Here is a 113,083-nt window from a genome sequence, read left to right as displayed (position 1 = left end):
AGGATGATGCGACCGCGTTCAATGCCAAGAAACACCAGGTGATCGAGGGCAAGGGCGTCCTCAATAACCGGATTTCGGAGTACCTGTTTCAGCACCTCAACGACATCGGGGTGCCGACCCATTTCATCCGCCGCCTCAACATGCGCGAGCAGCTGATTCGCGAGGTCGAGATCGTGCCGCTGGAGGTGGTGGTGCGGAACGTCGCGGCGGGCTCGCTGTCGCAGCGCCTCGGCATCGAGGAGGGCACGCAGCTTCCGCGCTCGATCATCGAATTCTATTACAAGAACGACCAGCTCAACGATCCCATGGTGTCGGAAGAGCACATCACCGCGTTCGGCTGGGCCACACCGCAGGAAATCGACGACATCATGGCGCTCGCCATCCGCGTCAACGACTTCCTCACTGGGCTGTTTCTCGGCATCGGCATCCGTCTGGTCGATTTCAAGATGGAATGCGGCCGCCTGTTCGAGAACGAGATGATGCGGATCATCGTCGCCGACGAAATTTCGCCCGACTCTTGCCGGCTGTGGGACATCAAGTCGAACGAGAAGCTCGACAAGGACCGTTTCCGCCGCGACCTCGGTGGCTTGCTCGAAGCCTATACCGAAGTGGCGAAGCGTCTGGGCATTCTGATGGAGAACGAGCGCCCGGCCGGCACCGGCCCGGTGCTGGTGAAGAGCTGAGAAGAACTGGGGCAAGTCTCGTGAAGGCACGCGTTACCGTTACGTTGAAGTCGGGCATTCTCGATCCGCAGGGCAAGGCCATCGAAGGCGCGCTGAAGTCGCTCGGCGTCGACGGCATCGCCAGCGTCCGCCAGGGCAAGGTGTTCGACATCGAACTGTCAGGCGCCGACAGGGCCAAGGCCGAGGCGGCGCTGAAAGACGCCGCCGACAAGCTGCTGGCGAACACCGTTATCGAGAATTACCGGGTCGAACTTCTCTAGGCACTTTCCATGAAATCAGCCGTTCTCGTCTTTCCCGGAATCAACCGCGAGCGCGACATGGCGCGCGCGCTCAAGCTTGCCTCGGGTAATGAAGCCGCGATGGTCTGGCACGCGGAGACCGAACTGCCGAAGGGCACCGATCTGGTCGTCGTGCCAGGCGGGTTCTCGTACGGCGACTATCTGCGCTGCGGCGCGATTGCCGCGCGCGCGCCTGTCATGGACGCGGTGCGTAAACATGCGGCCGATGGGGGCCTGGTGCTCGGCGTCTGCAACGGCTTCCAGATCCTCTGCGAGGCGGGGCTGTTGCCCGGTGTGCTCATGCGTAATGCGCGGCTGAAATTCATCTGCAAGGACGTCCATCTGCGGGTCGAACGCTCCGACTCGCCGTTCACGCGGGGCTACAATGCCGGGCAGGTTATCCGTGTGCCGGTCGCCCATGGCGAGGGCAATTACGAGGCCGATGAAGAGACGGTGAAGCGGCTCGAGAGCGAGGGGCGGGTGCTCTATCGCTACTGCTCCGTCGACGGCGTCGTCGACGAGGAGTCCAACATCAACGGCGCGGCGGAATCGATCGCCGGCATCGTCAACGAGCGCGGCAATGTGCTCGGCATGATGCCGCACCCCGAGAACCACGTCGAAGACATCATGGGCTGCACCGACGGCCGCGGCCTGTTCGCAGGCCTTGCCGCGCATCTGGAAAAAGCCGCGTGAAGTTGTTCGCGATGCGCGTGTCAGCCGTCGTTGCGACGCTGCTGCTAGCCGTGCCGGCCCATGCGCAGGACTATCCGAAGCGTCCCGTCAGCATGATCGTGCCGTTCGCGGCCGGCGGCACCTCCGACGTGATTGCGCGCGTGGTGGCCGAGGAGATGAGCAAGTCGCTCGGGCAGCCGATCGTGATCGAGAATGTCGCTGGCGCCGGCGGCTCGACCGCGCTGTCGCGCGCCGCGCGCGCGGACGCCGACGGCTACACCATCGCGATCGGCAATGCCGGCACCAGTGCCGCGACCTACACGATCTATCCGAAACTGCCGTTTACGCCGGAATCCTTCGTGCCGATCGCGGTCGTTGCGAAGACCTTCGGCATCATCGCGCTGCGCAAGGATTTCCCGGCGAAGAACCTGCAGGATTTCATCGCCTATGCGAAGAAGAATCCCGGCAAGGTCAATCTCGGCCATGCCGGCGTCGGCTCCTCGAATTTCCTGATCTGCAAGAGCTTTGTGCAGGCCGCCGGCATCGAGGTCCAACTCGTCGGCTATCGCGGCGCGGCGCCGGCGCTGACGGACGCGATCGGCGGCCAGATCGACGGCGTCTGCGATTCCGCCGCCTCGGTGTCGCAGGCAATCGACGACAAACTGGTGAAAGGCATCGTCGTCGGCTCAACGGTGCGGCTTGCGACCTTGCCCGACCTGCCGACGTCGGCAGAAGCGGGACTTCCCGATTTTGAAGCACAGGGCTGGAACGGCCTGTTCGCGCCGAAGGGGACGCCGGCTGCGGTCATCGCGAAACTGAACGCCGCGGCGAAAGCCGCCGTCGAGAGCGAGGCGGTGAAGAAGCGCTTTCACGATCTCTCCACCGTCGCCCCCGACGCCCATGAGCACGCCAGCGAGGTGCTCGGGCAGTTGGTGACGCGCGACGTCGAGAAATACAGGAAGTTGCTGGAAGAGAAGAAATAGCCGCGACGACCATGTTAATAAAAAAGCCCCGCTTGAAGCGGGGCTTTTTGTTTTCTGCCTATCATCTGCCGGTCGGCGAGCCGGGTCCTGCCGGCGCGAGCGTCGAACCGCTGGGCGAGGGGTTGATGTGCGTGTTTCCCGACGGGTTCACCGCGCTGTTCCGCCCAGCAGCCGCACTGCCGGCGTCGTTGCTCATGCCGGTGCTCGGGTTCGTACCCGTCGCGCTGCCGGTGGTCGTTCCGCCGGTGGAAGATCCCGCCGTCGCGCCGCCGGTCGCCGTACCGCCCGTGCCCGAACCTCCGCCTGCGGAGCCGCCGCTCGACTGCGCGAATGCGAAACTGCTCGTGAAGACAAGCGCCGTCGCCAATCCGAGTGTTGCGAGTTTCATGATTGCTCCTTTTTGTTGCATCGGGAGCAAACGAGGTCCGCCAGCACAGCGTTCCTGCCTGCCAATCACAGTTCGTTGCTGTTCCGTCGACGTGGCTCGCGCGCCACAGGTGTGGAATCACAGCGATCTATTCGTGTCCATTCACAACTGAAGATTGTCTGATTGAACTTGCCGCGCTAACAAGGCCACTAAGGACCGTCTGCCCGGTTTGACTGGAATTGCCCACATGCCTGTTGCTATCGTTGTTTTGCTGCTCGACATCACCCTGATCTGGCACGCATCGAAGACCGGGCGCCTGCAGCCCTGGGCTTTCATCATCCTGATGATCCCCTTTGTCGGCGCGCTCGCCTACATCGTCGTCGAGCTGATCCCGGAATGGTTCGGCAGCCCGGGCGCGCAACAGGCGCGCAAGCGGATGGCTGATAGACTCGATCCGGAAAAGCGCTATCGTGAGCTGTGCGACCGGCTCACCGGCAGCGACACCATTGCGAACCGCGACGCGCTTGCGGCCGAATGCCTGAAGGTCGGGCGCTTCGATGAAGCCGAGCGGCACTACGATCACGTCCTCACGCTGCCGATGGGGCGCGAGCCGGCCTACGCGCTGGGCAAGGCGCAGGCGCAATTCGGTCTCACCCGTGCGGCGGATGTGCTCGCGACACTGGATGATCTGAAACAGCACTGGCCCGATTTCGAATCGGCCGACGGGCATCTGCTCTATGCCCGCGCCTTGGCCGAGGTCGGCCGCATCGACGAGGCGCTCGACGAATACCATGCGCTCGTCGCCTATTTTCCGGACGCCGAGGCCAAGGTGCGTTACGGCATGCTGCTGAGCATGGCGGGACGCACCGCCGAAGCCAGGATCGTGTTCAACGAATTGCTGCTCTCGATGCGGCGCGCGCCAAAATATCTGCGCGATGCCCAGGCGGAGTGGCTTGCGATCGCCGAAAAGCAATTGTCGGCGTGAGCACGCCGGCGGGGTTCATTCGTCCTTGTTCCCACGGAGGCGATCGATCCACTTGCGATAATGGCCGCGCGGGATGGTCATCGCGGCGACGCCCGTCATGACGAGCACGAGGCCGAGCGCAAGGTTCGCCGGTACGGCTTCGCCGAGCAGCAGCACCGAGAGGCCGACGCCGATCGGGATGCGCAAATAGCCCTGCGCGTTGGTGGTCAGCGTACCGAGCCGCGTCAGGCACATGTAGAACAGCATCAGCCCGAAGGCGCTGGACACGATCCCCATCGCGGCGGTGGCGACCAGCGCTTCAGTCGTCGGCCGCAAGGTCCAGGGATGATCGACGAGCAGCGCGAATGGCAATAGCACCGTGCCGCCGAACAGGAGCGAGCCCGCGGCCACCACCATGGGGTCGTAGTCCGTCAGCCGCAACCCGAAGATCGTGGCGCATGCGAACGAGATGGTGGCGATCAGGATGACGATCTCGGCCAGGATGTTGGCATCGAGCGCGGCGAGCGCGTCGAGGCCGATGATCACGGCCGTGCCGGCCAGCCCCAGAACGGCGCCGATCAGCTTCAGCAGCGTGGCCGGCTCATGCCGCGTGATGCCCCAGGTGATGAGAAACGCGAAGATCGGCGTCGTCGAGGCCAGCACCACCGTATTCGATGCCGGCACATATTGCTGCGCCCAGGTGATCAACAGAAACGGCAGTGTCGAATTGATGGTCTGTTGCTGCGCGAACAGCTTCCAGGCCTTGGCGTCCACGGGCATCCGCACGCTGCGCACGCGCAGGACCGCGAACAGAAAGGCTGCCGCAATCAAGGAGCGCGCCGAGATGAAGGTGATCGGCGGAATCGAGCCGAGGCCGATCTTGGTCAGCGGATAGGTCGAGCTCCAGCAGCACGCCAGCGCGAGCAGCAACGCATAGTCGCGCCAGCCGCGACGGGGCTGTGGCGCATCAGGTGGCAACGGCGTCCGTCGGCTTCTTCCATTTCACCCGCTTGATGGTGCCGGAGAAGGTGAACAGCGACCGTTCGCCGGATTTCAAGATGCCCCGCACGAAGATCAGCGAGCCGCCGGCGCGGGTGACCTCGCCCGTGCATTCGATCAGCTCGCCCTCGCGGGCGGCATCGAGGAACTCGGACGAAAACGACACAGTCACCCCCGGGCTCTGCAGCACCGAGCCGGCCAGCGCGAACAGGCAGTAATCGGCAAAGGTCATGAAGCAGCCGCCATGGACATTGCCGCCGCCGTTGAGGTGTTTTTTCGCGACCCGGAACGCGCAGGTGATGCGGCCGTTCTCGTCCATCCGGTGGTAGAACGGGCCGGCATGGGTCTCGAAATGGTCGCGTTTCCAGGTCCGCCAGCCCTTGAATTCGCCCTCGGTTTCGACGTGGAGATCGGGGCGGAGGTCGAATGCGGTCTTGGCGAGCTGGTTCACGAAATCTGGCCTTCAATTGTCGGTTTGGGTCCTTAAATCCGATCCATCCCCGCAGTGCAAATCCGCATCCCTGCGGCCAGCCGCCGCAAAGCTCTGGACAGGCCGAAAATGCCCCCTAAAAGGCCTTTTCGCCCCCGTTCGATCTACCTATTAAGGGACCCATGAACGCGCCCAAGAACGAGCCCCAGATCACCCCCGACCTCGTCGCCAGCCATGGTTTGAAGCCCGACGAGTATGAGCGCATCCTCAAGCTGATCGGGCGGGTGCCGACCTTCACCGAGCTCGGGATTTTCTCGGCCATGTGGAACGAGCACTGCTCGTACAAATCCTCCCGCATCCATCTACGGGGGCTGCCGACCAAGGCGCCGTGGGTGATCCAGGGCCCGGGCGAGAACGCCGGCGTGATCGACATCGGCGACGGGCAGGCGGTCGTCTTCAAGATGGAGAGCCACAACCACCCGAGCTACATCGAGCCCTATCAGGGCGCGACCACGGGCGTCGGCGGCATTTTGCGCGACGTCTTCACCATGGGCGCGCGGCCGATCGCCTGCCTCAATGCGCTCTCGTTCGGCGCGCCGGAACACCCGAAGACGCGGCACCTGGTGTCGGGCGTGGTCGCCGGCGTCGGCGGCTACGGCAACTCCTTCGGCGTGCCGACGGTCGGCGGGCAGGTGCGTTTTCACACCCGCTATGACGGCAACATCCTGGTCAACGCGATGGCGGTTGGGCTGGCCGAATCCAGCAAGATCTTCTATGCGGCGGCCTCCGGCGTGAACATGCCGATCGTCTATCTGGGCTCCAAGACCGGCCGCGACGGCATTCACGGCGCCTCGATGGCCTCAGCCGAGTTCGACGACAATTCCGAGGAGAAGCGCCCGACCGTGCAGGTCGGCGATCCCTTCGCCGAAAAGTTGCTGTTAGAGGCTTGCCTCGAGATCATGGAAAAGGGTTGCGTCATCGCAATCCAGGACATGGGCGCGGCGGGGCTGACATGCTCGGCGGTCGAGATGGGCGCCAAGGGCGACCTCGGCGTCGAGCTCGATCTCAACGCAGTGCCGACGCGCGAAACCGGCATGAGCGCCTACGAGATGATGCTCTCGGAGAGCCAGGAGCGCATGCTTATGGTGCTCAAGCCCGAGAAGGAAAAAGAGGCCGAGGCGATCTTCACGAAGTGGGGATTGGACTTTGCCGTCGTCGGCTACACCACGCCGACCAAGCGCTTCGTGGTCAAACATGGCGGCGATGTCATGGCCGACCTGCCGATCAAGGAACTCGGCGACGAGGCGCCGGTCTATGACAGGCCACATGTCCCGTCCGTGGCACTGCCGGTCGTGCAGGCGCGCGAGGTCAAGGCGCCGATCGGAATTATGCCGGCGCTGGAGAAGCTGGTCGCAACGCCCGAGCTGTGCTCGAAGCGCTGGGTGTGGGAGCAGTACGACCACGTCATTTTGGGCAATACCGTGCAGCGCCCTGGCGGCGACGCCGCCGTGGTGCGGGTCGAGGACGGGCCGAAGGGGCTCGCGCTCACCGTCGATGTGACGCCGCGCTATTGCGAGGCCGACCCGTTCGAGGGCGGCAAGCAGGCGGTGGCGGAAGCCTGGCGCAACATCACCGCGGTCGGCGGCCGGCCGCTCGCGATCACCGACAATCTCAATTTTGGCAATCCGGAACGGCCCGAGATCATGGGCCAGTTCGTCGGCTGCCTGAAAGGTATTTCGGAAGCCTGCAGCGCGCTCGACTTTCCGGTCGTCTCCGGCAACGTCTCGCTCTACAACGAGACCAATGGCCGCGGCATCCTGCCGACGCCGTCGATCGGCGGCGTCGGCCTGCTCGACGACTTCACCAAGTCCGCCTCGCTGGCGTTCAAGGCCGATGGCGACGCGATCCTGTTGATCGGCGACACGCAAGGCTGGCTCGGTCAGTCCGTGTACCTGCGCGACGTCTGCGGCCGCGAGGAGGGCGCGCCTCCGCCGGTCGATCTCGCTGCCGAAAAGCGCAATGGCGACGTGGTGCGCGGCATGATCCATGCCGGCACGGCCACGGCCGTGCATGACGTCTCCGACGGCGGGCTGTTGATTGCGCTGGCCGAGATGGCCATTGCCAGCGGTATCGGCGCGCAGCTATTGGCCGCGCCAGCCTCGACCGTGCCGCACGCCTACTGGTTCGGCGAGGATCAGGCGCGCTACATCGTCACCGTGCCGGCGGCAGACGCCGGCCTCGTACTGGCGAAGATGAAGGGCGCGGGCGTGCCATGCGCGCGGATCGGCACCACGGGCGGCGATGCGATCGCGGTTGCGGGCGAGGGGCAGGTGGCGGTGAGTGCGCTGAAGTCGGCGTTCGAGCACTGGCTGCCCGCCTATATGAGCGGCAAGGCGGCGTAGGTTCGCACCGTCATTGCGAGCGAAGCGAAGCAATCCATCTTTCCCCGTGTTGAGGTGTGGATTGCTTCGCTGCGCTCGCAATGACGCTGCGAGGCCAGTGTCGCTTCGCTATAACACCTTGCTCGCCCCGGGGATCTGCCGCAACGCGCGCGTCAGCGCCCAGCTGAACGCGACCGTCAGCACGAATCCGACCGTCGCCTTCACGATCGCCGGCAGGTCGTAGTCGAACAGCCAGTATTGCAGCCAAAGCGCGATCGGATAATGCACCAGGAACATGCCGTAGGCGTCCGACTGCATCGGATCGAGCAGCTTGGCCGAGCCTGATTGCCTGAACCTTTGGAAAAAGGCCAGGATCAGAAACATGATGGCCACGCTAAAGACAGTGAAGCAGATGGCATAGAGCGCTTCATACCAATCCGGCAACGGCGACGGATTGCCCAGTATTTCGCGCTTGATGAAGATCAGCACCCACAGCAAGCAATACGGAACGATCGCCAGCACCATCCAGTCCCAGCTGACCTTCGCCATCCGGCCGTCTGCAGAGAGCAGCCCGCGATCCATTTGCGCAACGCCGATGCCGGCGCCGAAAAAGAAGTAGCTCGCATAGAGCATCACGCGCCCGTGCTGGACCGAGAACGGCCCGAACTCAAACCAACTGCTATGTCCGTAGTGAACCAGCCCGGGAATATAGAATGCAGCGGTGACAGCAAGCATGACCGCGAAGAACACTGCGGGTCGGCGACGGCCATGCAGCGAGAGCCGGTTGATCGGATCGAGCAAGTTGGGTGACAGCCGATACAGGATGCAGGCCACCACGTCGAAACTGAGCAGGACCCAAAGGAACCAGATCGGCCCGCTCGGCCACGGGCCTTTCGTGATCATATTCCACCAGTATTCCGAAAAGCCGATCTCGGGATGGTGCCGCAGTGAGATGGCGTAATAGGCCAGCGGAATGACCGTGAAGGCGCAGATCACGAAGGGTAAGCCAAGTCGAATCAGGCGATCTGCCAAATAGCTCGCCGGTCCTTTGCGGGCGATACCAGACCAGGCGAACAGTCCCGACAGGAAGAAGAACATCGCCATGAAGAAGCTGTCAGTGGCGAGCACGATCATGTCGAAGCCGAAGAAGTGCGTCGGATCGGTATGACCGAAATAGGTATAGGGGATGACGGCGTGGTGGAGCAGCACCACCAGCGTCAGGAAGGTGCGGGCGCGATCCAGCGAAAGGTTTCGCGATTTGGCTTTGGGCACGGCGCTGACGTCGGCATGCCCCACGGTGGAAATCGATGTCATGCAGGCCTCCCGGCCAGGCTAGATAGTCAAATGTTGCAGCGGGGAACCCGATTCAGCAAGGCCCAATCGGGCGCTGACGAACCGCTCTTCCACACGAGGTTGCTTCGGAACCGGCAGCGCAACCCGCCGTTAAAACCGGTGAATTTGAGTTAAGGGGGCACCATTGGCGTGGCCCAGAGGTCCCGGAGCAAGCAATGACAATTCTCAAATGGGCGCTGATCTTCTTTCTGGTGTCGATCGTCGCCGGCCTTCTCGGCTTCACCGGCATTTCGGCGGCTTCCGCCGACATCGCCCGCTTCCTGTTCTATGTCTTCGTCGCAATCTTCCTGGTGCTCCTGATCCTCGGGCTTACGATATTCAGAGCGTAGCTACGCACGCCGGACATTCCGGTTTCGATGCATCGTCCCGGATGACGCCGTCTCTGCCTTACCCCACTTCCTCGATCGTCACCTTGTCGGGGTAGAACGCCAGATGGCCCGCGATTTCGGCCATGGCCGGGAAGGGCGTCTCATAGGTCCAGATCGAATTTTCGATGCGGTTGCCGTTGGCATTGATGCTGAAATAGTTCGCATCCCCCTTGTAGGGGCAGTGCGTGGTCCGCTCGGTGCGGGCGAGCAGCGCCATATTGGCGTCCTCGCGCGGCACATATTGCACTGCCGGATAGCTGGCTTCCTTGAGGGTCAGCGCATGGGTGGTATCGGCGATGACCACGCCGCCCGCCGAGACCCGGACGCGCCTGGGATTTGCCGTTATCGTGATCGGATGGTCGGGACCGGGCAATTTCATGGTTTTTAGCCTCTTTTTAGGTCAGCCCGATGTGAGCGGGCGCGACCGGATCTCGCGGTGTCAAACCGTTCGGCCGGGAATATAGTGGCGGCAGGCGTGACCTAGAAGAGCGTACGCGCTAGGTTTGGCCGTCACGGTCGCGCGAGCCGGCCGTGATTCGAAACACCTGACGGAGACATGCTGGATGCCGATGGACGCCCACGATATCGAATCGATGATCAAGGCAGCTATCCCCGATGCCGAGGTGACGATCCGCGATCTCGCAGGCGATGGCGACCACTACGCCGCGACCGTGATCTCGGAATCCTTCCGCGGCAAGTCGCGCGTGCAGCAGCATCAGATCGTGTATCAGTCGCTCAAGGGCCAGATGGGCGGCGTGCTGCACGCGCTGGCGCTGCAGACCGGGGTACCTGCCGGACCCGGAGTGCCGGAGCGCTAGTCCGCGACCAGCCACGCAGGGGCACCAATGACGAACGATCCGCACGGCGCGATGTTTCGCGTGATCGTGCCGCACCAGCACAACCGCGTCACCTATGCGGAGCTGTTCTTCGACCTCGTTTTCGTCTTTGCCGTTACCCAGATCTCGCACACGCTGCTCGCGCATTTCACCCTTCTCGGCGCGCTGCAGGTCACGCTGCTTTTTCTGGCAGTGTGGTGGGTCTGGGTTTTTACATCCTGGATTACCAACTGGCTCAATCCCGAGAAGACTCCGGTCCGGCTCCTGCTGTTTGCAATGATGCTGGGCGGGCTGGTGCTGTCGACATCGATCCCGAAGGCGTTTGACGAGCGCGGCCTGTGGTTCGCCATCGCCTATGCGACGATGCAGGTCGGCAAGACGATATTTCTGTGGCTGTCGACGCCGGTGTCGCGCCCGCGCATCAGGATGAATGCCATCCGGATCGCCGCCTGGCTCTCGACGTCAGCCATCTTCTGGATCGCCGGCGGGATTGCCGAAGGTCAGTCGCGCATGGCGCTATGGGCCGTTGCGCTCGCCATCGAATATATTTCGCCGGCGGTGCGGTTCTGGATTCCGCGCTATGGCGCGTCATCGGTCGCGGACTGGATGATCGAAGGCGGCCACATGGCCGAGCGTTGCGCGCTCTTCATCATCATCGCGCTCGGCGAATCCGTCGTCGTCATCGGCGCGACTTTCGCAGAACTCACTTGGACGAGCGAAAACGTTCTGGCGTTCGTCTCGGCCTTGCTCGGCAGCATCGCGATGTGGTGGATCTATTTCCACATCGGCGCCGAGGCCGCCTCCGAAGAGCTTTCAAAATCGAGCGAGCCGGGCAGGCTGGCGCGGCTCGCCTATACCTATCTGCACATGCCGATCGTGGCCGGCATCATCGTCGCGGCGGTGGCCGATGAGCTGGTGCTGAAGCACCCGGGTGGTCATTCCGATCTGAAGACGGTGACGAGCGCGATCGGCGGTCCCTTGCTGTTTCTGTTTGGGACCGTCCTGTTCAAGTACAGTTTTCGCGGCTTTCTTCAGCTCTCGCACGGCGCCGGCATCATCGCACTCTGCGCGATTGCGTGGTTTGCCGGCGAGCTTTCGCCGCTGATGCTATCCATCCTGACCACCGCAGTCCTGATCGTCGTTGCGATGTGGGAAACGATGTCGCTGCGATCGGGACAGGCCGAATAGCGCCTTCAATCCAGCCTTGAATTCAATCAAACCTTGGCCGCTTGACCGGGATCAGTTGCGGCGAGTTATGCTGATCGACGACGTTCTTGAGCACGAGCGTTGAGAGCTGGACGACGAGCGCCCGAAGCCGTGCATTTTCCTCGATAAGCGCCACCCGCTCCGTGTCGGCTTCGTCGTCCCAGTCCGTATCATTGTGAGCCGATCCGGCACTGTGGCTGCTGGACGCTGGATATGCATTGGCCATGACTGAAATCCCCTGACACGAACTCACCCCGAGCCATGCTACTGGGAAAGATACGGCTGAGTCCGCGTCAAAAATTGGACCTTTCGAAGGGGAAACGAGAGCGTAGATGGACCCTTTTGCGGGCGGGGCGATAAAGATGAATACTTGTTAAGAAGTTTGGTTATAGTGAGGTTCGGCAAAGGTGTGGGGACGCGCGGCGGCGTATGCACCTTTCCATCTAACCTTGACCAGCGCGATCACTCAGTGCCCACGGGGTACCGTGGTGGGAATACGCGCCTATGAAACAGAGCGAAGCAAGAGTACGGATCATTCAAGAGTGGGACCGCTGGATATTGACGCAGGCGATCGAGCCGGACGGACCGACTGGAAAAGACTCATTGAAGTTCTTTCACGAACTGCAGGACGCAGGATCACCGCTATTGGATTTCCAATCACGCGGACAGGACAAGTGGCGGATCATTCATGCATGGCTCTTGGGAGCGGACCGATTGTCCGATGATTGGATATCCGTCGCGCCCCGGATTGCGCCGACACGCAGGTTCCGGCCGGAGCGCAAGCGATCGGTCTGCAAGACGTGAACTGCAAAATCCGCAGCCAGCCTCAGTCTGAGGCCACCAGCGCGTGAACCGAAAACATCTCGTCCCGGTCGGTCCAGGATTCCCGCACCGACCAGCCTGATTCGCGCGCCAAGGCGGTGAAGCGGTCGAGGCTGTATTTATAGCTCGACTCGGTGTGGATGCTCTCGCCCGGACGGAATGAAAAATTCCGTCCCAGGATGCGCACGCTCTGCGCTTTCTTGGAAATCAAATGCATCTCGATGCGATGGCGCTCGCGGTTATAGACCGAGCGGTGCATGAACGCGGATACGTCGAAATTGCCGCCGAGCTCGCGGTTGATGCGGACCAGGACGTTGAGATTGAATTTCGCGGTGACGCCGGCGGCATCGTTATAGGCGTCGTAGAGCACACGCTCGTTCTTCTCGAGGTCGACGCCGATGATCATCTGCGCGCCTTTGCCCAGAATGTCGCGCGCGCTGCGCAGGAAGGCACGCGCCTCGTGCGGCTCGAAATTGCCGAGCGTCGATCCCGGAAAGAAACCGACCTTGGGCATGCCTTCAATCTCGGGCGGCAGGGCAAACGGCGCAGTGAAATCGGCGGCCACCGGATGCACGGCGAGATCGGGAAAATCCCTGCGCAAGCCGCCGGCCTGCGCGGTCAGGAAGTCGCCGGAGATATCGACCGGGACATAGGCGGAAAAATCGCAGCGCTCCAGCAGCAGCCGGACCTTGGTGGTGGCGCCGGCGCCGAACTCTACCAGGGCTGCGCCCTTCGGAATGATGGCGGCGATCTCGTCGCCGTGGCCGCGCAGGATGCCGAGTTCGGTCCGGGTCGGGTAATATTCCGGCAGCACGGTGATCTGCTCGAACAACTCGGAGCCTGCGGCGTCGTAGAAATATTTCGGCGACAGGCGTTTTGGAAACTGCGAGAGGTCGCCGATCACGTCGCCGGCAAAGGCGGAGGTCTGCTCATCGAACTGATACGTCTGGGCCAAAGCGGCGGCGCGCACATTCATGATACTCTCCTGAACGCGCTTTCCGGCGCGCATTGATGATCGAAAACATCAGGCGTAGTCGGCGAGGCGTAACCCCGTGAATTGCCAGCGGTGATGTGGGTAGAAGAAGTTGCGGTAGGTGATACGGCTGTGGCCGGGCGGAGTTGCAAGCGAGGAGCCGCGCAGCACCAGCTGATTGACCATGAACTTGCCGTTGTATTCGCCGAGCGCACCCTCGATGGCGCGGTAACCGGGGTAGGGGGCGTAAGCGCTGCGGGTCCACTGCCAGACGATGCCGAAGGCATCGTTGAGCTGACCGGCGCGGGCGGCGACTTCCCATTCCATCTCGGTCGGCAGATGCCGGCCGGCCCAGCGAGCGAACGCATCCGCCTCGTAATAGCTGACATGGCTGACCGGGGCGGTGGGGTCGATCGGCTGCAAGCCGCCAAGCGTCATGATCCGCCATTCGCCGCCAGTCTGGCGCCAGTGGCCGGGCGCCTGCCAGCCCTCGTTGGTCGCGGCGGCAAAGCCGTCCATCAGCCACAGCGTGGCCGTGGCGTAGCCGCCGTCCTGCATGAAGGCCAGCCACTCGGCATTGGTCACGAGGTTGCGGGCGAGCCGGACCGGACCGACGAGAGCGCGGTGCGCGGGCTTTTCATTGTCGAAATGGAAGCTGTCGTCGCTGTGCCCGACGGTGTGGATGCCCTCGTTGAGGGTGACCCATTCCTCCGCCGAGCGGCGCGATGCCGGGAAGCGCCATGCCGGGTCATAGGCCGGCGGGATCGGGTTCTGGGCAAAGGCGTGCAGGATGTCGGTCAGCATCAATTCCTGATGCTGCTGCTCGTGGTTGAGGCCGACCTCGACCAGCGGGACGAGCCTGGCGAGGCGCTCCTCGCCGGCCATCTGGAAGAATTTGATCACGGCGGCGTCGACATGGCGGCGATAGGCGGTGACCTCGTCCGCGCTCGGGCGGGTCAGATGGCCGCGCTGGTGACGGGCGTGCCGCGGGCCGGCGCTGACATAGTAGGAATTGAACAGAAATGCGTAGTCGGGATGAAAGGGCTGGTAGCCCTCGCAGTGCTCGCCCAGCAGGAATTGCTCGAAGAACCAGGTAGTATGGGCGCGATGCCACTTGGCCGGACTGGCGTCCGGCATGGACTGGATGAGCTGGTCCTCGGGGCTCAGGGGCGCGGCGCGGCGCTCGGTTTCGCCGCGGACGGCCAGATAGGCTTCCACCAAATTCTGGGCGAGGGTGCCTGAATCGTAGAAAAGTGACGAGGTAGGGCTGGCAAACGACGCTGCGGATACTGGTTTCGTCACAGGTGTCTCCGGTGAGCGGGGAGAACGTTAGTCTGGCAAACTGGTTCCCCTTGGGCAGTCCGTCCTACATAGGAGTTCCCCTCCGGGAAAAAAGCCTTCCACCCCCTACGATGTTAATGTTGTCGCACATGGGCGGCGGCTGCCTTGAACCGCTCCGATCCGGCCCCGCGCATGCCAGCTCTTCGGCATTTTACTTTGGATGAACAACGGTTTGGGCTACATATAGGACCGGTAACCGGGTTACATGGTCGGCCCAACGGGTGAAGCCGCAGGGGGCTGTGCCCTAAAAGGAAGCGAATATGAGCATCGAGCAATTTATCGACAACGAGGTGAAGTCGAACGACGTCGTGCTGTTCATGAAGGGCACGCCGCAGTTTCCGCAGTGCGGCTTCTCCGGCCAGGTGGTCCAGATCCTCGACCACGTCGGCGTCGGCTACAAGGGCCTGAACGTCCTGGAATCCGCCGAGCTTCGCAACGGCATCAAGGAATATTCCAACTGGCCGACCATTCCGCAGCTCTACGTCAAGGGCGAGTTCATCGGCGGCTGCGATATCATCCGCGAGATGTTCCAGGCCGGTGAATTGCAGCAGCTCTTTGCCGACAAGGGCGTCACCGTCAACGCAGCGGCCTCCGCCTGAGCGCGTCAGCGCGCCAGGTCGGCCAGGCGCGGCTCGAAGTCATCGTTGCCGACATTACCAGCTTGCGCGTTGACGCCATCGTCAACGCGGCGAACTCGTCGCTGCTTGGCGGGGGTGGTGTCGATGGCGCTATTCATCGCGCCGCGGGGCCGGAACTCGTCGCCGAATGCCGAACGCTCCACGGCTGCAAGACCGGCGATGCCAAGATCACCAAGGGCTATCGGCTCAAGGCCAAGCACGTGATCCACACGGTTGGGCCGGTGTGGAACGGCGGCACACTCGGCGAGGACGACCTGCTTGCTTCCTGTTATCGCCGCTCGATGGAGCTGTGCCAAAAGCACGGGCTCGCATCAGTCGCCTTTCCCGCGATTTCTACCGGCATCTATCGGTTTCCTGCCGACCGCGCCGCCGGTATTGCGCTCTCCACCGTGGTTGACGCGCTGACGGCGGCGCCGCTTGTCACAAAAGTCGTCTTCTGCTGCTTTTCCCCTGACAGCGGCAGGCTTCACGAAGAGGCAATGACCGCCTTCGGCAGCCCTTGTCCCTGATCGTGCCTCCGCTACACTCCCCCGTGAGTTCCGGGGAGAGGGGTCCAATGAATTCACGCCAAATCCTGCGCGCGCTAGCCGCTGGCGCGCTGATGCTAGCGGCATCGCCGGTTCGCGCCGAAGGCACTTTCGACATTCCAGCCGGCGCGCGCTTCAACCAGGACAAGCTCGCGAAGATCACTGAGTTCTTCAAGAACGAGGTGGCGACCGGCAAGATCGCCGGCGCCAACGTCCTGATCCAGCAGCACGGCAAGCCGGTCTATCACGAGACCTTCGGCGTGCAGGACGTGGTGTCCAAGGCGCCGATCACGGACAAGACGATCTTCCGCCTGTCTTCGCTGACCAAGGCGATCACCTCTGTCGTGGCGATGCAGTTGGTCCAGGACGGCAAGATCAAGCTCGACGATCCCGTCTCGAAATACATTCCCTCCTTCGCGAATATGAAAGTTGGCGTGGAGAAAAAGGCCGAGGACGGCACCAAGACGCTCGAACTGGTGCCGCTGGCGCGGCCGATCACTGTCCTCGACCTTTTTCGTCATACCTCTGGCATCACCTACGGCTTCTACGGCGACAGCCTGGTCCGCAAGGCCTACAAGGAGGCCAACCTCTACGCGGGCGAATTCGACCTAGCCGAATTCGCCGAGCGGATCGCCAAGCTGCCGCTGCACAACCAGCCGGGAGCGCTCTGGCAATACGGACATTCCACCGACATCCTGGCGCGGATCATGGAGATCGTGTCTGGAAAATCATTGCTAGAGCTCGAGAAGGAAAAGCTGCTCGATCCGCTCGGCATGGTCGATACCGGCTTCTTCGTCACCGAACCGGAGAGGCTGCAACGGCTCGCCCAGCCGCTGCCGAACGACAGTGATTTCCGCGTCGGCCGTCTATACAGGACCGAGGTTCGCCAAAAATGGGAATCTGCCAGCGGCGGCATGGTTTCGACCATGTCGGATTTTTCGAAATTTGCGCAGATGTTGACCAATGGCGGCACGTTCGAGGGCAAGACTTATCTTTCGCCGAAGACGTTCGAACTGATGACGTCGGACCACGCCGGCAAGGATTCTGGCGTCGCGCGGGATCATTACTATTTTCCTGGTGACGGCTTCGGCATGGGGCTTGGACTTGCCGTGCGCACCGATCCCGGTAACGCCAAGCCGCCGCCGCCGGGATCGCTGGGCGAACTGAAATGGGACGGCGCCAGTGGCTGCTATATGGTGGTCGACCGCAAGCAGGATATGTTCTTCGTGGTGCTGGAGCAGACGCCGACGGAGCGCCAGCGCGTCCAGCGGACGCTGAAGCAGTTGGTCTATGAAGCGATGGAGAACTGACGCCGCCGCCGGGCGCTGCCTTGTCGCGGCGGCGCTCGCGGTGCTTTCTCTCGGCGGCTCGCCGCATGCGTTGCGGGCCGAACCGAAGGCGCCTGACGCGCCAACTTTCTCGCGCGAAGCGCTTGACCAGTTTGGCGACTACGTTCGCAGCGAGGTCACGGCCGGCAAAATTCCCGGCGCCGTCATGCTGATCCAGCAGCATGGCAAGTTGGTTGATCTCGAATGTTTCGGCGTGCGGGACCCGGCGACCGGCGCGCCGATGACGCCGGATACCATTTTCCAGATCTATTCGATGTCGAAGGCCGTCACCTCGGTTGCCGCGATGATGCTAGTCGACGACGGCAAGCTGGCCCTCGACGATCCCGTGTCGAAGTACATTCGCTCCTTTGCGGATGCAAAAGTCGGCGTCGATCTTTCCGATGAAGCAGGAAAATATCCGCTTAAGCTCGAGCCTCTGAAGCGCCCGATCACGATCAGGGATCTGCTGCGGCACACGTCGGGTATCACTTACGGCTTCTTCGGCGAAACCGCGGTGCAGAAACTCTATGCCGATCCCAAACTTTACGCTGGGGATTTCGACAACGCTGAATTTGCCGACCGGATCGCGATGCTGCCGCTCGCCGATCAACCGGCAACGCGTTGGAACTACAGCCATTCAACCGACGTGCTCGGACGTGTCGTCGAAGTGGCGTCGGGCCAGACGCTTTTTCAATTCGAGAAGCAGCGGCTGTTCGATCCGCTCGGCATGTCCGAGACAGCATACTATGTCCCAGATGAATCGAAGTGGGCACGCATCGCCCAGGCCTATCCCGTCGATCGTTTTCGGGTGGCCGGAATCAGGGATCCGGCATTGCCGCGGCGTTGGGAATCCGGCGGCGCGGGCCTGGTCTCGACGGCCGGGGACTACGCCCGCTTCCTGCAGATGCTGCTGAACGGCGGCGAACTGGACGGCAAGCGGTATCTCAAGCCCGAGACGGTTGCACTGATGACGTCGGATCAGATCGGGCCGGAGACCGGGATCCTTCACGATCCCTTCTATTTCCCGGGCCCGACCTCTGGCTTTGGCCTCGGCTTCGCGGTGCGAACCTCGCCGCCGCCGGGTACGACATGGCCGCTCGGCGAATACCGCTGGGACGGAGCGGGCGGCAGCTTCTATTTCGTCGATCCGAAGGACGACCTGCTCGTGGTCTTCATGGTGCAGGCCCCGACACAAGGCGGACGAATTCAACTGGCGCTGAAGACGATGATGTTTGAAGCGCTCGGCAAGGGTCAGCGCAAGGATTGACTCTTCGCTTGATTACGCCACGGCGTTTCGCGCGATCGTCTCGCGATAGAACGACGCGCTCAGCTTGGGCGTACGACGCTGCGTACCGAAGTCGACATGATAGAGGCCGAAGCGCTGTTCATATCCATCCGACCATTCGAAATTGTCCATCAGGCTCCACAGGAAATATCCGTGCACGGGCACGCCTTCTGATGTCGCGCGCTGCAACTGCGTCAAATAGTTGCGCAGGTACATGATGCGATCGACGTCATAGATGGTTCCGTCCGCAGCAGGCTCGTCGCTTCCCGACGTTCCGTTCTCGGTGATATAGATCGACTTCACGTTCCATAGCTTGGCCACATGACGTGGCACCCAGTACATCGTCTCGGGGCCAGGCCTGAGCCACGTCGCCTTCATGTGCGGGAACGATTTGGGAAATGGCGCCAGCGTGAAGCCGCGTTCGTTGTCGGCGGCAACGACGTAATGATCGGGCATATAGACATTGAGCCCGACAAAATCGATCGGGGAGGCGATGATGCGCAGATCCTCGGCGGTGTATTTCGGAGCATCTTTGCCAGCCTGCGCGAGATATGCATCGGTGTATTTTCCCTCGAGCATCACGGTCAGATAGCCGGCATTGAGCTCGCGCGTCGCCATTTCGGCGGCGCGGATGTTCGCAGGCGTTTCGATGGCCGGAATGCAGCTCACGGCATTCTCCGCCGGACCGACCCTGATTCCGGCCTGTCCATGAGCCCGGATCGCCTGAACCGCGAGACCGTGCCCCAGCGCAACGTTGTGCCGGACCTGCTTCACATCAGATGGGGATAGTTTGAGTCCTGGCGCATCAGCGCCAAACTCATGGCCGAGATGGACGAGGCGGGAGCATTCGTTGATGGTGAAGAAGTGCTTCACGCGGTCGCTTAGGCGACCCGTGACATGGGCTGCGTAATCCGCAAAGGCCTTGGAGGTGTCGCGCGAGGTCCAGCCGCCGAAGCGGTCCTGCAGCGGCTGCGGCAGGTCCCAGTGATAGAGGGTTGCAAACGGCTCGATGCCGTTCGCCAGCAACTCGTCGACTAGGCGGTTGTAGAAATCGAGGCCCTTTGGGTTCGGTGTGCCGACGCCTTCCGGGAACACGCGCGGCCATGCGATCGAGAATCGGTAGGCCTTCGCGCCCAGCGCCTTCATGAGCTGGATATCTTCCTTGTAGCGGCGATAGTGATCGGTCGCGGTGTCGCCATTGCCGCGATCAGCAATGGTGCCGGGCGTGTGGGAAAAACGGTCCCAGATCGAGGGGCCGCGGCCGTCCTCGTTCACGGCGCCCTCGACCTGATAGGCCGAGGTCGCCGTACCCCAGAGAAAACCGTTCGGAAAGCCGGAGGAGGGCCTTTGATTCTGTGTTCCGGTCGCTTGATCCGATTGAGCCAGACTGGACCTCGCCGACAGCATCGGCATTCCAAGCGCCGACCAGGCTGCAATTCGGCCAAATTGGCGCCGGGAAAATCGCGTGAACGGCATCATTTCACTCATCAAAGCGGGATCAATTTTGAGCAAACAAGGCTCACTTTTGAAGGAGCTGAATATCACCGTTTCCGTACTCTCGCGCAATTGTACACCCGGCAGGATCAGCGGGTCGACATGCCTGCCGCGCACGGTTAAACAGGCCCATCTATTCGTCTGTCAGGGGAGCAGGACCAATCGGCTTTCGTACGCCGCTGGCGCTTTTATTTCTATCGCTGGGCATCGTTGCTGCGGTGTGGTGGTGGCTGGCCACGCCGGTGGCGCTGACGCGCGCGCCGATCGATGACTCGGCGAAGCTGGAATGCGTTTCCTACGCGCCGTTCCGCAACGAGCAGACGCCGCACAATCCGACGCTCATCGTGAAGCCGGAGCAGATCGCGGAAGACTTGGCCGAACTCGCCAAGGTCTCCAAATGCATCCGCACCTATTCGATCGACAACGGGCTCGACAAGGTGCCCGAGCTTGCAGCAAAGGTCGGATTGAAGGTTCTGCTCGGAGTCTGGCTCGGACGCGATCGCGCCAAGAACGCTCAACTCTGCGACATTGCGATCTCGCTGGCGAAGGATCATCCCGGTACGGTCGCGGCGCTCATTGTCGGCAGCGAAGTGCTGCTGCGCGGCGACATGACGGTGGGCGACCTTCGTCAAACGATCCAGTCGGTCAAGCCACGCGTAAATGTGCCGGTGACGTATGCCGATGTCTGGGAATTCTGGCTGCGTTACCGCGAAGTCGGTGCCGATGTCGATTTCGTCACCGCCCATTTCCTGCCCTATTGGGAGGACGTTCCGCCGCGTGCCGAAGAGGCGGCCGCGCATGTGGACGACATGCGCAAGCAGGTGGTGGCAGCCTTTCCCGGCAAGGAGATCCTGATCGGCGAAACCGGTTGGCCAAGCTTTGGGCGGATGCGCGACGGCGCGCTGGCTTCGCGCGTCAACCAGGCACGTTTCATTTCCGAGATTCTCGAGCGGGCGAGACAGGACAATTTTCGCGTCAATTTTTTCGAAGCCTATGACGAGCCGTGGAAACGCCGCTGGGAAGGAACTGTGGGCGGCTATTGGGGGCTGTTCGACGGGACCGAACGCAAGCTGAAATATCCGGCAGGCGTAGCCATCAGCAACTATCCGTTCTGGAAGCTGCAGATGGCATGCGGGCTCTTTCTCTGCATAGGCATATTCGCGGTTGCCTTGATCACGCTGAAGCGCCGGCCAACGTCACCGCCATTGGCGTCGTGGGTGGCGGTTGCCATGTCCGCGACCGCCGGCGGAATCCTGCTGGGAATCGGCGCCGACAAGATGCTGCACGAAAGCTACGGGCTCGGCGGCTGGCTGGTTCAAGGCTTCATGCTGATGGTGGCCGTGATCGCGCCACTATTGTCCACCTACGTACTGATGTCGGGGCGGGCGCTTCCGTCATTTCTTGAAGTGCTGGGGCCGCCCAAGGGCCTCACTCCATTCTTCATGAGCAACATGCTGGGCGTCACGCTGATCGTGACGACGATTTTGGCCGCGCAGACCGCGCTCAGCCTGATCTTCGATGCGCGCTGGCGCGATTTCCCATTTGCTGCCCTGACCATGGCCGTAGTGCCGTTCTGGACATTGGCGTTTCTCAACGGAGCGAAATCCGGCGAGCGGCCGCTCTCGGAAGCCGTATTCGCCGGACTGTTTGCGCTGGCGGCGGTCTATGTCGTCTTCAACGAAGGGTTCGAGAACTGGCAGGCGATGTGGACCGGCGCGGTCTATGTCCTGCTCGCCAGCGCGCTGTGGCGCGCGCGCACGCCTGCCACAGCCTGAGCTCGGATCGGTTCACGGCCTGGGGCTGACGCTACTCACCCCCGCGTACGATCTCGCGCACGATACCGACCGTCTCCTCGATCATCGCTGCGCTGACGTCGAGATGCGTGCAGGCGCGGATGCGGCCGTCCATCATCGCGAGCAGCACGCCGCGCTTGCGCAAGGCTTCGACCAACTTGTCGCCGGCGATGCCGGCGCCGTCAGGCTTGAAGAACACCAGATTGGTCTCGGGCTCCTGCACTTTGATGCCGTTGATCTGCGACAGGCCCCGCGCCAGCGCCCGCGCATTGGCGTGATCGTCGGCGAGGCGGTCGACGTGATGGTCGAGCGCATAGACGCAGGCAGCTGCGCAAACGCCGGCCTGCCGCATCGAGCCGCCGAGGCGCTGCTTCCAGCGCCAGACGTCATCGATGAAGGCGCGCGAGCCCGCGATCACACCACCGATCGGCGCGCCGAGGCCTTTCGAGAAATCGATCCAGGCAGAATCCCAGCCTGCGGCCATGTCGCGCGCCGATATTTTGGTGGCGACGCAGGCGTTCAGCAGCCGCGCGCCGTCCATGTGGGTGATAAGCCCGTTCGTCTTGGCGATCTCGACCACTTCATCGAGCGCCGCCTTCTTCCAGATGGTGCCGCCGCCGATATTGGCGGTCTGCTCGACACTGACGACAGTCTGCGGCGGCTGGTAGCGCGAGCGCGGGTGCAGCGCCGCGCGGAATGTTTCCGGCGCGAACTGTCCATCGTCGCCCGGCAGCGGCGTGATCTGGAATCCGCCAAGTGCGGCATGCGCGCCACCTTCGCGGGCAATGATATGCGCGCTGGCATGCGCGAGAATTTCGTCGCCGGGCCGGCAATGGGCCAGCGTCGCCGCAACGTTGCACATGGTACCCGAGGGCATGAACACAGCGGCTTCCTTGCCGAGCAGGTCAGCCACGCGCTCGCACAGCAAGTTCACCGTCGGGTCGTCACCGATCTGCTCGTCACCGACCTCGGCCCGCGCCATCGCCTCGCGCATCGCTTGTGTGGGGCGCGTCTGCGTGTCCGACAGCAGGTTGATGCGGATGGGATCGGCGTTGGGATCGCGCGGGGCAGGGGTGTAGTGCATGGATTGCTCACAATTTTTGCATGGCCGGGCTTGTCCCGGCCATCCACGTCTTCTTTTGCCGCGGTGACAATAAAGGCGTTCATGCCCGGGACAAGCCCGGGCATGACGGAACAAGCATCTGCGCCAAACAAAAAGGCCCCGGCAAAACCGGGGCCTTTGATATCTCGGAACTCAAAAACCGATCAGCGCGAATAGAATTCGACGATCAGGTGCGGCTCCATCTGGACTGCGAACGGCACGTCCGACAGCGCCGGGATGCGGGTGAACTTCGCGGTCATCTTGGAGTGATCGGCTTCGATGAAGTCGGGCACGTCGCGCTCGCCGAGCTGGCTTGCTTCCAGGACGGGGGTGAGCTGCTTGGAGGATTCCTTGATCTCGACCACGTCGCCGGGCTTGAGCTTGTAGCTCGAAATATTGACGCGGCGGCCGTTCACCTTGATGTGGCCGTGGTTGATGAACTGACGCGCGGCGAACATGGTCGCCACGAATTTGGCGCGATAGACCACGGTGTCGAGACGGCGCTCGAGCAGGCCGATCAGGTTTTCACCGGTGTCGCCCTTCATCCGGCCGGCCTCGACATAGATGCCGTGGAACTGGCGCTCGGAAATGTTGGCGTAATAGCCCTTCAACTTCTGCTTGGCGCGGAGCTGGACGCCGAAGTCGGACAGCTTGCCCTTGCGGCGCTGGCCGTGCTGGCCGGGGCCGTATTCACGGCGGTTCACGGGGCTCTTCGGGCGGCCCCAGATGTTCTGGCCCATACGGCGATCGATCTTGTATTTCGCCTCACTGCGCTTTGTCATCGCGTCCTCTGCTTAAGAGTTTGAGTGTTGAGGAAACGCGCCCTCCTGTGCACCGGCATGGCCGGCGCCGACAGGTCCGCCTCGAAAGCTCGGGGAGGACCACGGGTCGCGAAACGCATCGCGGGCCGAAACCGGCCCGCGAGCAAGCGGGGTATTAGGGAGAAACCGCCGTTCTGTCAACGAAAACGGCTGTCATTCCGGGGCGATGCGAAGCATCGAACCCGGAATCTCGAGATTCCGGGGCCTGGTCCTGCGGACCATCCCGGAATGACCGCCAAGAGGCGGTCAGGTCGCGACCGCCCGGACCGGTTTGGGCTCGATTTGCTGCCGACTGGCCCGCAATTCAGCCGATATTTCGCCGTTCAGCACCTGTTCCAGCCGGTTCAGGGCCTTGGCCATCGGGGCCGCGTCGGTAACCCGGTGATCCCAGCGCAGGACGACATCGATGGTCTGGTCGGGCTTTTCCACCCCATAGCTCAGGACGAAGGGCCCGGGGCTGATGGCTTGGAGCTGGCCCGCCCCATAGGCGGCCACGGAGGTCACGCCAAAACTGCCGAAATAGTTGGCCCGCTGGCGGCCGAAATTCAGCCCGATCGCCCAGAACAGGCGGCGGAGGGGCAGCGGCAACCGGGTGGTTCGCAGGATCTTCCGGAACGCCGGCACCTCGTTGATCGGGGCCTTCTTGGCGTGTCGGATCAGTGCCTCGACCTCGGCAAGCGGCATTTCGTCGGGCGCAGCGACCTTTTGCGGCAGCACGCAATCCTGGCCGTCCTCGACCCGGGCGATTGCCACCATCGCGACGCTGCGCGGCAGCTCATAGAACGCAGGTCTCGGCCACTTGACGTAGAGGGTGCGCAGGATCGGCTCTTCCTTGGCCACCAGCGCGAACGCCTTGACGAAGATCGCGGCCCAGCCCGCCCGCTGGGCGGCCTGCGCGCGGGCTTCGTGCAGGGTGCGGATATGAAGCGGACGCGTCAGCGAAACAAAGGGAACGCGGATTGAGGCGTGCATGAGGTCGGCGACCAGGCGGCGCGGTAGTGTGATTTTTCGAATCGTTCCGCGCATCGTTCCGCTCGGGTTTCCGCAATAGAGAAATCAAATGACCGAAGGGCCGCTTATAGCCTGCCGGCCCTCATCTAGCACGAACAAGGCGTTTTGACGCCAGTAGGTTCTCGCGCCGAGCGGTCAGCCGGCGGGGCAGCTCGCAGGGCGACGTAAACTCCAAGGACTTTGAAGGGCTTGCCGCCATCTCAGCACCTATCGCCTGATCCCGTCAAAGCTCGCAGCAATGCCGCGCTGGAACAGCGACCAGTCAAAGCCGAGCGCCAGCGCGACATAGCCGCGGTCGATCATCCTGTTGGCCTGCTCGGCGGTACGCGCCACGCCGCCGATCGGCACGCCGCTCCTGAGGATGCCTTCCTCGGCCCGCTTCATCAGTTCCACGACTTCTGGATCGTCAGGCAGGCCGCGCTTGTTGATGGAGGTCGCAAGGTCGCCGGGACCGATCACCGCGAGGTCGATGCCCGATGTTGCCATGATCTCGTCGATGCGCTCGACCGCCTCGACATGCTCGATGGTGATCATGCAGATTATGTCATCGTCCGCGGTCGCCATGTATTCCGGCATCGACACGCCCCAGCGGAGTGGTGCGTGGAACGGGCCCCATAGCCGCTCGCCCTTCGGTGGATAGCGCACGCTGCGCACGGCCTTTTCGGCGTCTTCGCTGCTGCAGATCATCGGGAAGTTGATGCCGAGCGCGCCGAGGTCCATCGGCGCTTTCGCCAACCACGGCTCGTTGGCGGCAATCCGCACCATCGGCACGCAGGGCGTGCCCGCGGTGGCCGTGATCATCGCATGCGCCGAGCCGAGGTCGATAGGCCCGTGTTCGAGATCGACGATGATGAAGTCGATGCCCGAACGAGCCATGATCTGCACGGTCTGGATCGAGGGGATGGTCGCGATCGCGCCGAAGGTCGGGCGTCCCTCCCGCCATAGTTGGCGCAGACGGTTGAGCGGCGCAGGTTTTGCGGAGGTCAAGGCAGAAAACTCCCTCATCAAATGATTCGTTCAAAAATTCGGCGTTCGGTTTCATATGGATAAATCAGGCAGTTCGAAGCAGTCTTCGGAAATCGGACGGACGGCTGGCCGGCAATTGGGCTGAGCGTACACGCATGTCGAGCGCTTGGCTGGCCCTAACCAGGAGCTTTGCGGCATCATAGACCGGACATCGACGTTTCGTCCCGGTATAATCCCTTGCACAATAAACCCAGGGGAGGAGACAAAGATGAGGACAATACTGGTCGCTGCCGCACTTGCCGCCCTTACCGTCGGCGCATCTGCTCAAGACAAGCGCCCCGACTACGGCGCAGCGGTCAACGCCGCGGGCGCAAAGAAGATCGCAGCCGGCGTCGTCGCCGAATGTCAGAAAAACGGATGGAACGTGGCAGTCGCTGTCGTCGATAATCACGGTTTCCTCGTGTACTTCGAACGCATGGACAATACGCAGACGGCCAGCATGGACGTCGCCGTCGGCAAGGCGAAGGCTGCGGCGACCTATCGGCGCCCGACGCGCGTCTTCATGGAGACGATCAACAAGGGCGGGCCGGCCACGGCCACACTTCCCGGTATCTTCGCCTCGCCTGGCGGATTGCCGATCATGGTCGACGGCAAAGTCACTGGCGGCGTGGGAGTGAGCGGCGTCACCGGCGACCAGGATGAGCAATGCGCCAAGGCCGGCCTCGGGACTACATAAAAAAGTTGCATCCTGCGCACAGGCGTCGGCACGGTTCTGCTGTAACCGTGCCGCGCCTTCGTCCGCGCATCACGATGGGCAGCTCGCTGCGATCGTAGGGGGCTCCGCTGCCAACACTTTTCACGTAAGCAGTTCGTGGGGCGAATGTGCCACGGAATGGTGCCGACCGTTATTGTCGTGACTGGTCGCGTGTTCTTCCATAGCAGTTGAGCCCATCTCAAGGATTGCCGCCAGCTCGGCGCCGTGAAGAACGGGCGTATCGTTAAGCGCTTCTAGCTCAACGGTCGCGGTGGGGGTGGAAGGGGGTGCCTGATCTTTGAAGTGGAATGCCTGTTCGTGCCCAGCGCCGCTGGTCCCGAACGCGGGTTCGGCCGGCTGGGGGGCGGCCGTTGATGCCTTTGCAGAGGCCGAGTGTGACGGGTGCGGCGAGTTGCCATGGCCGCCACTATTACCCGGTGCGACGTCAGGTTCGACCGGCTCGACCGCTTCCACAGTGCTCGCGGATGCCTGATGTGAAGAGTGCGAGTTGTTGCCGTTGCCCGATGTGACGCCCGGTTCGGTTAATTCGCCGGCGGCCGATGCCATTGCAGAGGCCGAGTGTGAAGGGTGCGGCGAGTTGCCATGGCCGTCACTATTACCCGGTGCGACGCCACGTTCGACCGGCTCGGCCGCTTCCACAGTACTTGCTGATGCCTGATGTGAAGAGTGCGAGTTTTTGTGGACGCCGTTGCCCGATGTGACGCCCGGTTCGGTTAATTCGCCGGCCGCCGATGCCTTTGCAGAGGCCGAGTGTGAAGGGTGCGGCGAGTTGCCATGGCCGCCACCATTCCCCGGTGCGACGCCAGATTCGACGGGCTCGGCCGCTTCCACAGTACTTGCTGATGCCTGATGTGAAGAGTGCGAGTTGTTGTGGCCGACGCCGTTGCCCGATGTGACGCCCGGTTCGGTTAATTCGCCAGCCGCCGATGCCTTTGCAGAGGCAGAGTGCGAAGGGTGTGGCGAGTTGCCATGGCCGCCACTATTGCCCGGTGCGACGTCAGGTTCGACCGGCTCGGCCGCTTCCACAGTGCTTGCGGATGCCTGATGTGAAGAGTGCGAGTTTTTGTGGACGCCGTTGCCCGATGTGACGCCCGGTTCGGTTAGTTCGCCGGCCGCCGATGCCTTTGCAGAGGCCGAGTGTGAAGGGTGCGGCGAGTTGCCATGGCCGCCACCATTCCCCGGTGCGACGCCAGATTCGACGGGCTCGGCCGCTTCCACAATGCTTGCCGATGCCGAGTGTGAGGGGTGCGGCTTGTTGCCATGGCCGTCACTATTACCCGGTGCGACGCCACGTTCGACCGGCTCGGCCGCTTCCACAGTACTTGCTGATGCCTGATGTGAAGAGTGCGAGTTGTTGTGGCCGACGCCGTTGCCCGATGTGACGCCCGGTTCGGTTAATTCGCCGGCCGCCGATGCCTTTGCAGAGGCAGAGTGCGAAGGGTGTGGCGAGTTGCCATGGCCGCCACTATTGCCCGGTGCGACGTCACGTTCGACCGGCTCGGCCGCTTCCACGGTACTTGCGGATGCCTGATGTGAAGAGTGCGAGTTTTTGTGGACGCCGTTGCCCGATGTGACGCCCGGTTCGGTTAATTCGCCGGCCGCCGATGCCTTTGCAGAGGCAGAGTGCGAAGGGTGTGGCGAGTTGCCATGGCCGCCACTATTGCCCGGTGCGACGTCACGTTCGACCGGCTCGGCCGCTTCCACAGTGCTTGCGGATGCCTGATGTGAAGAGTGCGAGTTGTTGTGGCCGACGCCGTTGCCCGATGTGACGCCCGGTTCGGTTAGTTCGTCGGCCGCCGATGCCTTTGCAGAGACCGAGTGTGAAGGGTGCGATGAGTTGCCATGGCTGCCACTATTACCCGGTGCGACGTCAGGTTCGACGGACTCTGCGACTGCGACCGGGGCGGCGCTTTGCATCGCCAACTCGAGAATTTCAAACCCGGCGGTTGCAGGCGCCTTGCCATTCCCGGCTTCCTTAGCCCCAGTGCTTGCGTGGACCGGCTCCTTCTTGAAAGTGAGATTGTCCTCGGTCAGGACCGTCGCTTGGCTATGAGCAAGCTCGATTGATGATACGTGCACCGGCTCAGCAACCGCACCATCGTCGTCGCTCTCCTCGGTTGCATAAGTTGGATCGTCGCCGAAATTGATGAGCCTACTCGAAACGTTGGAACCGACCCGGTCTCGCTCGAAATGGAACCTCAATCCGTCGTCGGCAGGCATGGTCCAGATACCATCCGTTTCGACCGCGCTCTCGCTCGCATCCGTTTCAATGGCGGTGCCAGCCGTGAGAACGGTCCCATCGCTAGCAGCCGCCGCCAGCAACGCAGGATCGATTCCTTCCAAGACCGCCGCGCCAGCCGCCGCTTCCTGCTCGTAGACGAAATCCAACTCGGCAACGGACACAACTCCCTGCAAATGGATTTCCAGCAGGGCCGGATCGCCGATATCAAGGCTGCGATCCGTCGGATTCACATAGACGATCGTTTCATTGCTCGCGGGGTTGTAGATCCAGGCGAGGGTATGCGGCGGCACGGACTTGCTTGCTGACGTCAGGTGCAGGAACGCCAGAGCGCCGAAAGCCGCCAGGTTGATCTTGTCCTCTCCCGATGTGAAGTCGATGATAGTGTCGAACCGGGTAGAGTTGGAATCGATCGCTGAAAGATAGACAAAGATGTCATCATCCTTGCTGCCCGTCAGCCGGTCACCGTCATATCCGCCGATGATGGTATCGTTGCCGTTGTTGCCGTTGATGGTGTCGCTGCCGGATCCTCCGTAGATCGTGTCGTCTCCACCGGTACCCGCAATCGTATCGTTTTCCGACCCTCCGTAGATAACATCCACTAAGCCGGTGCGATTGAGGGTGTCGTCACCGGCGACGCCATGGATTATTTGGCCCGCGTCACCTTCTCCTGTGACGCTGTCCTGTCCAAACGCGAGCGGCAGACTGGAGTCGTGGACAACTGGCCCCGAAGCCGGGTTGTCGACATCGTTGGGATCTGCATGGCCGGCGCCATGAATGGTGATCGTCGCCACTTGTGTGGTGCCATCCATGGTGGCGATCGCGGATGCGTCGATCACGCCCGGGTCGAGCACCTGCACTGCGGCATGGGAGTTGTTGAGCGTGTAGATCCCCACGCCGGCGGCCGTCATGCTGAAGGCGCCATAGCCTCCACGACTCTTTATCGAATTCGAGGCAAACTCCAGCGGCGGGAACTGCTGCTGCGCCGTGGGGCTGCCGGTCTGATTAGTCGCTTGCAGCAGCGGCGAAATGAAAGGATGGGGCGTGCCGGATCCGATCGGGCCGTAACTTCTCCCGAAGTTGGAGAGGACGGCCTGCTCAGCCGCGTGCAACTCTTCCATTCTCGCCGCCGAGTGCGTGACTTGGTTCGCCTTAATTGGGGAGTCTCTCTGGGTGAGCGCGACCGTCTCGCCGGAATCTGCAACGATGACGTGCCGGAGGATCGCTTTCTTCCAGAGCTCAAATACGGAGTGCTCAAGATCCTTGTAGGCGGTGCTGTCCTCATCCAGGAAGGTGTTGTTCGCGTCCGACGCCTTGAGGTCGCTCGAAATTGCGAAGGCCAGGGCGGCAAGCGAGAGCGTGCCGAAGCCGGTGGATCGTTGCAACAACGCGATCGTGGCGAGCACGGTCCTATTACTGATTTCAAGCTTATGAAATATGTTGTAGAGGTGTACTTTGACTGTGCCTGGGGAAAGGTTCAGCTGGCGCGCAATCTCCTTGTTCGACAAACCTTCGGCCACTAGTCGTATGATTTCGCGCTCGCGGTGCGTGAGCACCCTCAGCATTTTTTCGATTTTGGCGCCGTATGCTTCCTTCCCGTTTGGCGAGAGGTCTTGGCGCGCAGTGGTGCGCTCCGTCATCAGCCTCAGGGAACGCAGAATGGTGTCGGGGTTTGCGTAGCTCGAAATTGCACTGCAAGCGCCGGCCGCGATTGCCGCAGTGAGATCGTCGTCTCCTTCGGGTTCGGCAAAGAACGCCAGCCGAGTGGGAAGATTCTCTGCTTTCGCAATGGCGAGGATCTCGGATACCTTCAGGTCAGGCAACGTGTTGGCTACGAGCGCAACGTCGGGTGTGAAATTCCGAATCGCATCGAGGCAGTTTGATCCGGAACTACACGACGCAACAATCTCAAAGTCGTCCTGAGCTGCGAATACCGACCTCAACCCCTGCAGAACGATTGGTTGTCGATCTGCGATCACCAGCCGGATGCAGCGCGTGAATGTTCCTTGGTCCAGGGACACATCTAACATAGACTTGGCCTCGCATGCCCAGCGGGGTGCCTTAATCCTCTTGCTATCCCAGCGCCAAGTCTAAATTGTCTGGCGCCGGCAGCCCGGGCTACCCGCCGCAATCTCCGAACCGGATAATTCATTGCGCAAAGGGAAGGCGAAAAAGCTGCCATCAGTTTGCGTCTTTGCGCTGCGAGATTCGTCCAATCCACTTAGAACTCTCAAATATGCGTTCAGGATGAACCTTTTTTGTATCCCACCGCAAGCCCGATTCTAGCTTGATCGACTAGACGCGAAATAGCCGATTGTGCATGTCGCAGTTGCATCTGGCAAGCTAATCACCCTGCACTGGTGTTGAACATTTCCCGCCTTGTCCGTATCTTGCGTTTATGGATCGCGAGCGGGAAGAATTGGCAGTCCATGAAAAGTTGGCGCGCTGTAGACAGCTTGCCAAACAATACGTTAGTGAACCAACGGCAACTCACCTTCGGGAATTAGAGGCAGAGTTACTGGCGCAGCTTCGTCGATTAGAGGAGCAGTAAGGCCCAGCCAAGCCGCGGCCTCTTGGTGGTGCTCCAACGCCGGGGCGGGCAGACCTGCCTCCGGGATGGGGGTGTTTGGGAAGACGGACACGGAGGTGGCCGTAGTACGCCGGCGTGACAGTTTGTTCCTAAATTGTCCGCGTAGTTCTACGAAGGCCCCAGGTCTCGGCAGATGTTCTTACCGGTGGACGCTGGCGAGCTGTGGCTCTGCTGCCTGATAATCCCGCCGCACGTTGGCGCCGCGATGGCCGCAAACCGAGCAGACGAATAGGGCCTCCAGATCAGACAGCCGCAGGCTCTCGGGCCAGCAGTCAGCGTCCATCACAACCGAATGCGAGCACTTGTTGTCGCCGCAGAACACATGCAGTCGGCGAGAGCCGGACTGCCGCATTTGCCCAAGGGTGATCGTCTGCTCGAGTAGCATGCGCGAAATTCTGCCAAGAGTCGCAGCCAGCCTGAATATGGCATCCGGCATAGATTGACTAAGTGGCACGGTCCGGGGGGCATCCGGAAAGGTGGCTCGGTGCCTCCTACCAGAAAGTCTTACAGTTTCGTGTGGAGGAAATTCTCGATGCCGCGAGAGTAATCGAGACCATCGCCGGTGCGTTCTCTACTTCAGCGGTGCCTTCTCGACTCTTCCTTTTTGATACATGCCCACAGGCGCCTTTATGCCAGGACGCGCCCGCCGAAAAACGGCATCAGTGCCTGGCTCAGCCTGTGTGGCCGCTGGGAGGTGAAGATCATCTCGGCCCCGGCGTCATCGCGTTGCCGGCCCGGTGATCCCAGCAGTTCGGATGCGCGCCGGGCGATGGCGGGGGCCGGATCGATCCAGTCGACCGGCCACGGCGCGAGCCGTGTCAGGCGGTCGAGCAGCAGCGGATAGTGGGTGCAGGCCAGCACGACGGTGTCGGTGCGGACAGCGCCATCTCCGACAAAGCAGGGGGCAAGCTCGGCGGCGATATCCTCGTCGCGGACGTCGTTGCCGCTGAGCGCGGATTCGGCGAGCGAGGCGAGCTCTGCCGATCCCACCAGCGTCACTTCGCAGCCTTGCGCGAAATCGTCGATCAGGCGCCTGGTATATTCGCGCTTGACCGTGCCCTTGGTGCCGAGCACCGACACGCGCTTGGTCCTCGAGCTGGCGCAGGCCGGCTTGATCGCAGGCACGGTGCCGACAAACGGCACGCTATAGGCGCTGCGCAGATGCGACATGACCAGCGTGGACGCGGTGTTGCAGGCGATCACCACCAGAACGGGGGCGTGGCGCGCGATCAGTTCGCCGACCAGCGGCACCACGCGGGCGATGATCTCTTCCTCGCTGTGATGGCCATAGGGAAAGAACGCGTCGTCGGCGACATAGACGTAGTGCGCCTCAGACCGGACCCGCACGATCTCGCGCAGCACCGTGAGGCCGCCAAGGCCGGAGTCGAAGACGAGGATTTTGGGCGGTGATGACACGCTGCGACCTTAGCCGATTTGCGGTTACCGTTAGGTTGCTTTGAGGGGGCCGACGGGGCATGCAGATTGTCGACGGCGAATACGACGATTTGGAGCCATTTAAATCGGCTTGGCAAGGCCGGAAAACTGCCGGGGGCGGGCCAGCCGGCGTACACCGGCAAGGTTCGACCAGTGTGCGAGAGAAGCCCTGCCAAGCGGTTGCATCGGTTGGAACTTCCCCCAATTGAGAATGCGGCTTAACGTTCATCGACGACGACGATTACGGCCTCGCCGACGCTTCCCGTCAGCTCTCGCCGAACACGCGCTTGAAGATCGTGTCGACGTGCTTGAAGTGATAGCCGAGGTCGAACTGCTCCTCGATTTCGGCATCGCTCAGGTGCTTCTTCACGTCCGGGTCTTTCTTCAGCAGCGTCTGGAAGTCGCCTTCGCCGCGCCACACCGGCATGGCGTTGCGCTGGACGTATTTGTAGGCGTCCTCGCGGCTGGCGCCCTTCTGCGTCAGCGCGATCAGGAGCCGCTGCGAATGCACGAGACCGCCGAGGCGGTCGAGGTTCTTCTGCATGTTGGCGGGATAGATCAACAGTTTCTCGATCAGCCCGGCAAGGCGCATCAGCGCGAAGTCGAGCGTCACGGTCGCGTCCGGCCCCATCATGCGCTCAGCCGAGGAGTGCGAGATGTCGCGCTCGTGCCAGAGGGCGACATTCTCCATCGCCGGCGTCACATAGGCGCGCACCATGCGCGAGAGGCCGGTCAGGTTTTCCGACAGCACCGGATTGCGCTTGTGCGGCATTGCCGACGAGCCCTTCTGGCCCTCGGAGAAGAATTCTTCGGCTTCAAGCACCTCGGTGCGCTGCAGATGGCGGATTTCGATCGACAGCCGTTCCACGGAAGAGGCGATCACGCCGAGCGTTGCAAAATACATCGCGTGGCGGTCGCGCGGGATTACCTGCGTCGAGATCGGCTCGGGCTCCAGCCCCATCGCCTTGGCGACGTGCTCTTCGACGCGCGGGTCGATCTGGGCAAAGGTGCCGACGGCACCCGAAATCGCGCAGGTCGCGACTTCCTTGCGGGCGGCGACGAGCCGCGCGCGGGCACGGGAGAACTCCGCATAGGCATAGGCGAGCTTGAGACCGAACGTCACCGGCTCGGCATGGATGCCATGGGAGCGCCCGATGGTCGGCGTCATCTTGTGCTCGAAGGCGCGCTTCTTCAGCGCGGCCAGGACCTTGTCGATATCGGATATCAGGATATCGGCGGCGCGGGTGAGCTGCACGTTGAGGCAGGTGTCGAGCACGTCGGAGGAGGTCATGCCCTGGTGGACGAAGCGCGCCTCGGGGCCGACGATTTCGGCGAGGTGGGTCAGGAAGGCGATGACGTCGTGCTTGGTCTCGCGCTCGATCTCGTCGATCCGGGCGACGTCGAAGGTGACGTTGCGCGCCTTGGCCCAGACGGTCTTCGCAGCTTCCTTCGGGATGACGCCAAGTTCCGCCTGCGCGTCCGCCGCATGCGCCTCGATCTCGAACCAGATCTTGAAGCGGGTCTGGGGCTCCCAGATCGAGGCCATTTCCGGGCGGGTGTAGCGGGGGATCATCGACGACTCCGGGCAGGTGGGGCGGGGCGCTTACAGGGCGGTCCCGGCCAAATGTTTTTTACGCTGCGCTTTAGCAAATCGTGCCGGAGGAGGCCACCCGTACGGGGCTGCGAGAGCGGGAAAACTGCCCCGGCCGGGCCAAAAAAAGGCGTGGAGCCCCGCAGCTACAGGGTCGCCAGCCCGCACTCCACGGCGAGGCGGACAAGCTGGGCATCCGTGCGCATGCCGGTCTTGGTCTTGATCAGGTAGTGGTAGTTCTGCACGGTCTTGATGCTGAGGTTGAGGTTTGCCGCGATCTGCTCCGTGGTCGCGCCGGCTGCCAGTTGTCTCAAAATCTCGATTTCCCGCTCGCCGAGCTGATCGAGCATCGATCCCGAAGGGGAGAGGCTGTCCATCGCCAGAACACGGGCGATGTCATCACTGATCGCCTGCTCGCCGCGGATAATCGAGCGGATCGCCCGGATCAGCTCGGCAGGGGCGGAGCCTTTGGTCACATAGCCGTTCGCCCCGGCATTGAAGGCCGCCTTCACCTGCGCTGCCTCGCTATGCATGCTGAAGACGAGAATGCGGGTGCTGGAGCTGCGCGAGCGGATGTTCCTGACAGCTTCGAGGCCGCTGGCGCCCGGCATCAATATGTCCATCACCACGACCGCGGGAGCGTGCGCCTTGAATGCACGGTAGGCGTCGGCCGCATTGTCGGCCTCGGCCACCACATGGAAATCGTCCTGGTGTTCGAGGACGCGCCGATAGCCTTGCCGGACCACGGGATGGTCGTCGACGAGCAGGATCGAAATGCCTTGCGTCTGCGGCGCGGTCATCAGGCTGCAAGCGGGATCGTGGCGGCCACGCTCACCCCGCGATGGGCATCCGCGATCGACAGCGAGCCGCCCGGCGCGGTGATCCTCTCGCGAATGCCCGTCAGCCCGAAGCCGGTGGACGCTGCCACCCTGGCCGCATCGCCGCCGCCATCGTCCTCGACATGGACCAGCAGCGCGTTTTCCGTCCCCGTGCGCCGCTCGATCCGGAGCACGATCTCGCGCGCCGAACTGTGGCGCAGGGAGTTGGTCAGGCACTCCTGAGCGACCCGATAGGCAGTCGCGGCGACGGCACCGCGGACGTCGGCGAGATCGCCCTTGAGGTCGAGCTGGATCATCGGCTGCGCTGAAGTCCGTGACCGCCAGCTATCGACGAGGTCGACAAGGCAGGCCTCCAGCCCGAGTTCCTCGGCGGGCGGATGGCGCAGGCGGTTCAGTGCATCCCGCAGGCTGGCCATGATGCGATCGGTGGCTTGCGAGATCATCCGCGCATCCTGCGCGACTTCGCTCCTGTCGTTTTCCCGCGTGCTTGTCGCTTCGATCGTGCTGGCGAAAGCCAGGATCGCGGTCAGGTTCTGCCCGAACTCGTCGTGCAATTCGCGGGCGAGCGCACGACGTTCGTCGCTGCGGATTTCGAGCAGACGCCGGGTCAGCGCGGCGCGTTCCTCCATGGACTGCGCAGGCGGTCGCCGAGATCGCCGACGGCCTGTCCGATCATGGCAAGTTCCATCGACTGGAAGCGGGGCAGTGACGGCCGGTATTGGCCGCGGGCCATGCGCTGCAGGGCGGTGACGATCTGTTGTGCGGGCGCCAGCGTATGCGCGATCGCCAGCGATGCGAGAAGCGCGATTGCCACCGCCATCAGCAAAGCGAGGTTGATATTGTCGAGGACGTGTTGCCAGGCCAGCGCGATGGCGGCATTCGGATCGGGCGTGGCCGAGACACTGCCTGCATTGGCGGCGCGCGTGCTGATCGGCCGGACGACCGGACCGTGACTGCCGAGCAGGGTGTGCACGGCGGCTGCGAACCAGCGCGGCGGAGTTTGGCCGATCCCCTTGCTCTGGCCGCAGAGCGGCCCCTCGAATGCGCCGGCGGGCTCGATCTGAACGCAGATGCCCGGCGAAATCAGGCTCATCGTTTGAATGGTGCGCCATTCCGGCACCGGCACCAGCTGCTCGCGCATTCTGCTGCTGCGCAACATCAATTCGCGCCAATACAGCGCTTCCAGCGCGACCGAGACGCGTTCGGCCGAGGCGGCCGTGGCGCGATCGACGCTGCGATAGGCGTCGATCGTCGCCCAGATGGTGGCTGCTCCAAGGCACAGGGTGACGACGATAAGCAGGCGGGCGACGAGTTGAAGCACGAGGCGCATGCGATCACTCCGCGGCGTGTCGGTAAGCCTAACAGCACCCCCGATTGGTGCCAATTGCAAGCCGGGCGGCGCGGTGCAACTCGGGAAATTTTCCCAACCAATCCTGGGCGTATGTCTTTGGACGAAACCGGGACGGCTGATCTAACAAAGGCCAGAGGCCCGTTCGCTGCCCCGCGTCGGGTGGAAGCCTGCGGCCTGCCCAAGGAGCTGCGCAGCATGAGTACCACGGCAAGCGCCGACATCTTATCGTCCGCGGAGACGTCGGAACGCAGCGTCCTGCTGTTGTGGATGATCTTCACCGGATTGTCGGTCTTCGCCGTCGTCGTGCTCTGGCGCTACGGGTTGCTCCATCTCATGGTCGTCTCCGACCGCACCTATATTTCGAGCGTCATCGGCGTCCTCTACATCCTCACCTGCTTCCATTGCTTCTGGCGCAGCCGCGCGATCGCGCGCGAGGGCGAGATCACGCGACGCTGCCGCGCCATCCTGTCGGCGCCCGGGGAGCTAAGGGGACTTGATGACGTGCGTGCACTTCCGGGCGGCCTGGTGCCGGATCACATCCGCAACCTGGTGATGAAGGCGCAGGCGCAGCCTGCCGGGCGGATCGACCAGACCCTGCTGCTGCGCTCGCTCGCCGATCGCCTGCGCGGCTCCAACGGGTTTGGCGCCTTCGTGTCCGACACGCTGATGAAGCTCGGACTGCTCGGCACCATCATCGGCTTCATCATCATGCTGGCGCCGATCGCAACCCTCGACGCGGCGGACAAAGCCGCGATGAAATCATCCATGGGCCTGATGAGCGACGGCATGGCGGTGGCCATGTACACGACGCTGGCCGGCCTGATCGGCTCCATACTCGTGAAGATTCAATACTACATGCTGGACGCCGCAACCCAGCGGGTGTTTTCCGACGCCGTCATGCTGACCGAGACGCACGTTACGCCCGCGCTGGAACGAAAGTCATGATCGATGAGTTCGGTCTCTATCCGCGCGAGGAGCCGTTCGATCCGCTCGGCGTGATGCTGTTCAAGGCGCTTCAGGTGATCGCGTTCCTGTTCTTCCTGGCGCTGCTGGCGGTCTCGCCGGATTCGAAGGACGGCAAGATCGATTCCAAGGCCGAGTTCATCATCACCATGGACTGGCCCGACAATCATCCTGACGACCTCGACCTGTTCGTGCAGGACCCCGCCGGCAACGTCGCCTGGTACCGTCGCCGCGAGGCCGGCTTTCTCACGCTCGACCGCGACGATCGCGGCGGCGCCAACGATTTCATCGTCGTCAACGGCAAGAAGATTCACTCGCCGATCCGGGAGGAGATCGTCACCGTGCGCGGCGTCGTCCCCGGCGAGTATACGGTCAACATCTCGCACTTCCAGGCTACGACGGCGCAGCCCGTCGCTGTGAAGGTGAAGGTCCAGAAACTCAATCCGACCGCGCAGGTGATCTTCGACGACCGCCTGACGGTGGACCACACCGGCGACGAAAAGACCGCGCTGCGCTTCTGGCTCGATGCCGAGGGCAAGGTGGTCGACGTCCAGCAGCGGCACAAGTCGCTGATGGAGACGTTCCGCAATGTTCGCGCCAACGGTGCCGACCTCGATCCGAAAACCGGTGTCAGGATGCGCCGTGAATAACCTGCAATCGGTCGTCCTCACGCTCTCCATCAGCTACGCGCTAATCGGCGCGCTGCTGCTGATCGTCCTGGTCTATGCACGGCTGCCCTGGTCGGCCAAGGCGGTCGCGGTGGTCGTGACCAGTGCGTTCTACATTGTGAGCTTCATCGGCGTTCGCGGACTGTTGGGCTGGGCCAGCGTCGACGCTCTGCCCGCAAGCTTCAAGCTGCTGCAGGCCCGGATCGTGGAGCCGCACTCGCTGGAGGGCGATCCGGGCTCGATCTACCTCTGGGTCGAGGCGCTCGACGACGGCAATCGGCCGAGTGGCATCCCGCGGGCTCATCGGCTTCCCTATAGCGACAAGCTCGCGCAAAAGACCGACAAGGCGGTGGGCGAGATCGCCGCCGGGCGGCCGCAGCGCGGTCGCGCCGCCGATTTTGGCGATGGCGGGGGTAACCTTCTCCAGGCCGCCCGGGAGTACATCATGCCGACAGCGATCATCGATACTTCGGGCGGCGACCCCTCCACGGGCGGGGCATTGGCCGCAGCGCCCCGCGACGGCGACGGAGTGTCGTTTACACCGCTGCTTCCGCCGCGGATGCCGCCCAAGGACCAGCAGTAAGGCTTCCGCTGGGGATGGGGAGCGGGCGCTCGAAGGCCGGTCAATCACGGATTATTGACTGACAGATATTGAAATCTGTCAGCGAGACATGCTATATCCATTGCCGACGCCGGTATTGGGGCGTCATCCGGCTCGTTGGCTCTGAGTCCGGGTACTTGCAAAGGACTACTGCCATGACTGCCCAAATCATTCAAAAAATCCAACACTGGCTTAACCAGAGCGTTGCCCGCCATCTGGCGGCGCAGGCCGAGCGGCTGGAACCGGTGAAACATTAACCTCGTCCGGGGCGCTACAGGGGGACTAGAATGACCACCCATCCCGTCGTTTCGCAGGTGCGCGCATGAACGAAGTCGTGGTTCTGACCCCCGAACGAATCCTGGAGGTCACTGAGGACGTTCTGCGCCGCTATGGGCTCGCCAAGGCAACGGTGGTCGATGTCGCCCGTGCCCTCGACGTCAGCCACGGCAGCGTCTACCGCCATTTCCCCAGCAAGGCCTCGTTGCGCGAGGCGGTGGCCAAGCGCTGGCTCGACCGTCTCAGCGCACCGCTCCTGAAGGTCGCGGAAGCGTCCGGCCCGGCGCCGGCGCGGCTCGACAAGTGGCTGCGCACGATGTTTGCGATCAAGCACGAGCGGCTTGGCGACGATCCCGAAATGTTTGCGACCTACCTGACGCTGGCGCGCGAGGCCTGCAAGGCCGTGAGCTGCCACAAGGACTGCCTGGTCGATCAGATCGCGCTGATCCTGTCCGACGGCGTGAAGCAGGGCGCGTTTGAGGTCGCCGACGTCAAGGCGACGGCGCGCGCCATTTTCGACGCCACCAGCCGCTTCCACCATCCCGCCCATGCCGAGGAATGGAACGAGCCCGGTGCCCCGGCGCGGATCGATGCGCTCCTTGGGCTGCTGCTCAAGGGCTTGGAAGCACCGCGCAAGCGCTGACCCTTTCCCGCATTATTGATCGCCGTTGCGAGCGGAGCCGCGTGACCCTCGCGCCTTCCGTCTGATTGCAACCCGCAAGCCGCCTGTTGTTTGATATCCATCAAGACAGGCGCAGGTGCGTGCGCGATGATGGATGCGGAGGAAAACGTGCGGCTGGCTATCTTTGCCGATATCCATGCCAACCGGCAGGCGTTCAGCGCGTGCCTCAATGCCGCGCGCGCCCGCGGCGCGGAACGGATCGTCTGCCTCGGCGATGTCGTCGGCTATGGCGCCGATCCCGAATGGGCGGTCGATACCGTGATGGGCCTTGTCGACGAGGGCGCGCTTGCCGTCATTGGCAATCACGATCACGCCGTCAGCACCCCGTCCGAGAACATGAATGCCGCAGCCACTGCCGCGATCGAGTGGACGCGCGGCCGGCTGAGCGTCGCGCAACGGCGCTTTCTGGCGAAATTGCCGCTGAGCGTGCGCGAAGACGATCGCCTCTACGTGCACTCCGACGCATCTAACCCGGCGCGCTGGCACTATGTGCGCGATACGCCCGATGCCGCGCGCAGCATCGAGGCCACCGACGCCCATGTCACGTTCTGCGGACACATCCACCGGCCGGCGCTGTATTCGATGTCGTCGGCGGCGAAGATGACGAGCTTCGTCCCGACCACGGACGTGCCGGTGCAGTTGCTCGGCGGCCGGCGCTGGCTCGCCGTTCTCGGCTCCGTCGGGCAGCCGCGCGACGGCGACCCGGCGGCGTCGTTCGCAATGCTCGACACGGCCTCGCGCGAGATCAGCTATTGCCGCGTGCCTTATGACGTGGAAGCGGCCGCGGATCGGATCCGCGCCAACGGCCTGCCGCATTGGCTGGCCGATCGTTTGCTTATGGGAAAGTAAGGGATGGCGAAGCCTGCAATCGCGCCGGGCGCTGAACTTGACGGCTTCATGATCGGCGAGCGCATCCACCAGGGCGGCATGGCGACGCTGTGGACCGTGACCCATCCCGGCATCACCGTGCCGATATTGATGAAAGTGCCGCGGGTTTCCGAGGGCGAGGATCCAGCCGCCATCGTCTCATTCGAGATGGAGCAGATGATCCTGCCGCGGCTGGCCGGGCCGCACGTGCCGGGCTGCTTCGGCAGCGGCGATTTCGACCGCCAGGCCTATGTCGTCATGGAGCGCATCCCCGGCAAGACGCTTCTGAGCCGGATCGATAATCTGCCGATCCCCTATGAAGAGGCGAGGGTGATCGGGGGACAGATCGCGACCGCGCTGGCGGACCTGCACCGGCAGAACGTCATCCACCACGACATCAAGCCAAGCAGCATCATGTTTCGGCCATCAGGCGAATGCGTTCTGATCGATTTCGGCCTGTCGCATCACAACCAGTTGCCGGATCTGCTGCAGGAAGAGTTTCGTCTTCCTTACGGCACCGCGCCCTATATGGCTCCCGAGCGCCTGCTCGGCGTTCGCGACGATCCGCGCAGCGATCTGTTTTCGCTCGGCGTGCTCCTGTATTTCTTCACGACCGGCGAGCGGCCGTTCGGCGAGAGCGAAACGTTGCGCGGCATGCGCCGGCGGCTGTGGCGCGATCCCTATCCACCACGCAAATTGCGGCCGGACTATCCGCCATGGCTACAGGAAATCGTGCTGCGCTGCCTGGAGATCGAGCCGGTGTGGCGCCATCCGACGGCTTCCCAACTGGCGTTCGAGCTGGTCCATCCCGATCAGGTCAAGCTGACGGCACGATCGGAGCGGCTAAAGCGCGATCCGCTCAGCACGGTCTGGCGCCGCCGCTTCAACCAGGGCGTGACTTTGCCGAAACCGAAATCCGATGTCGCGGCGCAACTGGCTTCGGGGCCGATCGTGGTCGTTGCGCTCGACACCGAGGAGGGCTCGCCAACCCTCAACGAATGCCTGCGCCGGACCACTGCCCAGCTATTGGCGACATTGCCATCGGCGCGGCTCGCCTGCCTGAACGTGCTCAAGCTCGGGCGCATCACCATCGACCGGACGCTCGACGAGCAGGGCAACAACAAGCATATCGATCGCATGGTCGCGCTCCGGCATTGGGCGCAGCCGCTGGAGCTCGACGAAAGCCGGCTTACGGTGCACGTGCTGGAGGCAATTGATCCCGCGTCGGCGATCCTGGAATTCACCAGGGTCAATCACGTCGATCACATCGTGATGGGCGCGCGACAGAATTCAATGCTGCGCTCGTTGCTTGGCAGCGTTGCCGGTAAAGTCGCCGCCGAAGCCGCCTGCTCGGTGACGGTGGTGCGTCCGCCGCGGTCGGCTGTGGTCGTGGACGGCGAGGGGTAGCGCCGGATCGCGGCGTGCGTTCATTCGAGTGTCTGGACCGGCGGCGCTTTTGAGCGCGGCGGGTTCGGCACGGGATAGCTGGTGGCGCGGCCGCTTCGCTCGGCTGGACCGGCGGATGCGGGGCCGACGGCTTCCGCCCGCGCGCCGCGCACGCTGTCCCGTGACGACTGCCGCCGATGCCGTGACGAGCGCGAGCCCTCCAGTCCCCACGAGCGCGAGATCGAAGGCCCGGCCGTATAGCCGACAAAGGCGCCGGCCACAGCCCCGACCGGACCCAGCACGACGGCGCCGGCGACCGCGCCCAGCGCGGCGTCACCTGCGCGCTGCGCGAGCGCGGCGGAAGGCGCGAGGACCAGGAGCATTGCGGCTGCGGTGAAGGCCTTGATCATATTCTTGTCCCATCCGTGAAAGGCGAGATGCTGATCTTCCTTTATGGCGAGATGCGTGATGCTTTGTGGCCGCAGCATGGACTTTAGGGTTCCATGGCGTGCGGCACGCCGTTGTGGCTTTCCTGCCGCCCCGCTTACGGGGGCCGACGCCGTGCGCGCTCCAGAATGTCGCCGACACCTGAAGGATTTCGAACGCAGCGGAACCCGTAGCGGCCGCTGTAATCGGTATCCGGAGAGCGGGTCGATCTTCCCGACGCGAAGTTCAGATGGCCGGCGCCGCGGCCGATGTCGGCTAGCTCGAATGTCTTATCCATGTCTTCAAAGCGCGTTGCCGACACCGTCTGTTTGCCCCAGGCCGTGCGCACGATCAGCGCCCGGCGATTGGTGACCGCGAACAGCGTCTGCAGGTCGTGCAGCCACATCACGAAGGGGGCGGCGATCATCATGATGCCGACCATCAACAGCGGCACCGTCGATTGACCGACCCAACCCCTGGAGATCGCGATACCAGTAACAAGCAGCCAGGGAATTCCGATCCACCACAGAAACCGCCACATCATCATGCGGGCGACGCCGTCGGGCTGGCCCCGCCAGAGCACGCGCTCGCCGGGTTGAAGTGCTTCGGTCAATAGCCGCTGTAAGGCGCGAGAAAATATCGAGGAAAATATCGTGTTGCGGCGTTCGTCCATGCCCGGTTGGTCGCGACGGGATAAGGAATGGTTCGGCGCGCGAGGGACCGGCAATCCGCCTCAGATCGCTTCGCCGCGCGCCAGCGCCGCCGCGTGGCGGATCGCGGAAATGTTGGCCTTGTAGCTATCCACGGTGCCGCCCTTGAATACCGCCGAGCCCGCGACGAGCGCGTTCGCTCCGGCGGCGGCGAGCTGGCCGGCAACGTCGGGCGCGACGCCGCCATCGACTTCAATGTCGATCGGACGTCCCGCCGTCATCGCCCTGATATCGCTGACCTTGCCGAGCGCGGACTTGATGAAGGCCTGGCCGCCGAAGCCGGGATTGACCGACATGACCAGCACCAGGTCGATCAGGTCGATGACATATTCGATCGCGCTCGCCGGAGTGCCCGGGTTGAGCGAGACGCCGGCCTTCTTGCCGAGCGCGCGGATCGCCTGCAGCGAGCGGTGCAGATGCGGGCCGGCCTCGGCATGGACGGTGATGTGATCGCAGCCGGCCTTTGCGAACGCCTCGAGATAGGGATCGCAGGGCGAGATCATCAGATGCGCATCAAAGATCTTCTTGGTGTGCGGGCGCATCGCCTTGATGACATCAGGGCCATAGGAAATGTTCGGCACGAAATGTCCGTCCATCACGTCGAGATGGATCCAGTCGGCGCCCGCCGCGTCCACAGCGCGGACTTCCTCGGCAAGCTTGGCAAAATCCGCCGCCAGGATCGACGGCGCGATGACGAGGGGACGTGACGCAAATTGCTGAGACATGTGCGCTTTCCCGAAACGCTTGCGAGAGGGCGGAACGGCCCCGCGTATCATGCAGAGCGCCCGGGGGCAATGCGGCCGAAAACGTCTCCTGTGGGCGGAAAAATCTGCCGCAGCTTGGCAGTTATTGCCGACCGTGTGGGATCGCAGGGATTCGGGAAAGCTCGGTTTTATTGGGTTTTTCCCGGTGGCACGGCGCTTGCTGAGGGAAGGGGAACACGGTCAGCCGCTGTCTGTGCGGCATGTTGGAGTTCCGCCATGTTCTTTGCTCTGGGCGCCGCGTCGTCGGCCATCGATGCCCTCAAGGCGCTAGCGTCGTCGAAATCATCAACGCCATCCACCGGCGTTAGCGAGAACTCCGCAAACTCGTTCGCTTCGATGACCTCGAACGCGTCGGCTTCGATCGGTCCGGGAGCCGGCTCGGGCGGTACCGGCAGTTCGTCGATATCGCCGGAAACCATGAGCGCGCTGCTCGACGCGCAAAGCCGTTCCTCGACGGGATCGACCACGGCATCCAAGAGCCGCCACAACGCGCTGAAGGACCTGTTCGGACAGATCGACGGCGACGGTGACGGCAAGATCACCAAGGCGGAATTCGAGGAGGCGCTCGGCGCCGGCGGCACCAATGTCGCGAATGCCTACAGCGTGTTCGGCAAGCTCGACAAGGACGGCGACGGCTCGGTCAGTTTGAAGGAACTGGCCTCGGCGCTGCGGCCCAACAAGGGACACCGCAAATCTGACGACGCCAGCGGTAGCGGCGGATCGGGCTCCGATCCGTTCTCGCAGGCCTTGCAGGGCGCCACCACCACGACCGTCACCAACAGCGACGGTTCGGTGACGACGTCACTGACCTATGCTGATGGTTCGAAGGTGACGATGACGTCGGCCGCGTCCAGCAGTTCATCCAGCGCCGCGACGTCGTCCTACAATTTCATCTAACAGATGATCCAGCGCCAGGCCCAGGCAATTTCGTCGGGCGCCACCGCATCGCTCTCAATGAGCGCCTAAACACGAGATCCGGCGAGATCCCTTGATTGCGACCTTTTTATCTTGAGTATGATCTCTCCGGAAAAGGGGTACCCACTTTTCCGGATCATGCTCTAGCCGAAGCGATCGCCCCACGCCGGTAGCGCACCCAGAAAGGGTAGCGCGGTCGCAGCATGGACGCTGCGCGCAATCGCGCGCGCGACCGTGTTGGCGGCCACCATGCCGAGTTCGGTGAGGCCGAACAGCGGATCGATCGGTTTCTTGCCGGTCGCTGCGGCAAATACCACGTCGCCATCCGTCGTTGCATGGACGGGATAGATGGCGCGCGCCATGCCAGTGTGTGCGATCATCGCCAGCCGTTTGGCCTGCGGTTTTGTCAGCACGGCGTCTGTGACCACGACCACCAGCGTGGTGTTCTCCGCAGGCGTTACCGCCGGTCCGCCCTTCAGACGCGCCCGCAGCATATCCGGCGTGAACGCGGGCGGCAGTCCGCGCCCGCCAAACTCGTTATCCTTCTCGAACGGCGCCGCCCAGAACCACGGGCCGTCACCGACGGTCACGCTGCCCACCGCATTGACTACCGCAAGCGCACCGACGGTGACGCCGCTTTCGGTCTGTGCGGAAGCGGAGCCAAGGCCGCCCTTTAAATTGGCCGTCGTCGCGCCGAGGCCGGCGCCGACGCTGCCCAGCGCGAAATCGCCGCCCGCCGCGCACGCTGCGGCGTAGCCGAGATCGCGATAGGGCGGGAAGCGTCCCCATGCCTTGTTGCCGCCGTTGAGCAAATCGAAGCAGATCGCGCCCGGCACGATCGGGATCAGCGCGTCGCGCACCCGAAAGCCGCGTCCCTGTTCTGCAAGCCACGCCTGTACGCCGCCCGCGGCATCCAGCCCGAGCGCCGAGCCGCCGGAAAGGGCGATGCCGTCGATCGCCTCAAGGGTGCTTTCGGGCCTGAGCAGGGCGTCCTCACGGGTGCCGGGGCCGCCGCCGCGCACATCGATCGACGCGACGGCGGGAGTGTCGAACAGGATGGCGGTGACGCCGGATGCGAGGGCTTCATCCTGGGCGTGGCCGACGCGAACGCCGGAAACATCGGTGATGAGATTTTTCAAAGCGCCGGTCCCTGGAGCTGCACCCGCGTGGGGTGTGCCATCCACGGATATATCAGCCGCAGGGCTTGCTCAACTGGCAAGCGCCAGCCGGATCATCCGGGCGAGCTCGGATTTGCGATATGGCTTTGCCAGCAGCAGCACGCCGGAATCCAGCCGGCCATGATGAACGATGGCGTTCTCGGTATAGCCCGACGTGTACAGCGTCTTGAGGCCCGGCCGCCGCTTCAGCGCCTCGTCGACGAGCTGCCGGCCGTTCATGGTACCGGGCATGATCACGTCGGTGAAGAGCAGGTCGATGGCAGGCACGTCGTCGATGATGCGCAGCGCATCGGACGCATTGGCCGCCTCTAGCGTGGTGTAGCCCAGGTTCTCGATCTGGGTCATTACATAGCGCCGCACCAGCGCGTCGTCCTCGACCACCAGGACCGTTTCGTTGCCGCCTTCGATATTGGCCGCGACCAGCGCTTCCGCCGCGGTCTGCTGCAATCCCGTTGCCCGTGGCAGGTAGATCTTGACGGAGGTGCCGTGCTCTTCCTCGCTGTAGATCTTGACGTGGCCGCCCGACTGCTTGACGAAGCCGAACACCATGCTGAGTCCAAGGCCGGTGCCCCTGCCGACTTCCTTGGTCGTGAAGAAGGGTTCGAATACCCGTTCGAGCAGGGCGGGCGGGATGCCCGAGCCGGTGTCGCTGACGGCGATCATCACGTAATGGCCCGGCGCGACCTCGTCGTGCATGCCCGCGTAGTTTTCGTCGAGGAAGACGTTGCTGGTCTCGAACGCGAGCTTGCCGCCATTGGGCATGGCGTCGCGCGCGTTGATGGCCAGGTTGAGGACGGCCGTGGTGAGCTGGTTCGGATCGGCCAGCGCGGTCCATGCATCCTCGGCCAGCAATGGTGTGATTTCGATGTGTTCGCCGAGCGTGGGTCGCAGCAGCTTCGCCGCTTCCAGCACCAGCGCATTGACGTCGATCTCGAGCGGCTGCAGCGGCTGCTTGCGGGCGAAGGCGAGCAGGTGCTTGGTCAGATTGGCCCCGCGGTCGGCAGCTTCGTCGATCAGCTTGGCAACGGCTGCGAGCTGCGGCTGATCGGCGACGGCTTCCTCGAGAATGCCGATGGTGCCGGTGATCACGGTCAGGATGTTGTTGAAGTCATGCGCGACGCCGCCCGTGAGCTGGCCGACCGCGTCCATCTTCTGCACATGCCGCAATTGGGCTTCCGCCGCCTGCTTTTCGGTCAGGTCGCGGCCGATGAAGAAATGGCGGCGGACTGGTTCCGACCACGTCCCGGTCCAATTCAGCGTGACGGACTTGCCGTCCTTGCTGATGTAGCGAGTCTCGAAATTGCGCTTGCGTTTTCCCCGGCGTCCCGCCCGCATCTCCTTGCGGGTGTGTTCGAGATCGTCGGGGTGGATGAAATTGATCGCGTTGTGTCCGACCATTTCAGACGGTTGATATCCGAGGATGTCGGTGACGCTCGGGCTGACCTGGATCAAATTCCCCATGGAGTCGCTCACCAGGATGAGATCGTTCGAAGATTCAAATATGCGCCGCCGTTCTTCCATCTCCTGGCTAAGCGCCTGCTCGGTTCGCCTGCTTTCCGTAATGTCGCGCGCAATCTTGGAAGCGCCGATGATCTGGCCGGAAGCCGACCTGATCGGAGCGATGCTGAGCGAAACCTCGACGGTGCGTCCGTCCTTGCAGACGCGCGAGGTTTCATAGTGCTCGATCCGCTCGCCGCTGCCGACTCGCTCCAGGATATCTCCGATCTCCACGCGCCTGTCCGGCGGCACAATGAGATCGATGCTCTTGCCGACCGCTTCCGCCGCCGTGAAGCCGAACAGGCGCTCCGCGGCGCCGTTCCAGCCCGAAATCGTTCCATCTAGCAGCTTGGTGATGATGGCATCGTTGGACGATTCGACGACGGCGCTGAACAGGCGCTCGCGTTCGGCCCGAAGATTCCTTTCCGAGACGATTTCCCGGCGCGATGTTCCAAGCAGGCGCGCCAGCTTGCCTTGCAGGCCGACATTATCGATCAGCAATACGGTGAGCACGAAGCTTGCGGCGCACAGGCCGTAGATGCGGCCGAGATAGAAGCCGACATCGAAGCGCGCCACGTTCAGGATCGCCGACAGGGCGATATCGAACAACCAGGCGCTCATCACGACCATCAGCCAGATGTCGAGAACGAAATGCGGCCTGCGCAGCCACAGCACCGCCAATGCCGCGAGGCTCAGGCACCATACGGTGGAGACCACCCCAAGCATGACCGGCGTGTAATGACCGCCGCTCAGAAGGATCGGCAGACGGTCGTGCTGGGCGGTGACGATCCAGGTGAACGCGGCCATCACGGCGCCGACCGCAACGATGCTCGCAATGACGGCCGTGCCGGCCGAGCCTTGCATCTTGTCGTTGTCCGTCGCCTTCAGCAGCGCATAACCGAGCACCAGTAGCGGGAATACGCCGTGCCATACCATGTAGAGCCAAACGGTGGTCTGTGTTCCCGCACCGAGCAGCCCGCTTGGTGCGAACAGGCCGGGAAAGGTGAGGGCGTGGACGATGGCCGCCATGGCCGTGAAAAAATATCCGCTCGCGAGCAGCAGCAGCGCACGCGAACGGGTAATCGCGAACTGTGAGAACAAGAGGACGGCGGTGATCAGGTCGTTGATGGCCAGTGCGGACTGATAGCTCGCAACGAAGGCCGGGACGGGGGAAAGCGGCACACCGGCAAACGGCACGGCGACGGCGAACAGCACTGCCGAGACGCCGACCACGGCGAGCGCGGACATGCGATCGCCACGGGTCGCCGGTAAGGTGGAAAGAAAGATGTTGCGCTCGTCACCCAAATGTCAGCTCCGGAAAAAGTGGCAGCGAACGCACCATCACAAAGGTTTCAAATACGCATAAACAATCCATCCGATGCGGCCGAACATCGAGCCGATACCATCCGCGGGAATCGCCCGTTCGAGATTACGCTAGCGGCGCCTCTGCAGGAATCCCTATCTGAGGAGACAGCAGGGAGCCCGATGAGGGTAACCACCTCTTTACCGACCGGCTGAATAATGCCTGCGGAACCGCCGCGTCCCGCGAATTTCATCGTAAGCTGTTCGCACGACCGATCCGGGAGGCTTCGATGCCCCGCGTGCTTGTTGTTGACGATCAGGCCGCCGTTCGTACGATGATTTCCATCGTGCTGCGCATCCATCAGTTCGAAATCGTGGAGGCAGACAGCGTCGCATCCGCGCTGAAGCTGTTCGACGAAACAGGCTTCGACCTTGCGATCGTCGATATCTTTCTGCAGGGCGCCAACGGCTCGGACTTGATTGCAGCGCTGCGCGCCCACGTGCCGGGCCAGCCCGTGATTGCGATTTCGGGAATGACCGCGCTGGACTTTCTGTCCGGAACGCCGGAATTTTCCGATGTCGTCTGTCTGCAGAAGCCGTTTCGTCCGCCGGATTTGATGCGCGCGATCGAAGCGTCGATGGGATCGGTTGGCCAACGGGGCGGTGCCGTTGCAGGGGCCGCGCTCTAGCCGACCGGCGTATGACAACAGCTTCTGCATGGCTGCTGGCCCGCCGCCTACCGCTCGGCGCGCCGCAGACCGTTGCCGTCGGTGACAGCCTCGGCGAGCGAAACCGGACGGGTGGCAAACTGCCGTTGCGACAAGGGCACCGAGAGGTGGCACAGCAGGCCTTCGTGGCGCCAATCGAATTCGGCCTGGCCGCCGAGCTGCGACTCGATGCTGGCGATCACGCTTCTGGTTCCGAACCCTCGTGACACCGGCTTTTCGACCGGCGGTCCGCCGGTCTCCGACCATTTGATCCTGAGAACGCCTGCCTGGTCCACCTCCCAGATCACCGACAGCCGGCCCGACAACGCGGACAGGGCGCCATACTTGGCGGAATTGGTGACGAGTTCGTGTAGCGCCAGCGCGACGGTCTGCGCCGTTGCCGGCTCGAGTTGCACTTCGGGACCGGACAAGTCGATCTGCTCACCGGTGGAATAGGGCGCCAGCTCCTCGGCGATCAGCTTCCTTATTTCGGCGCCTTGCCAGCTCGACAATGAGAGCACGGTGTGCACCCGCGCGAGCGCATTGATCCGCCCCTCCACCGAACGGACGTAGGTCTTCACATTGTCGCCGCGCGTCAGCCGGACGATGGATTGCGCCAGCGCCAATGCGTTCTTGGCGCGGTGATCGACTTCCCGCGCCAACAGGTTCTGCCGCTCCTCGGCCTGCTTGCGCTCCGTGATATCGACGGTGACGCCGCTGACGCGGATGACGCGGCCGCCCTTGTCGGTGCTCGCCGCGGCCGTGCCTGCGCACCAGCGCATCTCGCCATTCGGCCGGATGATGCGGAATTCCGCTTCGTATGATTTCGCGCCGCGGGCGAAGCTCGCCCACGCATCGTGCAATTCCTGAACGTCGTCGGGATGAAACAGCGCCTGGATATTGGCGGGCGTCAGTTCGAACTTGTCGGGATCGACGCCGAGGATCTGGTACTGGCCTTCGTCCCACATGAAGTCGCCGTTGACCCAATCCCAATCCCATGAGCCCATCTTGCCGGCGGCGATCGCGAGACTGCGACGCTGCTCGCTTTCCAGAAGGCGAGCGTGCGATTCCTCCAGTTCGGCGGTCCGGGCGCGCACGCGATCTTCGAGCTCGACGTTGAGGCGCTCGAGCTGGCGCGTCTTGCGATAGAGCTCCGCGAACACCTTGATCTTGGCGCGTAACACCTCCGGCACCACCGGCACCGGAACATAATCGACCGCGCCCATCTCATAGCCGCGCAGCCGGTCGATATCGCTGACCTGGATCGCAGAGATGAAGATCATTGCCGTCTTCTGGAAGCGGGGATGTTCGCGGATCATGGCGGCGAGCTCGAACCCGTCGAGCTCCGGCATGCAGACGTCGACCAGGATGATGGCGACGTCGTTCTTGAGCAGGAACTCCAGCGCTTCGCGCCCGGACGAAGCCTTGACCAGGTTCTCGCCCAGTTCCTTCAGGATGACTTCATAGGCGAGCAGCTTCGCCGGCTGATCGTCAACCAGAAGAATGTTTACCTTTTCCTGATCCATCATCTGCTTACGCTGGTCAGCGGTGTAGCCACATTCGGATGGCGAGCAGCAACTGCTCGGTATTGACGGGTTTGGCGAGATAGTCCGAAGCGCCGGCTTCGAGGCATTTCTCGCGGTCGCCTTTCATTGCCTTGGCGGTCAACGCGATGATCGGCAGGCGGCCGAAGGACGGGTTTTGCCTGATGACGCCAATGGTCTGATATCCGTCCATTTGCGGCATCATGATATCCATCAACACGATGGCGATGTTGGGGTTCGATTCGACCAGCGCAATCGCCTCATGGCCGGTGGTTGCGGTTAATACCTTCATACCGCGACGTTCCAGCACGCTGGAAAGGGCAAAGATGTTGCGGGCGTCGTCGTCGACCAGCAGCGCGGTCTTGCCAACCAGATCCTCATCGGAACTGTTGAGCTTCTCCAGCATCCTCTGCTTCTCGACCGGCAATTCCGTGATCACACGGTGCAAAAACAGCGACGTTTCGTCGAGCAACCGTTCCGGCGACTCGACGCCTTTCACCACGATGCTTCGTGCCATGGTGTGAAGTTCCGCATCTTCCTCGGCCGAAAGTTCCCGTCCGGTGAACACCACGACCGGCACGTTCGAGAGCGTTTCGTCGTTGCGGAGACGGTCGAGCACCTCGAAGCCGCTCATGTCGGGCAGTCGCAGATCCAGAACGACGCAGTCGCACGGCTGGTTCCGCAACGTCGACAACGCTTCGGCGCCGGTATCGGCGGTCAGGATCTCGATGTCGTCGTGCCCGAGCAGTTCGGTGATGCTCATCTGCTCGGCCGCGTTGTCCTCCACGATTAGAAGGCGCTTGCGGCGGGGTTTGGCGTACTCCTTGATCTGCGACAGCGCCGCGCTGACGCCTTCCGTCGTCGTCGGCTTGTTGACGAAGGAGAACGCGCCGCGCGCCAGCGCATGCTGGCGGTCTTCGTCGAGCGTGATGATCTGCACCGGAATGTGCCGCGTCAGTGGATTGTGCTTGAGCTGGCTCAGCACGGTCCAGCCCAGCATATCCGGCAGGAAGACGTCGAGCGAAACCGCGGCCGGCTGGAACTGCTTGGCGAGTTCGAGCGCCTCAGCGCCGCGGCTGGCGACCAGCACCTTGAAGTTCTTGTCGCGGGCGAGGTCAATCAGCACCCGCGCATAATGCGGATCGTCCTCGACGATCAGGAGAATGGTGTCTCCCGGCTCGAGGTTGAGGCGGTCGTCGGGTAATTGCTCGATGGCCCGCTCCTGCGTCGAAGCGACCTGCAGCGCCGGCGCCGGCGTGAATGGCGAGGGGGCAGGGGTGCGCGGCGCGATCGTGGGGCCGGAATATTTCAGCGGCAGATACAGCACGAAGGTGCTGCCCTTGCCGGGCGCGCTGCGCAGATGGATTTCGCCGCCGAGCAGGCTTGCGAGCTCACGGCTGATCGCAAGGCCGAGGCCGGTGCCGCCGTATTTGCGGCTGGTGCCGGCGTCCGCCTGCTGGAACGCCTCGAAGATCAGTTTCTGCTTCTCCAGGGGAATGCCGATGCCGGTGTCGGTCACCTCGAAGGCGACGACGGCGGGCGCGTGATTGAGGATCGGATGCTCGGCGCTCCAGCCGCCGACTGCGGCCGATACCTTCAGCTCCACGCCGCCCTCGGCGGTAAACTTGAACGCGTTCGACAGCAGATTTTTCAGAACCTGCTGCAGGCGCTTGGAGTCGGTCACCATGCTGCGGCCCAAATTCTCGTCGACCGAGATCTTGAACGACAGGCGGCGATTCTCAGCCTCGTGCTTGAACGGCCGTCCGACGGTCTCGAGCAGATTCGAGGTCAGGATCTCCTCGGCATCGACCGTCACCGTGCCGGATTCGATCTTCGACAGGTCGAGGATGTCGCTGATCAGGTTGAGAAGGTCGGTGCCGGCGCCGTGGATGGTGCGGGCGAACTCGACCTGCTTCGCCGACAGATTGCCGTCGGGATTTTCGGTGAGCTGCTGGCCGAGGATCAGGATGCTGTTGAGCGGCGTGCGCAGCTCGTGGGACATGTTGGCGAGGAATTCGGACTTGTATTTCGACGTCAGCGCAAGTTCCGTCGCCTTTTCCTCGAGCGCGCGCCGCGCCTGTTCGATTTCCTGATTCTTTCTCTCCACCTCGACGTTGCGTTCGGCGAGCTGCTGCGCCTTCTGCTCGAGCTGTTCGTTGGTCTGCTGCAATTCCTTCTGCTGCGTCTGCAATTCGCCGGCGAGCTGCTGGGATTGCTTCAACAGGCCCTCGGTCTGCATCGTGGCCTCGATGGAGTTGAGCACGATGCCGATGCTGTCGGTCAGTTGCTCCAGGAAAGTCATCTGCGACGTCGTGAACGAGGAGATCGAGGAAAGCTCGATCACGGCCTTCACCTGGTTCTCGAACAATACCGGAAGCACGACGATGTTCCGGGGGATCACGCGCAGCAGCGCCGAATTGACCGGCGCCGTGTCGGCGGGAATATCCGCTATCAGCCGCTGGCGCTTGTCCATGGCGCACTGGCCGATCAGGCCTTCGCCGAACTGCACGATCAGCGGATGCGGAATGGCGCCGTCGCCGGCGTAGGACGAGAGCAGGTGCAATTGCGGGTAATCGGCGGTCTCGACCTGATAGATCACGCCCATATGCGCGTTGACCAGCGGCGCCAGTTCGGTCAGCAGCAGCCGTCCCACGGTGGAGAGCTCGCGCTGCCCCTGCAGCATGTTGGTGAAGCGGGCGAGGTTGGTCTTGAGCCAGTCCTGCTCGGTGTTGACCTGCGTCGTGAGGCGCAGGTTGCCGATCATCGTGTTGATGTTGTCCTTGAGTTCGGCGACTTCGCCGCGGGCATCGACCTGGATCGAGCGGGTGAGGTCGCCCTTGGTCACGGCGGTCGCCACTTCCGCGATCGAGCGCACCTGCGAGGTCAGGTTGGCGGCGAGCAGGTTGACGTTGCCGGTGAGGTCCTTCCAGGTGCCGGCCGCGCCGGGCACGTTGGCCTGGCCGCCGAGGCGCCCCTCGACGCCGACTTCGCGCGCCACGCTGGTCACCTGATCGGCGAAGATCGCCAGCGTCTCGGTCATGTTGTTGATGGTGTCGGCAAGCGCTGCGACTTCGCCCTTCGATTTCACGGTCAGATTCTGCTTCAGATCGCCGTTGGCGACCGCGGTCACGACCTTGACGATGCCGCGCACCTGTTCGGTCAGATTGGCCGCCATGAAGTTAACGGTGTCGGTGAGGTCCTTCCAGGTGCCGGCGACGCCGGGGACCTGCGCCTGACCGCCGAGCTTGCCCTCGGTGCCGACTTCGCGCGCCACGCGCGTCACTTCGCCGGCGAAGGCGTTGAGCTGGTCGACCATCGTGTTGATGGTGTTCTTCAGTTCGAGAATTTCTCCCTTCACGTCCACCGTGATCTTGCGCGACAGGTCGCCGCGCGCCACCGCGGTCGTGACTTCGGCGATGTTGCGGACCTGTGTGGTCAGGTTGGCCGCCAGCAGGTTGACGTTGTCGGTGAGGTCCTTCCAGGTGCCGCCGACGCCGGGCACCACGGCCTGGCCGCCGAGCCGTCCCTCGGTGCCGACCTCGCGCGCGACGCGCGTCACTTCGGCGGCGAACGAACGTAGCTGCTCGACCATCGTGTTGAGGGTGTCCTTGAGCAGCAGGATTTCGCCGCGCACGTCGACCGTGATCTTCTTGGACAGGTCGCCGCCGGCGATGGCGGTTGCGACCTCGGCGATGTTGCGGACCTGCGCGGTCAGGTTCGAGGCCATGAAGTTGACGTTGTCGGTGAGGTCCTTCCAGGTGCCGGCAACTTCAGGCACCTGGGCCTGGCCGCCGAGCTTGCCTTCGGTGCCGACCTCGCGGGCCACGCGCGTCACTTCCGAGGCGAAGGCGTTGAGCTGGTCGACCATCGTGTTGACGGTGTTCTTCAGCTCGAGAATTTCGCCCTTGACGTCGACGGTGATCTTCTTCGACAGGTCGCCCTTTGCCACCGCGGTCGTTACTTCGGCGATGTTGCGGACCTGGCCGGTCAGATTGCCGGCCATCGAGTTGACGTTGTCGGTAAGGTCTTTCCAGGTGCCGGCGACGCCGGGCACGTTGGCCTGACCGCCCAATCGACCCTCGGTGCCGACCTCGCGCGCCACGCGCGTCACCTCACCGGCGAAGCGGTTGAGCTGGTCGACCATCGTGTTCAGCGTTTCCTTGAGCTGCAGGATCTCGCCGCGCACGTCGACCGTGATTTTTCGCGAGAGGTCGCCGCCCGCGATCGCGGTCGCCACTTCCGCGATGTTACGGACCTGGGCGGTGAGGTTGCCCGCCATCGAGTTCACCGAGTCCGTCAAGTCCTTCCAGGTGCCGGCGACGCCGGGCACTTCGGCCTGGCCGCCGAGCTTGCCGTCGGTGCCGACCTCGCGCGCGACGCGCGTCACTTCGCCGGCAAAGGCGTTGAGCTGGTCGACCATCGTGTTCAGCGTTTCCTTCAGCTGAAGGATTTCCCCTGATACGTTCACCGTGATCTTCTTCGACAGGTCGCCTTTCGCCACGGCGGTCGCGACTTCCGCGATGTTGCGGACTTGGGCGGTGAGGTTGCCGGCCATCGAATTGACGTTGTCGGTGAGGTCTTTCCAGGTGCCGGCGACGCCGCGCACGTTGGCCTGGCCGCCGAGCTTGCCTTCGGTGCCGACTTCGCGAGCGACGCGCGTGACTTCGCCGGCGAAGGCGTTGAGCTGGTCGACCATCGTGTTGATGGTGTCCTTCAGCTCCAGAATTTCGCCGCGCACGTCCACCGTGATCTTCTTCGACAGGTCGCCATTGGCGACCGCGGTCGTCACCTCGGCGATGTTGCGGACCTGCGCCGTCAGGTTGGACGCCATCGAGTTGACGCTCTCGGTGAGATCCTTCCAGGTACCGGCGACGCCGAGCACGTTGGCCTGGCCGCCGAGCCGTCCCTCGGTGCCGACTTCGCGCGCGACGCGCGTGACCTCGCCGGCGAAAGCATTGAGCTGGTCGACCATCGTGTTCAGCGTTTCCTTCAACTGAAGGATTTCGCCCGACACGTTGACGGTGATCTTCTTGGAGAGGTCGCCGCCGGCAATGGCGGTCGCGACGTCGGCGATGTTGCGGACCTGCGCCGTCAGGTTGGAAGCCATGAAGTTGACGTTGTCGGTGAGGTCCTTCCAGGTGCCGGCAACACCAGGCACCTGGGCCTGACCGCCGAGCTTGCCTTCGGTGCCGACCTCGCGGGCGACGCGGGTCACTTCCGACGCGAACGAGTTGAGCTGGTCGACCATCGTGTTGATGGTGTCCTTCAGCTCCAGGATTTCGCCGCGGACGTCGACCGTGATCTTGCGCGAGAGGTCGCCACGGGCCACCGCGGTGGTGACGTTGGCAATGTTGCGGACCTGGGCGGTGAGGTTGCCGCACATGGCGTTGACGGAGTCGGTCAGATCCTTCCAGGTGCCGGCGACGCCGGGCACGATGGCCTGGCCGCCGAGCTTGCCGTCGGTGCCGACTTCGCGGGCGACGCGGGTCACTTCGGAGGCGAAGGAGCGAAGCTGGTCCACCATCGTGTTGATGGCTTCCTTGAGCTGCAGGATTTCGCCGCGGACGTCGACCGTGATCTTTTTCGACAGGTCGCCATTGGCCACCGCGATGGTGACCTCGGCGATGTTGCGGACCTGGCCGGTGAGGTTGTTGGCCATCGAGTTGACGCTCTCGGTCAGGTCCTTCCAGACGCCGGTCACTTCCGGCACCTGGGCCTGGCCGCCGAGCTTGCCCTCGGTGCCGACTTCGCGCGCCACGCGCGTCACTTCCGAGGTGAATACGCCGAGCTGCTTGATCATCGTGTTGACGATGGTGGCCGACTGCAGGAATTCGCCGCCAAGTGGGCGGCCGTCGACATCGAGCTGCACGGTTTGCAACAGATCGCCTTGGGCCACGGCGGCAACCGCGCGCGTGACTTCGCGGGTCGGCCACAGCAGGTCGTCGATCAGGGTGTTGACGGAGCCTTCCATGTCCGCCCACGAGCCGCTCGCGAGGTCGAACTTGACGCGCTGGCGCGTCTTGCCTTCGCGCCCCACCACCTGGCCGACGCGCTCCAGCTGCTGCGCCATGCGCTGGTTGGCAGCGACGATCTCGTTGAAGGTGTCGGCGATCTTGCCCTCGATCCCGAGGTGGTCGCCGGTCATTCGCACCGAGAAATCGCCAGCGCGCATCGCCTGCAAAGCGTGCAAGAGATCCTGTAGCGGATCGGACGCGCCGTTGGCGGCAGGTGGATTGGATTTGGCGACCCGGCGAGCGGAGGGTGATGCTCCAGGGGAAAGGTCGCTCATGGTGTTTCCTCGGCCAGTTCGCTCGAATCCCATGGCTGAGATGCGATTTCACGGATAGAACCGCTGCCCCATCGGCAGATCAAGTCGGAATAACGGTTAAGGTCGTGAAATCAATGACATGGAACTCAGCCCCATGTTCCCAATGCGCCGGGAACCCGATAGTTCCATTGGTCCCCAAATTATTTGGAACCCGAAGCGAAAACGCCTCGGCATGGCCGAGGCGTTGATCTTTTTCATCCGATCTCCGAGGGATCAGGAGCCCTTCGGATTGATCTCGGTGTAGTTGCCCTTGGCGTCCCACTTGTAGACGACGTAGTCGATCACCTTGATGTCGCCCTTGGCGTCGAAGCCCAGCTTGCCGAGCACGGTGTCCCATTCGCCGGCCTTGATGGTCTCCATCACCTTCTTCGGATCGGTGGTCTTCGCCTTCGCCACTGCCTGTGACCAGACCTGCATCGTGGCGTAGGTGTAGAGGGTGTAACCTTCGGGATCGATGTTCTTGGCCTTGAACTTCTCGACGATCGCCTTCGCGGTCGTCTTGTTGCGCGGATCGGGACCGAAGGTGAACAGCGTGCCTTCGGCGGCCGGACCCGTGATCGAGGCGAATTCCTTGTCGTTCAGGGCGTCGCCCGCCATCAGCACCGTCTTGAGGCCCTGATCGCGCATCTGGCGCAGGATCAAGCCTGCTTCCTGATGATAGCCGCCGACGAAGACCAGATCGACGTTGTCGCGCTTCAGGCGGGACACGATCGAGTTAAAATCCTTGTCGCCCTTGTTGTAGGATTCGAACATCTTCTCGGTGACGCCGGCCTTGTTGAGCGCCTTCTTGGTTTCGTCGGCGAGGCCTTTGCCGTAGGTGGTCTTGTCGTTGAGGATGGCGACATTCTTGCCCTTGTAGTTCTTGACGATGTAGTCGGCGGCAACCAGGCCCTGCTGGTCGTCGCGGCCGCAGACGCGCGCCACGTTCCAGAGCTTGCGCTCGGTGAACAGCGGGTTGGTCGAGGCCGGCGTGATCTGCAGAACGTTGCCGTCAGCGTAAGCTTCCGACGCCGGGATCGACGAGGACGAGCAGAAGTGACCGGCAACGAACGGGATCTTCGCGCTGGCGAACTTTTCCGCCACCGAGCGCGCCTGCTTGGGATCGCAGGCGTCGTCGCCGACCTGTAGCGCCAGCTTCTTGCCGAGCACGCCGCCGGCGGCGTTGATGTCGGCCACCGCCTGTTCGGCGCCGTTCTTCATCTGCCGACCGAACGCGGATTCGCCGCCCGTCATCGGGCCCGCCACTGCGATGGAGATGTCCTGCGCCAGCGCGGTGGTCGACAGCGCCAATGATGCGCCCAATGCCAGGCCGATGAGTTTCAATGATTTCATGAGGTATCCTCGCGGGTTGCTCGATTTCCGGGATACACCCGGCGGGCCGGGTGCGAAAACCGCGTCCATTGTCGGCTGATTTTACCGCGAAGTCATCGGCAATTTTCGGGCAAACCCACCGTCCCATCGCAGCATCTTGCCGCATCGGGCGCCAGGGTTGGCGGAACGTTACTCTCGCCGGCCGCCTTCCAGATAGGCGGCGCGGATTTCCGGGCGCTGCAGCAATTCGCTGCCGGTTCCGGAGAGCGTAATCAGGCCGTTGACCATGACATAGCCACGATGGGCCAGTTTCAGCGCGTGGTTGGCGTTCTGTTCGACGATCAGAACGGTCAGGCCGTCCTGCCGGTTCAGGGTCCTTATCGCATCGAAAATCTGCCGCGCGATCAGGGGGGCCAGTCCCAGCGACGGCTCGTCCAGCATCAACAGGCGAGGGCGGCTCATCAGGGCCCGGCCGATCGCCAGCATCTGCTGCTCGCCGCCGGACAAGGTGCCGCCGCGCTGGGTCATGCGTTCCTTGAGCCGCGGGAACAGCGCGAACACGCGCTCCAGGCTGATCGCCCGGTCGGACTCGCTGCTGTCGGTCGCGTCGGCGCCCATCTGCAGGTTTTCCGCCACGCTCATGCGCGGGAAGATGCGCCGGCCCTCCGGGGATTGCGCGATGCGCAGCCGCGCAATGTCATGCGTCGGCACGCCAGTGATGTCCTGGCCGTCGAATTCGATGCGGCCGGAGCGGGCGCGGGGCCGGCCGAAGATCGTCATCATCAGCGTCGACTTGCCGGCGCCGTTGGCGCCGATCAAAGCGACGATTTCGCCGGCATTGATATCGAGATCGACGCCCTTCAGCGCCTCGATCTTGCCGTAGGCCGCGCGCAGCGAGCGGATTGCGAGCAGGGGTGTCTTCGATGGGGCGCTCACGTGCCGCTCTCCATCACCGCGATCGCTTCCTCCTCGTCGGTGCCGAGATAGGCGGCGATCACCTTGGGATCGTCGCGGATGTGCTTCGGCGTGCCCTCTGCGATCTTGACGCCGTGATCCATCACGACGACGTGGTCGGAGATTTCCATCACCACGCTCATGTCGTGCTCGATCAGGAGGATCGAGGTGCCCTGGTCGGCGCGGATCGAGAGCAGCAGTTCGCTTAAAGCGGCGCTTTCCCGCGCATTCAATCCGGCGGCCGGTTCGTCGAGGCACAGCAGCGCGGGCCCGGTGCACATCGCGCGCGCGATTTCCAGGCGCCGCTGGTCGCCATAGGGCAGGTTGCCGGCGGCATCGTCGGCGCGATCCAGCAGCCCGATGCGGTCAAGCCAGGTCCGCGCCAGGTCGATCGCGGCCTGTTCGGCGTTGCGCCAGGACGGCGCGCCGATCAGGCCGAGAAACGTCAGGCCGGAGGCACGCATTAGTGCATTGTGCTGCGCCACCATCAGGTTCTCCAGCGCCGTCATGCCGGGAAACAGGCGGATGTTCTGGAAGGTGCGCGCGACCCGGGCCAGCTTGGCGATCCGGAAATCGTTCAGCCGTTCGAGCTGTATGGTGCGGCCGTCATCATGGGTGAGGCGAATGGCGCCCGATGTCGGCTTGTAGAAACCGGTGATGCAGTTGAATACGGTGGTCTTGCCGGCGCCGTTCGGCCCGATCAGCGCGGTGATCTTGCGGCGCTCGGCGCTAAACGTGAGCTCGTTGACGGCGACGATGCCGCCGAAGCGCATCGACAGCCGGTCGACGGACAGGATGTGATCGCCGCTCATCCGTGGCCCTCCTTGACGAGGTCGGACGAGATCGCTTCCTTTCGCGTGAGGAACACGGTCGGCGCGCGATGGCCGATCAGGCCGCGCGGCCGCCAGATCATCAGCAGCACCATCGCCATGCCGAACACCAGCATGCGGTACTGGTCGAGCCCGCGGAACAGCTCGAAGCCGCCGATCATGGCGAGCGCAGCGAGCGCTACGCCGAGCTGCGAGCCCATGCCGCCCAGCACCACGATCGCCAGCACCAGCGCCGATTCATGGAAGGTGAAGGATTCCGGGCTGATGAAGCCCTGCCGTGTCGCGAAGAACGCGCCAGCAAAACCGCCGAACATCGCCCCCGTTGCAAACGCCGTCAGCTTGGTCGTGGTCGTATTGATGCCGAGCGCGCGGCAGGCGACCTCGTCCTCGCGCAGCGCCTCCCAGGCGCGGCCGAGGGGAAGGCGGCGCAGCCGGATCGTGACCCAGTTGGTGAGTAGCGCCAGCGCCAGGATAATGTAAAACAGAAATACGATGCGGTGGGTCGGCGAGAATTCGATGCCGAGCAGGGCCGCAAGCCCGTCGTCAGCAGGCGTGAGCGGGATGCCGAACAGGGTTGGCCGCGGAATGCCGGTGACGCCGTTCGGTCCGCCGGTTACGCTCTGCCAGTTGATCAGGACGAGGCGAATGATCTCGCCGAAGGCCAGCGTGACGATCGCGAGATAGTCGCCGCGCAGCCGCAGCACGGGAAAGCCGAGCAGCACTCCCCAGAACGCGGCGAGAATGCCGGCGAGCGGCAGGCAGATCCAGAACGACAGCCCGAAATTGGTGGCAAGCAGCGCATAGGAATAGGCGCCCACCGCGTAGAACGCGACATAGCCGAGGTCGAGCAGGCCGGCGAGGCCGACGACAACGTTGAGCCCCCATCCAAGCATGACGTAGGTCAGCACGAGGATGGCGAGGTCGAGAATGTAGCGCTCGTTGTAGAACAGCACCGGTACCAGGAAGGTGAACACCAGCAGCACCGGGGCGACCAGGCGTCCGGCAAGCGACAGCGCGCTCCGCACCGGAGCGGGGACCACCCTGATGGTGTCGACCGGCCCCCACCATTGCCGCAGCAGCTCGATGAGGATGCTGCCGCCGAACACGGCCGCCACCATGGCGGCGAGGTCGCCAAAGCGCGTCCAGTAGGTCAGTTGTCCGTCCGGCCCCGCTTCGGTGCGCACGCCGATCATCAGGGAAAACAGCACCAGCGCCACCAGCGCGCTGATCAGCGACTTCTTGAGGATGAAAGCGGCGCCCGGAGCGCGCGAGGTTTGGACGGCGGGGTTTGCGCTCACGCGGCGGCCCGTCAGACTTTTTCGACTTCGGGCCGGCCGAGCAGGCCGGTCGGAAGGAAGATCAGGACCACGATCAGGATCGAGAACGCGGCGACGTCCTTGTATTCGACCGAGAAATAGGCCGACCACAGCGTCTCGATCAGGCCGATCAGGAGCCCGCCGAGCATCGCGCCGGGCAGCGAGCCGATGCCGCCGAGCACGGCCGCGGTGAACGCCTTGATGCCGGCGACGAAGCCCATGAAGAAATCGACCAGGCCGTAATAGAGCAGGTACATCATGCCGGCGACGGCGGCGAGCGCGGCGCCGATCACGAAGGTCATGGAGATGGTGCGGTCGACGTCGACGCCGAGCAGCGAGGCCATGGTCTGGTCCTGCTCGCAGGCGCGCATGTCGCGGCCGAGCCGCGTGCTCGACACCAGCCAGGTGAACAGTGCGAGCAGCACCACGGTGGTGACGACGACGATGATCTGGATGTTGGAAAGCTGCACGACAAAGCCTTCAGCGCCCTCGTGCAGCGTATAGCCGCCGGTGATGATCGGCGGCACCGGTTTGACGCGGGCGCCCTGGGCGACCTGCGAATAATTGGTCAGTACGAATGACATACCGATGGCGGAGAGCATCGGCGCCAGGCGGAACGAGTGCCGCAGCGGCCGGTAGGCGATGCGCTCGACTGTCCAGCCATAGAGCGCGGTGATCGCCATCGATACCAGCAACACGACGAGGAGTATCAGCGGGATGGCGGTGAGGCCGAACGAAACCAGGATCAGGAAGGTGATCAGGGCGATGAAGCCGCCGATCATGAAAATATCGCCATGGGCGAAATTGATCATGCCGACGATGCCGTAGACCATGGTGTAGCCGATGGCGATCAGACCGTAGATCGAGCCGAGCACGAGGCCGTTGATGAGTTGCTGGGCGAAGTAATCCATGCGCTGCCGTTTTTTGTATGAGGACGCGGCGAGAGCTCCGGCAGCCCATGACGACGCGTCGTGTCGTTTTCTAACAGGTGGGAACCGGCGGCGGCAACAGCGCCGGGTGCGGCTTAATTGGCTTGTACAGAGCTAGTTTTTGCGCAGCGGTTCCCCCGTCACAGTCCGGACACGGCTTTGCCTTCCGATGATCGCAACCGGAACTGCTGTTCCGCAGCAACCAATGCCGCGCCCCTCCGTTGATTCGGGCTACGTCTAAACAACGGAGATCCCTCGATGAACAAGATGAACCAGAACCCGGGTCAGCAGAACCAGAATCCGGGTCAGAAGCCTGGACAGCAGCAGCAGGGTGGCGGTCAGAAGCCGGGCCAGCAGCAGCAGGATCCGGGACGTCAGGGACAGAACCCTGGTCAGGGAAACCCCGGCCAGGACCGCTAGTCGGACTGGTTGGTTAGACTAAAGAAGGTCCCGCCGAGAGGCGGGACTTTTCTTCTTTTATGCGCGCTTCGGCCGTGATCGGGACACGAGTAGAGGAGGTGACGAGCGGGGCCGGGGCATTAAGGTAAACAAATGGTTTAAATTGCCGCTCGCGATCGATGGGCGTTACGTCGCCCACTAAACCGGCGCCTTCCACCGGGCCGGCGTAGCAAGCGGGAAGCGACATGGCTGGAAAGATCAGCTCATTTAACGGCGTGCTGCTGGCGGCCTATTTCATTCCGGTCTGGACCAGCACGGCCTCCAACATCATGGTTTCGCCGATCCATGGTCTCTACCAGCGGCCGAATATTTCGCTGGCGCTGTTCGTCAGCGATCATCTGCAACTCTCCGGCCTTTCCACTGTCCGCGTCGCCTGGCTGCTGGCGCTGGGGCGTATGACCGTGGTGGCGTTCCTTGCGGCGTTTCTGGTCTTCATCAGCCGCGCGTCGATCCGAAGGAGCGGCGGCTGTGACGAAGCGCTCGGCATTGCGCTCGCGCTCGGCAGCGTGATGAGTTTTGCCGGCGTGGTGATGGCCTCGCAGGTCGGCGAGACCGCGGCGCTGCGGCTGCATGCAGCCGAGCTGATGATGATGCTCGGTACCATCATCGTCATGCTGGTCGAGCGGCCGGCGCAGCCGCAGGCTGACGCGGCGCCGGGCCAGCTAAGCCTTCAGCAAACCTAGCTCCGCGATGATCGCGCCGGCTTCCTTCACGGCGTGGTTGGCCGCCGGCACGCCGCAATAGATCGCCTGCTGCAGCAATATTTCCTTGATGTCATCGGGCGTGAAGCCGCCTTCGCTAAGTGCTGCGCGCACATGCAGGCGGAATTCATCCCATTGTCCCAGCGCCACCATGGTGCCGATCACGAGCACCCGGCGGGTGCGGTGGTCGAAATGCGGCCGGGTCCAGATATCGCCCCAGGCATAGCGGGTGATCAGGTCCTGGAAATCGGTATTGAACGCGTTGCGGTTCTTGATCGACTTGTCGACCCACTCGTTGCCGAGCACCTTGCGGCGCTGAGCCATACCGTCGTCGCGGCGTTGGTTGTCGTCCATTGTACCTCCCAGAGTCGTCATTCCGGGGCGATGCGAAGCATCGAACCCGGAATCTCGAGATTCTGGGTTCGCCTCTTCGAGGCGCCCCGGAATGACGACGATCGTCTACCGTTGCGTCAAAAAACCGATCACTGCATCAGTGAAAGCGTGCGGCTGCTCGACGTTGGAAATATGCGCGGCGTCGAGCAGCGTCATGCTGGCGCCGGGAATCCGGCTGCGCATGAATTCGCCGTCCGCGACGGTCGTCGACATGTCGTGACGGCCGGCGATGATCAGCGTCGGGCTCTTGATCTTGGGCAGCAGCTCGCGCTGGTCGAGCGTCGACAGCGCCTCGCAGCAGGCGATGTAGCCCTCGACCGGCGTCGTCAGCATCATCGCCTTCATGTTGGCCGCGATCTGCGGCTCGCGCTCGCGAAAATCCGCTGTCAGCCAGCCCGCCAGCACGGCATCGGCGACCGCGGCGATGCCGCCTGCCTTCACCGCCTTGATGCGGTCGTTCCAGCGCGTCGGGTCCGGGTAATAGCAGGTGGTGTTGGCCAGGATGATCTTGCCGAACCTGTCAGGCGCGTTGGCCCCCAGCCATTGTCCGACCATGCCGCCCATCGACAGGCCGCACCAATGCGCCTTCGCGATGTTGAGGTCGTCAAGGATCGCCAGCACGTCGCGGCCGAAGCGCTCCAGAGAGTAGGGGCCGGGCGGCACGCTCGACTTGCCATGGCCGCGGCGGTCGTAGCGGATGACGCGGAACACCTGCGTCAGCGCCTTCATTTGCGGCTCCCACATCTGCATGGTCGAGCCCAGCGAATTCGACAGCATCAGCGTCGGTCCGCCGTCGCGGCCTTCGACGGATACGTTGAGCAGGCACCCGTCGGCGTCGATCATCGGCATGGCTTTTTTCCTCGTCATGCGCGGGCTTGACCCGCGCATCCATCCAAGAAGAGTCCATTCAACGAGATGGATTGCCGGGTCAAGCCCGGCAATGACATCTGATTACTTGTGGTCCAGCGAAGCGAGCAGCCGGTCGATCAGTGCCTGCGAGGCGCCCTGATAGGCCATCGGCTCGAACAGATCTGCAATTTTCTCGGCGCCGAGTTGTGCCGTGACTTTCGAGTCGTTCGTCAGCACGTCGCGCAGATGCTTCTTGTCCTTGACCGCCTTCTTGCTCGCGGCTTCGACCAGATGATGCGCGTCGCTCTTGCCGATCTTTTCGGCCAATGCCATCGCCACCGCTTCGGCCATGATCAGCCCGTCGGTCGCGTCGAGATTGGTGCGCATGCGCGCGGCGTCGACTTCCAATCCTTCGGCGATATCGACGATCGCCGCCAGCGCGCCCGAGGTGACCAGCAGCAGGGTCGGCAGCGTCGGCCATTCGGCGTGCCAGGGACCGGCGCTGCGCTCGTGGTCCTGCACCTGCGCAGCAAAAATCGTTGCCGCGAGATTGGGCGCCATGGTCGCCGCGGCAAGCGCGCTGGCCGCCGCCACCGGGTTGCGCTTGTGCGGCATGGTGGAAGAGCCGCCGCGGCCTTCGCCCGACGGTTCGAAGGCTTCGCCGACATCGGTCTGCATCATCAGCGACACGTCGCGCGCGATCTTGCCGCAGGTGCCGGCAAGAATCGCGACTACGCCGGCCGCTTCCGCGATGCGGTCGCGGTGGGTGTGCCAGGGCGCATCGGGCAAAGGTAGCTTCAGTTCCTCGGCCAATCTTTCCGCGACCGCCAATCCCTTGTCGCCCAGCGCCGCAAGCGTGCCGGCGGCGCCGCCGAATTGCAGCGCCAGCGTCTCGCTGCGCAGGCGCTTAAGCCGCAGCTTCGAGCGCTGCAATGCAGCGGCATATTCGGCGAGCTTCAGTCCGAACGGCATCGGCGGCGCATGCTGCAGCCAGGTGCGGGCGACCACGGGCGTGTTGCGGTGCTGACGCGCCAGCTTGGCAAAGCCAGCTATCGCGCGATCGATGTCGGCGAGCAGCGCGTCGATCGCGGCGCGAAGGCCGAGCATGGTGCCGGTATCGATGACGTCCTGGCTGGTCGCGCCCCAATGGACGTACCGCGCGGCGTTGGCATCGGCCTTGGCGACAACAGACGTCAGCGCCTTGACGAGCGGGATGGCGAGGTTGCCGGATCTCGTTGCGGCATCAGCCAGCGCGGCAAGGTCGAATGATTCGGCCTTGCACGCATTCGTGATCGCTACTGCCGCACCCGACGGAATCACCCCAAGCGCGGCTTCGGCTCGGGCCAGCGCGGCCTCGAAATCCAGCATATTCTGCAGGCTTGCCACATCGTCGCAGACCGCGCGCATCGCGGCGCTCGACAACATTGGAGCCAGCAGGGGGGAAAGGGACGTACTCATCTCTGTGCGACCTAACCATCCCGGCCTGTCAAAGCCAATGCCCTTGTCGCCAAGCACTTGTTGCACGTGCGAAGATGCATCGCTCATCGCCCTTCCTTTTGGCCCGGGCGTGCTTTACTTGGGGGAGAACAGTTGAAGCGATCCAGGAGGCACCCCCATGGCCATGACGATGAACGGCGAAGTCCAGCTTGCAGCGTCGCGCGAGGCCGTGTGGGCCAAGCTGAACGATCCGGAAGTGCTGAAGGCCTGCATTCCCGGCTGCGAGGAGCTGGAAAAGACTGAGGATAACGGCTTCCGCGCCACCGCCAAAATGAAGGTCGGGCCGGTCTCCGCCCGCTTCAAGGGCAAGGTCATGCTGAGCGACCTCGATCCACCCAACGGCTACAAGATCTCGGGCGAAGGCGAGGGCGGCGTCGCCGGCTTCGCCAAGGGCGGCGCCACGGTGGCGCTCACCGAGAAGGATGGCGGCACGCTGTTGAGCTATAATGTCGAGGCGCAGATCGGCGGCAAGCTGGCCCAGCTCGGACAGCGCCTGATCAACGGCGCGGCCAAGAAGCTGGCCGACGAATTCTTCGCCAATTTCGGCAAGGCCGTCCAAGGCTGATTCCGTCAAGGCTGATTCCGTCCGCCCACCCTGGCCGAACAGGCCAGTCAAGTCACTCAGGCCATGTCCCAGGCGAGGGGCTCCCGAGGTTGCTCATTACCGGGATGGCCCATATTATGGGCTTTGGAATGACTATAAATCGCCTGCGTTGCCGGTATATCCGGCGGTGCAGCCCAAGAGAGTGCTGATGGCCAAGATTTCCCTGATCGTGAACGGTAATCCCGTAAACGCCAATGTCGATTCCCGTACCCTGCTGGTCCAGTTTCTGCGGGAAAATCTCCGGCTGACGGGCACCCATGTCGGTTGCGATACCTCGCAATGCGGCGCCTGCGTCGTCCATCTCGACGGCAAGGCGGTGAAGTCCTGCACCACGCTCGCGGTCATGGCTGATGGCCATGAAGTCCGCACCATCGAGGGCCTGGCCGCCGACGGCGCGCCGCTGCATCCGATGCAGGAAGCCTTCCGCGAACATCACGGCTTGCAGTGCGGCTTCTGCACGCCCGGCATGATCATGACCGCGGTCGATCTGGTCAACCGCAAGGGCCACGACCTGTCGGACCATGTCATCCGCGAGGAGCTCGAAGGTAATCTGTGCCGCTGCACCGGCTATCAGAACATCGTGACCTCGATTGCCGCCGGCGCCAAGGCGATGGCCAAATCCGCTTAATCGATTTTCATCGCGAGTAGCGATCAGGAAGTTCTCATGTACGAATTCAAATATCATCGTCCGGCGACCGTGCGGCAGGCTGCCAATCTCCTGGTGAAGAACGAAGACGCCAAGGTGATCGCCGGCGGCCACACGCTGGTCCCGGTCATGAAGCAGCGGCTCGCCAGCCCGCCGCATCTGGTCGACCTCTCCCACATCGAAGGGCTCGATGCCATCGAGATGAAGGGCCGCTCGCTGGTGATCGGCGCCACTGCCAGCCATGCCAGTGTCGCGACATCGCCAATCGTCGGCGAGGCCATACCCGCGCTCGCCGAACTCGCGGGCGGAATCGGCGATCCCGCTGTGCGCCACAAGGGCACGATCGGCGGCTCGCTCGCCAACAACGACCCGACCGCGGATTATCCCGCAGCCGTGCTCGCGCTCGGTGCCACCATCGTCACCAACAAGCGCCGCCTCAAGGCGGAAGAGTTCTTCCATGGCCTGTTCTCGACCGCGCTGGAAAATGACGAGATCATCACCAAGGTGATGTTCCCGCTGCCGAAGAAGGCGGCCTATATCAAATTCCGCAACCAGGCCTCGCGTTACGCGTTGGTCGGCGTGTTCGTCGCCAAGCGTCCGTCGGACGTGCGCGTCGCCGTCACCGGCGCGGGCTCGGACGGCGTGTTCCGCGCTACCGCGTTCGAGGAAGCCTTGAAGAAGCGCTTTTCGCACAAGGTGCTCGACGGCATTTCGGCATCTGCCGAGGGGCTGAACAGCGATCTGCACGGCAGCGCCGAATATCGCGCGCACCTGATCGGCGTGCTGACGCGCCGCGCCGTCGAAGCGGCGACGGCGAAGTAAGCTTGCCGATTTCCGGCTTATCAAGATTGGCGATCCCAAGATTGGCTATCCCATGACTGCATCGGCGCTGCCCAAATCCGTCGATGGGATGCTTGAGCTCCTGACCTCGCGCGGCTATCTGGCCGAGCGGTCGCTGGCGACGGTGACTTACCTGTCGCTGCGGATGGGCCGGCCGCTGTTCCTCGAAGGCGAGGCGGGCGTCGGCAAGACCGAGATCGCAAAAGTCCTGTCGGCGGCGCTGGGGCGCAAGCTGATCCGGCTACAATGCTACGAAGGCCTCGACGTCGCCTCCGCCGTCTACGAGTGGAGCAGCGCCGCGCAGATGATCGCGATTCGCCTCGCCGAAGCCGCCGGCGATACCGATCGCGAGCAATTGTCGTCGGACATCTTTGCCGAGCGCTTTCTGATCAAGCGCCCGCTCTTGCAGGCGCTGGAGCCGGACGTTGCCGGTGCGCCGGTACTCCTGATCGACGAACTCGACCGCGCCGACGAGGCGTTCGAGGCATACTTGCTGGAAATACTCAGCGACTTCCAGGTCACGATCCCCGAATTCGGCACCATCAGGGCGCCGCAGCCGCCGATCGTCATCATCACCTCGAACCGCACCCGCGAGATCCACGACGCGCTGAAGCGCCGCTGTCTCTATCACTGGGTGGATTACCCCGATGCCGAGCGCGAACTCGCGATCGTCAAGTCGCGCGTGCCGGGCATCTCCGTCAAGCTTTCGCAGCAGGTCGTCAGCTTCGTGCAGGCGCTGCGCGATCAGGATTTCTACAAGTCGCCCGGCGTCGCCGAGACCATCGACTGGGCCACCGCGCTGACCGAACTCGACGCTCGCTCGCTGACGCCGCAACTGGTCGGCGACACGCTGGGTGCGCTGCTGAAATATCAGGACGACATCGCGCGCATGCAGGGCGACACGCTGCAGAAGGTTTTGAAGGAAGCGACGAGCGACTAGGTCGTCGTCATTCCGGGATGGTCCGAAGGACCAGACCCGGAATCTCGAGATTCCGGGTTCGACGCTGACGCGTCGCCCCGGAATGACGGCAGAGGAAACCGGCTCGACCATGACTAACATCGATCACCTCAATCCCCCGACCGGGCACATGGCCGACAACGTCATCGGCTTCGCCCGCGCGCTGCGCGCTGCCGGCATCCCCGTCGGCCCCGGCGCCGTCATCGACGCCCTCAGCGCGCTGCAGGTGATCGAGATCGGCAACCGCGGCGACGTCTACACCACGCTGGAAGCGATCTTCGTCAAGCGCCACGAGCACGCGCTGATCTTTGCGCAGGCCTTCGACCTGTTCTTCCGCGCCGCCGAGGACTGGAAGCACATGCTGGATTCGGTGCCGCTGCCGGACCACGCCAAGAAGAAACCGCCGCCGGCCTCGCGCCGCGTGCAGGAAGCGCTGGCGCAGCCCTCGATGCGCGACGAGACGCACGAGGTCGAGCAGCAGGAGCTGCGGCTGTCGGTCTCCGACAAGGAGATTTTGCAGAGAAAGGATTTTGCGCAGATGAGCGCGGCCGAGATCGCCGAGGTCACCCGCGCCATCGCCAATATGAAGCTGCCGCAGGCGGAGTTGCGCACCCGCCGCTATCAGCCGGACGCCAAGGGCCTGCGCCTCGACATGCGCCGCACCCTGCGCAGTTCCTTGCGCACCGGCGGCGAGATCATCGACATCCGAAAGCTCGGCCGGATCGAGAAGCCGGCGCCGATCGTGGCGCTGCTCGATATCTCCGGTTCGATGAGCGAATATACCCGCCTGTTCCTGCATTTCCTCCACGCCATCACCGACGCCCGCAAGCGCGTCTCCGTGTTCCTGTTCGGGACGCGGCTCACCAATGTGACACGGGCGCTGCGAGCGAAGGATCCCGACGAGGCGCTGGCGAGCTGTTCGTCCTCGGTGGAGGATTGGGCCGGCGGCACCCGCATCGCCACCTCGCTGCATAGCTTCAACAAATTGTGGGGCCGCCGCGTGCTCGGTCAGGGCGCCATCGTGCTGCTGATTTCCGACGGGCTGGAGCGGGAGGCGGACGCCAAGCTCGCCTTCGAGATGGACCGGCTGCACCGGTCCTGCCGCCGACTGATCTGGCTCAATCCATTGCTCCGCTACAGCGGTTTTGAGGCCAAGGCGCAGGGCATCAAAATGATGTTGCCCCACGTTGACGAATTCCGCCCGGTGCATAACTTGACGTCGATGGAAGGGCTGATCGAGGCGCTTTCGGCGCCGCCGCCGCCACACCACATCAGCCGCATCCGATCGGCAGCCTGAAGGAGGTTCTCCCATGCTCAACCGCGACGAAGACATTCTGCAGGCCGCCGAGAACTGGCAGAAGGCCGGCCACGGCGTGGCGCTGGCGACCGTGGTCGAGACCTGGGGCTCGGCCCCGCGCCCGGCCGGCTCCAGCCTCGTCATCAACGATGACGGCACGTTTCTGGGCTCGGTCTCCGGCGGCTGCGTCGAGGGCGCCGTGGTCACCGAGGCGCTCGACGTGATCGCCAGCGGCAAGCCAAAAATGCTCGAGTTCGGCGTCGCCGACGAGACCGCCTGGAATGTCGGGCTGTCCTGCGGCGGCACCATCCGCGTCTTCGTCGAGAAAGTCGGTCAGTCGTGAAACTGGAAACCCTGGCTCAAGTGAATGCCGAGCGCGCCGCGCGCCGGCCTGTCATCGTGATCACCGATACCGCCAATGGCGACCAGCGGCTGGTGAAGGCGAAGGACATCGCCACCGATCCGCTCAGCGCCGAACTTTCAAAACAGCTCCGCATGGGCAAGAGCGCCATGATCGAGTCCGGCGGCAAGAAGCTGTTCCTCAATGTCCACGCGCCGACCGCGCGGCTCGTCATCGTCGGCGCGGTCCATATCAGCCAGGCGCTGGCGCCGTTGGCGCGCTCGCTCGATTACGACGTGACGGTGGTCGATCCGCGCACCGCCTTCGCCAGCCCCGAGCGCTTCCCCGACGTGCCGCTGATCGCCGAATGGCCTGACGTGGCGCTGCCGCCGCTCAATGTCGATCACTACACCGCCTTCGTCGCCGTCACGCATGATCCGAAGATCGACGATCCGGCGCTGCTGCATGCGTTCGAGCGCGACTGCTTCTATATCGGCGCGCTCGGCTCGCGAAAGACCCATGCCAAGCGCGCCGAGCGGCTGAAGGCGCAGGGCGCCTCCGACGCGGACATCGCGCGCATCCATGCACCGATCGGCCTTTCCATCGGGGCGGTATCGCCGTCGGAAATCGCGGTCGCGATCATGGCCGAGATCACCGCCGAGCTGCGGCTTCCTAAGGAAACCGCGAAGGTTCAGGCGGCATGAAATTCGGGCCCGCCAGTCCGGCCGATGCGATTGGCGGGGTCACCGTGCATACGCTGCGGCAGGGTTCGCTGGTGCTCAAGAAGGGCACCACGATCGGCCCCGCCGAGGTCGAGGCGCTCACCAAGGCGGGCGTCAAGGAAATCGTCGTGGTCCGGCTGGAAGAGGGCGACGTCTCCGAGGACGAGGCCGCCGCCAGCATCGCGCAGGCAGTGGCGGGCGAGGGCGTCAATGTCGAGCGCGCCTTCACCGGCCGCGCCAATCTGTTCGCGGCGCAAGCCGGCGTGCTGGTGGTGGATCGGTCAGCGGTCGACCGCATCAACGGCGTCGACGAGGCCATCACCTTTGCCACGCTTTCGGCCTTCAAGCCTGTCGTCGAAGGCGAGATGATCGCAACCGTCAAACTCATTCCGTTCGGCGTCGAGGCGAAGCTGCGTGATGCCGCCGTGGCGGTAGCAGGAAAAAACACGCTGCGGATTGCGCCTTACGTCATCAAGCGCGTCGGCGTGGTCTCGACGCTGCTGCCAGGGCTGGCGCCGAAAGTGATCGACAAGACCTTGCGCGTGACGGCCGAGCGACTGGCCCCGGCGGGCGCCAGCATCATCGCCGAACGCCGCGTGCCACATGACGAGGCCGATCTGGCTGCCTCGATCAAGGAATTGCTCGGCCTCGGCGCCGAGCTGGTGATCGTGTTCGGCGCCTCCGCGATCGCCGACCGCCGCGACGTGATCCCGGCCGCGATTACCGAGATCGGCGGTGCGATCGAGCATTTCGGCATGCCGGTCGATCCCGGCAATCTGCTTCTGATCGGCAGCGCCGGTGGCGTGCCGGTATTAGGCGCGCCGGGCTGCGCGCGCTCGCCGGTTGAGAACGGCTTTGACTGGGTGCTGATGCGGCTGCTGGCGGGGCTGAAGGTCACGCGGGCTGAGCTAACCGGCATGGGCGTCGGTGGCCTCTTGATGGAAATCGTCACCCGGCCGCAGCCGCGCGTCGCCGATATCGAAGCCAACCGCAACGTGGCTGCCATTGTGCTCGCCGCCGGCCGCTCGACGCGGATGGGCGGTCCCAACAAGCTCTTGGCCGAAATCGACGGCAAAAAACTGGTGCGGATCGTCGCCGAGCAGGTGCTCGCCTCGAAGGCAACCGAGGTGATCGTCGTCACCGGCCATCAGGCCGAGCTGGTCGAGCAGGCCCTGGCGGGCCTCAATGTAAAGTTCGTCCGCAATCCCGATTTCGCCGGCGGGCTCGCGTCATCCGTCAAGGCCGGCATCGCTGCGGTACCCGAAAACGCCGACGGCGCCATCGTCTGCCTCGGCGACATGCCGCTGATCTCGGCAAAGCTGATCGACCAGTTGATCGAAACCTTCGCGCCGGACCGCGGCCACCTGATCGCCGTCCCCGTCAGCGACGGCCGCCGCGGCAATCCCGTGCTGTGGTCACGGCGTTTCTTTAAAGAATTGATGACGCTCGACGGCGACGTCGGCGCCCGCCACCTGATCGCCAAGCACGCCGAAGCGGTGGCCGAAGTCCCGGTCGACGGCCAGAGCGCATTTCTTGATATCGACACCCCGCAAGCGCTGGAAGCGGCGCGGCGGGGGTAATCCGTAGGGTGGCAAAGGCGCACTTGCGCCGTGCCCACCATGCATCCGCAAACTCGAAAGATGGTGGGCACGCTTCGCTTTGCCCACCTTACAAAACCTCCCATTCACCAAGTGGAAACTTCCACGCAGCTAGATTCTCCCCGTTACCTCGGGGGAGGGGATTTTGATCGTTTCGACCGTCGCGGCACAGCGCCGCGCGCTGTTCGTCGTTGCATTGACGCTGATACTGGCCGTCTCGAGCACCATCACCAAGGCGTGGGCAGCCGGCGCGCTGGCGGTCGGCAAATGCGGTGCCTATGGGCAGGCCTATGACTATCCGGCCGAGGCCGACGCGCGCACCGCGGCGCTGAAGCAGTGCAAGGGCAACTGTACCGCCATTGCCATGAAGCGCGCCTGCGCAGCCCTTGCCGTCGACATGACCAATCCCTGCGGCGCCCACGGCTATGCTGTGAAGCCGAAGATTTCAAGCTCGCTCAACGCCGCCACGAGGAAATGCTACGAATTCGGCGGCAAGGAATGCGTCATCCGCGCCTGGGCCTGCGACGCCAAGGGATAGCGCCAAGGGCGTGCACCCATAAAGCCGTGAGATGCTGCGTCGCTCACTTTAAGCGACGCAGCATTGATCCGTCCATCCAATCTGTGGAGCCTAGCCCGCCTTTCGCAGCTTCAGGCTCTCGTAGAACGCGGTTTCGAAGTTCATGTAACCGACGAACGAAGCCGGATCGCCGAAGGGCAGAATTTGTGTGGCCCAGAATCCGCCAATGCCATTCGCCCGGTCGATCCAGTAGAAGAGATTGGCAAGACCAGCCCAACCGAGAGCACCGGCTGGGCGTCCGGTAGGCGCCTGTTGGTCGTTGATCATGAATGTCAGCGCCCAGGACTTCGACTGGCCTGGAAAGAACTCCGCGTCATTGGACAGCGAGGGGATGACACCCGGAAGGGCCGTCACCTTCTTGTCGCCCAGGTGGTTCTGCGCCGCCATGCGTACGGTCTCGGGCTTCAGCACGCGGCCATTCTCGCCCGCACCATCGTTAAGCCACATGCGAATGAAGCGCATGTAGTCGCCGACGGTGGCGTAAAGGCCATGGCCGCCCATGTGAACTTCCGGGTTGGCAGGAAGCTCGAAGTCCATTGGCGTGAGCGAGCCATCGGCGCCGCGCGCATGCACCCCGGCCAGCTTTCCGCGCATTGCCTCGGTGAGCTCGAAGGTCGTGTCCTTCATTCCGAGCGGCTCGAATATGCGCGCCTTGAACACGTCGCCGAGCCGCTTTCCGGTGATGGCCTCGACGATTTGGCCGCACCAGTCGATATTGGTTCCGTATTCCCATTTGTCGCCCGGATCGAACAGCAGCGGGGTCATCAGCGACGCCTTGGACGAGGTGATGACGCTGGATTGCCCTTTCTCCTGTGCCAGGCGATTATAGGTTTGGCTGAAGAAGTCGTAACCGAAGCCGGCGGTGTGAACCATCAGCATGCGCGTGGTCACATCGCGCTTCGGGGGGCGTAACCTCGGCTCGCCCTTGGCATCGAAGCCATCGATGACCTGAAGCTTGCCGATGTCGGGCGCGTAGGTCTTGGCAGGCGCATCGAGATCGAGCTCGCCTTGTTCAACGAGCTGCAGGATCGCCGTGCCGGTGATCGCCTTGGTGGTCGAGAAGATGGCGAAAACGCTGTCCGTCGTCATTTCGGCCGCCTGATCGAGACGGCGCTTGCCGGCCGCGCCCTCGTAGATGTTGCGATGACGGTCTGTGACCATCGCGACGACACCGGGGACGCGCGGGTTTGACGCAACGACCCCATCGAGGACGGCGTTTGCCGCCACATTGAAATTAGTGCTCATCGTCTTCCTCCGCTTTTCGAATGAATGCTGTCGATGGATATCGCGCCGCCTGGAGCTCGCGGCCGGTCGCACGCGACCGCGAGCGGTCGCGCGCACCGTCGTCACGACGCCTGGCGGCGCCGCGCTCATTGCATGGTGAAGCCCGGGTAGCCGTTCGCGGCGACCTCGTTACATTTCTGGTGATAGGTACCTACACCGCCGGTGTAGGACAGCACCCGCCGCGGTTTGCCTTCGACGTTCGAGCCGAGATACCAGGAACTGGTCCTCGCAATGAGTGTCGCATTGGCGGTCTCGTCGTGATGCGCTACCCATTGGTCTTCCGCATCCTTTGTCGGCTCGATGACTTTCAGATTCCGGCTGCGCAGGTACTTGATACAGTCGTCGATCCACTCGACCTGCTTCTGCAGGCACGTCGTCATATTGCACAGGGCGGCCGAGGGAGCGAGCGGCACGGCAGTCGTGAACAGATTCGGGTAGCCGTGAATCTGCAGGCCCATGGTGGTGCGGATATCCGCGCTCCATTCGTCTTTCAATGCCCTTCCACCCCGGCCGCGGATGTCGATGCGCGTCAACGCACCCGTTCCGGCGTCGAACCCGGTTGCCAGAATGATGACGTCCAGCTCGTGGACGGTCCCGTCCGCCGTCTGAAGGCCATCAGGGGTCGCGCGCTCGATCGGATTGGTCTTGACGCTGACGATCTCGACATTGGGACGATGGAAGGTCTCCAGGAAGCTCTGCTCCAGCGGCACGCGATGCGTTCCAAAACCGTAGTCGGACGCGGACGGAATGAGCAGTTCGCACAGCTTCGGATCCTGCAGCCGCGCGCGCATCTTCTCGCGCACGAATTCGGATATCTGCCGGTTGACCTCATCGTCGAAGAACATCTCGCCGAAGGAGGCGAGCCACAGCTTCAGGGAACCATCGTTCCAGCATGCTTCAAGGACCTCGCGGCGACGCTCGGGCGTGAGATCGGCCCAAGCGTGCTCGAAATCATACTCGAAGCCGGTGAATGTACTCGGCAGCTGCTTGGTGAAAAACTGGAATCGCGCCTTGTAGGCATCGACGTCGGCAGCGCTGTATTTGGGATTCTTCATCGGGATGATGTATTGCGGCGTGCGGATGAAGACCTTCAGATGACCCGCGTCGCTGGCGATCGTCTGGATGACCTGGATGCCGGTCGCCCCGTTGCCCACCACGCCAACGCGCTTGCCGGCAAGACTGACGCCCTCCTTGGGCCAGCGCGCCGTATGGAATAGCTGACCCTTGAACGTCTCCTGTCCCGGAAATCTTGACGTCAGGGGGGCCGAGAGCATGCCGCAGCAGGTGATGAGGAATTGGGCGTCGATCGTATCGCCCGCGTTGGTCAAAATCGTCCAACGCTGCGTTGCCTCGTCGAAATGCGCGCGCTCGACGGTGGTATCGAACTGAATGTCCTTGCGAAGATCGAGGCGGTCGGCGACGTAATTCAGCCAACGCTCGATTTCGGGTTGACCGGGGAATTTCTCGCTCCAGCTCCATCCCCTGTAGAGCTCTTCGGAGAAGAGATATTGATAAATATAAGCTTCCGAATCGAAACGCGCGCCTGGGTAGCGATTCCAATACCAAGTGCCGCCAACGCCGGAGGCGGATTCGATTACTCTCACGTTCAATCCCTGCTCGCGCAGACGGTACAGTTGATAAAGGCCGGCGACACCGGCTCCGATGACCACGGCATCGAACGTCGCCATCTTCTGCTTCCCGTTACCTCCACGTGACTCTGTGGCTGCTTGCGTCATGCTTCCCTCCATTGGCATTTGTTGCTGAAAGACACGCGACGTCGTTCGCCCGTCGCGAGACGGACGGCGCGTCTAGTTATCGTTCACGGCAGAACTGGCGGCTGGACGCTTCAGGTGCGCGTCTCTTCTGAATTGCCTGCTCTTATCCGTGTTGGACGAGGAAGCTAATGGCCGTCCTGCGTTCGCGGCTTGGATGAATTCCGCATTCCTTTGAACGAAATGGCGGGGGTTGGAAAGCCGTCTGCAATGGCTCTTGGCAAATTGCAAAACGGTCGTATGCTCGCCGGCGCCGTCTGGCCAAGGAATAGAGCGGTCAACCGCCCCAAATTCCAGATGCGGGAGATACGCGATGGGCCGATTGATCACGGTGGAGGAGCTTCCGCAATACGCCGGCGGCGAACTCAAGCTGGACAGCGTGGCGACAGGCATGCCGGAATTTCGCGTGAGGGTGTTCCGCTACGCGCCGTCCGAGATCCTGGTCCCGGGGGCGGAGAATTATCTGATCGTCAATTATCGCGAAGGCGCGACTTCCATGAACCGTCGCGTGAGTGGGCCATGGAAGCAGGATCACGTCGGCCGTGGCGTGACGACATTGCTGACGCGCGCGGAGCCTTCGAACTGGGTATGGCGCCACGATATTGAAGTGTCTCATTTCTACATCTCGCCCGCGCTCATGATGAAGACGGCAAGCGACGCCTTCGACCGTGACGCGGAGCGCGTTGAACTGCATGACCTGGTGCGCGCAGAAGATCCGGTACTGGCCTGGATCAGCGATCAAATGGTTCAGGAGGTGGCCACGGGAGGGCCGGGTGGGCGGCTCTGCTACGATGCGCTGGCGCTTCAGGCCAACGTGCACATCTTGCGAAAATACGCCTCTGTGCAGTTCAAGTTGCCCTGCGCGCAGGGACGTTTCAGGCCAGCCCATGCGCGGCTGATCGAAGACTACATCGAACAAAACATCTTCCGGAACATCACGCTCGAGGAATTGGCTGGCATCTGCAACTGCACGTCGGTTCAGTTCGCGCGCAAATTCCAGGCGCATTACGGAACCCGGCCGCATGCCTATGTCTTGAAACGCAAGGTGGAACGGGCGTGCCAGCATCTGCGTAAAGATCGTCTGCCGCTCAAGGAGATCGCGCTTCTGAGCGGCTTCGCCGATCAGAGCCATCTCAACCGGGTCTTTCGCCGGCACATGAACGTCACGCCGGCCGAGTATCGCCGGCAGCAGTGAATAGCAGTAATGATAGAGGCTGCCTTCGGTTGGCACAGAATGCCGGCCGAATGAGAGCCTGAGTCTTTTTGGGGAAGTTCATGCAATTCGACACCAAGATCGCGGTCGTGATCCGGACCGATCTCGAAGCCTGGCAGAAGCTCAACGTCGCTTCCTTCCTGGCCGGCGGCATTGCCGCAGCCTTTCCCGAATGTATCGGCGAGCCCTATGGCGACGCATCGGGCACCAAATATCTGTCGCTGATCGGCCAGCCGATCCTGATCTACGGCGCGGACCGCCCGGCACTGTCCCGCGCGCTGGAGCGGCCGCTGGCGCGCAACGTCACGCCCGCGGTCTATACCGAGGACATGTTCAAGACCACGCATGACGCCGCCAACCGCGAGGTGGTCAGCACGGTGATCCGCGCCGAGCTCAACCTGGTCGGGCTCGCGATGCGTGCCGAGCGCAAGGTGATCGACAAGATCGTCGACGGGCTGAAGTTTCACAGCTAGCGCGTAGAGCGATCATTTACAGCGATCGGCAGAGGTCGCTCTGATGCATGGGTTGTTCACGGTTAGAGATGCGAAAGCCTCGTTCTTTGCTGCCGTGCCCGCAGGATACCGAACGGGTCTTCCCGTTGGGCCAGCCTCCGATAGGTGGCCAGATCATCCTCCTGGATTGCCGGTCCCTCGCCACGTCGCCCAACAGAGCCCACGCCTGGTCCCAACGGCAACGAAGTGCCGACACCCGCATAAAGGTATCGATCACCGTAAGCCCGCTTCAATGCTGCAAATGTCGGCTCGCCGGTGCAGTGGCCCGGAGCGATATTCTCTACCTTGAACGTGTCCTTGAGCGCTGCCACGGCTTTGGCAATGGTCTCGTCCGAGGCGACGACGAGGTGGAACCCGCCGGCGATCAAGCGAATTCTGGGATTGATGGTTGTCGCAGCCTCGACGATCTTTTCGATCCCCGGATGCGCACAGCCGACCACGAGCACGACGCCGTCCGCGGTGTTGACGGCCAGCGACAACTCCTTGAGCTCCCTCGTGCCGGGGGCGTCGGACACTAGTGCAATCAACGTAATGCCGGGGGCAATTTCCGTTGTCTTGTCGATCGGCTCGATATTGGCCCGCTGCCAGGCGGTGCCAAATTTCATGACTTCCGGTGGCTTGCCGTCGTAATAGCGCATCTCCTCCGGTAAGGATTCATCCTTCCGGTAGAAGGTCGATGGCAGCGACGAGCCATAAATTCCGAATCCTTCCCTGGGCGCGTAGATCTTCACCGTCGGATTTACGCTCAGCACATGGTTCAGCCCAGCCATGTGATCGGAGTGGCGGTGTGACAGAACCACGAAGTCGATGCTGGTGAGGTCAACGTTCTTCGCCTTGATGTTCGCTGCGAAGATGTCCTGGTCGTTGCCTGTGTCGAACAGGATTCGTTTGCCCGATATTTCCACCAGCGCGGAGAAGCCCCAATCCTTTTTCATCGCCGCATCGGTGCCGAAAGCGTCGTAGAGGATGGTGATCTTGCCGGTGGGCTCAGCGGCTGCGATGCGCGTGGAAACCATGATGACGACGCCGGCAAGTGCGACCGCAAGAACAAGGGTTGTGCGAAGTTTCATGGAAGTTCCTCCTCTTCGAGAGACCCCCCATTTGCGCTTGCCTGTAGCTGCCTCCCGCGACCTCGCGATTGGGCGCTAGGTCAGCTCGCCGTCGTGCAGATGGCACGTGATCTTCTGATCTGCCGTCGGCGGTCCTCAAGGGACTCTTCCGATCAGGCTGTTTTTGCCAACCGATCAGCGCGCCGGAAAACTACGCCTTGGCTTTGCAGGTGTCACTACGAAAGTCGCGATCGGGATGCGCACCGAGCGCAAGGTGATCGACAAGATCGTCGCCGGCCTCAAGTTTCACAGCTAGTACGCCGTGTTCGAGCCGCAACCGCCTGCTCCCGAAACTTACAGTCCGACAAATCCACGGAGTTTTCTGACCGTCTCGGCAGCGTCCCTGGCTTCCTCGGTTGTCAGGACGGTGATCTCGCCATTACGTCTGTGCATGACGCTGTGATGGATAGCCGCGCCTGAGAGACCGTCTACGTCCGACTTCACCGCAATGTCGTCGATTTCGGAGAGCGCAAACTCGACGGGTGTCTTGTTCCACAGCAACATTTTTCGCTGCAGTGTCGCCTTGCCGGAATCCTTGTCGAACGTAAGCGTGGTCGAGCCAGCTTTCAGAACCAGCTTGCTCGGACCTTCTTCGATACTAATCATGGCAGGTCTCCGCTTTTTCTGATACGGCAGGGCAGCTATCGGACGATGCGCCGATAGACGACGCTACCTGTCTCTGCGACCGGTGATGATGATTGCTGCCAGTACATCGCCGGCACTTCGAAGGGACGATTTACGGCCTGCTGTCTGCCTGGCAGACAAAGTCACAACTCCACAATCGAAGTTGCGGGCAATGCAAGTCTGAGGACAAGATGCCTACCGACAAGCATGTCCGCCTTCCCTGGGGGGTGGTCGCATCTTTGAAAATTTTCGCAAGGTTCATATGCGGTGTCGAGGGACAAATTGCCGCCGATGCCGGACGGATCTGGCTGGGGGGTGCGAGGAAGGGGACTTTTTGCCGAGCAAGTCCCGACATTCACCCCCTCACGGGCAACGTAGCGCTTCCACGCACGCGCCGAAGTTCGCTATGGTGAGGAACGAGCGGTCCCGGAAGGCCCTTTGCCCCTGGCAATGGACTGCAATCGAAGGAGTAAGCACATCATGAAACGCCGTACGTTCCTCAAAGGTGGCGCCGTCGTCGGCGCGGCGACGCTGGTGGCGGCACCGGCGATCGCCCAAGGCTCGCCAGAGATCAAATGGCGCCTGACCTCGAGCTTTCCGAAGTCGCTCGATACCATCTTCGGCACGGCGCAGACCTTTGCGAAATACGTGGCTGACGCCACCGACAACAAATTCCAGATCCAGACCTTTGCGGCCGGCGAGATCGTGCCCGGCCTGCAGGCGCTGGATGCCGTGAGCACCGCGACCGTCGAGGTCGCGCAGACGCCACTCTATTTCTACATCGGCAAGGAGCCGGCGCTGGCCTACGCCACCGGCGCGCCGTTCGGCATGAACCATCGCCATCAGGGCTCCTGGTGGAGCTTCGGCGGCGGCGCCGAGCTCTGCAACGAAGCGCTGAAGCCGTTCAAGGCGCATGCGATCCTGTGCGGCAACTCCGGCACGCAGATGGGCGGCTGGTTCCGCAAGGAGATCAAGACGGTCGACGACCTCAAGGGCCTCAAATTCCGCATCGCCGGCATGGGTGGCCATGTGCTGGCCAAGCTCGGCATCGTGCCGCAGCAGATCGCGGGCGGCGAGGTCTATTCGGCGCTGGAGAAGGGATCGATCGATGCCGCGGAGTTCGTCGGCCCCTATGACGACGAAAACTCGGCTTCTACAAGGTCGCAAAATACTACTACTTCCCCGGCTGGTGGGAAGGCGGCGCCATGCTGCACATGGTGGTGAATGAGGAGAAGTGGAACGCGCTGCCCAAGCAGTACCAGGCGATCCTCAACCAGGCCGGCGCCGCAGCCGGCGCGTGGATGACCGAGAAATACGACAGCGTCAACCCGGCCGCGCTGAAGCGGCTGGTCGCGGGTGGGGCGGAGCTGCGCGCATTTCCGCAGCCGGTCATGGAGGCCTGCTATCAGGCGACCCAGGACCATCTGAACGAGATCGCCGAGAAGAGCCCGCTGTTCAAGAAGACGAAAGAGAGCCACGACGCCTACATGAAGGAAGTGCTGTTCTACACGCAGATCGCGGAAAACTATTACGACAACTATCTGCTCAGCAAGGCCCGCAAGAGCTGAGCTCTTCCCTTCGATGCGGCGGAGCCCGGCGCGAGCGCCGGGCTCATGGCGATGTCGGCGAATGCCGTTCAGCGGGATCGGCGCGCCGAAATTTTCAGAGCGTGGGCCGGCATGATCAGGAAGGCTGAAGAACAGGATGCCTCCAGTCTGGCTGCGGTGAGCATCGAGGTCTGGTTGAACACGTATCTCCGCAATGGCGTAAGCGCGTTCTTTGCGGACTATGTTCTCGCGGAATTCACGGCGCAAAAATTCCGAAGCGGGATCGGCGATCCCGAGCTGGCGATCTTTGTATCGGAAAACCAGATAGGAATTGACGGCTTCGTGACGGTTTGTTCAACGGCCTCGCCGCCGCTGGCCGGCTGCTCGCCGCTGCAAATCAAGACCCTCTATGTTCAACCGCGTCACCAGTCGGGCGGACGCGGCGGCGCGCTGCTGCGCCGCGCTCTGGAGCACTGCCGGAGCCTGGGTGGTGACAGCGTCTGGCTGACGGTCGCCGCCGAGAACCGCCGGGCGATCGGCTTCTATCTTCGGCACGGCTTTCACAAGGTTGGTACTGCGGATTTTGTGATCGCCGATCAGGCCTATGAAACCCACGTCATGAGAATGGAGCTTCGCTAGACGTTGCCCGACATGCGCTAGTGTAGGGCAGGGAGGAGTGCAGAGGCTTCCCGCGCTGGCGCCTCGGCTTCCCTGACGTCTTGCGGCGCGACCGCAAAGCGCAAATACTCTTCCCAGTTGGATTCCCGAAGGGAAGTCCGGCCAAGAAAGCCCGGGAGCGGGCAATAAAGGGAGAGGACGTCATGGCGCGGGAAACCGGAGGCAATGTGGCTGATGGCAGTCATTTCGAAACCAGCCGGCGCAGATTTCTGGGCGGTTCAGGCCTGGCGGCACTGGGCGCCGTGATGCCGCTGTCGCGCGACGGCGTCGGCATTCCGCAAGCGCATGCGCAGGCCGGGCCTGCCGCGGCTCCTGCGGCGGCCAAGGGACCGCAATATCTAAAGTATCCCGGCAAGAACGAAGGGCTCGTCGTGCTCGGTGAAAAGCCGCTGGTCGCCGAGACGCCGGAAAGCCTGCTCGACGACGACACCACGCCGATCGAAAAGTTCTACATCCGCAACAACGGGCAGATTCCGGAAGAGGCGAAGGATCCCGACGCCTGGAAGATCACCATCGATGGCGAGGTCAACAACAAGATCGAGATCACGCTCGGCGAACTGAAATCGAAATACAAGGCGGTGACGCGGCGCATGGTGCTGGAATGCGGCGGCAACGGCCGCGGGGCGTTCTCCCCGCCGGCGCGCGGCAACCAGTGGAGCAATGGCGGCGCGGGCTGCGCGGAATGGACCGGCGTGCCGCTCGCCGATCTCCTCAAGAAGGCCGGCCTGAAGCCGAGCGCGAAATATACCGCGCATTATGCCGCCGACCTGCATCTATCGGGCGACGCCAGCAAGCCGACCATCTCGCGCGGGGTGCGCATCGAAAAAGCGATGGACCCGAACACCCTGATCGTGTGGGGCATGAACGGCAAGCCGCTACCGAACATCCATGGCGGGCCGGTGCGGTTGGTCGTGCCGGGTTGGGCGGGCTCGGCCTCGCAGAAATGGCTGACCCGCATCACCATCCGCGACCGCGAGCATGACGGCCCCGGCATGACGGAATTTTCCTATCGCACCCCGATCAAGCCGATGGTGCCCGGCGACAAGGGCGATCCGGCCAATTTCCGCATTCTGGAATCGATGCCGGTGCGCTCGATCATCACCAATCCCGCGAACGGCGCCAAGTTCGCGGCCGGCACCAAGGAGCTGAAGCTGCGGGGCGCTTCCTGGGCCGGCGATCTCACGGTAAAGCAGGTCGACGTCTCGCTCGATTTCGGCGCGAGCTGGCAGCGGGCGACGCTGGAGAAGCCGAAGAACAAATATGACTGGCAACGCTGGACCGCGACCGTCAAGCTGCCGACCGACGGCTATTTCGAGATCTGGGCGCGCGCCACCGATTCCAGAGGCGCGATGCAGCCGCATCTGGCCGGCTTCTGGAATCCGCAAGGTTATGGCGGCAACGCCATGCACCGCATCGCCGTGCTGGTGGGATGATGGTTCGTTTCACCTGCCTCGCGGTGGCCGGCGTGCTCTGGATAGCGCCGGCCATCGCGCAAACAACTTTTACGCCGCGCGACGAAAGCCCGGAGGAGTTTGCCGCAGGCGCCGGGCGCGATGAGACCTTTTATGCCTGCACCGCCTGCCACGGTTTTCGCCTGGTGGCGCAGCAGGGCATGACGCGCGCGCAGTGGGAGGATTCCATCAACCTGATGATCCGCCGCCACAACATGCCGCCGCTCGACGACAAGGATCGCGACAAGGTGCTGAACTATCTCGAAGCCGCCTATCCGCCGCGCGCGCCGGCGGGGCGGGGAGGCTGGGTGAACCCGTTCGCGAAGTGAGAAGCGCAGGGCTGATCCGCTACGCCGGCTCCAGGCCGAGCGCCTTGGCGCTCTCGATCCAGGTCGGCAATTCGCGCTGATACAGAGCATTGCTTTCCTTGAAGCCGAGCGCGGGATCCAGCACGAAAGTGGAGAGAACCTCCTTCACCTTCGGATCGGCATTGGCCGCCACGAAGAGTTCCGACAGCCGGTCGACGATCGGTTGCGGCGTCGCCTTCGGCACCGCCCAGCCGGTGAAGCCGCTGATGGTGAAGAACTTCGATGTCGCGCCCTGTTCGGGCAGCGTCTTGACGTTGGGGATCGCGTCGACCTTCTTCGAATGCACTGCGAATACGACGCCCTTGTCGCCCTGCAGCACGGACTGCGCGGCGGTGTAGCTGCCCATCGCGACATCGAGCGTGCCGTCCAGCAGTCCCGTCCACATCGGCGCTTCGCCCCGGTAGTGGATCGGCTCGATCTTGAGATCATACTGCTTGTTAAGTTCGTTGATGGTCATGTGCGGCGCCGAGCCCGCGCTATAGGTGCCGAAATTCACCTGGCCCTTCTTGCGCGCGAACGCGACGAAATCGTCCAGCGTCTTGACGCCGGACGCCAGGCTCGCGACCAGCAATAGCCCGGCGCCGGGGATGATGCTGACCAGCGTCAAATCCTTGTCCATGTCGTAGCCGGGGTTCTTGATCATCACCCGGTTCATGACGTAGGTAGTCGAGATCGAGCACAGGATGGTGTGGCCATCTCCTTCCGCGCGCGCGACTTCCGCAGCACCAATCGAGCCGGAGGCGCCCGCCTTGTTTTCGATGACGACGGTTTTTCCAACCTGCCGGGAGATGAAATCGCCGAAAGCGCGCGCCAGCAGGTCGGTCTGTCCGCCCGCCGGATAGCTGACGACCATGCGGATATTTCGCGACGGCCACCCAGCTTGCGCCGATGCGCCGCGCGCGAGCAACGGCATTGCGGCGGCGGCCGCACCGGCGGCGATGAAGTGACGGCGATTGAATTTCGCGGACATGATTCCTCCCTGTTTTTTGGGAGCGTACCGCATCGCTCAGTCACTGCCACCCGCGCAGGTCGGGACACATTGGCGCATCGATGAAATTTTGAGCGCTCTTGATGACCTGCGGGCGAGTTAACGCAGAATGCAACCGGATTTTTTCCGCGTCGGAGAATATGCGCTAGCCCGACGTCGCGCTGACATAAGGAATGCTGCCGACGACGGCGACGAGCTGCACCGCATTGGACAGCATGCCGCCCCAATGCAGCCGCCGCAGCCGGCGCACCGCATCGGCATCGCCGGCGTCCCTGGCGTTGAGCTGGACATCCCACTGCCGCAGAAACCAGCGCCGCGACCAGACCGCGAACGCCGTGATCAAGCCGATGCCAATGGCGAAACCCGGCCGGCCGGTTGCCGCAAAAACCAGCGTCCCGATCACGCCTGCAATGCTCGTCATCAGGAAATGCGCATTGAACATGCCGCGTAACAATTGGGTGACGGGCGGGATGTCGAGCTTCACCAGCAGAAAGGCGGGCGAGGCCAGAAAGAAATAACCCATCGGAAAAAGCAGGATGACGATGGCGGCTAAGGCAACTCCGTCTGACGTCATGCAGTCACCCCTTCTTTTTCCCATCAATCGGGCGAGGGCCTTGCGGCGGCAACCTATGATGATACCGCCGACCGTCCCGTACCATTAGGCCTTGGTCGGATACGGCCTCAGCCGCGCTTGCCGCCAAGCGAGACGAAGGCCATCAGGCACGGCTCCGGCAACGGATTGCGCCAGCGATGCCGCGTGCCGTTCTGCACGATGCAATCGCCCTGGCGCAGATGCACCTTCTCGCCATCGTCCAATTCCAGCGTCATCTCGCCGCGAACCACAACGCCATAATCGATGGTGTCGGTGGTGTGCATGCCCGGGGTGTCGCGTTCGAAATGGTCGCCCATGCCGGGAAGCTTTTCCGACAATTCTCGCAAGCCGCTCTCGAAGGTGACATCCGGCGGCGGCTTGTAGCCTTCGGGGCGCTTCGGCGGATATGAAATCAGCCGGAATATCGTGCCGCCCGGGCCGGGAAAGCCTTTCGTCCCTGGCAGCATCGGATCCGGCTCCAGGCCGGTGAGGGCAGGCACGCCCTCCGTCCTGTAGAGTTCGTAGAAGGTCAGTCCCGGGTTGGCATCGATCTCCACCACCTTGGACGTGACCTCGAAGGACTTGAACACCGACTTGCCGGCCTCATTGCGGCCCGTCAGCGCCCGCTTCGGCGGCGGCAGTTCGCTCGCATCTTTCGCTTCGGCCGATTGTGACACCGCGGCGAGGGCGCCGCCGCCGACCATCGCGGAGAGTGCCTGCAGCACCTGGCGCCGATCGCCGCCTTTGAATCGTTTAAATGAAAGCTCCGCATCGTCAGCGGATTCGTTCTTGCTCTTGCTCCGTGGCCACCACTGCCAAGAAAACCGCCAAGAGAACCTGCCCATTTGCGTCTCTCCTTGTAGCGTGCAATCAACCTGCCGTTACAATCAAAGAATGAACGGCGAGCCGCGCGCAACTGTAACAAAGATGAAGATATTGGCCAGCCTACTTCCGGATAGGGCGAGGCTGGAAGGCGTGGGCGTGCGCCCTTTATCGCAACGGCGTGTTCAGCCTGTCGCCGATGACCTGGTAGAGGCGTGACGCGATCACGGCAGCGAGTGTCGATGCAACAAGGGCCATAGTGCCGAGCCACAGCAGGCTTGCGACCACTCCGGTCAGGGTCCGCGGGGTCGCCCAAACCCAGGCCTGCAACAAGGAGATTACCGCGAGGCCGAGCAATCCGATTGGAATGAACGGCAGGATCGTTACTGCAAGGGCAAACCAGATATGATTGCGTGTATCGCGGATCGCATTTTGCCAGCCGGCTCCGGGGGCATCGACGGCCACTGCCGGAAACAGCACGAGGAGCTGCAGGACCATGAGCCAGGCGACGATGCGCGCAGCGGCTACGATCGGCGAATAAAGATCGAGGGGAGGTCGATCGAAGTAATAGACAGGATTCTTCGCCTCCGCGAGCGTACCTAGGGTGGATGGGAAACTCATAAGAACAACAGTCACTGCGAGCCAGCCGAAGTACAATTGAAAACGCGGGCTGGACGGCTTGAAATCATATCGCGTTTCCTCCTCGCCGAGGAGCACAAGCCGGTGGACCGCGAGCAGAAACGGCGTCAGCAGGAAACAAAGTCCGACGAGGATTGCCAGCCGCATAGCTGCCTGGCCGAGCGGATCATAGGTCAGCAGCTTCCCCAACCGCCGCCGCAACGCTCCCGACCGAAAGGATCAGATAGGCGAACAGGGCCGGCCGCCAGGCCTTTCGCAGCACATGGCACAAATCCCAGTAAGCCCAGAACAGCGCAGTCATAATGGAGGGGCGTGTGCGATTCATGCGGAACTCTTGCGACAATGGCGAAACCATTATCCAGGCGCAACCTTAAGGAGACCCTTTCCCGCATCGTTAACGCACGATGACGCTGTCTATGTCGATTTGCACGATCTGGTTTGACAGAGCGTAGCCCGCATGAGCAACGCGATATGCGGAGCCTACCGCCCCGCATATCGCTTCGCTCATGCGGGCTTACTTGCTACTTTTACCTCACCGCGATTGGCGAGACCGTGGAGCCCGAGCCGCCCTGAATCTTCAGGGGCTGCATCACAAAGGCGAATTCGCCGACGCCTTTCTGCGCGAGCTCATCGAGCTTGAGATTTTCCAACAGGTGAATGCCGTTCACCACCAGCGCGATCTGGTGCACGGGAAGCGACAATTGCTTGTCGGGATTGGGCGCGACCTCGACGGGCCAGTTGTCGGCGCCGAGCAGCATCGGGTCCTTCGTGGCGAGCCAAAGCGCGGCCTGCACGCCGATGCCGGGACAGGACTTTACGTAACGCGGATTGTCCTTGCCGTAGAGCTTGCCCCAGCCGGTGTGGATGATCACGGCGTCGCCGGGTTGCAGCGTCAGGTTCTGCTTTTTCAGCGCGCCTTCGAGATCATCCACGGTGATTTCGTAATTGTCCTCCAGCATCTCGACGCCCTTGAAGGCGGCGACGTCGATCAGGACGCCGCGCGTGAACAGCGCGCCGACATTATGGATGCCGAACTTCTTGAACGCGGTGCGGTCGACGTTCTCGTCGACCTTCTGGCAATTGTACCAGCTATTGAGGTGGGTCTGGTGCGCGAAGCCGTCGAACTGCGTGCCGACCTGTCCGAGCTCGGTGATGACGATCTCTTCGTTCGAGCCGCGCATGTTGGAGAACTGGTTCATGAAGGTACGCTTGGTATGCACGTCGAAGCGCCGCGTTCCAAAGAACGCCATGCTGGGACCGAGCACGTGCGCCAGCTCGATCACCTCGCCTGATTTGATCAGCTTGGCGGCGTTCAGCACCGCCGCCGGCTTCTGATGATTGGCCGAACCGCGCTCGTCGGCCGCGCCCCATTTCGACGGACAGCGCTGGCTTTCGGTCGGCACCGTCCAGGTCGGTGCCTGCGCATAGGCGGCGGCGGAAAACGCAAGCGTGATCGCCGCACCCAACGTGAATGCTTTCATTTCAAATCCTCCCAAATGAGGGCGCTCTGGCTCGGCACCCCTAACGCAGATAATGCGGGTGTCATCGCGGCCAATTCAAGTCCGATGACGTGCCGGAGGCGGTGGCCCATCGGAAGTTGCGGCGATGTCGGTGACATGAAGGTGTCAGGAATGGTGTGTGTGCGTCATGACCTCTCGCCGAGCCCCATCCTGGCCGCGTGCGCGGAGGTCACCCGTTTGCGCCAGAAAACTAATTTGTTGTGCAGATTCAAACTGATTTGGGTCGTCCAGTCGTCGGCGCAAAAATATACTGCTTTCCCTCGCACCCAAATCAGCGGCAATTTCCGCGCGTCTCGTCCCGGCAAGAGGGGCGTATCGCGGTCGTCACGAACGCGGGACGAGATGCGGTGGACGCGAGGGCGTCGGTGCGCAGGTGATCGCAGGGTGAGTGAACCTCATGAGCGACCAGCGGTGCACAAGATGAACGGCGCTTGCTTCCGCCTTCGCTAACGCTCGTCGGACGGGTACCAAGCCCGGCGAAGCCTCTTGGCGAAGACGGGTTGCGTACGGCAAAACCGTGTGGTCCTGACACCCGTGGCTGGTGCCAAGCTGCCGGTGACTAATCTGATCCAACCGGATCGAGTTGGTCATCAAGCCGGCAGTGACGGAGGCCAGAGGAATTCGGCTCCGGGGAGAACACGGCATAAGCCGTCAAACCATTGCGCAGGGAATGCCGGACTGCTCCGGCTGTACCTGTATGCTCGTGTGCACATTTCTATCCACACATTGCACACGAGACCGCGGGTGCGGCGAGCACCCGGCATTCCCTGCACCCTCTCATTTGGAGGGGAGAGGACGTCAGATGCAAACCTCGGGCGCGGTGCGTCGCGAGATCGCGAAACTATATCCACCGTCATTGCGAGCGCGGCGAAGCAATCCATTGTCAACTCGCATGCGGAAAGATGGATTGCTTCGCGGAGCCTGTCATCGGGCGGCGCTTCGCGCCGACCCGTTGGCTCGCAATGACGGGGGTGGGCCGCAGATCATCGGATACCCCCACAAATGCGGCATATGACGCTCCCTCGACGCCCCGCAAAATCCTCTAAACGGCAGCGCGATCGGGGGCACGCCGATTTCGGTCACGCCCATGTGAAAGGCCGCTTGCGGATCCAGATTGACTATGACTGACTAGTCAGTCATATATGGGGCATGACAAATGAAGCCACCAAAACCGCTAGGAAATCACGCCCTAAGCCGGCCAATCGCCGGGCCGAGGCGAGGGCGCCGGCTGCCTCGAAGCCCAAACCCGCTTCCAGGCCCGTCTCGAACCGCGCCGAACGCGCCGCCGAACGGCGCGGCGCCATCATCGAGGCGGCGATGGACGAGTTCATTGCGCGTGGATTTGCGGCAACGCGGCTCGATGACATCGCCAAGCGCGCCGGCGTCGCCAAGGGCACGATCTACCTGCACTTCAAGGACAAGGAATCGATGTTCGAGGAACTGATCCGCACCGCCATCGTTCCGCTGGTTGTCCGCCTCAGTTCGACGCCGCCGCCACCGGGCGCATCGGTTCGCGACATGGTGGAGATGTTCGCGCAAAGTTTCATCAAGGAGGTTGCGAGCACACGGCGCGGCGATCTCGTGCGCCTGATCGTGGCCGAAGGGCCGCGGTTTCCGGCGGTGGCCGACTTCTATTACCGCGAGGTGGTGACGCGCGGTCTCTCCGGCATGCGCGCGCTGATCGAGCTCGGCATCAACAGCGGCGAGATCAAGCAAAAGAACCTGGCGCAATTTCCTCAGATCATGGTGGCGCCCGCGCTGATCGCCGTGATCTGGCAGAGTCTTTTCGGCCGACACGCGCCACTGGATGCAATCGCGATGTTCCGGGTGCATCTCGATCTGATTTTTGGCGAACGGAGAACGGCATGACTTCGTCGCGAACGATAACGATCCTGGCCGCGCTGGCACTGGCCGCCGTTCTCACCGGCTGCAAGGAGCGCAGGGATCCGGGCTTTCAGGGCTGGGTCGAGGCCGACATGATCTTCGTCAGCCCCGACGAAAGCGGCCGCGTCACCAAACTCAACGTGCGGGAGGGGGACGAGGTCAAGCCCGGCGATGCCCTCTATACCGTCGACGACGATTTGCAGCAGGCTGACCTCAATCAGAACAAGGCGACGCTTGCCAATGCACAGCAGACCTATGACCGCGCCGCGTCGCTGAGCAAGACCGGCTCCGGCACGCAGGCGAACCTCGATTCGGCGACCTCGGCGTTGCGCGTCGCGGAAGCCCGCGTCAATACCTCGCAGACCCGGCTAGCGCGGCGCAGCGGGTTTGCGCCGGTCGGCGGCACCATCCAGCAGATCTATTTCCGCGAAGGCGAGATGGTGCAGGCGCAGCGGCCGGTGTTGTCGATCATGCCGCCCGGCAACATGAAGGTCCGCTTCTTCGTGCCGGAGACGGAATTGCCAAAACTTTCGATCGGCGACGAGGTGAAGGTGACCTGCGACAATTGCGCGGCCGATCTCACCGCGAAGATCTATTTCATCGCGACGACGGCGGAATATACCCCGCCGGTCATCTACAGCCTCGATGAGCGCAACAAGCTGGTCTACCTGATCCAGGCGCGACCGAGCCGGCCTGATGCCTTGCGTGTCGGCCAGCCGATCAGCGTGTTCCTCAATCCAAGGACGCCGGTGGCGGTCAAGCGATGAATGCAGCGCCCGCATCTGCACCCGACATTGCCATCAATGTCGAAGGTCTTTCAAAATCGTTCGGCGGCCGCGAGGTCGTGCATGATCTCTCGATGCAGGTGAAGCGCGGCTCGATCTACGGCTTCCTCGGCCCGAACGGCTCCGGCAAGACCACCACCATCCGTATGCTCTGTGGCTTGCTGACGCCGGATGCCGGCGAGGGCACCTGCCTCGGCTACGACATCCGCCGCGACGCCGACAAGATCAAACGCCAGGTCGGCTACATGACGCAGCGCTTCAGCCTGTATCAGGATCTGTCGGTGCGCGAGAATCTCGAATTCGTCGCGCGGCTGTACGGCCTGCGCGACGCGCGCGGCGCCGCTCGCGACATGATCCAGCGGATCGGCCTGAACGGCCGCGAGGAGCAGCTCGCCGGCGAGCTTTCCGGCGGCTGGAAGCAGCGGCTGGCGCTCGGCGCCTGCACGCTGCCCAATCCGCAATTGCTGCTGCTGGACGAGCCGACCGCCGGCGTCGATCCCAAGGCGCGGCGCGATTTCTGGAACGAGATCCACGCGCTCGCCGCCGAAGGGCTGACGGTGCTGGTCTCGACTCATTACATGGACGAGGCCGAGCGCTGCCACGAGATCGCCTACATCGCCTACGGCCATCTGCTGGCGCACGGCACGGTGGACGAGGTGATCGCGAAGTCGGCGTTGTCGACCTGGACCGTCTCGGGCGACGACCTCAACGGGCTTGCGGCCGAACTCACCGGCAAGCCGGGCATCGACATGGTAGCCCCGTTCGGCACCAGCCTGCACGTCTCGGGGCGTGACAAGTCCGCGCTCGAAGCGACGATTGCGCCTTACCGCGACAGGAGGGGATGGCGCTGGGAGGACTCTGAGCCGTCGCTGGAAGACGTGTTCATCGATCTCATGAACCGCTCAAAGGACAATTTCCAATGAGTGTGACCGACGTTGCCGGGCAGAATCGCGACGTGCCGGAGCCGGGCTTCGGCTTCTGGCGCCGCAGCTATGCGATGCTTGTGAAGGAATTCATCCAGCTCCGCCGCGACCGGGTGTCGTTCGCGATGATCGTGATGATCCCGGTGATGCAGCTATTGCTGTTCGGCTATGCCATCAACACCACGCCGCGCCATCTGCCGACGGCGGTGCTGGTACAGGAGGACAGCGATCTGGCGCGCTCGGTGCTGAAGGCGATGGAGAATACCAGCTACTTCCGCTTCACCCGCGAAGTGCACAGCGTCGCCGAATTCGACGATCTCCTGCAGTCCGGCAAGGTGCTGTTCGGGGTCGAGATCCCGCGCGGCTTCGAGCGTGCGGTGCGTCGCGGCGACCGTCCGGCGCTGCTGGTCGCCGCCGACGCGACCGATCCGGTCGCGGCCGGCTCTGCGCTCGGCTCGCTCGGTGCCCTGGTGCAGACCGCGCTGGCGCATGACCTCCACATCGGCGATCCGCCTGAGATGCCGTTCGAGATCAGGGCGCATGCCCGCTACAACCCGGCGGCAGAGTCGCGGCTCAACATCGTGCCCGGCCTGGTCGGCACCATCCTCACCATGACCATGCTGATCTTCACTGCGCTGTCGGTGACGCGCGAAATCGAGCGCGGTACCATGGAGAGCCTGCTGTCGATGCCGATCAAGCCGGTGGAGGTGATGTTCGGCAAGATCATTCCTTACGTGATCGTCGGCTTCGTCCAGGCCACGCTGATCGTCAGCATTGGGGTCCTGCTGTTCGGAGTGCCGATCCTCGGCAGCGTGGTGCTGTTGGCGGCGCTGACGACACTGTTCATCACCACCAACCTGTCGATCGGCTACACCTTCTCCACCATCGTGCAGAACCAGTTGCAGGCGATGCAGATGTCGATGATGTTCTTCCTGCCCAGCATTCTCCTGTCCGGATTCATGTTTCCGTTCGCGGGCATGCCGGTCTGGGCGCAATATCTTGGCGAGGCGCTGCCGCTGACCCATTACATCCGCATCGTCCGCGCCATCATGCTGAAGGGCGCGGCGCCTTCCAACCTGCAGTACGACACGATTGCACTCATTGCACTGATGCTGGTGGCGATGACGATCGCCGTAACGCGCTTCCGTCGCACACTGGACTGAGAGTATAAATGCTCGCAGCAAGTAGTCGGTGGAGAGTGTGCCGCGTCATTGCGAGGAGCGAAGCGACGAAGCAATCCATCTCACCGCAAGCGGCGGCGTGGATTGCTTCGCTTCGCTCGCAATGACGGCTGAGACGGACGCGGCTTGAGTGCGATAGACGGAAGGCCGGCAACAGGTAAGGCGATGGCAGGGTTCTGGGGCAAGAAGAAAGACGGGAAAGAGCTGGCGGTCTCGCCCGACTTCCAGCGCGCATTGACGCAGGAAGTGATGGCGACCGAGCTGCTCCGGATCAAAACGCTGATTGCGACGACCGTCCTGCTGTCCGCCATTCTCTGGACCGTCTATTTGTTCGCGCCCGAGAAGGTGAGTCAGGTCTGGCACGGCAATCTCAAGCCGCACTATCTCTATTCGGTGATGGTGCCGTTCATCCTGTTCGAGCTGTGGGTGCATGGGGCGATCACCCGGCATATGCGGGAGGGCCGCGACCTGCCTCTGTTCAGGCGCTATCTCGGCGCGCTGATCGAAACCTCGATGCCGACGGTTGCGCTGGCCCTGCACATCAACAGCATGGGATCCGTAGCCGCACTCGGTTTCGTGGTCCCGATGACCTATTTCATCTTCATCATCCTCTCCACGCTACGGCTGGATTTCTGGCTCTCAACTTTCACCGGCTTCGTCGCGGCGGCGCAGCTGCTTGCGATGGCGCTGTTCTATCATCCGGACCCCGGCCAGGAGCCAAACGTCTTCTATCATGCCGCGCGCAGCCTGATCCTCCTGATCGGCGGCGTGCTCGCCGGCGCGGTCGGGCATCAGTTGCGGCGGCAATTCGAAAAGAGCATCAGGGCCGCCACGGCACGCGACCGCATCACCAACCTGTTCGGCCAGCACGTCTCGCCGCAGGTGGTGGAACGCCTGATGGCGGAAGGTACGCGAACCGACAGCGACATCCGCCGCGTTGCCGTCATGTTCGTCGATTTCCGCAGCTTCACCGCAGGCGCGCGCACACGCACGCCGCAGGAAGTGGTTGATAGGCTCGACGGTGCGTTCGCGGTGCTGGTGGAGATCCTCGATCGCCACGGCGGCATCGTGAACAAGTTTCTGGGCGACGGATTTTTGGCGTTGTTCGGCGCGCCGCTCCATGCGCCGGACCCCGCGCACAGGGCAGTCGCTGCGGCGCGCGAGATGCTGGAAGCCAATTCAAGGATCAATGAGGAGACGAGCTGGCCGCTGCGCATCGGCATTGGCATTCACCTCGGCGAAGTGGTCGCCGGCAATATCGGCTCGCCGCGGCGCAAGGAATACACCGTGATCGGCGACACCGTGAATTTTGCCTCGAGGCTCGAAGCGCTCAACAAGGATTTCAACTCGCAATTCCTGATCTCGGAAGCGGTCCGCGACGCGCTGGGTGAGGCGTGCGGCGATGCCGTCTCGCTCGGCGAGGTCGAGGTCAGAGGCTATGAGCGGCCGATGGCCGTGTGGCGGTTGGGATAGGGGAGTATCGACATGCAGCGGCGTTACATCACTGTGGACGTTTTCACCGATCGCGCCTTCGGCGGCAATCCGCTCGCCGTGGTGCTCGATGCCGGCGGGCTGTCGACCGAACAGATGCAAGCGATCGCCAGAGAATTCAATTATTCGGAGACGACCTTCGTGCTGCCGCCGGCCGATCGCGCACACGACGCGCAGGTCCGCATCTTCACCGTGAATCGGGAGATACCCTTCGCCGGTCATCCCAATGTCGGCACCGCCTTCGTGCTGGCGACGCTGGCGGAAAAACCGCCGGCGCGGCTGTTGTTCGAGGAGGGGGCAGGGCTCGTGCCGGTCGAGATCGTGACCGAGGACGGCAAGGTCGTCAGCACCGAATTCACCGCGCCGCAGCCGTTGAAGCGGATGTCGCATGTCAGCGCCGAGCAGGCTGCGGCTCTGCTTTCGCTGTCGGCGAGCGATGTGAGAACGGACCGGCATCCGCCGCAGGTCATCTCGGTGGGGCTGGCGTTCGTTGCGGTTGAGCTAGCCTCGCGCGAGGCGTTGCGACGGGCGCGGCCCGATGCTGCGGCGTTTGCAAACATCTTCCCGTGCGACGGCAGCGATGCGGTCTACTTCTACACGCGTGATGTGTCAGTCGGTGAGAGGCCGTGCGACTTGCAGGCGCGCATGTTCCATCCCGGCGCCAGCGGGCTATCAGAAGATCCCGCGACCGGCAGCGCGACGGCCGCCGCCGCAGCACTGCTCGCCGACCTCGACGACATCAGGGATGGCGAGCTGAGATTGCGGATCGGGCAGGGCGTCGACATGGGCCGGCCGAGCCTGTTGCTGACCCGCGTCCGCAAGCAGAACGGCGCCATCGCGTCCATTCACGTCGGCGGCAGCAGCGTGAAGATGATGGAAGGAACGTTCCGGCTGGCGGGCGAGCGCTGAGGCACGATGGCGTCACCCCGTCGTTGCGAGCGAAGCGAAGCAATCCATCGCGCGGCAAATGCAGAGAGAATGGATTGCTTCGTCGCTACGCTTCTCGCAATGACGGCTGCTACACCTGCGGCGCGACGAGATTCTCCACCTTCACGCCGTCGCGATCCTCGATGATCTCGGCGATCCATTGCCGGTGACAATGCGTATGATCTCGCTCGTAGCAGAGAATGCAGATCGGACCTGACTTCTTCACCAGCGCCGACAACTCGTCGAGCTCCTCCTTCGCCTGAGCCGTCTTCAGATGCGCCGAATAGATCCTGTGCAAGAGACCGAACTTGCCGCTGCGCGCCGCCTCGCGGCCGGACTTCGGCGTGCCCAGCCCCTTCAGGTGCAGATAGGAAATGCCGCGCTCGTCGAGGCCGGCCGCGAGCTGATTCTTGGAAAAGCCCGGCCGGCGCGACGCCGCCACTGCGCGTACATCGACCAGAAGCTTGACGCCGGCGGCTTCCAGCTCGTCGAGTACCGCCTTCGCCGGCGTCTGCTCATAACCGATGGTGAAGAGGCGCTTGGTCTTGCGGGCCATATCGATCCAGACATTATGTCGCTGGCACAAGGCTACGGTACTGGCCGTTCGATGGCTACATCCGCGTTGCCGACAGGGACGGCATACCGCATAGTTGCGGCAAAGAGCCAGTCGCTGGCCGTTGCCACAGGGGGAATGCAATGAACCGAATTTGCTGCTCGTTGACGTGGATGCTCGCATGCCTCGTGTTGGGTATTGCCGCAGCGCACGCACAGGGCGGCTACCCCGATCGTGCGGTGAAGATCATCGTCCCGATCGGTCCCGGCGGCAGCTACGATCTGGTCGGACGGCAGCTGGCGGACGCGCTGTCGAAGCGGATGGGGCAGGCCTTCGTTGTCGAGAACAAGCCGGGCGCCGGCACGGTTGTTGGCACGCAGGCGGCAAGCCAGAGCGAGCCGGATGGCTACACGCTGGTGGTCGGCGGGCTCTCCAACATGGCCTTCAATTCGGCGCTGTATTCCAAACTCGCCTACGATCCGCGCAAGGATTTCGTGCCGGTAGCGCTGATCTACAAGTTCGGCTACGTCATGGTCGGCCGCAAGGATCTGCCGCATGGCAAGCTACAAGATATTGTCGCCGCGGCAAAGGCCAACCCGGGCTCGATCTCGGTGGCGACCGCCGGCGTCGGCACCGGCCAGCATCTGGTCGCCGCCGCCTTCATGAAGGCCGCGGGCGTGAAATTCCTGGAAGTGCCCTACAAGGGTTCGCCGCCGGCCTTCACCGATCTGCTCGCGGGCCGCATCGACCTGTTTTTCGATTCGAACGCTGCCGGGCTCCCTTACGTTCAGTCGGGCCAGGCGAAAGGCATTGCGCTGCTGTCGTCGAAGCGCAGCCCGCTCGCGCCCGATGTGCCGACGATGTCGGAAGCCGGCGTATCCGGCCTCGATGTCGATTCCTGGCTCGGGATCTTCGCGCCCGCCAAGACGCCGCCGGAGGTGATCGCAAAGCTGCGCCGGGAAATCCGCGCCTCGCTGCCCGAACTCAAGGACCGCTTCGAGAAGAGCGGCGGTGAGGTGTGGGATCTGCCGGACGATAAGGTCGACGCCTTCGTCGCCTCCGAATACGAGAGCTGGACCAAGCTGATCCGCGAGGCCGGCATCAAGCTCGATTGACGCCGGATTACTTCACCCGCTCGATCAATTCCATCGCACCCGCCGGCGCGCGCACCTTGCCCTCGTGGATCACATAGGCAAATACGTCGCGCGGCGCCTTCGCAGGCTTGGCGGTCTTGTCGACCCGCGGCAGATCGTCCGGCTCGCCACCGGCGGCCCAGGCCTGGAAGCGCTTGGCCCAGGCGTCGAGCTGCTTCGGCGGGTAACACGTCTTGAGCTCGTCATTGCCCTTCTGCAGCCGCGCATAAACGAAGTCGCTGACCACATCGGCAATCGCGGGATATTTGCCGTGCTCGGCGAACACCACCGGCGTTTCGAACTCGCGCAGCAAGGCAACGAACTCCGGCACGCAGAAACTGTCATGCCGCACCTCGACCACGTGACGGAGCGCGCGGCCGTCGAGCTTACGCGGCAAGAGCTCGAGGAATTTGCCGAAATCGGCGCTATCGAATTTTTTGGTCGGCGCGAACTGCCAGAGCACCGGGCCGAGCCGGTCGCCAAGCTCCATCACACCGGAATCGTAGAAGCGCTTCACGGAATCGCCGGCCTCCGCCAGCACACGGCGGTTGGTCGCGAAGCGCGGTCCCTTCAATGAGAACACGAAACCATCAGGCACTTCACGCGCCCATTTGCGAAAACTCTCCGGCTTCTGCGAGCCGTAATAGGTGCCGTTGATCTCGATCGAGGTCAGTTTCGACGCGGCATAGGACAGCTCCTTCGCCTGCGCGAGTTTCTCGGGATAAAAGACCCCGCGCCACGGCTCAAAGGTCCAGCCGCCGATGCCGATATAGATGCTGCCGCTGTTTTTCGCGGTCGATTTGGAAGCCTTGCTCACGGGAAGACTCTTCGGAAGAGGGGCGGGATGTGGCCGATGTTAGCCACATCGGCTTCCATTGGCCAGTTTCCAAGCGAAATCATACGAAAAAGGCTCCGGAGCCCCGGAGCCTTTTGCATCCCATTTGCCAAGCAGATTCGCCGGATGCCCGTTACGACTTGCCGCGTGTTTCCGGCGCCTTGCCCACCAGGCCCTGAAATGGCTGGAAGGTCTGCTTGGCGAGCTTGCTGTGAAGTTCGCAGATCTTCTGCGACTCGGCCACGGAGTTCTCGTAAGCCCGCTTCACAAATTCGCTTTGAACCGTCATCGCCTTGTCAAGCGAGCGAACGCTGCTGAGCTGTTCGACAAAGGATCCGAATTCCTCGAGCGATTTCCGTGTGTAGTCGCGATAGGCGTTGGCGATGGTCTGCAGGCTCACCGGCGCGGGCTCCGCCGCCGACTCGACCGGTGCGGGCTGAACCGGCGCGGACTCGACTGGTGCAGGCTCGACCGGTGCAGGCTCGATCGACGCGACCTCGGCCGGCGCGGGCTCGACCGGCGAGGGTGCCGGCTGCAGCTCAGGCGACGCGGCGACGGCTTCGACCGGGGTGTCGACAGCCGGCTGATCCAGCTTCGGGCTCTCCACGTGAGCGGGCTCCGGCTGCAGCTGACGATCCTGATCCGGGCTTTGCAACTCAACCGGCGCCGGACTCACGGTCGGGCTCTCTTGAGGCGCAGCTTTCTTGCCCCGCTCTCCCTTCCGGTTGCGCCGTCCGGATTTCCCGGCCGGTTTGCCCAAATCTGTATTCGACATCTTCTTCCCCTATTCCTGTCAAATCAAAGGTCGAGACTCTGCCATGTTTGCGATCTAATAGCGGTTCTTGCTTGTCAGTTACACGGCACTGGCGTGGTGAGATTTTGAAGGATGGCGCCGACGACCGGTTTAGCTAGCGGCGACGCTGCCGACTATTCCTCAATACGCTTGTTCCGTGATATCTGTTCCCGATTAGCTGAGGGGTAGCTGAGTATGAATTCGCAGTCAGTCGCGGGTCTTTTGGGAGCCATCGTCGCCTCGATCGTGATGGTGGTTGCGGTTGCCTATGGGCCGATCGGCCAGTTCGGAAAGCCCGTCAAGCAGCCGGCCAGTCTCCAGCAACCGGTACCGGTGCAATCGGTTCCTGTGGCGCCAGCCCCGCGCGGGCCGGTGATTCGGGAAGTGCCGAATTAGGTGAGGCGGCATCCCCCTTGCGGAACGCCGCCGGCGTTCCCATATGCCATCCAACGGCGACGTTGACGCTTCAAAGCTCCGGCGCTGGGACGACCATGAATAGTTTGGCTGCGCCGGATGTACGCGCGCCCTCTGTTCGTGGTCGTTGGCATTTTAGGCGCCTTCTTAAGACCGTTTTCCCCTATTGATTAGCTGTTCCGGAACCCACGCCTTGGCATGTCGGGCGGCTGCGGATATACGCTGGCGGCCATGAATCAAGCCATCAAACCGAGCCCCGAAGCCCCGTCGCAGGCCGGTTTGCCTGAGCTTTCGGTCGTTGTTCCGACCTTCAACGAGCGCGACAATGTCACCGTGCTGTACCGGCGGCTGGAAGCCACGCTGGCCGGCATTGCCTGGGAAGTGGTCTTTGTCGACGACAATTCCCCTGATGGGACCTGGGAAGTGGTGCGGGGGCTGGCGCGGAAGGATTCCCGCGTGCGCTGCATCCGCCGGATCGGGCGGCGCGGACTGTCGGGGGCCTGCATCGAGGGTATTTTGGCCTCGAGCGCGCCCTATGCGGCGGTGATCGATGCCGATTTGCAGCACGATGAAACGCAACTGCCGAAGATGGTTGCGCTGCTGCGGAGCGGCGAGGCGGAACTAGTGGTCGGCAGCCGCTATATCGAGGGCGGCAGCGCCGATAGTTTCAACAAGCAGCGGGCAGGGGCCAGCCAGCTTGCGACCGAGGTCGCCAAGCGCACGCTGAAGGTCGAAGTTGCCGATCCCATGAGCGGCTTCTTCATGATCCGCCGCGACCGTTTCGAACAACTGGCGCCGCAGCTCTCGACCCAGGGCTTCAAGATCCTGCTCGACATCATCGCGACCGCGCAAGGCAAGCTGCGCACGATCGAAATTCCCTATACCTTCGGTTCGCGCCAGCACGGCGAGAGCAAGCTCGATTCCATGGTGGCGCTGGACTTTCTCGGTCTGGTGCTGGCGAAGCTGACCCATGACGTGGTGTCGCTGCGCTTCATCCTGTTCGCGATGGTCGGAGGCACTGGCCTTATCGTGCATCTGGCGGCGCTGTTTATCGCGCATGAGATCTTCAGGGAACCGTTTGCGGAGGCGCAGGCCGCCGGCGCGCTGGTCGCCATGACCAGCAATTTCATCCTGAACAACTTCCTCACCTATCGCGACCAGCGGTTGAAGGGATTTGCCATCCTGCGCGGCCTGTTGCTGTTCTATCTGGTTTGCGGCGTCGGACTGCTCGCCAACGTCGGCGTCGCGTTCGCGGTCTTCGACCAGGAACCGATCTGGTGGCTTGCGGGGCTTGCCGGCGCGCTGATGGGCGTGGTCTGGAATTACGCCATGTCCGGACTGTTCGTCTGGCGCAAGCGATGATCGGAAAATGAGTCCCATCGAGGCGCGGGTTGCCCTCAACACGAGTCTGGCGATCCTGGCGCTGGTGGCATTGCGCCTGATCGCGGCGGCGTTCACGCCGATCACCTTCGACGAAGCCTATTACTGGATGTGGTCGAAGCATCTGGCCGGCGGCTACTACGATCATCCGCCGATGGCCGCCGTGGTGATTCGGCTCGGCACCCTGATCGCAGGCGATACCGAGTTCGGCGTGCGGCTGGTCTCGATCCTGCTGGCACTGCCGATGAGCTGGGCGACCTACCACGCCGCCGCGATCCTGTTCGGCAGCCGGCGCGTCGCCGCCTCGTCGGCGATCCTTCTCAACATCACGCTGATGGCCGCGGTCGGCACCATGATCGTCACGCCGGACGCGCCGCTGCTGGTGGCGTCCAGCCTCCTGCTGTTTGCGCTCGCCAAGGTGTTGCAGACCGGCCGTGGCGTGTGGTGGCTGGCGGTCGGCGCCGCCGCCGGTTGTGCGCTGCTGTCGAAATACACCGCGCTGTTCTTCGGACCGGCGATCCTGATCTGGCTGATCGCCGTTCCCAAGCTGCGGCACTGGCTGATCTCGCCTTGGCTTTATCTCGGCGGGCTCGTGGCGCTCCTGCTGTTTGCGCCCGTCATTCTCTGGAACGCCGAGCACCACTGGGTGTCCTTCATCAAGCAGATGGGGCGGGCGAGAATCGAGGATTTCCGCCCGGCCTACATCGCCGAACTGATCCCGACACAAATCGCGTTTGCGACGCCACTGGTGTGGATGCTCGGCGCGATGGGGCTCTACGCGCTTCTCCGCCGTCGGGCCGGCGCGCTGCCGGCGCGTGCGCTGATCAATACGATGTTCTGGATCATCGTTGCCTATTTCGTCTGGCATTCGCTGCATGCGCGCGTCGAGGCCAACTGGTTTGCGCCGGTCTATCCGGCATTTGCCGTCGCCGCGGCGGTCGCGGCGCACCTGGTCGAATGGCAGCCGCGCTGGCAGCGGCTGGTCGATTTCTGCCGGCGCTGGGCGGTGCCGGGCGGCGTCCTGATGTTCGTGCTCTTGGTCGCGCAGGCCGACACCGGCATGCTGTCGGGCTATCGCCGCGATGCCACCGTGCGCAGCGTCGGCATCGGCTGGCGCGAGACGGCCGATGCCATCGAGGCCGTGAGGGCGCGGACGGGGGCGACATGCGTGCTGGCGTCGGATTACGGCACCACCGGCTGGCTCGCCTTCCATCTGCCAAAGGACACTTGCGTCGCGCAGCAGAACCAGCGCATCCGCTGGGTCAACATGCCCGAGCCCGATGCGGCGCAACTCGCCGGTCCGCTGCTCTATGTCCGTGAGATCTGGCCCGGGGATCCTCCGTTAACGGACACGTTCGCCAGCGTCGAGAAGGTCGGCGAGGTCGAGCGCAAGCGGGGTCCGCTTCTGATCGAAACCTATGCGCTGCATCTCCTGCGCGCGCCGAAGCGCGAGGTATTCGACCGCACGCCGCCGCCGGAATTGCAATAGCGGCCCGGTTTACTCTGCGGCGTCGGGATGCGTGCGTTGCTCCAGTGTGAGACGTTCGCTCCGCCACAGCCAGACGGCGAGCGAGCCGGATCTGCCGCGAATCTGCGCCTCGACGGGACCGGCAAGGCTACCTGTCTTCAGCCGCGCGCCGGTGCCTTCGGCCGCGACGCGCAGCGTGTCGCTGAGTGCCAGCCGGACGTCATGGCGGGCCGCCACTTCCATCAGACGGCTCGCCACGTTCACGGTGTCGCCGGTCGCGGTGATGTGCTGATGGTTTCGGCCGCCGAGGCGGGAGGCGACGATCGGGCCGAAATGCGCGCCGAGCTTGAAGCCGATCCGATGCGCGATTGCCGGCGGCAGCGCCTCGATCCAGCGGTCGGTCTTGACGCAGAGCGCGATCGAACATTGCGCCGCGCGCACAGCGTCATCCGGCTTAGCCTCCGGCAGGCCGAACAGGATCATGGCGCCATCGCCGAGGAAGCTCGTGATCATGCCGCCGCAGCGAGTAGCTTCCTTGTCGACCAGCGCATGAAACTCCTTCAGCAATCCCCTCGTCACGTCCGGATCGAGGGTTTCGCTGAGCGAGGTAAATCCCGAGAGATCGACGAACACGACGGCGGCGTCCTGCCTGACCGGCGCCAGCAGGAAGTCGGGATCGCGCCTCAGCCATTGCTGCAGGCCCGGCGTGTGGAATTGTTCGAGGAGTCTGTTTTGCGCGGCGAGGCGCTGGGCGCTGCGCCGGCCCGACCATAGCTGGACGGCGCCGAACAGCATCAGCGGCGGCGCTGCCGCGGCGATGCTCGTCGCTGCGTCGAGCCATATGCCGTGCGCGAAAGCAACCGCGTTGGCTGCCGCCCATGCCAGCACCATCGCGCTGACCGCTACCAGGCCGATTGCGTTTCGTCGCCAGGCCAGGAGACCTATCAGCAGCATCGGCAGCAGCACCGTCGTGACGGCTTCGGCGATGCGAACCGTCCGGTCGCGCACGACGCCGTCTCCTGCGACCAGATGGGTGATCGCAGTGGAAATGATTTCCACGCCCGGCATCAGGGAATCGAACGGCGTCGGAAAGAAGTCGCCGGCACCGGTTGCGGTCGCGCCGATGACGACGATCCGGCCCCGGATGGCTTCCTTGTCGATCTGGCCGTCAATCACATTGGCGGCGCTGACGGTGCGGATGGTGTGGCGCGGACCGTAATAGGAGATCGGCAGCGCATAGCCGGAAGCAGTCGCGATCGGCCGGTCGCCGAATGTGAGGCGGTCGGGCTCGATCGTCAGGTTCTGGCCGATCGCGATGGAGGCGACACGAAGCGGAAACGACAATTCGATCTTGTCGCGCGTCCGGAACAGCATCGGGACCGACAGTGGCGTGCCGGTTTGGCCCGTCGCCACGTTGGCGATGCCGACTTCCGCACGCTCGGCAAATGTCGGGAGCGGCAACAGGAAGCGGTCCGCCATCGGCAGGCTAGCCAGAGGGCCATCGCTCTGCGTTGAGGGCTGAACGATGTTCGAAAATACCGCAGCCGCCGCCAGCACGGTCGGACGCGCCGCGAGCGATTGCGCGAGCGCCGCATCGCCATCGGCGGGACCTTTGTCGAGCAGCAGGAGATCGACGGCAATGACCTTCGGCTCCAGCCGCCCGATCGCCTCGACGATCTTGGCCAGCTCCGTGCGGGGCAGGGGATATGTGCCGCCGAGCTTGACGATGGTATCGTCGATCGCGACGATCGTGACGAGATCCGGCGGCACCTTTACCCCGCGCAGCAGCGTGCGCACATCGCTCAACGCCGACTCCAGCCGGTCGAGAAACCGCAGATGGCCGCTGGAATGGCCGAGCCAAATCGCGCCTGCCCATAATCCCGTGCAGAGCAACGCAACCAGAATATGAAGACGTCGATGGTTCATCGGCTCGGCTTCTATTGACCCAATCTCGACATCAGTGCCGCGACACGTGCGGGCGCCCAGCGCTTGACGGTCAGTTCGCCCGATGTCTCGACGTCCACGCCCTCCCCGGGCCCGAGCACGACACTGCCGCGGCCGGCTGATCGCGCCACGCTGACGCGGCCGTTGACGACGAACACCGATGTCTTCGCACCTTCGGCGTCCACCGCCCATCTGGTGCCGCGCACCGCGGCAATCGCCTGCGGCGTCACCACGTCGAATCTGGTGCGCCCCGGCTTCTTCGGCACTTCGAGCAGCAGCGCCTTGTTGCTCAGTTCGACGGAATCGACATGGCCGTCGCGGTTGCGATCCCTGAGCTCGAACTTGGCACCGCTCTCGGCCACGATGGTGATCCCAGCCTCGCAACGGAGCGTCTGCGTGCCCTGGGACGTCGGTGCGGACGAGCAACCGGATTGCTGCGCCGCCGCAGGGCCGGCGAACAGCAGGATGCTTGCGGCGATCGATCCGACGCGTGCCAGCATTGTCATGGCAACCTTCCCCTTCGGGGTATTCTTGCGCATATAGCGGGCTGGGTGATACGGTGCCGTATCACCCAGCCCACACGCGAGTGCAAAGCCAATGACCGGCGATAATATGTCTGCGTTCGGCAGCTAAGGTTCGCAGAATAATGCGATCCGAAGAAACATCGCAGAATCGGCCCGAAATCAGCCCGAAACCGGGTGGTTTGGCACCGATTTTTTGCTCGCCGATGTCGGCCCAATGGAAGGCCAGACGTCTTGTAGGCGTTCATTCCAACCCGAGGTGCTGCCATGTCTGGTTCCGCCCTTAAATCTGCCGCCGAACTCGCACGCGGAAATGGCGTGCGCTTTCCCAACGAGAGCACCGAATATCGTCGCGCCCGCGAACAATTGCTGGCGGAGGAGATCGAACTGCGCCGTCACATCGAGCGCGTCGCCGAGATGCGTCGCGCGCTGCCGCCGGGCGGCGCCGTGACGAAGAACTATGCGTTCGAAGGCGAGGGCGGCAAGGCGACCTTGTCCGATCTGTTCGGCAACAAGCAGACGCTCGTGATCTACAGCTACATGTTTGGCCCGCAGCGCGAGCAGCCGTGTCCGATGTGCACCTCCTTCATGAGTACCTGGGAAGCCAAGCTGCCCGATGTCGAGCAGCGCATCGCATTCGTGTTCGTTGCGCGCTCGCCGATCGCGCGATTGATCGAAGCGAAGAGGGCGCGCGGCTGGACGCGACACCGGATCTATTCGGATGCGTCGGGCGATTACACGCGCGATTATGTCAGCGCTGCGGATGCGGATGCACCCGGCTACAACGTGTTCACGCGTCGGGACGGCAGCATTCGTCATTTCTGGTCCAGCGAAATGGGACCATCGACCGCCGATCCCGGACAGGACCCGCGCGGCGCGCCTGATATCGATCCGCTGTGGACCATTCTGGACACGACGCCGGAAGGGCGCGGCAAGGACTGGTATCCGCGATTGATCTATTAGCACCCGCGACGCGCGGACGTTGTGAGTGCTATTTACAAACCTGGAAATTGATGTATGTGATCGCGCGCTTCCGCGATCTATGGAAACACGATGCTTCGTATAGACACCAACCCGTCAAATTATGCAGGCCAGCCGGTCGTCCGGCGCGGTCGTGCTTTGGCGTGCGTCCTTGGCGTGTATTCGATTTGTGAATCGTACCGTCAAGAAAGACTACCAGCGTAACGCGGCAGCGGGTCTTCCTCTGCCGTCGAGGCAGGGAATGATCCGCGGTAATCCATTCGTGGCAAGCTCGAGCTTGTAATTCCTCCCTGCCTGCAAACCCAACTGTCCCATGTCGCGACTGACATGGGACACTCCGGGGTCCGGAACGGACGTCGGCGTAAAGTATTGCAGTGAAGGAGTGTGAGATGCGATCCGATCCCTACCAGGAGCGCGCCCGAGCTCTGGCCGTCGAGGCCGGGCTCGACCCCGATGCCAAGATCGATCGGCCCGGCCAGCGGCCCATGCCGACGTGGTGCCTGTTCCGCGATGCCGCGCGCAAGGAAAAGCTTGCGCGGGATGCGGAGGCCGTTGCTTCCGATATCGCGCTCAGGCCGCAAGCCGCGCAATACCAGAACAGCCCGCTCAAGATCTTCGGCAAGCATGACGATGCCACGATCGCGCAGATGCGCAATTGCATGTCGGTCGGCAACGCGGTCGCCGGCGTGATTTGCGCGGACGGCCATCTCGGTTATGCGCAGCCGGTCGGCGGCGTGATCGCCTATGAGAAGCAGATCAGCATCTCCGGCGTCGGCTTCGACATCGGCTGCGGCAACATGGCCGTGCGCCTCGATACGCCGTTCAGCCAGATCGAGAGCAATGTCGGCACGATCATCAAGGACGTGCACAATGTGATCTCGTTCGGCGTCGGGCGGACCAACGACGAGCGCGTCGAGCATGAACTGTTCGACGACGCCGACGCGTGGCGGGAATCCGACATGGGCGCTTACCGGCAGAAGGCGGTGTCGCAGCTCGGCACCGTCGGATCTGGCAATCACTATGTCGACCTGTTGCGCGACGAGGAGGGCTTTGTCTGGATCGGCGTGCACTTCGGCAGCCGCGGCCTCGGGCACACCAGCGCGACCCGCTACCTCAAGGCCGCGGGTGGCAAGGACGGCATGAACGTGCCGCCCGCGGTGATCGACGAGGACAGCGAGATCGGACGGCGCTACATTGCGGCGATGCAGCTCGCCGGGCGCTACTCCTATGCCGGCCGTGAATGGGTGGTCGAGCGCGTGCGCAGGATCATCGGCGGCGAGGTCACCGACATGGTTCACAACCACCACAACTACGCGTGGCGGGAGAACCATGGCGGCAAGGATCTGTGGGTGGTGCGTAAGGGCGCTACGCCTGCATTTCCCGGCCAGCGTGGCTTCATCGGCGGATCAATGGGGGACGATGCTGTCATCGTCGAGGGCGTCGACAGCGAGGAGGCGAAGGCTTCGCTCTATTCGACGGTGCACGGCGCAGGCCGTCTGTTCGGCCGCAAGGAGGCCAAGCGGCGATTCACGCGCACCGAGATGGACGCCTGGCTGCAATCGCGTGGCGTGACGCTGATCGGCGCGGACCTCGACGAAAGCCCGATGGCCTACCGCCGGCTGCCGGAGGTGATCGCCGAACATTCCGGCTCGGTCAGGGTGCAGCACACGCTGCGTCCGTTCGCCGTGGCGATGGCCGGCGAGAACGAGTTCGACCCGTTCAAGGACTAATGCCTCAACTTGGCCCGATATGGGACATCCGGTGGGCAGAAACGCCGGATGTCCATGATTGTGGCGGAATCCCCGCATCATTCCGGAGGCTATTTCCCCAATAGTTCCATGCATTTGCGGATTGCCTTAGATCTGCCCGGGTTTAATCCGGATTTAACTAAAAGTCGCCTTAATGACGCTCTGTGCCTCTGCGAGATGCTGCCGGGGACCTATCCGGACGCGGCATCAAACGGGGGACTTGGTGGAAGTGTTGTTCTGGGCGTTGTGTGAATGAGTAAGCGTAAGCGTGCGTTCGGTCCTGCGGCCCGCAGCCGCAGGAAATCCTCCCGCAAAGGCATTCCCCAATATTTTCTCGGCGGTGTCGCGGTCGCAGGCCTCGTGCTGGGCTGCGCTTGGACCGTTTACACCAATGTGATCGGCGCCAGCGTCTATCCATCCGTGAACAGCGCCGCCTTCGAGGCTCCCGCCGTCAACAATTCGACCACGATCGCCGCCCGCCCGGTGCAGCCCGCCTTCAACGAAATCTTCGCATCGCTCGAGCAGCGCCCGCTGGTGATGCCTGCGCCGGAGAACGTCGCGTCGTCGCTGATGTTCAGCGAAAGATTCGCGGCCGCGGCGGCGCAGGGCGCGCCTTCGAGAGCTGGCGAGGCCAGGTCCGTCGAAACAACGAAACTGGCGGAGGCTTCGCCGCCGGCTGAATCGCCAAAGGCCGTTGAGGCGCCCAAGCGCGCGGAAACGCCGAAGCCAAAGGTTGCGGCCCCGGCGACCCAGCTTGCGCTCAGTATCCCGGCCCCGGCGCCGCAGGAGCCCGCGAAAGCATCCGGCAACTCCATCCGCGACATGGCGCAGCGCGCCAAGGCGGCTGTCATGTCGATCGGCGCGACGGACAGGTCGAACATGGTCGAGAAGCTGTGGGGCAAGCAGCCGTCGAACTCGCTATTGGCCTATGCTTCCGCCGACGCCAACGTCACCGGCAGCATCATCGATACGCGAAGCCAGAATCCGATGCTCGGTGGTTCGCCGCCCTATGATCGTCAGACCGCGGTCTACGATATCGCCGCCAAGACCGTGTATCTGCCCGATGGCACCAGGCTTGAGGCACATTCCGGATTGGGCTCCAAGATGGACGACGTTCGCTACTCGCATGTGCGCATGCAGGGCGTGACGCCACCGCACATCTACGAACTGAAGCCGCGCGAAGCGCTGTTTCACGGTGTGCCAGCGCTGCGGCTGACGCCGATCGGCGGTCAGGACAAGATCTTCAACCGCGATGGATTGCTCGCCCACAGCTACATGCTCGGGCCGAGCGGACAATCCAACGGCTGCGTCTCGTTCAAGGATTACTACGCCTTCCTCGACGCCTACAAGAACAAGGGCATCCGCCGCCTCGCGGTGCTGGCGAAGGTCCAATAGGGCCGTAACCGCCTCGGAAGGTGGCGTACTTGGTACGCGGCCGCAAACTCTTTCCACGTCAGTGCGAGCGAAGCGAAGCAATCCACCCCTCCGCACGGGGATAGATGGATTGCTTCGTCGCTTCGCTTCCTCGCAATGACGGCGGAGGGAGGTGCTGCGCGCTGTGATCGCCCTGCTACAGTCGACCTCGGCGACGAAAAATTCCTGCGTGGGGGCTTGCAATCTCTGGATGCTTGCTTTATTTCCGCGCTCCTTCGCTTTGGCCATGGGTTCGGGCTCGTTGTGATCCCGACTGGCGCGGGCCGGTCTCCGGTTTCGTGTTCCGCTGAAATGAAGACCGTGATTGTAGCTCATGGAGAGCATCGGGATAAAACCCGAAGGCATCGGTTCGATTCCGATCTGTCGCACAACAAAGGATAGCTCAGTTTGGTAGAGCAGATGACTATGGATCATCCTGTCGCGGGTTCGAATCCTGCTCCAGCGCTCCGTTTCAGCCTAAAAAGCTGATACCTCTGAAGGGTAGGGGGCTAATTCACCAGACCCCTATTTTAATAGGCTTTCCGCAACCTTCGTTCTGTCGTGTGTCAACGGCGCGTCAATCAGGCGGTCGGTTAGCGTGATGTCCTTCAGCGCGTGTCCGTAGGTCTTGAGCACCTGGGCGGGCGTCTTCCACCCTCCGAGATAGGCAACCGTCGTCACGTCAACGCCGCGGCGCAGAAGGCCGGTAGCGAACCCGTGGCGGCATGAGTGCGGCGTCAGGCGCTTGATGCCGGCGCGCTTGATCGCCCCATGCCACGCCCTCACGATGTCGTCGGGGTGCTGGTAGACGAAGACGGGCCGCTCATTGATCCGCGGCAGGTTGGACAGCATGGCGACCAGCGGCGTCGGCAGGTGCGAGACACGCTCGGCCGACACCTTGGACTGCCGGATCAGGACCGTTCCAGCATTCAGGCTCACGTCTTCCCATCTAACGTCTATGGCCTCGCCGACGCGGGCGCCGGTCAGGAACATGAACCAAGCCAGCGCCTCGATTGCGGGCGAGGCTTCCGGTCCAAAGGCGCGCAGCCATTCCAAAGTGACGGGCTCCTTGACCTTGCTATCGACCTTGAACCGCTTGACCTTGATCGGCGAGCACAGTTCGGATTCCGCGGCGAAGTTGATCACGGCCTGGGCGGGCGTAATGCCCTGCCGGTTGCGGCCGGCGGCGCCGCAGTCGGGATAGAGGTCAATCGCCATCTGCCGGATCGTCCCGCCCGTGATGTCCTTTACCAGCGTGTCCTTGAAGTGTTCTTCGATGCGGTCCAGGAAGCGTTCCGACTTGCCGGCAGCCCGGTAAAGCTGGGCGGCTCGGCGGAATGTCAGGATCGCGCCAGGGCCATCGAAATGACCTTTCCAGTATTTCGCTTCGATCTCGGCAACCTGACGCGCCGCAATGTCTTTGTCCGCGGTTTTGCAAGAGCCTCGGAGGCGCGATCGGCGCTCAACCGGGCCAATTGTTCCGCGGTAATTCCAGACCCCGTTGCGCAAATAGAGCTTGAGGGGCATCGCTGCGACTCCATGATCTTGTGAACGTCGTCTTTGGTGAGGGTCATACAGTTGCCCGAAATCAGGCACGCGCCAAGTGATTTGGCAATCCTGCGCACACGTCTTTCCGGCCAGCCGAGGTGCTGGGCTAGGGCTTTGGGCGTGGTGACCTCGGGCAGGGTCATGGGGTCTCGCCGTTCGACGGAGGGAGCGCCGAACTATGCTGCCAACCCCATGCGGCGAACGTGGCCAAGGTGGCAGCAGTAAAATCGCCGTTCGTGGATGTGCAAGACATGCCGTCTTTTCTCCTTATGCACATCCACTCCCTGCCCAGCCGGTCTGTGTACCAATCGGTCGTGAAGTCTGGGTATTGGTCAGTCATGGTCAGCATCTGGCCATCGTTTGGGGTCAGGGAAGAAGTGCACGCAATCATTTTCCGGGGCTGTATTCCCGACGCCGGAATGGCGATTGATGCAGATCCATTTGCCGTCGATATCGCCTTGCAGGGAGGCGCAATTGGCGCAGATGGGGGCCGGCTCTTCGCTTGGGTCAAAGAACGGATCAGCCATCTCGCGATCCTCCCACAGCATCGCCAGACAGATTGGCGTGAAGCTTTCCGCATTCCTCGCGCCAATGACGCAGGTTGCGGCGCAGTTCTTCTATCTGACTATGGCTGTGGAAAGCCTCGTAAACGGCGTCAATGCTCTTTTTGTCGCCAGAGACATTTACGCCATCGCACGAAAAGCCGCAGGTCGGAGTTCTGTCGTTCCACGATCTGTATAGGTTCTCTTTGCGGCCGAAGTGCATGGGCGAAGATGCCTGACACTGTTTGCACTGAATGCAAGAGCCACCCTCGTTGAACGACCCCGTATCGTGATCGTCGTAGCGCTCGGCCTCGCCTCCACAGAACGGACATGCCAGAAGGTCAGTCATAGGTTCCCCCTCAATCCCAAGGCATTTGAATACCGAGCAACCGGCAAACGGCCCATGTCGCCAGCAGCCAAACCGCTATGTAAGTTGCGATTGTCATGACGGCTCTTTCGGTGTGGACACAGCAGCGGGGAAGAACACATGCCGCAGCGCCCGTGCGTCCCATAGCGCATTGTGCTGGACAGCATCCGGCAACTCGGTCGGATAGGAGTCGATCCGCAGCATCTGGAATTGTAGCCGCGGGATGTTCACCATCTCGCCGGGGCCGGTGATCACCGCTTGGCAGAAATAGCGGATGTCATCCGGCCAATCCGTGATGATTGTGGGGAGTTTGTCATCCTCCAGGAACAGGCGGATTGCGCTCCCAAACTGATGTGGCTCGATCAGTATCGGGATGGCACCCTTGCAGTTCACGATGGGCAGGACGTTTTCCTTTACCCACTCGCCCGGCGCTTCGCAGTGCGTGGCGACATATAGTTCACGGTCGCCGGCCTCGTTGACCAGCGCAAGGCTAATCAATTGGCCGCCGAATTCGTTGAACTCGGTATCCAAGAAGTAGCGCATTATTCAGCCCCCGTGTTTTGGTGATGCGAAGACAGCGTGGCACTCATGATTGCCCGTCCGATGATTTCGGGGATTTGCGGGACGACTGAATTTCCGAGAGATCGCAGGCGGTCCAATCTTTCGGGAAGCCCATCATCCACTCCCATTCCCAGGGGTGAATCTTCGTCCGGCCAAACTCGGTCCCACGATATGGATTCCCGCTCCCGCCCAACTCTTGCCAAGTGAACCGCGACTTGTTGCTGCCAGCATTCGGCGTCAGCAACGCCATCCGCCGGCAACCCGCGTGCTTCATCATGCTCGGAGCTAGCTGGTTCGCCGTCCTGGTGGGGGTAGGCAATAATCCAGACCCGTTCTCGAGAATGGGGCGCCCCAACGTCGGCAGCGGATATGCTGCGCCATTCCGCATCGTACCCGAGCGCGGCCAGATCCCCGAGAACTCGGTCAAGCCCTCGAGCAAGCAGTGCTGAGACGTTCTCCACGATAACGAACTTGGGTCGTATTTCGCGAATGAGTCT

General features: G+C 63.1%; 107 protein-coding genes, 2 tRNA genes and 2 pseudogenes (2 of these 111 running past the window's edge). 59 read left to right on the top strand and 52 right to left on the bottom strand.

Going from position 1 to position 113,083, the window contains the following annotated elements; genetic code table 11:
* The 6 genes from purC to AC0QUY_RS10375 all read left to right on the top strand — a co-directional run.
* Positions 1 to 683, top strand: the 3' portion of a protein-coding gene (gene purC / locus AC0QUY_RS10400) for a phosphoribosylaminoimidazolesuccinocarboxamide synthase (RefSeq protein WP_171708996.1). 85 nt of this gene lie to the left of the window's left edge; 683 of the gene's 768 nt are visible here — the last part of the coding sequence; its start codon lies off the left edge, out of view; its stop codon occupies positions 681 to 683.
* Between the two features lie 20 nt (positions 684 to 703).
* Positions 704 to 943 (top strand): phosphoribosylformylglycinamidine synthase subunit PurS, encoded by a 240-nt coding sequence (purS, locus tag AC0QUY_RS10395; RefSeq protein WP_161853676.1) that lies wholly within the window; start codon positions 704 to 706, stop codon positions 941 to 943.
* Positions 944 to 952: 9 nt separating this feature from the next.
* Positions 953 to 1,654, top strand: coding sequence for a phosphoribosylformylglycinamidine synthase subunit PurQ (purQ, locus tag AC0QUY_RS10390; protein WP_475386762.1), 702 nt, complete (start codon positions 953 to 955; stop codon positions 1,652 to 1,654).
* Positions 1,655 to 1,665: 11 nt separating this feature from the next.
* A complete protein-coding gene (locus tag AC0QUY_RS10385) occupies positions 1,666 to 2,616 on the top strand; it encodes a tripartite tricarboxylate transporter substrate-binding protein (protein WP_161856601.1) in 951 nt (316 codons plus the stop codon).
* Positions 2,617 to 2,648: 32 nt separating this feature from the next.
* Entirely contained in the window at positions 2,649 to 3,155 is a 507-nt protein-coding gene (locus AC0QUY_RS10380; protein WP_161853678.1) for a hypothetical protein, read from the top strand.
* A 75-nt stretch (positions 3,156 to 3,230) separates the two neighbouring features.
* Positions 3,231 to 3,968: a tetratricopeptide repeat protein gene (locus AC0QUY_RS10375; protein ID WP_161853679.1), complete on the top strand. Its 738-nt coding sequence runs from the start codon at positions 3,231 to 3,233 to the stop codon at positions 3,966 to 3,968.
* 15 nt (positions 3,969 to 3,983) lie between these two features.
* Here the strand turns inward: AC0QUY_RS10375 and AC0QUY_RS10370 are convergent, their stop codons facing one another.
* Positions 3,984 to 4,925, bottom strand: a complete 942-nt coding sequence (locus AC0QUY_RS10370; protein WP_161853680.1) for a DMT family transporter — start codon at positions 4,923 to 4,925, stop codon at positions 3,984 to 3,986.
* Positions 4,915 to 5,397, bottom strand: coding sequence for a PaaI family thioesterase (locus AC0QUY_RS10365; protein ID WP_475386761.1), 483 nt, complete (start codon positions 5,395 to 5,397; stop codon positions 4,915 to 4,917). The genes AC0QUY_RS10370 and AC0QUY_RS10365 overlap by 11 nt, the downstream gene beginning before the upstream one ends.
* Before the next feature lie 161 nt (positions 5,398 to 5,558).
* On the opposite strand from AC0QUY_RS10365, the gene purL reads away from it, so the two are divergent.
* A complete protein-coding gene (gene purL / locus AC0QUY_RS10360; RefSeq protein ID WP_475386760.1) occupies positions 5,559 to 7,778 on the top strand; it encodes a phosphoribosylformylglycinamidine synthase subunit PurL in 2,220 nt (739 codons plus the stop codon).
* A 108-nt stretch (positions 7,779 to 7,886) separates the two neighbouring features.
* Here purL and AC0QUY_RS10355 read toward each other — a convergent pair whose 3' ends face one another.
* Positions 7,887 to 9,071: an acyltransferase family protein gene (locus AC0QUY_RS10355; RefSeq protein ID WP_161853683.1), complete on the bottom strand. Its 1,185-nt coding sequence runs from the start codon at positions 9,069 to 9,071 to the stop codon at positions 7,887 to 7,889.
* A 194-nt stretch (positions 9,072 to 9,265) separates the two neighbouring features.
* Between AC0QUY_RS10355 and AC0QUY_RS10350 the strand changes: the two genes are divergently transcribed.
* On the top strand, positions 9,266 to 9,439 hold the full coding sequence (locus AC0QUY_RS10350) for a DUF1328 domain-containing protein (protein WP_082649994.1): 174 nt from the start codon (positions 9,266 to 9,268) through the stop codon (positions 9,437 to 9,439).
* A 58-nt stretch (positions 9,440 to 9,497) separates the two neighbouring features.
* On the opposite strand, the gene AC0QUY_RS10345 is transcribed toward AC0QUY_RS10350, so the two are convergent.
* Entirely contained in the window at positions 9,498 to 9,857 is a 360-nt protein-coding gene (locus AC0QUY_RS10345; RefSeq protein ID WP_161853684.1) for a DUF427 domain-containing protein, read from the bottom strand.
* A 184-nt stretch (positions 9,858 to 10,041) separates the two neighbouring features.
* Between AC0QUY_RS10345 and AC0QUY_RS10340 the strand changes: the two genes are divergently transcribed.
* Complete coding sequence (locus AC0QUY_RS10340) at positions 10,042 to 10,296, top strand: BolA family protein (protein ID WP_161853685.1); 255 nt, start codon at positions 10,042 to 10,044, stop codon at positions 10,294 to 10,296.
* 27 nt (positions 10,297 to 10,323) lie between these two features.
* Positions 10,324 to 11,502, top strand: a complete 1,179-nt coding sequence (locus AC0QUY_RS10335) for a low temperature requirement protein A (RefSeq protein WP_475386759.1) — start codon at positions 10,324 to 10,326, stop codon at positions 11,500 to 11,502.
* 22 nt (positions 11,503 to 11,524) lie between these two features.
* Here AC0QUY_RS10335 and AC0QUY_RS10330 read toward each other — a convergent pair whose 3' ends face one another.
* Positions 11,525 to 11,746 (bottom strand): hypothetical protein, encoded by a 222-nt coding sequence (locus tag AC0QUY_RS10330; protein WP_161853687.1) that lies wholly within the window; start codon positions 11,744 to 11,746, stop codon positions 11,525 to 11,527.
* A gap of 278 nt (positions 11,747 to 12,024) precedes the next feature.
* On the opposite strand from AC0QUY_RS10330, the gene AC0QUY_RS10325 reads away from it, so the two are divergent.
* Positions 12,025 to 12,324, top strand: a complete 300-nt coding sequence (locus AC0QUY_RS10325) for a hypothetical protein (protein WP_161853688.1) — start codon at positions 12,025 to 12,027, stop codon at positions 12,322 to 12,324.
* A 22-nt stretch (positions 12,325 to 12,346) separates the two neighbouring features.
* Here the strand turns inward: AC0QUY_RS10325 and egtD are convergent, their stop codons facing one another.
* Positions 12,347 to 13,318 (bottom strand): L-histidine N(alpha)-methyltransferase, encoded by a 972-nt coding sequence (gene egtD / locus AC0QUY_RS10320; RefSeq protein WP_161853689.1) that lies wholly within the window; start codon positions 13,316 to 13,318, stop codon positions 12,347 to 12,349.
* A gap of 48 nt (positions 13,319 to 13,366) precedes the next feature.
* A complete protein-coding gene (gene egtB, locus AC0QUY_RS10315; RefSeq protein ID WP_475386758.1) occupies positions 13,367 to 14,617 on the bottom strand; it encodes an ergothioneine biosynthesis protein EgtB in 1,251 nt (416 codons plus the stop codon).
* A 299-nt stretch (positions 14,618 to 14,916) separates the two neighbouring features.
* Here egtB and grxD point away from each other — a divergent pair, with 299 nt between their 5' ends.
* The 4 genes from grxD to AC0QUY_RS10295 are packed head-to-tail and all read left to right on the top strand — an operon-like array spanning position 14,917 to position 18,416.
* Entirely contained in the window at positions 14,917 to 15,255 is a 339-nt protein-coding gene (gene grxD / locus AC0QUY_RS10310) for a Grx4 family monothiol glutaredoxin (RefSeq protein ID WP_161853691.1), read from the top strand.
* Complete coding sequence (locus tag AC0QUY_RS10305) at positions 15,252 to 15,803, top strand: O-acetyl-ADP-ribose deacetylase (protein ID WP_161856602.1); 552 nt, start codon at positions 15,252 to 15,254, stop codon at positions 15,801 to 15,803. Before grxD ends, AC0QUY_RS10305 begins: the two co-directional genes overlap by 4 nt.
* Positions 15,804 to 15,850: 47 nt before the next feature.
* On the top strand, positions 15,851 to 17,131 hold the full coding sequence (locus AC0QUY_RS10300) for a serine hydrolase domain-containing protein (protein ID WP_161853692.1): 1,281 nt from the start codon (positions 15,851 to 15,853) through the stop codon (positions 17,129 to 17,131).
* Entirely contained in the window at positions 17,112 to 18,416 is a 1,305-nt protein-coding gene (locus AC0QUY_RS10295; protein WP_475386757.1) for a serine hydrolase domain-containing protein, read from the top strand. Before AC0QUY_RS10300 ends, AC0QUY_RS10295 begins: the two co-directional genes overlap by 20 nt.
* A gap of 12 nt (positions 18,417 to 18,428) precedes the next feature.
* Here AC0QUY_RS10295 and AC0QUY_RS10290 read toward each other — a convergent pair whose 3' ends face one another.
* Positions 18,429 to 19,841, bottom strand: coding sequence for a GH1 family beta-glucosidase (locus tag AC0QUY_RS10290; RefSeq protein WP_475386756.1), 1,413 nt, complete (start codon positions 19,839 to 19,841; stop codon positions 18,429 to 18,431).
* 58 nt (positions 19,842 to 19,899) lie between these two features.
* Here AC0QUY_RS10290 and AC0QUY_RS10285 point away from each other — a divergent pair, with 58 nt between their 5' ends.
* Together AC0QUY_RS10285 and AC0QUY_RS10280 are read left to right on the top strand one after the other, a co-directional pair.
* Positions 19,900 to 20,199 carry a hypothetical protein gene (locus AC0QUY_RS10285; protein WP_246738789.1) on the top strand — a complete coding sequence of 100 codons (300 nt, stop codon included), beginning with the start codon at positions 19,900 to 19,902 and terminating at the stop codon, positions 20,197 to 20,199.
* Entirely contained in the window at positions 20,108 to 21,703 is a 1,596-nt protein-coding gene (locus AC0QUY_RS10280) for a glycoside hydrolase family 17 protein (RefSeq protein WP_475386810.1), read from the top strand. Before AC0QUY_RS10285 ends, AC0QUY_RS10280 begins: the two co-directional genes overlap by 92 nt.
* A 31-nt stretch (positions 21,704 to 21,734) precedes the next feature.
* On the opposite strand, the gene AC0QUY_RS10275 is transcribed toward AC0QUY_RS10280, so the two are convergent.
* The 4 genes from AC0QUY_RS10275 to AC0QUY_RS10260 form a co-directional block, all read right to left on the bottom strand.
* Complete coding sequence (locus tag AC0QUY_RS10275) at positions 21,735 to 22,805, bottom strand: threonine aldolase family protein (protein ID WP_161853695.1); 1,071 nt, start codon at positions 22,803 to 22,805, stop codon at positions 21,735 to 21,737.
* A 182-nt stretch (positions 22,806 to 22,987) separates the two neighbouring features.
* On the bottom strand, positions 22,988 to 23,605 hold the full coding sequence (rpsD, locus tag AC0QUY_RS10270) for a 30S ribosomal protein S4 (protein ID WP_065750309.1): 618 nt from the start codon (positions 23,603 to 23,605) through the stop codon (positions 22,988 to 22,990).
* A gap of 285 nt (positions 23,606 to 23,890) precedes the next feature.
* Entirely contained in the window at positions 23,891 to 24,670 is a 780-nt protein-coding gene (locus AC0QUY_RS10265) for an acyltransferase (RefSeq protein ID WP_475386755.1), read from the bottom strand.
* A gap of 192 nt (positions 24,671 to 24,862) precedes the next feature.
* Positions 24,863 to 25,642, bottom strand: a complete 780-nt coding sequence (locus AC0QUY_RS10260) for an HpcH/HpaI aldolase family protein (RefSeq protein WP_475386754.1) — start codon at positions 25,640 to 25,642, stop codon at positions 24,863 to 24,865.
* A 247-nt stretch (positions 25,643 to 25,889) separates the two neighbouring features.
* On the opposite strand from AC0QUY_RS10260, the gene AC0QUY_RS10255 reads away from it, so the two are divergent.
* Entirely contained in the window at positions 25,890 to 26,357 is a 468-nt protein-coding gene (locus AC0QUY_RS10255; protein WP_475386753.1) for a GlcG/HbpS family heme-binding protein, read from the top strand.
* Between the two features lie 120 nt (positions 26,358 to 26,477).
* Here the strand turns inward: AC0QUY_RS10255 and AC0QUY_RS10250 are convergent, their stop codons facing one another.
* The 5 genes and pseudogenes from AC0QUY_RS10250 to AC0QUY_RS10230 all read right to left on the bottom strand — a co-directional run bounded on the left by AC0QUY_RS10250 (position 26,478) and on the right by AC0QUY_RS10230 (position 36,419).
* Positions 26,478 to 30,665, bottom strand: coding sequence for a LuxR C-terminal-related transcriptional regulator (locus AC0QUY_RS10250; RefSeq protein ID WP_475386752.1), 4,188 nt, complete (start codon positions 30,663 to 30,665; stop codon positions 26,478 to 26,480).
* 1,187 nt (positions 30,666 to 31,852) lie between these two features.
* On the bottom strand, positions 31,853 to 32,641 hold the full coding sequence (gene murI, locus AC0QUY_RS10245) for a glutamate racemase (RefSeq protein ID WP_161853700.1): 789 nt from the start codon (positions 32,639 to 32,641) through the stop codon (positions 31,853 to 31,855).
* Positions 32,642 to 32,924: 283 nt separating this feature from the next.
* Positions 32,925 to 34,232, bottom strand: coding sequence for an adenylosuccinate lyase (gene purB / locus AC0QUY_RS10240; RefSeq protein ID WP_475386751.1), 1,308 nt, complete (start codon positions 34,230 to 34,232; stop codon positions 32,925 to 32,927).
* Positions 34,233 to 34,396: 164 nt separating this feature from the next.
* Entirely contained in the window at positions 34,397 to 35,050 is a 654-nt protein-coding gene (locus AC0QUY_RS10235) for a response regulator (protein WP_161853702.1), read from the bottom strand.
* Positions 35,050 to 36,419, bottom strand: a pseudogene (locus AC0QUY_RS10230) (sensor histidine kinase). The gene AC0QUY_RS10235 and the pseudogene AC0QUY_RS10230 overlap by 1 nt, the downstream one beginning before the upstream one ends.
* Positions 36,420 to 36,635: 216 nt before the next feature.
* On the opposite strand from AC0QUY_RS10230, the gene AC0QUY_RS10225 reads away from it, so the two are divergent.
* The 6 genes from AC0QUY_RS10225 (at position 36,636) to AC0QUY_RS10200 (ending at position 41,904) form a co-directional block, all read left to right on the top strand.
* A complete protein-coding gene (locus AC0QUY_RS10225; protein WP_475386750.1) occupies positions 36,636 to 37,385 on the top strand; it encodes a MotA/TolQ/ExbB proton channel family protein in 750 nt (249 codons plus the stop codon).
* The gene (locus AC0QUY_RS10220) at positions 37,382 to 38,053 is read left to right on the top strand and encodes a hypothetical protein (RefSeq protein ID WP_475386749.1); all 672 of its coding nucleotides are present in this window, start codon (positions 37,382 to 37,384) and stop codon (positions 38,051 to 38,053) included. Before AC0QUY_RS10225 ends, AC0QUY_RS10220 begins: the two co-directional genes overlap by 4 nt.
* Positions 38,046 to 38,654, top strand: a complete 609-nt coding sequence (locus tag AC0QUY_RS10215; protein ID WP_475386748.1) for a hypothetical protein — start codon at positions 38,046 to 38,048, stop codon at positions 38,652 to 38,654. Before AC0QUY_RS10220 ends, AC0QUY_RS10215 begins: the two co-directional genes overlap by 8 nt.
* Before the next feature lie 340 nt (positions 38,655 to 38,994).
* A complete protein-coding gene (locus AC0QUY_RS10210; protein ID WP_161853707.1) occupies positions 38,995 to 39,591 on the top strand; it encodes a TetR/AcrR family transcriptional regulator in 597 nt (198 codons plus the stop codon).
* A 147-nt stretch (positions 39,592 to 39,738) separates the two neighbouring features.
* Positions 39,739 to 40,479: a metallophosphoesterase family protein gene (locus AC0QUY_RS10205; protein WP_475386747.1), complete on the top strand. Its 741-nt coding sequence runs from the start codon at positions 39,739 to 39,741 to the stop codon at positions 40,477 to 40,479.
* Positions 40,480 to 40,482: 3 nt separating this feature from the next.
* A complete protein-coding gene (locus AC0QUY_RS10200; protein WP_475386746.1) occupies positions 40,483 to 41,904 on the top strand; it encodes a protein kinase domain-containing protein in 1,422 nt (473 codons plus the stop codon).
* A 20-nt stretch (positions 41,905 to 41,924) separates the two neighbouring features.
* Here the strand turns inward: AC0QUY_RS10200 and AC0QUY_RS10195 are convergent, their stop codons facing one another.
* The 3 genes from AC0QUY_RS10195 to rpe all read right to left on the bottom strand — a co-directional run bounded on the left by AC0QUY_RS10195 (position 41,925) and on the right by rpe (position 43,744).
* Entirely contained in the window at positions 41,925 to 42,293 is a 369-nt protein-coding gene (locus tag AC0QUY_RS10195; RefSeq protein WP_161856605.1) for a DNA-directed RNA polymerase subunit N, read from the bottom strand.
* A 134-nt stretch (positions 42,294 to 42,427) separates the two neighbouring features.
* Entirely contained in the window at positions 42,428 to 42,922 is a 495-nt protein-coding gene (locus AC0QUY_RS10190) for a hypothetical protein (RefSeq protein WP_475386745.1), read from the bottom strand.
* 120 nt (positions 42,923 to 43,042) lie between these two features.
* Positions 43,043 to 43,744, bottom strand: a complete 702-nt coding sequence (gene rpe / locus AC0QUY_RS10185) for a ribulose-phosphate 3-epimerase (RefSeq protein WP_475386744.1) — start codon at positions 43,742 to 43,744, stop codon at positions 43,043 to 43,045.
* Positions 43,745 to 43,999: 255 nt separating this feature from the next.
* On the opposite strand from rpe, the gene AC0QUY_RS10180 reads away from it, so the two are divergent.
* Positions 44,000 to 44,680 (top strand): EF-hand domain-containing protein, encoded by a 681-nt coding sequence (locus AC0QUY_RS10180; protein ID WP_475386743.1) that lies wholly within the window; start codon positions 44,000 to 44,002, stop codon positions 44,678 to 44,680.
* A gap of 161 nt (positions 44,681 to 44,841) precedes the next feature.
* Here the strand turns inward: AC0QUY_RS10180 and AC0QUY_RS10175 are convergent, their stop codons facing one another.
* Together AC0QUY_RS10175 and AC0QUY_RS10170 are read right to left on the bottom strand one after the other, a co-directional pair.
* Positions 44,842 to 45,837, bottom strand: coding sequence for a P1 family peptidase (locus AC0QUY_RS10175; protein WP_475386741.1), 996 nt, complete (start codon positions 45,835 to 45,837; stop codon positions 44,842 to 44,844).
* Positions 45,838 to 45,906: 69 nt separating this feature from the next.
* Positions 45,907 to 48,621, bottom strand: a complete 2,715-nt coding sequence (locus tag AC0QUY_RS10170) for a PAS domain S-box protein (RefSeq protein WP_475386740.1) — start codon at positions 48,619 to 48,621, stop codon at positions 45,907 to 45,909.
* Between the two features lie 344 nt (positions 48,622 to 48,965).
* On the opposite strand from AC0QUY_RS10170, the gene AC0QUY_RS10165 reads away from it, so the two are divergent.
* Positions 48,966 to 49,364, top strand: coding sequence for a response regulator (locus AC0QUY_RS10165; protein WP_475386739.1), 399 nt, complete (start codon positions 48,966 to 48,968; stop codon positions 49,362 to 49,364).
* A 47-nt stretch (positions 49,365 to 49,411) separates the two neighbouring features.
* Here the strand turns inward: AC0QUY_RS10165 and AC0QUY_RS10160 are convergent, their stop codons facing one another.
* The 7 genes from AC0QUY_RS10160 to AC0QUY_RS10130 form a co-directional block, all read right to left on the bottom strand.
* Positions 49,412 to 50,908, bottom strand: coding sequence for an HWE histidine kinase domain-containing protein (locus tag AC0QUY_RS10160; RefSeq protein WP_475386738.1), 1,497 nt, complete (start codon positions 50,906 to 50,908; stop codon positions 49,412 to 49,414).
* Positions 50,909 to 50,924: 16 nt separating this feature from the next.
* Positions 50,925 to 57,215, bottom strand: a complete 6,291-nt coding sequence (locus AC0QUY_RS10155; protein WP_475386737.1) for a HAMP domain-containing protein — start codon at positions 57,213 to 57,215, stop codon at positions 50,925 to 50,927.
* Between the two features lie 252 nt (positions 57,216 to 57,467).
* Positions 57,468 to 58,586 (bottom strand): branched-chain amino acid ABC transporter substrate-binding protein, encoded by a 1,119-nt coding sequence (locus tag AC0QUY_RS10150; RefSeq protein WP_057837325.1) that lies wholly within the window; start codon positions 58,584 to 58,586, stop codon positions 57,468 to 57,470.
* 168 nt (positions 58,587 to 58,754) lie between these two features.
* Positions 58,755 to 59,501 (bottom strand): ABC transporter ATP-binding protein, encoded by a 747-nt coding sequence (locus AC0QUY_RS10145; protein WP_475386736.1) that lies wholly within the window; start codon positions 59,499 to 59,501, stop codon positions 58,755 to 58,757.
* Entirely contained in the window at positions 59,498 to 60,331 is an 834-nt protein-coding gene (locus tag AC0QUY_RS10140) for an ABC transporter ATP-binding protein (protein WP_475386735.1), read from the bottom strand. Before AC0QUY_RS10140 ends, AC0QUY_RS10145 begins: the two co-directional genes overlap by 4 nt.
* A complete protein-coding gene (livM, locus tag AC0QUY_RS10135) occupies positions 60,328 to 61,596 on the bottom strand; it encodes a high-affinity branched-chain amino acid ABC transporter permease LivM (RefSeq protein WP_475386809.1) in 1,269 nt (422 codons plus the stop codon). Before livM ends, AC0QUY_RS10140 begins: the two co-directional genes overlap by 4 nt.
* 62 nt (positions 61,597 to 61,658) lie before the next feature.
* Positions 61,659 to 62,576, bottom strand: coding sequence for an ABC transporter permease subunit (locus tag AC0QUY_RS10130; RefSeq protein ID WP_161853718.1), 918 nt, complete (start codon positions 62,574 to 62,576; stop codon positions 61,659 to 61,661).
* A gap of 276 nt (positions 62,577 to 62,852) precedes the next feature.
* Between AC0QUY_RS10130 and AC0QUY_RS10125 the strand changes: the two genes are divergently transcribed.
* Positions 62,853 to 63,014, top strand: coding sequence for a hypothetical protein (locus AC0QUY_RS10125; RefSeq protein ID WP_475386734.1), 162 nt, complete (start codon positions 62,853 to 62,855; stop codon positions 63,012 to 63,014).
* 224 nt (positions 63,015 to 63,238) lie between these two features.
* The gene (locus AC0QUY_RS10120; protein WP_475386733.1) at positions 63,239 to 63,736 is read left to right on the top strand and encodes a hypothetical protein; all 498 of its coding nucleotides are present in this window, start codon (positions 63,239 to 63,241) and stop codon (positions 63,734 to 63,736) included.
* Here the strand turns inward: AC0QUY_RS10120 and AC0QUY_RS10115 are convergent.
* From AC0QUY_RS10115 to AC0QUY_RS10105, 3 genes are all read right to left on the bottom strand, one after another.
* Positions 63,716 to 64,108 carry a carboxymuconolactone decarboxylase family protein gene (locus AC0QUY_RS10115; RefSeq protein ID WP_161853720.1) on the bottom strand — a complete coding sequence of 131 codons (393 nt, stop codon included), beginning with the start codon at positions 64,106 to 64,108 and terminating at the stop codon, positions 63,716 to 63,718. The genes AC0QUY_RS10120 and AC0QUY_RS10115 overlap by 21 nt on opposite strands.
* Before the next feature lie 105 nt (positions 64,109 to 64,213).
* Positions 64,214 to 64,996, bottom strand: coding sequence for a 3-oxoadipate enol-lactonase (gene pcaD, locus AC0QUY_RS10110; RefSeq protein WP_475386732.1), 783 nt, complete (start codon positions 64,994 to 64,996; stop codon positions 64,214 to 64,216).
* 102 nt (positions 64,997 to 65,098) lie between these two features.
* Positions 65,099 to 66,454, bottom strand: coding sequence for a 3-carboxy-cis,cis-muconate cycloisomerase (locus AC0QUY_RS10105; protein WP_475386731.1), 1,356 nt, complete (start codon positions 66,452 to 66,454; stop codon positions 65,099 to 65,101).
* Positions 66,455 to 66,611: 157 nt separating this feature from the next.
* Here AC0QUY_RS10105 and AC0QUY_RS10100 point away from each other — a divergent pair, with 157 nt between their 5' ends.
* From AC0QUY_RS10100 to AC0QUY_RS10060, 9 genes are all read left to right on the top strand, one after another.
* Entirely contained in the window at positions 66,612 to 67,058 is a 447-nt protein-coding gene (locus AC0QUY_RS10100; protein ID WP_161853723.1) for an SRPBCC family protein, read from the top strand.
* Between the two features lie 187 nt (positions 67,059 to 67,245).
* The gene (locus AC0QUY_RS10095; RefSeq protein ID WP_057858206.1) at positions 67,246 to 67,725 is read left to right on the top strand and encodes a (2Fe-2S)-binding protein; all 480 of its coding nucleotides are present in this window, start codon (positions 67,246 to 67,248) and stop codon (positions 67,723 to 67,725) included.
* Positions 67,726 to 67,761: 36 nt separating this feature from the next.
* Positions 67,762 to 68,565: an FAD binding domain-containing protein gene (locus tag AC0QUY_RS10090; RefSeq protein WP_475386730.1), complete on the top strand. Its 804-nt coding sequence runs from the start codon at positions 67,762 to 67,764 to the stop codon at positions 68,563 to 68,565.
* Positions 68,566 to 68,617: 52 nt separating this feature from the next.
* Complete coding sequence (locus AC0QUY_RS10085; RefSeq protein ID WP_161853725.1) at positions 68,618 to 69,523, top strand: AAA family ATPase; 906 nt, start codon at positions 68,618 to 68,620, stop codon at positions 69,521 to 69,523.
* A 109-nt stretch (positions 69,524 to 69,632) separates the two neighbouring features.
* Positions 69,633 to 70,838, top strand: a complete 1,206-nt coding sequence (locus AC0QUY_RS10080) for a vWA domain-containing protein (protein WP_475386729.1) — start codon at positions 69,633 to 69,635, stop codon at positions 70,836 to 70,838.
* Positions 70,839 to 70,851: 13 nt separating this feature from the next.
* On the top strand, positions 70,852 to 71,181 hold the full coding sequence (locus AC0QUY_RS10075) for an XdhC family protein (protein ID WP_025589337.1): 330 nt from the start codon (positions 70,852 to 70,854) through the stop codon (positions 71,179 to 71,181).
* Complete coding sequence (locus AC0QUY_RS10070) at positions 71,178 to 71,882, top strand: XdhC family protein (protein WP_475386728.1); 705 nt, start codon at positions 71,178 to 71,180, stop codon at positions 71,880 to 71,882. The genes AC0QUY_RS10075 and AC0QUY_RS10070 overlap by 4 nt, the downstream gene beginning before the upstream one ends.
* Entirely contained in the window at positions 71,879 to 73,480 is a 1,602-nt protein-coding gene (locus tag AC0QUY_RS10065; protein ID WP_475386727.1) for an NTP transferase domain-containing protein, read from the top strand. The genes AC0QUY_RS10070 and AC0QUY_RS10065 overlap by 4 nt, the downstream gene beginning before the upstream one ends.
* Before the next feature lie 166 nt (positions 73,481 to 73,646).
* On the top strand, positions 73,647 to 74,036 hold the full coding sequence (locus AC0QUY_RS10060) for a DUF4189 domain-containing protein (RefSeq protein ID WP_475386808.1): 390 nt from the start codon (positions 73,647 to 73,649) through the stop codon (positions 74,034 to 74,036).
* A 90-nt stretch (positions 74,037 to 74,126) separates the two neighbouring features.
* Here AC0QUY_RS10060 and acmB read toward each other — a convergent pair whose 3' ends face one another.
* Both acmB and AC0QUY_RS10050 read right to left on the bottom strand, forming a co-directional pair.
* On the bottom strand, positions 74,127 to 75,320 hold the full coding sequence (acmB, locus tag AC0QUY_RS10055; RefSeq protein WP_161853729.1) for a methyl acetate hydrolase AcmB: 1,194 nt from the start codon (positions 75,318 to 75,320) through the stop codon (positions 74,127 to 74,129).
* A gap of 125 nt (positions 75,321 to 75,445) precedes the next feature.
* Positions 75,446 to 77,095: a flavin-containing monooxygenase gene (locus tag AC0QUY_RS10050; protein WP_475386726.1), complete on the bottom strand. Its 1,650-nt coding sequence runs from the start codon at positions 77,093 to 77,095 to the stop codon at positions 75,446 to 75,448.
* A 349-nt stretch (positions 77,096 to 77,444) separates the two neighbouring features.
* Here AC0QUY_RS10050 and AC0QUY_RS10045 point away from each other — a divergent pair, with 349 nt between their 5' ends.
* Positions 77,445 to 78,326, top strand: coding sequence for a helix-turn-helix domain-containing protein (locus tag AC0QUY_RS10045; protein ID WP_475386725.1), 882 nt, complete (start codon positions 77,445 to 77,447; stop codon positions 78,324 to 78,326).
* A gap of 80 nt (positions 78,327 to 78,406) precedes the next feature.
* Positions 78,407 to 78,817 (top strand): DUF2000 family protein, encoded by a 411-nt coding sequence (locus AC0QUY_RS10040; protein WP_475386724.1) that lies wholly within the window; start codon positions 78,407 to 78,409, stop codon positions 78,815 to 78,817.
* Positions 78,818 to 78,879: 62 nt separating this feature from the next.
* Here AC0QUY_RS10040 and AC0QUY_RS10035 read toward each other — a convergent pair whose 3' ends face one another.
* Positions 78,880 to 79,926, bottom strand: a complete 1,047-nt coding sequence (locus AC0QUY_RS10035; RefSeq protein ID WP_475386723.1) for an MBL fold metallo-hydrolase — start codon at positions 79,924 to 79,926, stop codon at positions 78,880 to 78,882.
* 163 nt (positions 79,927 to 80,089) lie between these two features.
* On the opposite strand from AC0QUY_RS10035, the gene AC0QUY_RS10030 reads away from it, so the two are divergent.
* The gene (locus AC0QUY_RS10030; RefSeq protein ID WP_475386722.1) at positions 80,090 to 80,221 is read left to right on the top strand and encodes a hypothetical protein; all 132 of its coding nucleotides are present in this window, start codon (positions 80,090 to 80,092) and stop codon (positions 80,219 to 80,221) included.
* A gap of 38 nt (positions 80,222 to 80,259) precedes the next feature.
* Here the strand turns inward: AC0QUY_RS10030 and AC0QUY_RS10025 are convergent, their stop codons facing one another.
* Positions 80,260 to 80,571 carry a hypothetical protein gene (locus AC0QUY_RS10025; RefSeq protein WP_161853733.1) on the bottom strand — a complete coding sequence of 104 codons (312 nt, stop codon included), beginning with the start codon at positions 80,569 to 80,571 and terminating at the stop codon, positions 80,260 to 80,262.
* A 498-nt stretch (positions 80,572 to 81,069) separates the two neighbouring features.
* Here AC0QUY_RS10025 and AC0QUY_RS10020 point away from each other — a divergent pair.
* The 4 genes and pseudogenes from AC0QUY_RS10020 (at position 81,070) to AC0QUY_RS10005 (ending at position 84,594) form a co-directional block, all read left to right on the top strand.
* Positions 81,070 to 82,157: pseudogene (locus tag AC0QUY_RS10020) on the top strand (TRAP transporter substrate-binding protein).
* A 45-nt stretch (positions 82,158 to 82,202) separates the two neighbouring features.
* Positions 82,203 to 82,775 (top strand): N-acetyltransferase family protein, encoded by a 573-nt coding sequence (locus tag AC0QUY_RS10015; protein ID WP_475386721.1) that lies wholly within the window; start codon positions 82,203 to 82,205, stop codon positions 82,773 to 82,775.
* A gap of 182 nt (positions 82,776 to 82,957) precedes the next feature.
* Complete coding sequence (locus AC0QUY_RS10010) at positions 82,958 to 84,247, top strand: sulfite oxidase (RefSeq protein WP_475386720.1); 1,290 nt, start codon at positions 82,958 to 82,960, stop codon at positions 84,245 to 84,247.
* A complete protein-coding gene (locus AC0QUY_RS10005) occupies positions 84,247 to 84,594 on the top strand; it encodes a hypothetical protein (protein ID WP_475386719.1) in 348 nt (115 codons plus the stop codon). Before AC0QUY_RS10010 ends, AC0QUY_RS10005 begins: the two co-directional genes overlap by 1 nt.
* A gap of 19 nt (positions 84,595 to 84,613) precedes the next feature.
* Here AC0QUY_RS10005 and AC0QUY_RS10000 read toward each other — a convergent pair whose 3' ends face one another.
* The 6 genes from AC0QUY_RS10000 to AC0QUY_RS09975 form a co-directional block, all read right to left on the bottom strand.
* Positions 84,614 to 85,603: a Bug family tripartite tricarboxylate transporter substrate binding protein gene (locus AC0QUY_RS10000; protein WP_475386718.1), complete on the bottom strand. Its 990-nt coding sequence runs from the start codon at positions 85,601 to 85,603 to the stop codon at positions 84,614 to 84,616.
* Positions 85,604 to 85,766: 163 nt separating this feature from the next.
* Positions 85,767 to 86,195, bottom strand: coding sequence for a hypothetical protein (locus tag AC0QUY_RS09995; RefSeq protein ID WP_475386717.1), 429 nt, complete (start codon positions 86,193 to 86,195; stop codon positions 85,767 to 85,769).
* Positions 86,196 to 86,302: 107 nt separating this feature from the next.
* Positions 86,303 to 87,058 (bottom strand): cupin domain-containing protein, encoded by a 756-nt coding sequence (locus AC0QUY_RS09990; RefSeq protein ID WP_475386716.1) that lies wholly within the window; start codon positions 87,056 to 87,058, stop codon positions 86,303 to 86,305.
* Between the two features lie 145 nt (positions 87,059 to 87,203).
* A complete protein-coding gene (locus AC0QUY_RS09985) occupies positions 87,204 to 87,863 on the bottom strand; it encodes a hypothetical protein (protein WP_475386715.1) in 660 nt (219 codons plus the stop codon).
* The gene (locus AC0QUY_RS09980; protein ID WP_475386714.1) at positions 87,841 to 87,999 is read right to left on the bottom strand and encodes a hypothetical protein; all 159 of its coding nucleotides are present in this window, start codon (positions 87,997 to 87,999) and stop codon (positions 87,841 to 87,843) included. The genes AC0QUY_RS09985 and AC0QUY_RS09980 overlap by 23 nt, the downstream gene beginning before the upstream one ends.
* 202 nt (positions 88,000 to 88,201) lie before the next feature.
* Positions 88,202 to 89,155 (bottom strand): cyclase family protein, encoded by a 954-nt coding sequence (locus tag AC0QUY_RS09975; RefSeq protein ID WP_475386713.1) that lies wholly within the window; start codon positions 89,153 to 89,155, stop codon positions 88,202 to 88,204.
* Between the two features lie 1,188 nt (positions 89,156 to 90,343).
* Between AC0QUY_RS09975 and AC0QUY_RS09970 the strand changes: the two genes are divergently transcribed.
* From AC0QUY_RS09970 to AC0QUY_RS09945, 6 genes are all read left to right on the top strand, one after another.
* The gene (locus AC0QUY_RS09970; RefSeq protein ID WP_475386712.1) at positions 90,344 to 91,063 is read left to right on the top strand and encodes a TetR/AcrR family transcriptional regulator; all 720 of its coding nucleotides are present in this window, start codon (positions 90,344 to 90,346) and stop codon (positions 91,061 to 91,063) included.
* Positions 91,060 to 91,845, top strand: coding sequence for an HlyD family secretion protein (locus AC0QUY_RS09965; protein WP_161853741.1), 786 nt, complete (start codon positions 91,060 to 91,062; stop codon positions 91,843 to 91,845). The genes AC0QUY_RS09970 and AC0QUY_RS09965 overlap by 4 nt, the downstream gene beginning before the upstream one ends.
* Positions 91,842 to 92,786, top strand: a complete 945-nt coding sequence (locus tag AC0QUY_RS09960; RefSeq protein ID WP_475386711.1) for an ABC transporter ATP-binding protein — start codon at positions 91,842 to 91,844, stop codon at positions 92,784 to 92,786. Before AC0QUY_RS09965 ends, AC0QUY_RS09960 begins: the two co-directional genes overlap by 4 nt.
* Positions 92,783 to 93,949 (top strand): ABC transporter permease, encoded by a 1,167-nt coding sequence (locus AC0QUY_RS09955; RefSeq protein ID WP_475386710.1) that lies wholly within the window; start codon positions 92,783 to 92,785, stop codon positions 93,947 to 93,949. The genes AC0QUY_RS09960 and AC0QUY_RS09955 overlap by 4 nt, the downstream gene beginning before the upstream one ends.
* A gap of 183 nt (positions 93,950 to 94,132) precedes the next feature.
* The gene (locus tag AC0QUY_RS09950; protein ID WP_475386709.1) at positions 94,133 to 95,440 is read left to right on the top strand and encodes an adenylate/guanylate cyclase domain-containing protein; all 1,308 of its coding nucleotides are present in this window, start codon (positions 94,133 to 94,135) and stop codon (positions 95,438 to 95,440) included.
* Positions 95,441 to 95,452: 12 nt separating this feature from the next.
* On the top strand, positions 95,453 to 96,367 hold the full coding sequence (locus AC0QUY_RS09945) for a PhzF family phenazine biosynthesis protein (protein ID WP_475386708.1): 915 nt from the start codon (positions 95,453 to 95,455) through the stop codon (positions 96,365 to 96,367).
* Between the two features lie 109 nt (positions 96,368 to 96,476).
* Here AC0QUY_RS09945 and AC0QUY_RS09940 read toward each other — a convergent pair whose 3' ends face one another.
* The gene (locus tag AC0QUY_RS09940; protein ID WP_161853746.1) at positions 96,477 to 96,941 is read right to left on the bottom strand and encodes a DUF488 domain-containing protein; all 465 of its coding nucleotides are present in this window, start codon (positions 96,939 to 96,941) and stop codon (positions 96,477 to 96,479) included.
* A 140-nt stretch (positions 96,942 to 97,081) separates the two neighbouring features.
* On the opposite strand from AC0QUY_RS09940, the gene AC0QUY_RS09935 reads away from it, so the two are divergent.
* A complete protein-coding gene (locus tag AC0QUY_RS09935) occupies positions 97,082 to 98,053 on the top strand; it encodes a Bug family tripartite tricarboxylate transporter substrate binding protein (RefSeq protein ID WP_475386707.1) in 972 nt (323 codons plus the stop codon).
* A 7-nt stretch (positions 98,054 to 98,060) separates the two neighbouring features.
* On the opposite strand, the gene AC0QUY_RS09930 is transcribed toward AC0QUY_RS09935, so the two are convergent.
* Both AC0QUY_RS09930 and AC0QUY_RS09925 read right to left on the bottom strand, forming a co-directional pair.
* The gene (locus tag AC0QUY_RS09930; RefSeq protein WP_161853748.1) at positions 98,061 to 98,888 is read right to left on the bottom strand and encodes a DUF72 domain-containing protein; all 828 of its coding nucleotides are present in this window, start codon (positions 98,886 to 98,888) and stop codon (positions 98,061 to 98,063) included.
* Between the two features lie 151 nt (positions 98,889 to 99,039).
* Positions 99,040 to 99,666, bottom strand: a complete 627-nt coding sequence (locus tag AC0QUY_RS09925) for a phasin family protein (RefSeq protein ID WP_475386706.1) — start codon at positions 99,664 to 99,666, stop codon at positions 99,040 to 99,042.
* A gap of 228 nt (positions 99,667 to 99,894) precedes the next feature.
* On the opposite strand from AC0QUY_RS09925, the gene AC0QUY_RS09920 reads away from it, so the two are divergent.
* The 3 genes from AC0QUY_RS09920 (at position 99,895) to AC0QUY_RS09910 (ending at position 102,982) form a co-directional block, all read left to right on the top strand.
* Positions 99,895 to 100,095: a hypothetical protein gene (locus AC0QUY_RS09920; protein WP_161853750.1), complete on the top strand. Its 201-nt coding sequence runs from the start codon at positions 99,895 to 99,897 to the stop codon at positions 100,093 to 100,095.
* A 249-nt stretch (positions 100,096 to 100,344) separates the two neighbouring features.
* Entirely contained in the window at positions 100,345 to 101,475 is a 1,131-nt protein-coding gene (locus AC0QUY_RS09915) for a glycosyltransferase (protein WP_161853751.1), read from the top strand.
* A gap of 7 nt (positions 101,476 to 101,482) precedes the next feature.
* The gene (locus AC0QUY_RS09910; RefSeq protein ID WP_475386705.1) at positions 101,483 to 102,982 is read left to right on the top strand and encodes a glycosyltransferase family 39 protein; all 1,500 of its coding nucleotides are present in this window, start codon (positions 101,483 to 101,485) and stop codon (positions 102,980 to 102,982) included.
* Positions 102,983 to 102,991: 9 nt separating this feature from the next.
* Here AC0QUY_RS09910 and AC0QUY_RS09905 read toward each other — a convergent pair whose 3' ends face one another.
* Both AC0QUY_RS09905 and AC0QUY_RS09900 read right to left on the bottom strand, forming a co-directional pair.
* Entirely contained in the window at positions 102,992 to 104,887 is a 1,896-nt protein-coding gene (locus AC0QUY_RS09905; RefSeq protein ID WP_475386704.1) for a CHASE2 domain-containing protein, read from the bottom strand.
* 11 nt (positions 104,888 to 104,898) lie between these two features.
* On the bottom strand, positions 104,899 to 105,411 hold the full coding sequence (locus AC0QUY_RS09900) for a FecR domain-containing protein (protein WP_475386703.1): 513 nt from the start codon (positions 105,409 to 105,411) through the stop codon (positions 104,899 to 104,901).
* A gap of 282 nt (positions 105,412 to 105,693) precedes the next feature.
* Between AC0QUY_RS09900 and AC0QUY_RS09895 the strand changes: the two genes are divergently transcribed.
* The 5 genes from AC0QUY_RS09895 (at position 105,694) to AC0QUY_RS09875 (ending at position 110,030) form a co-directional block, all read left to right on the top strand.
* Complete coding sequence (locus AC0QUY_RS09895; protein ID WP_475386702.1) at positions 105,694 to 106,389, top strand: DUF899 family protein; 696 nt, start codon at positions 105,694 to 105,696, stop codon at positions 106,387 to 106,389.
* Positions 106,390 to 106,796: 407 nt separating this feature from the next.
* Positions 106,797 to 108,137, top strand: coding sequence for an RtcB family protein (locus AC0QUY_RS09890; protein ID WP_475386701.1), 1,341 nt, complete (start codon positions 106,797 to 106,799; stop codon positions 108,135 to 108,137).
* 270 nt (positions 108,138 to 108,407) lie between these two features.
* On the top strand, positions 108,408 to 109,550 hold the full coding sequence (locus tag AC0QUY_RS09885; RefSeq protein ID WP_475386700.1) for a DUF2778 domain-containing protein: 1,143 nt from the start codon (positions 108,408 to 108,410) through the stop codon (positions 109,548 to 109,550).
* Between the two features lie 339 nt (positions 109,551 to 109,889).
* Positions 109,890 to 109,957: transfer RNA gene (locus AC0QUY_RS09880), tRNA-Leu, on the top strand.
* A 7-nt stretch (positions 109,958 to 109,964) separates the two neighbouring features.
* Positions 109,965 to 110,030 (top strand) — tRNA-His (locus AC0QUY_RS09875).
* Between the two features lie 63 nt (positions 110,031 to 110,093).
* On the opposite strand, the gene AC0QUY_RS09870 is transcribed toward AC0QUY_RS09875, so the two are convergent.
* From AC0QUY_RS09870 to AC0QUY_RS09850, 5 genes are all read right to left on the bottom strand, one after another.
* Entirely contained in the window at positions 110,094 to 111,164 is a 1,071-nt protein-coding gene (locus AC0QUY_RS09870) for a tyrosine-type recombinase/integrase (RefSeq protein ID WP_475386699.1), read from the bottom strand.
* Positions 111,165 to 111,448: 284 nt separating this feature from the next.
* A complete protein-coding gene (locus tag AC0QUY_RS09865) occupies positions 111,449 to 111,643 on the bottom strand; it encodes a hypothetical protein (protein WP_475386698.1) in 195 nt (64 codons plus the stop codon).
* A complete protein-coding gene (locus AC0QUY_RS09860) occupies positions 111,636 to 112,007 on the bottom strand; it encodes a Lar family restriction alleviation protein (protein ID WP_475386697.1) in 372 nt (123 codons plus the stop codon). The genes AC0QUY_RS09865 and AC0QUY_RS09860 overlap by 8 nt, the downstream gene beginning before the upstream one ends.
* Positions 112,008 to 112,100: 93 nt before the next feature.
* Entirely contained in the window at positions 112,101 to 112,568 is a 468-nt protein-coding gene (locus AC0QUY_RS09855; protein WP_475386696.1) for a hypothetical protein, read from the bottom strand.
* Positions 112,568 to 113,083 carry the 3' portion of a DNA cytosine methyltransferase gene (locus tag AC0QUY_RS09850; protein ID WP_475386695.1) on the bottom strand. Its footprint extends 312 nt past the window's final position, so 516 of the gene's 828 nt are visible here — the last part of the coding sequence; its start codon lies beyond the right edge, outside the window — the gene reads right to left on this strand; its stop codon occupies positions 112,568 to 112,570. Before AC0QUY_RS09850 ends, AC0QUY_RS09855 begins: the two co-directional genes overlap by 1 nt.

The organism is Bradyrhizobium sp. WYCCWR15520 (assembly GCF_056174665.1).
Note: the sequence above shows the minus strand (reverse complement) of the source record. Positions and strands in the feature narration are given on the sequence as shown.

Bases quoted from the DNA above. Each gene is read 5' to 3' on its own strand.
- AC0QUY_RS10035 (WP_475386723.1), bottom strand. From the start codon at position 79,926: ATGAAACTTCGCACAACCCTTGTTCTTGCGGTCGCACTTGCCGGCGTC.
- AC0QUY_RS09940 (WP_161853746.1), bottom strand. From the start codon at position 96,941: ATGGCCCGCAAGACCAAGCGCCTCTTCACCATCGGTTATGAGCAGACG.
- AC0QUY_RS10015 (WP_475386721.1), top strand. From the start codon at position 82,203: ATGGCGATGTCGGCGAATGCCGTTCAGCGGGATCGGCGCGCCGAAATT.
- AC0QUY_RS10095 (WP_057858206.1), top strand. From the start codon at position 67,246: ATGGCCAAGATTTCCCTGATCGTGAACGGTAATCCCGTAAACGCCAAT.
- AC0QUY_RS10385 (WP_161856601.1), top strand. From the start codon at position 1,666: ATGCGCGTGTCAGCCGTCGTTGCGACGCTGCTGCTAGCCGTGCCGGCC.
- AC0QUY_RS10210 (WP_161853707.1), top strand. From the start codon at position 38,995: ATGAACGAAGTCGTGGTTCTGACCCCCGAACGAATCCTGGAGGTCACT.
- AC0QUY_RS10195 (WP_161856605.1), bottom strand. From the start codon at position 42,293: ATGATCAAGGCCTTCACCGCAGCCGCAATGCTCCTGGTCCTCGCGCCT.
- grxD (WP_161853691.1), top strand. From the start codon at position 14,917: ATGAGCATCGAGCAATTTATCGACAACGAGGTGAAGTCGAACGACGTC.
- AC0QUY_RS09980 (WP_475386714.1), bottom strand. From the start codon at position 87,999: ATGAATCGCACACGCCCCTCCATTATGACTGCGCTGTTCTGGGCTTAC.
- AC0QUY_RS09865 (WP_475386698.1), bottom strand. From the start codon at position 111,643: ATGGCTGATCCGTTCTTTGACCCAAGCGAAGAGCCGGCCCCCATCTGC.
- acmB (WP_161853729.1), bottom strand. From the start codon at position 75,320: ATGAGCACTAATTTCAATGTGGCGGCAAACGCCGTCCTCGATGGGGTC.
- AC0QUY_RS09855 (WP_475386696.1), bottom strand. From the start codon at position 112,568: ATGCGCTACTTCTTGGATACCGAGTTCAACGAATTCGGCGGCCAATTG.
- AC0QUY_RS10105 (WP_475386731.1), bottom strand. From the start codon at position 66,454: ATGAGTACGTCCCTTTCCCCCCTGCTGGCTCCAATGTTGTCGAGCGCC.
- AC0QUY_RS10005 (WP_475386719.1), top strand. From the start codon at position 84,247: ATGGTTCGTTTCACCTGCCTCGCGGTGGCCGGCGTGCTCTGGATAGCG.
- AC0QUY_RS09895 (WP_475386702.1), top strand. From the start codon at position 105,694: ATGTCTGGTTCCGCCCTTAAATCTGCCGCCGAACTCGCACGCGGAAAT.
- AC0QUY_RS10265 (WP_475386755.1), bottom strand. From the start codon at position 24,670: ATGCGCGGAACGATTCGAAAAATCACACTACCGCGCCGCCTGGTCGCC.
- AC0QUY_RS10000 (WP_475386718.1), bottom strand. From the start codon at position 85,603: ATGTCCGCGAAATTCAATCGCCGTCACTTCATCGCCGCCGGTGCGGCC.
- AC0QUY_RS10125 (WP_475386734.1), top strand. From the start codon at position 62,853: ATGAACAAGATGAACCAGAACCCGGGTCAGCAGAACCAGAATCCGGGT.
- AC0QUY_RS10350 (WP_082649994.1), top strand. From the start codon at position 9,266: ATGACAATTCTCAAATGGGCGCTGATCTTCTTTCTGGTGTCGATCGTC.
- AC0QUY_RS09885 (WP_475386700.1), top strand. From the start codon at position 108,408: ATGAGTAAGCGTAAGCGTGCGTTCGGTCCTGCGGCCCGCAGCCGCAGG.
- AC0QUY_RS10130 (WP_161853718.1), bottom strand. From the start codon at position 62,576: ATGGATTACTTCGCCCAGCAACTCATCAACGGCCTCGTGCTCGGCTCG.
- AC0QUY_RS10075 (WP_025589337.1), top strand. From the start codon at position 70,852: ATGCTCAACCGCGACGAAGACATTCTGCAGGCCGCCGAGAACTGGCAG.
- AC0QUY_RS09905 (WP_475386704.1), bottom strand. From the start codon at position 104,887: ATGAACCATCGACGTCTTCATATTCTGGTTGCGTTGCTCTGCACGGGA.
- AC0QUY_RS10140 (WP_475386735.1), bottom strand. From the start codon at position 60,331: ATGAGCGGCGATCACATCCTGTCCGTCGACCGGCTGTCGATGCGCTTC.
- AC0QUY_RS10160 (WP_475386738.1), bottom strand. From the start codon at position 50,908: ATGGATCAGGAAAAGGTAAACATTCTTCTGGTTGACGATCAGCCGGCG.
- AC0QUY_RS09955 (WP_475386710.1), top strand. From the start codon at position 92,783: ATGAGTGTGACCGACGTTGCCGGGCAGAATCGCGACGTGCCGGAGCCG.
- AC0QUY_RS10255 (WP_475386753.1), top strand. From the start codon at position 25,890: ATGAGGACAATACTGGTCGCTGCCGCACTTGCCGCCCTTACCGTCGGC.
- AC0QUY_RS10220 (WP_475386749.1), top strand. From the start codon at position 37,382: ATGATCGATGAGTTCGGTCTCTATCCGCGCGAGGAGCCGTTCGATCCG.
- AC0QUY_RS10355 (WP_161853683.1), bottom strand. From the start codon at position 9,071: ATGACATCGATTTCCACCGTGGGGCATGCCGACGTCAGCGCCGTGCCC.
- AC0QUY_RS10200 (WP_475386746.1), top strand. From the start codon at position 40,483: ATGGCGAAGCCTGCAATCGCGCCGGGCGCTGAACTTGACGGCTTCATG.
- purB (WP_475386751.1), bottom strand. From the start codon at position 34,232: ATGATCCCCCGCTACACCCGCCCGGAAATGGCCTCGATCTGGGAGCCC.
- AC0QUY_RS10375 (WP_161853679.1), top strand. From the start codon at position 3,231: ATGCCTGTTGCTATCGTTGTTTTGCTGCTCGACATCACCCTGATCTGG.
- AC0QUY_RS09935 (WP_475386707.1), top strand. From the start codon at position 97,082: ATGAACCGAATTTGCTGCTCGTTGACGTGGATGCTCGCATGCCTCGTG.
- AC0QUY_RS10065 (WP_475386727.1), top strand. From the start codon at position 71,879: ATGAAATTCGGGCCCGCCAGTCCGGCCGATGCGATTGGCGGGGTCACC.
- AC0QUY_RS10155 (WP_475386737.1), bottom strand. From the start codon at position 57,215: ATGAGCGACCTTTCCCCTGGAGCATCACCCTCCGCTCGCCGGGTCGCC.
- AC0QUY_RS10330 (WP_161853687.1), bottom strand. From the start codon at position 11,746: ATGGCCAATGCATATCCAGCGTCCAGCAGCCACAGTGCCGGATCGGCT.
- AC0QUY_RS10300 (WP_161853692.1), top strand. From the start codon at position 15,851: ATGAATTCACGCCAAATCCTGCGCGCGCTAGCCGCTGGCGCGCTGATG.
- AC0QUY_RS10085 (WP_161853725.1), top strand. From the start codon at position 68,618: ATGACTGCATCGGCGCTGCCCAAATCCGTCGATGGGATGCTTGAGCTC.
- AC0QUY_RS10170 (WP_475386740.1), bottom strand. From the start codon at position 48,621: ATGTCCGCGCTCGCCGTGGTCGGCGTCTCGGCAGTGCTGTTCGCCGTC.
- AC0QUY_RS09860 (WP_475386697.1), bottom strand. From the start codon at position 112,007: ATGACTGACCTTCTGGCATGTCCGTTCTGTGGAGGCGAGGCCGAGCGC.
- AC0QUY_RS10115 (WP_161853720.1), bottom strand. From the start codon at position 64,108: ATGGACGACAACCAACGCCGCGACGACGGTATGGCTCAGCGCCGCAAG.
- AC0QUY_RS10180 (WP_475386743.1), top strand. From the start codon at position 44,000: ATGTTCTTTGCTCTGGGCGCCGCGTCGTCGGCCATCGATGCCCTCAAG.
- AC0QUY_RS10050 (WP_475386726.1), bottom strand. From the start codon at position 77,095: ATGACGCAAGCAGCCACAGAGTCACGTGGAGGTAACGGGAAGCAGAAG.
- AC0QUY_RS10025 (WP_161853733.1), bottom strand. From the start codon at position 80,571: ATGATTAGTATCGAAGAAGGTCCGAGCAAGCTGGTTCTGAAAGCTGGC.
- AC0QUY_RS09965 (WP_161853741.1), top strand. From the start codon at position 91,060: ATGACTTCGTCGCGAACGATAACGATCCTGGCCGCGCTGGCACTGGCC.
- AC0QUY_RS09910 (WP_475386705.1), top strand. From the start codon at position 101,483: ATGAGTCCCATCGAGGCGCGGGTTGCCCTCAACACGAGTCTGGCGATC.
- AC0QUY_RS10150 (WP_057837325.1), bottom strand. From the start codon at position 58,586: ATGAAATCATTGAAACTCATCGGCCTGGCATTGGGCGCATCATTGGCG.
- AC0QUY_RS09950 (WP_475386709.1), top strand. From the start codon at position 94,133: ATGGCAGGGTTCTGGGGCAAGAAGAAAGACGGGAAAGAGCTGGCGGTC.
- AC0QUY_RS10250 (WP_475386752.1), bottom strand. From the start codon at position 30,665: ATGTTAGATGTGTCCCTGGACCAAGGAACATTCACGCGCTGCATCCGG.
- egtD (WP_161853689.1), bottom strand. From the start codon at position 13,318: ATGAATGTGCGCGCCGCCGCTTTGGCCCAGACGTATCAGTTCGATGAG.
- AC0QUY_RS10045 (WP_475386725.1), top strand. From the start codon at position 77,445: ATGGGCCGATTGATCACGGTGGAGGAGCTTCCGCAATACGCCGGCGGC.
- AC0QUY_RS10275 (WP_161853695.1), bottom strand. From the start codon at position 22,805: ATGCACTACACCCCTGCCCCGCGCGATCCCAACGCCGATCCCATCCGC.
- AC0QUY_RS10290 (WP_475386756.1), bottom strand. From the start codon at position 19,841: ATGCTGTCGGCGAGGTCCAGTCTGGCTCAATCGGATCAAGCGACCGGA.
- AC0QUY_RS09915 (WP_161853751.1), top strand. From the start codon at position 100,345: ATGAATCAAGCCATCAAACCGAGCCCCGAAGCCCCGTCGCAGGCCGGT.
- AC0QUY_RS09945 (WP_475386708.1), top strand. From the start codon at position 95,453: ATGCAGCGGCGTTACATCACTGTGGACGTTTTCACCGATCGCGCCTTC.
- AC0QUY_RS09900 (WP_475386703.1), bottom strand. From the start codon at position 105,411: ATGACAATGCTGGCACGCGTCGGATCGATCGCCGCAAGCATCCTGCTG.
- AC0QUY_RS09995 (WP_475386717.1), bottom strand. From the start codon at position 86,195: ATGACGTCAGACGGAGTTGCCTTAGCCGCCATCGTCATCCTGCTTTTT.
- AC0QUY_RS10120 (WP_475386733.1), top strand. From the start codon at position 63,239: ATGGCTGGAAAGATCAGCTCATTTAACGGCGTGCTGCTGGCGGCCTAT.
- AC0QUY_RS10010 (WP_475386720.1), top strand. From the start codon at position 82,958: ATGGCGCGGGAAACCGGAGGCAATGTGGCTGATGGCAGTCATTTCGAA.
- AC0QUY_RS10295 (WP_475386757.1), top strand. From the start codon at position 17,112: ATGAAGCGATGGAGAACTGACGCCGCCGCCGGGCGCTGCCTTGTCGCG.
- AC0QUY_RS10040 (WP_475386724.1), top strand. From the start codon at position 78,407: ATGCAATTCGACACCAAGATCGCGGTCGTGATCCGGACCGATCTCGAA.
- AC0QUY_RS09890 (WP_475386701.1), top strand. From the start codon at position 106,797: ATGCGATCCGATCCCTACCAGGAGCGCGCCCGAGCTCTGGCCGTCGAG.
- AC0QUY_RS10080 (WP_475386729.1), top strand. From the start codon at position 69,633: ATGACTAACATCGATCACCTCAATCCCCCGACCGGGCACATGGCCGAC.
- AC0QUY_RS09960 (WP_475386711.1), top strand. From the start codon at position 91,842: ATGAATGCAGCGCCCGCATCTGCACCCGACATTGCCATCAATGTCGAA.
- purL (WP_475386760.1), top strand. From the start codon at position 5,559: ATGAACGCGCCCAAGAACGAGCCCCAGATCACCCCCGACCTCGTCGCC.
- rpsD (WP_065750309.1), bottom strand. From the start codon at position 23,605: ATGACAAAGCGCAGTGAGGCGAAATACAAGATCGATCGCCGTATGGGC.
- AC0QUY_RS10345 (WP_161853684.1), bottom strand. From the start codon at position 9,857: ATGAAATTGCCCGGTCCCGACCATCCGATCACGATAACGGCAAATCCC.
- AC0QUY_RS09975 (WP_475386713.1), bottom strand. From the start codon at position 89,155: ATGAAAGCATTCACGTTGGGTGCGGCGATCACGCTTGCGTTTTCCGCC.
- pcaD (WP_475386732.1), bottom strand. From the start codon at position 64,996: ATGCCGATGATCGACGCCGACGGGTGCCTGCTCAACGTATCCGTCGAA.
- AC0QUY_RS09990 (WP_475386716.1), bottom strand. From the start codon at position 87,058: ATGGGCAGGTTCTCTTGGCGGTTTTCTTGGCAGTGGTGGCCACGGAGC.
- AC0QUY_RS10335 (WP_475386759.1), top strand. From the start codon at position 10,324: ATGACGAACGATCCGCACGGCGCGATGTTTCGCGTGATCGTGCCGCAC.
- AC0QUY_RS10100 (WP_161853723.1), top strand. From the start codon at position 66,612: ATGGCCATGACGATGAACGGCGAAGTCCAGCTTGCAGCGTCGCGCGAG.
- AC0QUY_RS10325 (WP_161853688.1), top strand. From the start codon at position 12,025: ATGAAACAGAGCGAAGCAAGAGTACGGATCATTCAAGAGTGGGACCGC.
- AC0QUY_RS10225 (WP_475386750.1), top strand. From the start codon at position 36,636: ATGAGTACCACGGCAAGCGCCGACATCTTATCGTCCGCGGAGACGTCG.
- AC0QUY_RS09920 (WP_161853750.1), top strand. From the start codon at position 99,895: ATGAATTCGCAGTCAGTCGCGGGTCTTTTGGGAGCCATCGTCGCCTCG.
- AC0QUY_RS10235 (WP_161853702.1), bottom strand. From the start codon at position 35,050: ATGACCGCGCCGCAGACGCAAGGCATTTCGATCCTGCTCGTCGACGAC.
- AC0QUY_RS10340 (WP_161853685.1), top strand. From the start codon at position 10,042: ATGCCGATGGACGCCCACGATATCGAATCGATGATCAAGGCAGCTATC.
- purQ (WP_475386762.1), top strand. From the start codon at position 953: ATGAAATCAGCCGTTCTCGTCTTTCCCGGAATCAACCGCGAGCGCGAC.
- AC0QUY_RS10165 (WP_475386739.1), top strand. From the start codon at position 48,966: ATGCCCCGCGTGCTTGTTGTTGACGATCAGGCCGCCGTTCGTACGATG.
- rpe (WP_475386744.1), bottom strand. From the start codon at position 43,744: ATGTCTCAGCAATTTGCGTCACGTCCCCTCGTCATCGCGCCGTCGATC.
- AC0QUY_RS10090 (WP_475386730.1), top strand. From the start codon at position 67,762: ATGTACGAATTCAAATATCATCGTCCGGCGACCGTGCGGCAGGCTGCC.
- AC0QUY_RS09970 (WP_475386712.1), top strand. From the start codon at position 90,344: ATGACAAATGAAGCCACCAAAACCGCTAGGAAATCACGCCCTAAGCCG.